Annotated in this window: 104 protein-coding genes and 4 tRNA genes (2 of these 108 running past the window's edge); 49 read left to right on the top strand and 59 right to left on the bottom strand. The window is 34.4% G+C overall.

The window, feature by feature from the left end; all coding sequences use genetic code 11:
- The 3 genes from E0I26_RS03540 to E0I26_RS03530 all read right to left on the bottom strand — a co-directional run.
- Window positions 1-602, bottom strand: partial view of a hypothetical protein gene (locus tag E0I26_RS03540; RefSeq protein WP_131915099.1) — the 5' portion only. Its footprint begins 91 nt before the window's first position; only the first 602 of its 693 coding nucleotides appear in the window; its start codon is at window positions 600-602; its stop codon lies beyond the left edge, outside the window.
- Window positions 589-1,149, bottom strand: a complete 561-nt coding sequence (locus E0I26_RS03535) for an RNA polymerase sigma factor (RefSeq protein ID WP_131915098.1) — start codon at window positions 1,147-1,149, stop codon at window positions 589-591. Before E0I26_RS03535 ends, E0I26_RS03540 begins: the two co-directional genes overlap by 14 nt.
- A 209-nt stretch (window positions 1,150-1,358) precedes the next feature.
- Window positions 1,359-2,336, bottom strand: a complete 978-nt coding sequence (locus E0I26_RS03530; protein WP_131915097.1) for a polyprenyl synthetase family protein — start codon at window positions 2,334-2,336, stop codon at window positions 1,359-1,361.
- A 234-nt stretch (window positions 2,337-2,570) separates the two neighbouring features.
- Here E0I26_RS03530 and E0I26_RS03525 point away from each other — a divergent pair, with 234 nt between their 5' ends.
- Window positions 2,571-3,452, top strand: a complete 882-nt coding sequence (locus E0I26_RS03525; protein ID WP_131915096.1) for a hypothetical protein — start codon at window positions 2,571-2,573, stop codon at window positions 3,450-3,452.
- Between the two features lie 67 nt (window positions 3,453-3,519).
- Here the strand turns inward: E0I26_RS03525 and rlmN are convergent, their stop codons facing one another.
- Window positions 3,520-4,563: a 23S rRNA (adenine(2503)-C(2))-methyltransferase RlmN gene (gene rlmN / locus E0I26_RS03520; protein ID WP_131915095.1), complete on the bottom strand. Its 1,044-nt coding sequence runs from the start codon at window positions 4,561-4,563 to the stop codon at window positions 3,520-3,522.
- Window positions 4,564-4,643: 80 nt separating this feature from the next.
- Between rlmN and E0I26_RS03515 the strand changes: the two genes are divergently transcribed.
- A complete protein-coding gene (locus E0I26_RS03515) occupies window positions 4,644-5,285 on the top strand; it encodes an O-methyltransferase (protein ID WP_131915094.1) in 642 nt (213 codons plus the stop codon).
- 144 nt (window positions 5,286-5,429) lie between these two features.
- Here E0I26_RS03515 and E0I26_RS03510 read toward each other — a convergent pair whose 3' ends face one another.
- The 8 genes from E0I26_RS03510 to E0I26_RS03480 form a co-directional block, all read right to left on the bottom strand.
- On the bottom strand, window positions 5,430-5,993 hold the full coding sequence (locus tag E0I26_RS03510) for a phosphatase PAP2 family protein (protein WP_131915093.1): 564 nt from the start codon (window positions 5,991-5,993) through the stop codon (window positions 5,430-5,432).
- Window positions 5,993-6,382, bottom strand: coding sequence for a Sec-independent protein translocase subunit TatA/TatB (locus tag E0I26_RS03505; RefSeq protein WP_131915092.1), 390 nt, complete (start codon window positions 6,380-6,382; stop codon window positions 5,993-5,995). The genes E0I26_RS03510 and E0I26_RS03505 overlap by 1 nt, the downstream gene beginning before the upstream one ends.
- 110 nt (window positions 6,383-6,492) lie before the next feature.
- Complete coding sequence (locus E0I26_RS03500) at window positions 6,493-8,736, bottom strand: M1 family metallopeptidase (RefSeq protein ID WP_131915091.1); 2,244 nt, start codon at window positions 8,734-8,736, stop codon at window positions 6,493-6,495.
- 60 nt (window positions 8,737-8,796) lie between these two features.
- The gene (locus tag E0I26_RS03495; protein ID WP_131915090.1) at window positions 8,797-9,303 is read right to left on the bottom strand and encodes a DUF6702 family protein; all 507 of its coding nucleotides are present in this window, start codon (window positions 9,301-9,303) and stop codon (window positions 8,797-8,799) included.
- Window positions 9,300-10,055, bottom strand: a complete 756-nt coding sequence (locus E0I26_RS03490; protein ID WP_131915089.1) for a hypothetical protein — start codon at window positions 10,053-10,055, stop codon at window positions 9,300-9,302. The genes E0I26_RS03495 and E0I26_RS03490 overlap by 4 nt, the downstream gene beginning before the upstream one ends.
- A 20-nt stretch (window positions 10,056-10,075) precedes the next feature.
- Window positions 10,076-10,252, bottom strand: coding sequence for a hypothetical protein (locus E0I26_RS16440; RefSeq protein ID WP_165929396.1), 177 nt, complete (start codon window positions 10,250-10,252; stop codon window positions 10,076-10,078).
- Window positions 10,253-10,286: 34 nt separating this feature from the next.
- Complete coding sequence (locus E0I26_RS03485; RefSeq protein WP_131915088.1) at window positions 10,287-11,015, bottom strand: hypothetical protein; 729 nt, start codon at window positions 11,013-11,015, stop codon at window positions 10,287-10,289.
- Window positions 11,005-11,760: a hypothetical protein gene (locus tag E0I26_RS03480; RefSeq protein ID WP_131915087.1), complete on the bottom strand. Its 756-nt coding sequence runs from the start codon at window positions 11,758-11,760 to the stop codon at window positions 11,005-11,007. Before E0I26_RS03480 ends, E0I26_RS03485 begins: the two co-directional genes overlap by 11 nt.
- A 147-nt stretch (window positions 11,761-11,907) precedes the next feature.
- Here E0I26_RS03480 and pepE point away from each other — a divergent pair, with 147 nt between their 5' ends.
- Window positions 11,908-12,615, top strand: a complete 708-nt coding sequence (gene pepE / locus E0I26_RS03475) for a dipeptidase PepE (RefSeq protein ID WP_131915086.1) — start codon at window positions 11,908-11,910, stop codon at window positions 12,613-12,615.
- Window positions 12,616-12,778: 163 nt separating this feature from the next.
- Here pepE and E0I26_RS03470 read toward each other — a convergent pair.
- Together E0I26_RS03470 and E0I26_RS03465 are read right to left on the bottom strand one after the other, a co-directional pair.
- Window positions 12,779-12,854 (bottom strand) — tRNA-Gly (locus tag E0I26_RS03470).
- Between the two features lie 45 nt (window positions 12,855-12,899).
- Window positions 12,900-12,972, bottom strand: a tRNA-Gly gene (locus E0I26_RS03465).
- Between the two features lie 171 nt (window positions 12,973-13,143).
- Here E0I26_RS03465 and E0I26_RS03460 point away from each other — a divergent pair.
- Together E0I26_RS03460 and E0I26_RS03455 are read left to right on the top strand one after the other, a co-directional pair.
- Window positions 13,144-13,584 (top strand): GNAT family N-acetyltransferase, encoded by a 441-nt coding sequence (locus E0I26_RS03460; RefSeq protein WP_131915085.1) that lies wholly within the window; start codon window positions 13,144-13,146, stop codon window positions 13,582-13,584.
- A gap of 71 nt (window positions 13,585-13,655) precedes the next feature.
- A complete protein-coding gene (locus tag E0I26_RS03455; protein ID WP_235831711.1) occupies window positions 13,656-15,170 on the top strand; it encodes a L,D-transpeptidase family protein in 1,515 nt (504 codons plus the stop codon).
- Here E0I26_RS03455 and E0I26_RS03450 read toward each other — a convergent pair.
- Complete coding sequence (locus E0I26_RS03450; protein WP_131915084.1) at window positions 15,159-15,881, bottom strand: murein L,D-transpeptidase catalytic domain family protein; 723 nt, start codon at window positions 15,879-15,881, stop codon at window positions 15,159-15,161. The two genes, E0I26_RS03455 and E0I26_RS03450, sit on opposite strands and share 12 nt — an antisense overlap.
- A gap of 189 nt (window positions 15,882-16,070) precedes the next feature.
- Between E0I26_RS03450 and E0I26_RS03445 the strand changes: the two genes are divergently transcribed.
- The 5 genes from E0I26_RS03445 (at window position 16,071) to E0I26_RS03425 (ending at window position 24,558) form a co-directional block, all read left to right on the top strand.
- The gene (locus tag E0I26_RS03445; RefSeq protein WP_131915083.1) at window positions 16,071-18,461 is read left to right on the top strand and encodes a DUF5916 domain-containing protein; all 2,391 of its coding nucleotides are present in this window, start codon (window positions 16,071-16,073) and stop codon (window positions 18,459-18,461) included.
- Between the two features lie 132 nt (window positions 18,462-18,593).
- Entirely contained in the window at window positions 18,594-21,044 is a 2,451-nt protein-coding gene (locus E0I26_RS03440; RefSeq protein WP_131915082.1) for a DUF5916 domain-containing protein, read from the top strand.
- 111 nt (window positions 21,045-21,155) lie between these two features.
- Complete coding sequence (gene gpmI / locus E0I26_RS03435; protein WP_131915081.1) at window positions 21,156-22,673, top strand: 2,3-bisphosphoglycerate-independent phosphoglycerate mutase; 1,518 nt, start codon at window positions 21,156-21,158, stop codon at window positions 22,671-22,673.
- Between the two features lie 151 nt (window positions 22,674-22,824).
- Window positions 22,825-23,643: a type I methionyl aminopeptidase gene (gene map / locus E0I26_RS03430; protein WP_131915080.1), complete on the top strand. Its 819-nt coding sequence runs from the start codon at window positions 22,825-22,827 to the stop codon at window positions 23,641-23,643.
- 144 nt (window positions 23,644-23,787) lie between these two features.
- On the top strand, window positions 23,788-24,558 hold the full coding sequence (locus E0I26_RS03425) for a class I SAM-dependent methyltransferase (protein WP_131915079.1): 771 nt from the start codon (window positions 23,788-23,790) through the stop codon (window positions 24,556-24,558).
- 65 nt (window positions 24,559-24,623) lie between these two features.
- On the opposite strand, the gene E0I26_RS03420 is transcribed toward E0I26_RS03425, so the two are convergent.
- Window positions 24,624-27,440, bottom strand: a complete 2,817-nt coding sequence (locus E0I26_RS03420) for a M16 family metallopeptidase (protein WP_131915078.1) — start codon at window positions 27,438-27,440, stop codon at window positions 24,624-24,626.
- 169 nt (window positions 27,441-27,609) lie between these two features.
- Here E0I26_RS03420 and E0I26_RS03415 point away from each other — a divergent pair, with 169 nt between their 5' ends.
- The 3 genes from E0I26_RS03415 to pruA all read left to right on the top strand — a co-directional run bounded on the left by E0I26_RS03415 (window position 27,610) and on the right by pruA (window position 31,076).
- Entirely contained in the window at window positions 27,610-28,875 is a 1,266-nt protein-coding gene (locus E0I26_RS03415) for a type IX secretion system plug protein (protein WP_131915077.1), read from the top strand.
- A gap of 82 nt (window positions 28,876-28,957) precedes the next feature.
- The gene (gene apaG, locus E0I26_RS03410) at window positions 28,958-29,344 is read left to right on the top strand and encodes a Co2+/Mg2+ efflux protein ApaG (RefSeq protein ID WP_131915076.1); all 387 of its coding nucleotides are present in this window, start codon (window positions 28,958-28,960) and stop codon (window positions 29,342-29,344) included.
- A 106-nt stretch (window positions 29,345-29,450) separates the two neighbouring features.
- Window positions 29,451-31,076, top strand: coding sequence for an L-glutamate gamma-semialdehyde dehydrogenase (gene pruA, locus E0I26_RS03405; RefSeq protein WP_131915075.1), 1,626 nt, complete (start codon window positions 29,451-29,453; stop codon window positions 31,074-31,076).
- 84 nt (window positions 31,077-31,160) lie between these two features.
- Here the strand turns inward: pruA and E0I26_RS03400 are convergent, their stop codons facing one another.
- The 4 genes from E0I26_RS03400 to E0I26_RS03385 form a co-directional block, all read right to left on the bottom strand.
- Window positions 31,161-31,613, bottom strand: a complete 453-nt coding sequence (locus E0I26_RS03400; RefSeq protein WP_131915074.1) for a nuclear transport factor 2 family protein — start codon at window positions 31,611-31,613, stop codon at window positions 31,161-31,163.
- Between the two features lie 150 nt (window positions 31,614-31,763).
- On the bottom strand, window positions 31,764-32,207 hold the full coding sequence (locus E0I26_RS03395; protein WP_131915073.1) for a nuclear transport factor 2 family protein: 444 nt from the start codon (window positions 32,205-32,207) through the stop codon (window positions 31,764-31,766).
- Window positions 32,208-32,335: 128 nt separating this feature from the next.
- Entirely contained in the window at window positions 32,336-34,078 is a 1,743-nt protein-coding gene (locus tag E0I26_RS03390; RefSeq protein WP_131915072.1) for a CocE/NonD family hydrolase, read from the bottom strand.
- A gap of 109 nt (window positions 34,079-34,187) precedes the next feature.
- Window positions 34,188-35,270, bottom strand: coding sequence for an NHL repeat-containing protein (locus E0I26_RS03385; RefSeq protein ID WP_131915071.1), 1,083 nt, complete (start codon window positions 35,268-35,270; stop codon window positions 34,188-34,190).
- Between the two features lie 324 nt (window positions 35,271-35,594).
- Here E0I26_RS03385 and E0I26_RS03380 point away from each other — a divergent pair, with 324 nt between their 5' ends.
- The gene (locus E0I26_RS03380) at window positions 35,595-36,653 is read left to right on the top strand and encodes a sensor histidine kinase (RefSeq protein WP_165929395.1); all 1,059 of its coding nucleotides are present in this window, start codon (window positions 35,595-35,597) and stop codon (window positions 36,651-36,653) included.
- Complete coding sequence (locus E0I26_RS03375) at window positions 36,650-37,345, top strand: LytR/AlgR family response regulator transcription factor (protein ID WP_131915069.1); 696 nt, start codon at window positions 36,650-36,652, stop codon at window positions 37,343-37,345. Before E0I26_RS03380 ends, E0I26_RS03375 begins: the two co-directional genes overlap by 4 nt.
- Before the next feature lie 115 nt (window positions 37,346-37,460).
- Here the strand turns inward: E0I26_RS03375 and rsmG are convergent, their stop codons facing one another.
- Window positions 37,461-38,090, bottom strand: coding sequence for a 16S rRNA (guanine(527)-N(7))-methyltransferase RsmG (gene rsmG / locus E0I26_RS03370; RefSeq protein WP_131915068.1), 630 nt, complete (start codon window positions 38,088-38,090; stop codon window positions 37,461-37,463).
- 105 nt (window positions 38,091-38,195) lie between these two features.
- Between rsmG and E0I26_RS03365 the strand changes: the two genes are divergently transcribed.
- Window positions 38,196-39,290: a fatty acid desaturase family protein gene (locus E0I26_RS03365; RefSeq protein WP_131915067.1), complete on the top strand. Its 1,095-nt coding sequence runs from the start codon at window positions 38,196-38,198 to the stop codon at window positions 39,288-39,290.
- A gap of 95 nt (window positions 39,291-39,385) precedes the next feature.
- The gene (locus tag E0I26_RS03360) at window positions 39,386-40,588 is read left to right on the top strand and encodes a pyridoxal phosphate-dependent aminotransferase (protein ID WP_131915066.1); all 1,203 of its coding nucleotides are present in this window, start codon (window positions 39,386-39,388) and stop codon (window positions 40,586-40,588) included.
- A gap of 194 nt (window positions 40,589-40,782) precedes the next feature.
- Here the strand turns inward: E0I26_RS03360 and hisC are convergent, their stop codons facing one another.
- Complete coding sequence (gene hisC / locus E0I26_RS03355) at window positions 40,783-41,886, bottom strand: histidinol-phosphate transaminase (RefSeq protein ID WP_131915065.1); 1,104 nt, start codon at window positions 41,884-41,886, stop codon at window positions 40,783-40,785.
- A 529-nt stretch (window positions 41,887-42,415) separates the two neighbouring features.
- Here hisC and purT point away from each other — a divergent pair.
- A complete protein-coding gene (purT, locus tag E0I26_RS03350; protein WP_131915064.1) occupies window positions 42,416-43,576 on the top strand; it encodes a formate-dependent phosphoribosylglycinamide formyltransferase in 1,161 nt (386 codons plus the stop codon).
- Window positions 43,577-43,729: 153 nt separating this feature from the next.
- On the opposite strand, the gene E0I26_RS03345 is transcribed toward purT, so the two are convergent.
- Window positions 43,730-44,593 (bottom strand): AraC family transcriptional regulator, encoded by an 864-nt coding sequence (locus E0I26_RS03345; RefSeq protein ID WP_131915063.1) that lies wholly within the window; start codon window positions 44,591-44,593, stop codon window positions 43,730-43,732.
- 91 nt (window positions 44,594-44,684) lie between these two features.
- On the opposite strand from E0I26_RS03345, the gene E0I26_RS03340 reads away from it, so the two are divergent.
- Window positions 44,685-45,047, top strand: coding sequence for a DUF983 domain-containing protein (locus E0I26_RS03340; protein WP_131915062.1), 363 nt, complete (start codon window positions 44,685-44,687; stop codon window positions 45,045-45,047).
- A gap of 40 nt (window positions 45,048-45,087) precedes the next feature.
- On the top strand, window positions 45,088-45,405 hold the full coding sequence (locus tag E0I26_RS03335) for a DUF6370 family protein (RefSeq protein ID WP_131915061.1): 318 nt from the start codon (window positions 45,088-45,090) through the stop codon (window positions 45,403-45,405).
- Window positions 45,406-45,449: 44 nt separating this feature from the next.
- On the opposite strand, the gene E0I26_RS03330 is transcribed toward E0I26_RS03335, so the two are convergent.
- On the bottom strand, window positions 45,450-47,087 hold the full coding sequence (locus tag E0I26_RS03330; RefSeq protein ID WP_131915060.1) for a hypothetical protein: 1,638 nt from the start codon (window positions 47,085-47,087) through the stop codon (window positions 45,450-45,452).
- Window positions 47,088-47,308: 221 nt separating this feature from the next.
- On the opposite strand from E0I26_RS03330, the gene fabD reads away from it, so the two are divergent.
- Together fabD and E0I26_RS03320 are read left to right on the top strand one after the other, a co-directional pair.
- On the top strand, window positions 47,309-48,184 hold the full coding sequence (fabD, locus tag E0I26_RS03325) for an ACP S-malonyltransferase (RefSeq protein WP_131915059.1): 876 nt from the start codon (window positions 47,309-47,311) through the stop codon (window positions 48,182-48,184).
- A 114-nt stretch (window positions 48,185-48,298) separates the two neighbouring features.
- Window positions 48,299-48,550 carry a hypothetical protein gene (locus E0I26_RS03320; RefSeq protein WP_131915058.1) on the top strand — a complete coding sequence of 84 codons (252 nt, stop codon included), beginning with the start codon at window positions 48,299-48,301 and terminating at the stop codon, window positions 48,548-48,550.
- A gap of 35 nt (window positions 48,551-48,585) precedes the next feature.
- On the opposite strand, the gene galE is transcribed toward E0I26_RS03320, so the two are convergent.
- Window positions 48,586-49,599, bottom strand: coding sequence for a UDP-glucose 4-epimerase GalE (gene galE, locus E0I26_RS03315; RefSeq protein WP_131915057.1), 1,014 nt, complete (start codon window positions 49,597-49,599; stop codon window positions 48,586-48,588).
- Between the two features lie 88 nt (window positions 49,600-49,687).
- The gene (locus E0I26_RS03310) at window positions 49,688-50,818 is read right to left on the bottom strand and encodes a DegT/DnrJ/EryC1/StrS family aminotransferase (protein WP_131915056.1); all 1,131 of its coding nucleotides are present in this window, start codon (window positions 50,816-50,818) and stop codon (window positions 49,688-49,690) included.
- A gap of 254 nt (window positions 50,819-51,072) precedes the next feature.
- On the opposite strand from E0I26_RS03310, the gene E0I26_RS03305 reads away from it, so the two are divergent.
- The 4 genes from E0I26_RS03305 (at window position 51,073) to E0I26_RS03290 (ending at window position 55,352) form a co-directional block, all read left to right on the top strand.
- The gene (locus tag E0I26_RS03305) at window positions 51,073-52,314 is read left to right on the top strand and encodes a 3-deoxy-D-manno-octulosonic acid transferase (RefSeq protein WP_131915152.1); all 1,242 of its coding nucleotides are present in this window, start codon (window positions 51,073-51,075) and stop codon (window positions 52,312-52,314) included.
- The gene (locus tag E0I26_RS03300) at window positions 52,301-52,747 is read left to right on the top strand and encodes a GNAT family N-acetyltransferase (protein WP_235831708.1); all 447 of its coding nucleotides are present in this window, start codon (window positions 52,301-52,303) and stop codon (window positions 52,745-52,747) included. Before E0I26_RS03305 ends, E0I26_RS03300 begins: the two co-directional genes overlap by 14 nt.
- 23 nt (window positions 52,748-52,770) lie before the next feature.
- On the top strand, window positions 52,771-54,939 hold the full coding sequence (locus E0I26_RS03295; protein WP_131915055.1) for a S46 family peptidase: 2,169 nt from the start codon (window positions 52,771-52,773) through the stop codon (window positions 54,937-54,939).
- Window positions 54,940-55,127: 188 nt separating this feature from the next.
- Window positions 55,128-55,352 carry a hypothetical protein gene (locus tag E0I26_RS03290; protein WP_099714386.1) on the top strand — a complete coding sequence of 75 codons (225 nt, stop codon included), beginning with the start codon at window positions 55,128-55,130 and terminating at the stop codon, window positions 55,350-55,352.
- A gap of 170 nt (window positions 55,353-55,522) precedes the next feature.
- On the opposite strand, the gene E0I26_RS03285 is transcribed toward E0I26_RS03290, so the two are convergent.
- The 4 genes from E0I26_RS03285 to mutS form a co-directional block, all read right to left on the bottom strand.
- Complete coding sequence (locus tag E0I26_RS03285; RefSeq protein WP_131915054.1) at window positions 55,523-55,870, bottom strand: DUF1508 domain-containing protein; 348 nt, start codon at window positions 55,868-55,870, stop codon at window positions 55,523-55,525.
- A 146-nt stretch (window positions 55,871-56,016) separates the two neighbouring features.
- Window positions 56,017-56,102, bottom strand: a tRNA-Leu gene (locus E0I26_RS03280).
- Window positions 56,103-56,114: 12 nt separating this feature from the next.
- Window positions 56,115-56,190: transfer RNA gene (locus E0I26_RS03275), tRNA-Gly, on the bottom strand.
- A 148-nt stretch (window positions 56,191-56,338) separates the two neighbouring features.
- On the bottom strand, window positions 56,339-58,945 hold the full coding sequence (gene mutS, locus E0I26_RS03270) for a DNA mismatch repair protein MutS (RefSeq protein ID WP_165929394.1): 2,607 nt from the start codon (window positions 58,943-58,945) through the stop codon (window positions 56,339-56,341).
- A gap of 158 nt (window positions 58,946-59,103) precedes the next feature.
- Here mutS and E0I26_RS03265 point away from each other — a divergent pair, with 158 nt between their 5' ends.
- Window positions 59,104-59,553, top strand: a complete 450-nt coding sequence (locus tag E0I26_RS03265; protein ID WP_131915053.1) for a DUF1573 domain-containing protein — start codon at window positions 59,104-59,106, stop codon at window positions 59,551-59,553.
- A 70-nt stretch (window positions 59,554-59,623) separates the two neighbouring features.
- Window positions 59,624-60,154, top strand: coding sequence for an RNA methyltransferase (locus E0I26_RS03260; RefSeq protein WP_131915052.1), 531 nt, complete (start codon window positions 59,624-59,626; stop codon window positions 60,152-60,154).
- A 160-nt stretch (window positions 60,155-60,314) separates the two neighbouring features.
- On the opposite strand, the gene folK is transcribed toward E0I26_RS03260, so the two are convergent.
- Window positions 60,315-61,448 (bottom strand): 2-amino-4-hydroxy-6-hydroxymethyldihydropteridine diphosphokinase, encoded by a 1,134-nt coding sequence (gene folK / locus E0I26_RS03255; protein WP_131915051.1) that lies wholly within the window; start codon window positions 61,446-61,448, stop codon window positions 60,315-60,317.
- A gap of 138 nt (window positions 61,449-61,586) precedes the next feature.
- Here folK and sppA point away from each other — a divergent pair, with 138 nt between their 5' ends.
- Window positions 61,587-63,347: a signal peptide peptidase SppA gene (gene sppA, locus E0I26_RS03250; RefSeq protein ID WP_131915050.1), complete on the top strand. Its 1,761-nt coding sequence runs from the start codon at window positions 61,587-61,589 to the stop codon at window positions 63,345-63,347.
- Between the two features lie 185 nt (window positions 63,348-63,532).
- Complete coding sequence (locus E0I26_RS03245) at window positions 63,533-66,172, top strand: AsmA-like C-terminal region-containing protein (protein ID WP_131915049.1); 2,640 nt, start codon at window positions 63,533-63,535, stop codon at window positions 66,170-66,172.
- A 139-nt stretch (window positions 66,173-66,311) separates the two neighbouring features.
- Here E0I26_RS03245 and E0I26_RS03240 read toward each other — a convergent pair whose 3' ends face one another.
- The 3 genes from E0I26_RS03240 to E0I26_RS03230 form a co-directional block, all read right to left on the bottom strand.
- On the bottom strand, window positions 66,312-68,210 hold the full coding sequence (locus E0I26_RS03240; protein ID WP_131915048.1) for an alpha,alpha-trehalase: 1,899 nt from the start codon (window positions 68,208-68,210) through the stop codon (window positions 66,312-66,314).
- Entirely contained in the window at window positions 68,200-69,420 is a 1,221-nt protein-coding gene (locus tag E0I26_RS03235; protein ID WP_131915047.1) for an MFS transporter, read from the bottom strand. The genes E0I26_RS03240 and E0I26_RS03235 overlap by 11 nt, the downstream gene beginning before the upstream one ends.
- Before the next feature lie 85 nt (window positions 69,421-69,505).
- Window positions 69,506-72,154 carry a TonB-dependent receptor gene (locus tag E0I26_RS03230; RefSeq protein ID WP_235831707.1) on the bottom strand — a complete coding sequence of 883 codons (2,649 nt, stop codon included), beginning with the start codon at window positions 72,152-72,154 and terminating at the stop codon, window positions 69,506-69,508.
- A gap of 158 nt (window positions 72,155-72,312) precedes the next feature.
- Here E0I26_RS03230 and E0I26_RS03225 point away from each other — a divergent pair, with 158 nt between their 5' ends.
- Window positions 72,313-73,341, top strand: coding sequence for a LacI family DNA-binding transcriptional regulator (locus E0I26_RS03225; protein WP_131915046.1), 1,029 nt, complete (start codon window positions 72,313-72,315; stop codon window positions 73,339-73,341).
- A gap of 20 nt (window positions 73,342-73,361) precedes the next feature.
- Here E0I26_RS03225 and E0I26_RS03220 read toward each other — a convergent pair whose 3' ends face one another.
- Window positions 73,362-74,156 carry a DUF2797 domain-containing protein gene (locus E0I26_RS03220; protein WP_131915045.1) on the bottom strand — a complete coding sequence of 265 codons (795 nt, stop codon included), beginning with the start codon at window positions 74,154-74,156 and terminating at the stop codon, window positions 73,362-73,364.
- 257 nt (window positions 74,157-74,413) lie between these two features.
- Here E0I26_RS03220 and E0I26_RS03215 point away from each other — a divergent pair, with 257 nt between their 5' ends.
- Both E0I26_RS03215 and E0I26_RS16435 read left to right on the top strand, forming a co-directional pair.
- Window positions 74,414-75,940: a GH3 auxin-responsive promoter family protein gene (locus E0I26_RS03215; protein WP_131915148.1), complete on the top strand. Its 1,527-nt coding sequence runs from the start codon at window positions 74,414-74,416 to the stop codon at window positions 75,938-75,940.
- 7 nt (window positions 75,941-75,947) lie between these two features.
- A complete protein-coding gene (locus tag E0I26_RS16435) occupies window positions 75,948-76,097 on the top strand; it encodes a hypothetical protein (protein WP_165929393.1) in 150 nt (49 codons plus the stop codon).
- A gap of 92 nt (window positions 76,098-76,189) precedes the next feature.
- Here the strand turns inward: E0I26_RS16435 and serB are convergent, their stop codons facing one another.
- From serB to E0I26_RS03175, 8 genes are all read right to left on the bottom strand, one after another.
- A complete protein-coding gene (gene serB, locus E0I26_RS03210) occupies window positions 76,190-77,428 on the bottom strand; it encodes a phosphoserine phosphatase SerB (protein WP_131915044.1) in 1,239 nt (412 codons plus the stop codon).
- Between the two features lie 193 nt (window positions 77,429-77,621).
- Window positions 77,622-78,062: a VOC family protein gene (locus tag E0I26_RS03205; RefSeq protein WP_131915043.1), complete on the bottom strand. Its 441-nt coding sequence runs from the start codon at window positions 78,060-78,062 to the stop codon at window positions 77,622-77,624.
- Window positions 78,063-78,085: 23 nt separating this feature from the next.
- Entirely contained in the window at window positions 78,086-78,526 is a 441-nt protein-coding gene (locus E0I26_RS03200; protein WP_131915042.1) for an SRPBCC family protein, read from the bottom strand.
- 28 nt (window positions 78,527-78,554) lie between these two features.
- On the bottom strand, window positions 78,555-78,968 hold the full coding sequence (locus tag E0I26_RS03195) for a VOC family protein (RefSeq protein WP_131915041.1): 414 nt from the start codon (window positions 78,966-78,968) through the stop codon (window positions 78,555-78,557).
- Window positions 78,969-78,979: 11 nt separating this feature from the next.
- Window positions 78,980-79,390, bottom strand: a complete 411-nt coding sequence (locus E0I26_RS03190) for an SRPBCC family protein (RefSeq protein ID WP_131915040.1) — start codon at window positions 79,388-79,390, stop codon at window positions 78,980-78,982.
- 179 nt (window positions 79,391-79,569) lie between these two features.
- Complete coding sequence (gene clpX / locus E0I26_RS03185; RefSeq protein ID WP_131915039.1) at window positions 79,570-80,802, bottom strand: ATP-dependent Clp protease ATP-binding subunit ClpX; 1,233 nt, start codon at window positions 80,800-80,802, stop codon at window positions 79,570-79,572.
- Window positions 80,803-80,909: 107 nt separating this feature from the next.
- A complete protein-coding gene (gene clpP / locus E0I26_RS03180) occupies window positions 80,910-81,584 on the bottom strand; it encodes an ATP-dependent Clp endopeptidase proteolytic subunit ClpP (protein ID WP_131915038.1) in 675 nt (224 codons plus the stop codon).
- A 292-nt stretch (window positions 81,585-81,876) separates the two neighbouring features.
- Window positions 81,877-83,202, bottom strand: coding sequence for a trigger factor (locus E0I26_RS03175; protein ID WP_131915037.1), 1,326 nt, complete (start codon window positions 83,200-83,202; stop codon window positions 81,877-81,879).
- Window positions 83,203-83,624: 422 nt separating this feature from the next.
- Between E0I26_RS03175 and E0I26_RS03170 the strand changes: the two genes are divergently transcribed.
- From E0I26_RS03170 to E0I26_RS03140, 6 genes are all read left to right on the top strand, one after another.
- Window positions 83,625-84,341, top strand: coding sequence for an SDR family NAD(P)-dependent oxidoreductase (locus E0I26_RS03170; protein ID WP_131915036.1), 717 nt, complete (start codon window positions 83,625-83,627; stop codon window positions 84,339-84,341).
- 250 nt (window positions 84,342-84,591) lie between these two features.
- Entirely contained in the window at window positions 84,592-85,011 is a 420-nt protein-coding gene (locus tag E0I26_RS03165) for a hypothetical protein (RefSeq protein WP_131915035.1), read from the top strand.
- Between the two features lie 571 nt (window positions 85,012-85,582).
- The gene (locus E0I26_RS03155; protein WP_131915033.1) at window positions 85,583-86,110 is read left to right on the top strand and encodes a hypothetical protein; all 528 of its coding nucleotides are present in this window, start codon (window positions 85,583-85,585) and stop codon (window positions 86,108-86,110) included.
- Window positions 86,111-86,112: 2 nt separating this feature from the next.
- On the top strand, window positions 86,113-86,373 hold the full coding sequence (locus tag E0I26_RS03150; protein WP_131915032.1) for a hypothetical protein: 261 nt from the start codon (window positions 86,113-86,115) through the stop codon (window positions 86,371-86,373).
- Between the two features lie 216 nt (window positions 86,374-86,589).
- Window positions 86,590-87,024, top strand: a complete 435-nt coding sequence (locus tag E0I26_RS03145; protein ID WP_131915031.1) for a hypothetical protein — start codon at window positions 86,590-86,592, stop codon at window positions 87,022-87,024.
- 93 nt (window positions 87,025-87,117) lie between these two features.
- The gene (locus E0I26_RS03140) at window positions 87,118-88,110 is read left to right on the top strand and encodes a phosphotransferase (RefSeq protein ID WP_131915030.1); all 993 of its coding nucleotides are present in this window, start codon (window positions 87,118-87,120) and stop codon (window positions 88,108-88,110) included.
- A 271-nt stretch (window positions 88,111-88,381) separates the two neighbouring features.
- On the opposite strand, the gene E0I26_RS03135 is transcribed toward E0I26_RS03140, so the two are convergent.
- From E0I26_RS03135 to E0I26_RS03085, 11 genes are all read right to left on the bottom strand, one after another.
- Window positions 88,382-90,961: a multicopper oxidase domain-containing protein gene (locus tag E0I26_RS03135; protein WP_131915029.1), complete on the bottom strand. Its 2,580-nt coding sequence runs from the start codon at window positions 90,959-90,961 to the stop codon at window positions 88,382-88,384.
- A 38-nt stretch (window positions 90,962-90,999) separates the two neighbouring features.
- On the bottom strand, window positions 91,000-93,534 hold the full coding sequence (locus tag E0I26_RS03130; RefSeq protein ID WP_131915028.1) for a heavy metal translocating P-type ATPase: 2,535 nt from the start codon (window positions 93,532-93,534) through the stop codon (window positions 91,000-91,002).
- Window positions 93,535-93,619: 85 nt separating this feature from the next.
- Window positions 93,620-94,138: a helix-turn-helix domain-containing protein gene (locus E0I26_RS03125; protein ID WP_235831706.1), complete on the bottom strand. Its 519-nt coding sequence runs from the start codon at window positions 94,136-94,138 to the stop codon at window positions 93,620-93,622.
- Between the two features lie 46 nt (window positions 94,139-94,184).
- Window positions 94,185-94,916: a DUF3347 domain-containing protein gene (locus E0I26_RS03120; protein ID WP_131915026.1), complete on the bottom strand. Its 732-nt coding sequence runs from the start codon at window positions 94,914-94,916 to the stop codon at window positions 94,185-94,187.
- A 91-nt stretch (window positions 94,917-95,007) separates the two neighbouring features.
- Window positions 95,008-95,817, bottom strand: a complete 810-nt coding sequence (locus E0I26_RS03115) for a hypothetical protein (RefSeq protein WP_131915025.1) — start codon at window positions 95,815-95,817, stop codon at window positions 95,008-95,010.
- Entirely contained in the window at window positions 95,817-96,347 is a 531-nt protein-coding gene (locus E0I26_RS03110; protein WP_131915024.1) for a heavy-metal-associated domain-containing protein, read from the bottom strand. Before E0I26_RS03110 ends, E0I26_RS03115 begins: the two co-directional genes overlap by 1 nt.
- Window positions 96,348-96,353: 6 nt before the next feature.
- Complete coding sequence (locus E0I26_RS03105; protein ID WP_131915023.1) at window positions 96,354-96,824, bottom strand: TlpA family protein disulfide reductase; 471 nt, start codon at window positions 96,822-96,824, stop codon at window positions 96,354-96,356.
- A gap of 20 nt (window positions 96,825-96,844) precedes the next feature.
- Window positions 96,845-97,720 (bottom strand): DUF3347 domain-containing protein, encoded by an 876-nt coding sequence (locus E0I26_RS03100; RefSeq protein WP_131915022.1) that lies wholly within the window; start codon window positions 97,718-97,720, stop codon window positions 96,845-96,847.
- 151 nt (window positions 97,721-97,871) lie between these two features.
- Window positions 97,872-98,243: a hypothetical protein gene (locus E0I26_RS03095; RefSeq protein WP_131915021.1), complete on the bottom strand. Its 372-nt coding sequence runs from the start codon at window positions 98,241-98,243 to the stop codon at window positions 97,872-97,874.
- Window positions 98,244-98,329: 86 nt separating this feature from the next.
- Window positions 98,330-98,674, bottom strand: coding sequence for a phage holin family protein (locus E0I26_RS03090; protein ID WP_131915020.1), 345 nt, complete (start codon window positions 98,672-98,674; stop codon window positions 98,330-98,332).
- A gap of 48 nt (window positions 98,675-98,722) precedes the next feature.
- Window positions 98,723-99,487 carry an alpha/beta fold hydrolase gene (locus E0I26_RS03085; RefSeq protein ID WP_131915019.1) on the bottom strand — a complete coding sequence of 255 codons (765 nt, stop codon included), beginning with the start codon at window positions 99,485-99,487 and terminating at the stop codon, window positions 98,723-98,725.
- 246 nt (window positions 99,488-99,733) lie between these two features.
- On the opposite strand from E0I26_RS03085, the gene E0I26_RS03080 reads away from it, so the two are divergent.
- Window positions 99,734-101,083: a hypothetical protein gene (locus E0I26_RS03080; protein WP_131915018.1), complete on the top strand. Its 1,350-nt coding sequence runs from the start codon at window positions 99,734-99,736 to the stop codon at window positions 101,081-101,083.
- Between the two features lie 54 nt (window positions 101,084-101,137).
- On the opposite strand, the gene E0I26_RS03075 is transcribed toward E0I26_RS03080, so the two are convergent.
- From E0I26_RS03075 to E0I26_RS03065, 3 genes are all read right to left on the bottom strand, one after another.
- Window positions 101,138-101,992: a DUF4249 domain-containing protein gene (locus tag E0I26_RS03075; RefSeq protein ID WP_131915017.1), complete on the bottom strand. Its 855-nt coding sequence runs from the start codon at window positions 101,990-101,992 to the stop codon at window positions 101,138-101,140.
- A 3-nt stretch (window positions 101,993-101,995) separates the two neighbouring features.
- A complete protein-coding gene (locus E0I26_RS03070) occupies window positions 101,996-104,272 on the bottom strand; it encodes a TonB-dependent receptor plug domain-containing protein (RefSeq protein WP_131915016.1) in 2,277 nt (758 codons plus the stop codon).
- 78 nt (window positions 104,273-104,350) lie between these two features.
- The gene (locus E0I26_RS03065) at window positions 104,351-105,064 is read right to left on the bottom strand and encodes a pyridoxine 5'-phosphate synthase (RefSeq protein ID WP_131915015.1); all 714 of its coding nucleotides are present in this window, start codon (window positions 105,062-105,064) and stop codon (window positions 104,351-104,353) included.
- A gap of 113 nt (window positions 105,065-105,177) precedes the next feature.
- Between E0I26_RS03065 and E0I26_RS03060 the strand changes: the two genes are divergently transcribed.
- The 8 genes from E0I26_RS03060 to murI all read left to right on the top strand — a co-directional run bounded on the left by E0I26_RS03060 (window position 105,178) and on the right by murI (window position 113,529).
- A complete protein-coding gene (locus tag E0I26_RS03060) occupies window positions 105,178-105,837 on the top strand; it encodes a CBS domain-containing protein (protein WP_131915014.1) in 660 nt (219 codons plus the stop codon).
- Window positions 105,838-105,915: 78 nt separating this feature from the next.
- The gene (locus E0I26_RS03055; RefSeq protein ID WP_131915013.1) at window positions 105,916-106,800 is read left to right on the top strand and encodes an NAD kinase; all 885 of its coding nucleotides are present in this window, start codon (window positions 105,916-105,918) and stop codon (window positions 106,798-106,800) included.
- A 168-nt stretch (window positions 106,801-106,968) separates the two neighbouring features.
- Window positions 106,969-107,652 (top strand): type IX secretion system protein PorG, encoded by a 684-nt coding sequence (porG, locus tag E0I26_RS03050; protein WP_131915012.1) that lies wholly within the window; start codon window positions 106,969-106,971, stop codon window positions 107,650-107,652.
- 4 nt (window positions 107,653-107,656) lie between these two features.
- Window positions 107,657-108,397, top strand: a complete 741-nt coding sequence (locus E0I26_RS03045; RefSeq protein WP_131915011.1) for an isoprenyl transferase — start codon at window positions 107,657-107,659, stop codon at window positions 108,395-108,397.
- Window positions 108,330-111,059: an outer membrane protein assembly factor BamA gene (gene bamA / locus E0I26_RS03040; protein ID WP_131915010.1), complete on the top strand. Its 2,730-nt coding sequence runs from the start codon at window positions 108,330-108,332 to the stop codon at window positions 111,057-111,059. Before E0I26_RS03045 ends, bamA begins: the two co-directional genes overlap by 68 nt.
- Before the next feature lie 37 nt (window positions 111,060-111,096).
- Window positions 111,097-112,116 (top strand): OmpH family outer membrane protein, encoded by a 1,020-nt coding sequence (locus E0I26_RS03035; protein WP_131915009.1) that lies wholly within the window; start codon window positions 111,097-111,099, stop codon window positions 112,114-112,116.
- A 21-nt stretch (window positions 112,117-112,137) separates the two neighbouring features.
- Entirely contained in the window at window positions 112,138-112,638 is a 501-nt protein-coding gene (locus E0I26_RS03030) for an OmpH family outer membrane protein (protein WP_131915008.1), read from the top strand.
- 111 nt (window positions 112,639-112,749) lie between these two features.
- Complete coding sequence (gene murI, locus E0I26_RS03025) at window positions 112,750-113,529, top strand: glutamate racemase (RefSeq protein WP_131915007.1); 780 nt, start codon at window positions 112,750-112,752, stop codon at window positions 113,527-113,529.
- 12 nt (window positions 113,530-113,541) lie between these two features.
- Here the strand turns inward: murI and E0I26_RS03020 are convergent, their stop codons facing one another.
- Both E0I26_RS03020 and E0I26_RS03015 read right to left on the bottom strand, forming a co-directional pair.
- Window positions 113,542-114,057: a gamma carbonic anhydrase family protein gene (locus E0I26_RS03020; RefSeq protein ID WP_131915006.1), complete on the bottom strand. Its 516-nt coding sequence runs from the start codon at window positions 114,055-114,057 to the stop codon at window positions 113,542-113,544.
- Between the two features lie 17 nt (window positions 114,058-114,074).
- Window positions 114,075-115,073 carry a PorP/SprF family type IX secretion system membrane protein gene (locus E0I26_RS03015; protein ID WP_131915005.1) on the bottom strand — a complete coding sequence of 333 codons (999 nt, stop codon included), beginning with the start codon at window positions 115,071-115,073 and terminating at the stop codon, window positions 114,075-114,077.
- A 169-nt stretch (window positions 115,074-115,242) separates the two neighbouring features.
- On the opposite strand from E0I26_RS03015, the gene E0I26_RS03010 reads away from it, so the two are divergent.
- Window positions 115,243-115,343, top strand: partial view of a NifU family protein gene (locus E0I26_RS03010; protein WP_131915004.1) — the 5' portion only. Its footprint extends 799 nt past the window's final position; 101 of the gene's 900 nt are visible here — the first part of the coding sequence; the start codon lies at window positions 115,243-115,245; its stop codon lies off the right edge, out of view.

Here is a 115,343-nt window from a genome sequence, read left to right as displayed (position 1 = left end):
AATTCTCCATCTACCTGCGAAAGTAAATTACCGGCATTTACATGTACAGCCAGTTTTTGATTCAATTGATTTTCCTTTTTCGAAGGATTTCCAGCAACTGCTAACAGTTCGTCAACTGTAACATCGCTGATTTGTGATTTGATTAATTTTTGTTCTGTTTTTTGATTACTAATTGAAACTTCTGCTGCTTGATTTTGATTTGAATTATTGTTAACGTCTATCGATTTTTCTTTTAAAATTGGAGTTTTGTTAGTTCCCGAAGTAGATTTTTGGACAACATTGGCAACTAAACCTTTTTCATCCTCCGTTTTTAGTTTTATACTATTATCAGGGACTACAGTAGCTTTTGGAGCAACTGAATTCTGAATAACAATCTCATTTTTCTGATTTTCAATTGTATTTTCTTTTTGACCAAAATAAACCGTTCCTATCAATAGAAATCCAACAAAACTGGCAGCTATAAACAACCAAGGAAATTTAGCTTTTGGTTTTTCAGCAACCGTAAGCATCGCATCCAATTTGCTCCAAGCCATTTCTGATGGTTTGATCTCCCGAGAATTCAATTGCTCTTTGAACTGTGTTTCTAATTTATTCGGTTCCATAACTGTAATTTTTTAATTTGCTAATCTGTCCTTGCAGCATTTTTCTGGCATGTGACAATTGCGACTTTGATGTTCCTTCATTAATCCCTAACATAGTTGCAATTTCGTGATGTTTATATCCTTCGATAGCATATAAATTGAAAACCATTTTATAGCCATCCGGCAAACTGTCTATTAAAAATTGAATGTCAGCTATTGAAAATTGGCTTTCGATGTTATTAAAACTTTCTTCAAAATAGGTTTCATCTTCACTATATTTTAGCTTTTTTTCAACTCGGATAAAAGAAATACATTCGTTGACCATGATTCTTCTAATCCAGCCTTCAAAACTTCCTTTGTGCTGAAAATTATTCAGATTCGTAAACACTTTCATAAAAGCAGTAATCATAATATCTTCGGCTTGATGAATGTCTTTTATGTATTGGCGGCAAACGCTTAACATTTTTGGAGAAAACTTGGTATAAATCTGCTGTTGCGCCTGCCGATTATTTTCGACAGCTAACTGGATTAATTCATTTTCCTCCTGATGTAAGTTGATTACTTTCATAAATAATTTCAATGGCAATTTCAATTTCAATATTTTTCATTGCTATTGCAATTGATTTTTGATATTGAACCTGACTTCTATTAGCATAGACGAGTTGGATTGCAAAAAGGTTGCATCTTAAATAGAAACATTTTTGTTTTTACAAATTGAAAACCAAAAAAGTCAATAAAATCAATAGTTAACGAGAGAAAATTATTTAAAAAAAATAATTATTTTTTTCTTTCAATCACATAATTTACCATTAAAATCAGCGCATCTTTAAACTCCGAATCAGAATAACTATCTAAAAGCAAAAGTGCTTCTTGCTGAAATTCTATCATTTTTTGTTCTGCATAAAGCAATCCGTTATTGTTTTTTACAAAAGCAATAACTTCTTTGACGCGTTTTTTATCTTTATTATGGTTTTTAATGGAATTGATAAGCCATGTTTTCTCTTTAGAAGTACACGTATTCAAAACGTGAATGAGAGGCAGAGTCATTTTTTGTTCTTTGATATCAATTCCGGTAGGTTTACCAATGGCATCTTCGGTGTAATCGAATAAATCATCTTTTATTTGGAAAGCCATCCCAATGAGTTCTCCAAATTTTCGCATATTTTCTACCTGAACTTCATCTTCAATAACGGATCTTGCGCCAAGAGCACAACAGGCAGCAATAAGTGTCGCTGTCTTTTTTCGAATGATTTCATAGTAAATATCTTCTGTGATATCAAGTCTTCGGGCTTTTTCAATTTGAAGTAATTCACCTTCACTCATTTCGCGAACTGCGACAGAAATAATTCGAAGCAAATCGAAATCTCCATTATCAATGGAAAGCAACAGCCCTTTGGACAATAAATAATCACCCACAAGTACCGCAATTTTATTTTTCCAAAGCGCATTGATGGAGAAAAAACCTCTTCTGCGATTACTGTCATCCACTACATCATCGTGAACTAATGTCGCTGTGTGAATAAGCTCAATAACGCAGGCACCACGATAGGTTCTGTCGTTCACAATACCTCCCGAAACCATTTTTGCAGTCAGAAAAACGAACATCGGACGCATTTGCTTTCCCTTTCTGTTTACAATATAATAGGTAATTCTATTTAACAAAGCCACTTTGGAAGTCATCGATTCGTAGAACTTTTTTTCAAAAAGTTCCATTTCGTTGAAAATGGGCTGTTTTATTTTAGAGGTGACATTCATTTAGAATTCAAATATACATTTTTTGAAATAAAAAAACATCACTAAATATAAGTAAGTATTTTAGTTATTTTTTTTATATACAACAAGACGCATTCTTCATTACATCAAAAAAACAGATACTGTATTTTTTTATTAAATTCACTAAACATTAGCTTGTTTTTACGTTAAAAACATGATTAAATCTTTTGTATATTTGACGATCTAATTAAAACCAAACCCCAAAAACCTACAGTTATGAAAACAAAATTTTTATTAATCGGAATGACCTTGAGCATTTTTGCATTTACAAGTTGCACAAAGGAATCAGATACCCCTGCACAACAAGCAAGCGTAACCAGTAACGATGTTGCCGCTAATCAGGATATGGATGATGTCATAGACGATGTATCCCTTATTGCTGATGATCAATACGAAGCAAAAGAAGGATCTGCAACTGGCAGAACTATTGGAGATTACTATTCAATAAAACCTGAATGTGCACTAGTTAGCGATTTAGGCTCAACAGCTGAAATTAGAAAATTGACCATTACTTTTGGAACTGCAACTTCAGCTTGTTTATTTAGAGGACATTCCCTAAAAGGAAAAATTATATTGACCCGCACTACCGGAACCGCTTTCCCGAAATACATGACTGTCACTTTTGATGGATTTTATGTAAATGACCGTAAACTAGAAGGAACATCCACATGGAAAAGAGAAATGCTAAGCGATGGAGTTATAATACATCCAAAAACGACATTTACCATGACCAACATGAAACTTACCACAACGGCTGGAGTTTACATCCGTAACGGAGAAAGAATAAGAGAAATGACTGCTGGATTTTCTACCCATACAAGCCCAACGGATGATGTGCATTCTACTTACGGAACATTTACGACAACACATCCAAATGGATCTGTTTTTACCTCTTTAATAGAAGCAGCAACACCATTGGTTCATAAAACCGCTTGTAGTTTACAACAAAATCCAGCACCATATCCTGTGTCTGGCACATTAAAACTTTCAAAAAATTCGCACTATGCGACAATTAATTATGGAACAGGAGAATGTGACCATATGGCTATGTTATCCATAGATGGAGGTACAGCAACTGTAATTCATTTAGGTAATTAAAAAATTGGCTCAATCTCCCCAAAGAGGTTAAAAACTAAAAAAGGAGTTCAAAATTGAACTCCTTTTTTTATGCTTCTTTATTTGCCAGCTGACCGCAGGCAGCATCAATATCTTTTCCGCGGCTTCGACGCACTTTTACTACAATACCGCTCGCTTCCAGTGCTTTTATATACGCATTAATTGATTCTTCAGAAGCTTGTTGAAATTCTCCATCATCGATTGGATTGTATTCAATCAGATTCACTTTGCAAGGAACGTATTTACAGAACTTCACCAAAGCATCTATTGAAGCTTTATTGTCATTGATATCTTTCCAAACGACATACTCGTAGGAGATTTTACTTTTAGTTTTTCGATACCAATATTCCAATGATTCGCGTAAATCTGCCAAAGGAAAATTAGCACTAAACGGCATAATTCGGGAACGTATTTCATCGATTGCAGAGTGTAGCGAAACCGCTAATTTGAATTTCACGTCATCATCTGCTAATTTCTTAATCATTTTAGGAACTCCCGAAGTCGAAACCATAATTCGTTTAGGCGACATTCCTAAACCTTCCGAGGAAGTAATCATTTCGATTGCCTTCAACACATTGTTGTAATTCATAAGTGGCTCTCCCATTCCCATGAAAACAATATTCGACAACGGATGATTGTAATACAAACGGCTTTCTTTATCAATGGCAATTACTTGATCATAGATTTCAGCCGGTTCCAGATTTCGCATTCTTTTTAATCGCGCTGTGGCGCAAAAGTTGCAATCTAAACTACAACCTACTTGACTCGAAACACAAGCTGTAGTTCTTGTGTTTGTAGGTATCAAAACCGATTCCACCACCAAACCATCATGCAAACGAACAGCATTTTTCACGGTTCCGTCTTCACTGCGCTGCATCGTATCCACTTTGATGTGATTGATAACAAAATGTGTTTCCAGCATCGTACGTGTTCCCTTAGAAACATTGGTCATATCCTCAAAACTATGTGCGCCTTTACTCCACAACCATTCGTAAACTTGATTTCCACGAAAGGCTTTATCGTTATTAGCGACAAAAAAATCTCGTAGTTGTTCTTTTGATAAGGATCGTATGTCTTTTTTCTCGATTTCCATGGTGCAAAGTTAGTAAGTATTTTGAGGTTTTCGTTATTTGTGAATTTGGTTATTTGTAATTTTGTGAAAAATTTAAAATAATGCATTTCATTTCCCAAGAATTAGAAGATTACATCGAGCAACATTCTGAAAAAGAACCGGCTTTACTGGCAGCTCTGAATAAGGAAACCTATCAAAAAATTCTGCTGCCGCGAATGTTGAGCGGACATTTTCAAGGTCGGGTTTTGAGTATGTTGTCTAAATTGATTCGACCAGTAAATATTCTGGAAATTGGCACTTATACCGGCTATTCGGCGTTGTGCTTGTGCGAAGGCATGCAGGAAACCGGACAATTGCACACGATTGACATCAAAGAAGAATTAGTTGATTTTCAAAGAAAACATTTTGACAAATCACCTTGGGGGAAACAAATTGTACAACATTTAGGAGAAGCAATTGACATCATTCCAACACTTGACTTAAAATTTGACTTGGTTTTTATTGATGCTGATAAAGAAAATTACCTCAACTATTTTGATTTGATTGTTCCAAAAATGAATAAAGGAGGGATTATTTTATCGGATAATGTGTTGTGGAGCGGGAAAGTTCTGGAACCGTTGCAACCCAATGATTTGAGCACAAAAGTATTACTGGAATACAATCAGTTATTAGCAACTGATCCAAGAGTAGAAACGGTTTTGTTGCCTATTCGTGATGGATTAACGGTAAGTCGAGTTCTTTAGTTTAGGATACTCCCTTAAAAAATAAATGCCCTAGCCCTGATAGAAGCGGCATCCTTTTTCTTGTAATTCTGACTGAGAAGGAAGAAGGACAAGGAAAAGATACAGCGAATAGCAGGAAATAGCTCCTAAATAATTCTAAAATTATTATTGTGGGAAATACTTTTGTTGTGCAATTTTGTATCCTTTGAACATCAAAAATCCAAAAGTAAATCCGAAGAAATAGCCTGTAAGAATATCCAATGGATAATGCAATCCCAGATAGATCCTACTGTAAGCGAAGATGAGTGGCCATAAGAACAGGAAGCCAAAAAACCTGATTTTGTCCTTAAAATTAAAATACAAAAATGTTGCAACTGCCATTGAATTAGCGGCGTGTCCCGAGAAAAAACTGAATGATTTGCGTTCTTGAACTATACGTATAAAGGAATTGATTTCAGGATTATTACAAGGGCGTAATCTTTGAAATCCGTTCTTGAACAAGTTTGTTGTTTGATCTGTAATTGTGATTAAAGCTGCTACAAACAGCAATAAATACAAGGTTTGTTTAACTCCTAATTTTTTATAAATAACATACAAAAGGAGTAAAAAAAGAGGAGTCCAGTTGCTTTGTCTGGTAATAAATAACCAAAGTCCATCATACGTTTCCGACCCTAACCCATTCAAATAAACAAACAATTCCGTATCTAAAGACAGTAACTTTTCTAACATTACATCTGACGTTTTATAGGTCCTGTAACATCTTCTATAACTTCTTTAGTTGTTTCGATTTGAGTGGTTGTTTCGCCCAGTAAACTGTCTTTGGCTTTATTTATTTCTGAGGTTATATCGCTAATTTGAGACGTATCTCCCAATAGGTTTTCTTTCGCTTTATTGATTTCCGATGTAATATTTCCTCTTAAATCGGTTAGTGTTTGCGTATCTAATCCATTAGCTTCCGCTCCTTTTTGAATCTCACTTTTTATGTCATTCGTAGCATGTTTTAATTGTGCCATTGCTTTACCCATCGTGCGGGCTATTTCCGGTACTTTATCCGACCCAAAAAGCATGAGTACTATAAACATGATAAAAATTAATTCGCCTCCTCCTATGCCAAACATATTTCTTATTTTTTATTGTTGCAAAGATACCTAATTTTGAATCTTTGACTTTTAATTTTTTCATAAAAAAAAGACTCTTTTCAGAGTCTTTTTTCATTTCCTGTCTTTATTTAATCAAATTTAGACTTCACTTCTTCTTTAGGCCAAGCGTTATTGGTTACGTCAATATCAGCAGTTTCTAATTTTGGATCTAACTGAATCTTCTTGATTGCTTTTTCAGTTGCATAAACTTTCTTAGCCGTATCATTGTTTTTTCTCCAGATTTGAGCTGGATATTTGAAGGTTTCTTTCGTATCATCTTCGTAGGTCAATTCAACGATAATTGGCATTAACATTCCTCCTGGCTTGTTAAACTCTACTTCGTAGAAATACTTAGGAGATTTTAATTTTGATTTTTCATCTGCAGAAAAGTTTTGGTTTACATACTCAGATAGTAAATTTACATCTTCAATCGCCAATGCTTTCTTATCTTTTGATGACAATTCTTCACTTGTTCCAGGAACTAAATAAACGAAAGGTCCTTTTTCTTGACCAAAACGCCCTCTTCTTACTACGGCGTCTTTTAATTCTTTAGTTGCTGTCTCAGACACATAATATTGTTTTACTTCTTTCACTCCGATATCTACAAAATCAGTAGAGTAAAACCATCCTCTGAAAAACCAATCTAAATCTACTGCTGATGCATCTTCCATAGTTCTAAAAAAGTCTTCTGGTGTAGGATGCTTGAATTTCCATCTGTTTGCATATACTTTGAAAGCATGGTCAAATAATTCTCTTCCCATGATTGTTTCTCTAAGAATATTTAAACCTGTTGCCGGCTTACCATAAGCATTAGCACCAAATTGAACGATCGTTTCAGAGTTAGACATAATAGGCTCCAAGAATTTTTGATCTCCACTCATGTAAGGAACAATTTTACTTGCCGGTCCACGACTTGAAGGGAAATTTGTCCCCATTTCTTGTTCGGCCATATACTCCATAAATGTATTAAGACCTTCGTCCATCCAAGACCATTGACGTTCGTCAGAATTTACAATCATAGGAAAAAAATTGTGTCCTACTTCATGTATTATTACGCCAATCATTCCGTTTTTAGTACGTTCACTTGTCACTCCTTTTTCGTCAGGGCGACCATAATTCCAACAAATCATTGGATATTCCATTCCTTGATCTTCCGCTGATACAGAAACTGCTTTTGGATAAGGATAATCAAATGTGTGAGATGAATAACTTTTTAAAGTATGCACCACAGTTCTTGTAGAAGTTTCTCCCCAAAGCGGATTTGCTTCTTTAGGATAGACTGAAACTGCCATTACCGTTTTCTCATTTAATTTAACTGCCATTGCATCAAGAATAAACTTTCTTGACGTAGCAATACCAAAGTCTCTTACGTTTTTAGCGCTGAATTTCCATGTTTTTTTCTTTTCTGAAAAACCTTTTTCACTTGCTTCCGCTTCCGCTTGAGTAACAATTACAACTGGTTTATCAAATGATTTTTGAGCCAGTTCGTATCTTTTTACTTGCTCTGTAGTAAAGACTTCGCTTCTATTCATCAATTCACCGGTAGCTTCCATAACGTGATCTGCCGGCACTGTAATATTTACATCAAAATTTCCAAAAGGCAACGTAAATTCTCCCGTTCCCCAAAATTGCATATTCTGCCATCCTTCAACATCATTATAAACTGCCATTCTAGGATAGAACTGAGCAATTACATATAATTTATTCCCTTCTTTTTCGAATAATTCATAGCCTGAACGACCACCATCTTGTCTGTAATTATTAATATTATACCACCAATTGATAGAAAAAGTAAATTTTTCACCAGGTTTCATTGGAGTTACTAAATTAATACGCATCATGGTTTGATTGATCGAATACGACAAAGGATTTCCTTTTACATCTTTCACGAACTCAATGTTGAATCCACGCTCTAATTCTGGTTTTAAAAACTTGTTTGCGAAGTTTCCAGCAGGAAAAACCTGCTCCATTCTTTGGCTTTCCGCCAATGGCGTTTGCGAAGTTTTCGCAGCTTGATTTTGGTCTAACTGAACCCATAAATATTCTAAAGTGTCAGGAGAATTGTTATAATAAGTAACCATTTCCGACCCAGTTAGTTTAGATTTTTTGTCATCAAGTTCTACATTTATCTTGTAGTCAGCCTGCTGTTGATAATAAGCAGGACCCGGAGCTCCAGAAGCAGTACGAAACATGTTAGGCGTTGCTAACAAATCATACATTTGGCTAAACTTATTGGTATCGTACTTTCCTGGTTGTTTTGGCGTAACAGGTGCCGTTTTTTCTTGAGCAAACAAAATTGCCGGAAGAAGTAATAATAATGTAAATTTTTTCATAGGTAAAAATCTGGTTATTCAGTGCGTGAAAATAATAATTTAAAACAGATGTTTTTAAATTTATTCATATTTTAACATTCCCTTGGACGTGGATTCTTTAAATAGTAATGTATTTTTTATTCCACCCACATTAAAATGCATAATATTTTGCTGCTCTGAATTTCCTTCTATGATAACTGTGTTATAAATTTCGAGTGAATTAATTTTAGAAATCTCCTTTATATTTAAGTAACAGATGAGTACATCCCCATCCATTTCTTTGCTTAAAAGATTCATGGACTTCGATTGTCCATTTATTTTTATGGAGAATTTTTCGCTGAAATATTTTTTCAATAAAACCAAATCTTCGGCTGTCTCTTTTTCAGAACCCAAATTGATTTTTTTAGCATACTTTTTCCCAACGGCATTATTCAAATCATCAACAAAAATGCGGGCGGTGATTTGAAGCATTTTCTTTTGGGGAGCGTAATTTACTTGGTATAATGCCACATAAAATTTATGGACACTAAAAGAAGTCAACGTTAAAAATAATAACCCAAAAAAAGTAATTAAGATTGTTTTTTTCATTTTCCAAAAGTAGCAATTCTTTTAAACTCTTCGTTCTTGGTGATTAAAAAATCAATTAGTAGGAATTCGTCTTCTTGTTTCAAAAGGCTTTTTGATTTTGGATCATTCTCGCAATAATCCAGAAAAAGTCCAATTTCCTCGTTTTTCAACTTCAACGTATTTGTAAAGAAATAAGTATCAATCCCTTTAGAAACCACATCAGAAAAATCCACATCAGGATTCAAATCGGTTCTTTTTGTCGAATCATTCTTGAATAATTTAGAAACCATTTTGAATATCCTAACAAAATCCATTCCATTTTCTATGGTTCCGTCCGAAGGCATGGTTCTATTCACAGGTGAAGATTTCGCATCATCAAAAAATTGCATGTCGACAATTCCCTGAGAACTTCCAGTTATTGGTTTTATCTCCGCTTTGCGCTTCACAATAACTTCCTTCAACAGTGTAGTTTGCGTTTCTAAATTGACTACAAACAAAGGTTTTGAAAAATCTTTGTCCTGAATCACAATTTTTTTAGACTTAAAAGAAGCGCTTGAGACCAGCAATGTATCTTTGGCTTTCGCCAAAATATCAAAAAAACCTTGATCACTTATAAAGGTTCTCGTTTTTGAATTCAAATTAAAAACATATCCGTTGTCCACCAAAGCGGATTCATTTATAAATTGACCGTGCAATGACTTTCTGTTTTCATTTTGACCAAAAGAAAATTGGCAAAAGAAAAGCAAACAAAGGATTCCTATTTTAGTTTTCATCTTGGATTATTTTATAAGTATTATTTTTTCTCAACATAATAATTGGCTTTTGCCAAAATAAAAAATTCTCCATCACTATTTGTAACGGTTGTTTTTTCATTTACTAAATTTAAGACATTTATTCCACTTATATAAGCTGAATCCGCACTAATTTTACCATGAAGCACCTTTTCACCAGCAGTTTGTCCAAAAGACATTTGGTATATTAAAAACAAAACTACCGATAGAATTCTATTTATTTTCACCCGCAATAATTTCATTATAATTTTCGGCAAGTTTTACAATTAGAAACATGACCATTGTCTTGTTTTTAGATCGTAATGCATTCGCAAAACCAGTATCATCAATACAGTAATATTGAAACCCTTTAATGTAATCTGTGGGGATTTTCAAGGTTTCGATGTAATATTCATCTTCAAAAAGAACTTCGATTCTAGCTAATAATTGTTCTTTTTTCGCAATTACAATCTCTTTTTTAAGCATGGCTTTACGACCTGAAATTGCATTCAGCAATCCATCGATACCTCCACCAGAGGTTGCAGTGTATAATTTTCTCTCGGCAGGTGTATATTTTTTTTGTCCATAAGGTATAATTCCTAAACTCTCTGCAGTAATAGAAGATTCATTCACTATAACTTCATTCAACATAATACTTTTGGGAAGCATCATTACTGTAATAACTTCCTGCAACAGATCCTGCTTGTTAATTTTCCTGCGGAGACCTTCTAAATGAACTGCAGTAAATACCAAAACATCGCCTTCTTTTACAGCTATAGTAAAGAAACCATTCACATCCGAAAAAGCAGTTTTATCCGTTGTTACATTCTCAATCGTAATGCGATCAACCGCAACAGAATCAGCGATAATTTTTCCTCGAAGTTCCTTTCCGTTGTCCATTTGACCAAAGGCAACTTGCACGAACAAAAAGACAATAAACTGTAGGGTACTTTTAATTTTCACTGGCGATTATTTCTTTGTATTTAGTGGCTAATTCTCCAATCAAGAAAGTAGTCATTGTCACATTTTTAGATTTTAAAACGGTCACAAACCTTTCGTTTTCTACACTATAATATTCGAATCCTTTGACATATTCAGATGGTATTTTTAATTTACTCACAAAATAATCGACGGTAAACATATTCTCTAATTGCCTCAAATACGATTCTTTCTTTTCGACTTCAACCTCTTTTTTAAGCATTTTAGTTCTTCCTGAAATCCAATTTAATAATGGATCAGCCGAGATTGAACCACCCATCATAGTGCCCGCATTAGCAGTGGCATTAAGATTACTGGCAGTATATAACTTTCGCTCTGCCGGAGTGTATATTTTTTGTCCCTTTGGAATTATCCCCATTGAAACCGCATTGATACCGTTTCTTACAATAACTTCTCGTAATTGATTTACTATGGGCATCATTTTTACCTCAATTATTTCTTGTCCAAAATCCTTTTGGGTTAAGCCAATTTTCACCTCTTTAAACTGCCCTTCAGTGAACAGTAATGTGTCCCCAACTTTAGCCAAAATAGAAAAATTCCCCTCTTTATCTGTAACTAATGCTTGCTCGGTTTTTACATTTATCACATAAATTCCTTCTAAAACAGAAACGTCAGAAGTCACTTTTCCTTTCAATTTTATTCGAGAAGTTTCTTGTGCTACAACATTCGTTGCTACAAAAGCCAAATATAAGTACACAATTCTAATCATCCCTTTTTAAATCCGTTATTCACACCTCGTAAAAGTATCTTAATGCGCTCCAAATTAATTACTAATGAGTTGGTAAAAAAATGTTAATTAAAAATATGAAATCAAAAAGACTGATTTAATACCTTTAGCACAAATTATGCACCAAAAATGAAAAACATACTAATCGCAAGTACTTCTACTCTTGCCAACCAGAATTACCTAGACTATTTATTACCTGAATTGCAATTGCATTTTCAAAATTGCAACACCATTCTTTTTATCCCTTACGCCAGACCCGGCGGTATTTCTCATGAGGAATATACCGCAATGGTAAGCTTGGCTTTCGCCAAAATAAACAAAAAAGTGATCGGAATCCATGAGTTTGAAGATGCCGCACAGGCTATAAAAAATGCAGAAGGAATTTTTACCGGCGGAGGAAGCACATTTGTTTTAGTGTCACAATTATACAAAAACAACAGCATGGAAATACTCTCTGATGTTGTAAAAAATGGAACTCCGTATTTAGGAACAAGCGCAGGAAGCAACATTTGTGGATTAACGATGCAAACGACAAACGACATGCCGATTGTTTATCCTCCAAGTTTTAAAACTCTGGGATTAATCCCTTTCAATTTAAATCCGCATTACTTAGATCCCGATACCAATTCCAAACACATGGGAGAAACTCGTGAAACCAGAATAAAAGAGTTCCACGCTTATAATTCTGTACCCGTTTTAGGATTGAGAGAAGGAAGCTGGCTGGACGTAAAAGGCGATACAATTACTTTGAAAGGTGATTTGACAGCACGACTGTTTAGACAAAATCAAATACCTGAAGAACTGGAAAGCGGAACTGATTTAAGTTTTGTAAAGTAATCCTAAAAATAAATGATACAAAAAAAAGCCGAAAACAATTAAGTTTCGGCTTTAAAGAGCGAAAGACGAGGCTTCCCGTATCACTTCGTTCACGGGATATCCCGAAACTTCGGGACTCGCACAACCTTAAAATAAAAAACCTCAAACAAAAGTTTGAGGTTTTTGGAGCGAAAGACGAGGCTCGAACTCGCGACAACCAGCTTGGAAGGCTGGAGCTCTACCAACTGAGCTACTTTCGCATTATAACAGTAAAATAAAATTTCAAACTAAAATTTGAAATTTAGAGCGAAAGACGAGGCTCGAACTCGCGACAACCAGCTTGGAAGGCTGGAGCTCTACCAACTGAGCTACTTTCGCATTAACAACGGTGCAAATATAATTAATAAGTTTGCTTCAATGCAAGTTTTTTTCCTAAAAAGTCTCAAACTTACCCCCAGAACCTTTTTTAACAAAGCATATAAAAATCATAAAGAATTTATTATGAAATTATTATACCTTTATTACGCTTAAAAAACATTTAAAAAAATAATGCAAAATATCAAAAAAATTACCGCTTTAGAAACATTTCCAGTAAGACATCCCGTACTTCGGGCTGAAAAACCAATTGAAAGTTGTCATTTTGATGGGGATATTTTAGAAACTACCCTTCATTTTGGATTGTATGAAAACGAAAATCTGGCAGGTGTCATTTCATTATTCGAAGTAAAAAACGATTTATTTGCTGCAGAAAAGCAGTTTCAAATTCGAGGAATGGCAGTTTTAAAAGAGCATCAAAAAAAAGGTTTTGGTGAACAACTCATTCTCAATTCTGAGAAATATTGCATGAATCAAAATTCAAATTTGATTTGGTTCAATGCCCGAAAAGAAGCTGTTGGCTTTTATGAAAAAATGGGATACCAAGTCAAAGGATTGCCTTTTGAAATAAAAGGAGTCGGAGAACACATTGTCATGTTTAAAAAAAATGAATGATGAACGCGTTATTTCTAATACTATTACTCTGTGTAACTATTAGTTGCAAAAAGGCAGAACTAAAAAGCGAGGTGATATTGAAAAAAGAAATTTCAAATCCCCCTGTTCTACCCGAAGATAAATCTATTAGAATTGACTCTACTTTACTAACTTCTTTTAACAACAAAACACTTTCCGCTTTTTATAAATCTACTAATTACAGAACAATTTGGCAATCTGAGGAAAACAGAAAAATAATTCTGGAGGAACTCCTTAAATCTGATGAGGAAGGACTAAATCCAGAAGATTACAAAGTAAAAACATTAAGTGATTTTGAAAAAAAATCAGCAACACTAAACGATTCTGATTTAGCTAAATATGACATTTTACTGACCTCTAGTTTTCAAAAATACATTATACATTTGACTAACGGAACACTGAATCCCAGAAAACTCTACAAAAACTGGGATTTAAAAGAGAACTACATTAACATAAATGAGACCTTGACACATTTACTGGACAGTGACTCCTTAGCAGATAAAATAGAGCAATTAAAACCCAATCATATTGTTTACAAAAGATTAAAAAAAGCATTGAGACTGATTAATACGTTTCCTAAAGACAATTTCAAAACATTAAAAATCGCACAAATAATTTCTCCAAACGACACAACTCCTTCGATAATTGACATTAAAAAAAGATTAATTTATTGGAAAGAGTTACAATTTAATGACAGTTTAACATCTATTTACGACGAAGAAACAATACTTGCCATAGAAAAATTTCAAAATCGTCATGGTTTAGCGGTGGATGCGATAATTGGACCAGCAACAATTGCCTCCCTCAATTTTTCCAAAAAACAACGAATGCAACAAATTATCGTAAATCTTGAGCGTTGGAAATGGTATCCAAAAGAAATGGGAAAGGAATATGTGATCATTAATATTCCTGACTACAGATTGACGTTAGTCAAAGATAGAGATACACTGAGAACGCACCGGGTAATAGTGGGAAGAGCCAAAAGAAAAACACCAATCTTATCGTCTAAATTAACTCAGGTTGTTTTTAACCCAACTTGGACTGTTCCTCCCACCATTTTGCGGGAAGATGTTATTCCTGCCATTTTAAAAAGCCGAAGCTATTTATCGGAATCAAATATTAAGGTATATGACAGTAATGGAAGAATCGTAAGTCCTTACGAATGGCAATTATCACACGCGAGAAGTTATCGCTATGTGCAAAGTCCGGGAACTTTTAATTCGTTGGGAATGGTTAAAATTATTTTTCCAAACCGTTTCTCTGTTTATTTACACGATACCAATCACAGGGACTATTTTGACAAAATAGATCGTTCGTTGAGTTCGGGTTGCGTCAGAGTAGATGATCCATTAGAATTAACCGAATATTTACTGGACGATGCCGTCAATTGGAATCTGGATAAAATTACAGAAATCCTACAAAACGAAAAAACAAAATTTGTAAAAATCAAAAAAGAAGTTTCTTTCCACTTATTATATTGGACCGCTTGGAGCGAAAACAACAAACTGATTTTTAGAGATGATATTTACAATCTAGATGCTGACTTATACACTAAATTAAGAAATTGATTGTGCTCCAAATTTAGAAACTCTTGACGGATGGTAAATAAAGAAACATGATTTGTTTTTTATTGTACTGATAATTTCTTTAGACAATTCTACCGGCACTGCAGGACAGCCTTGACTTCTTCCCAGCCTGTGGTTGTTTTTTATAAATGAATTAGAAACATAATCAGCAGCATGCATCACCACACCTCTTGCTCTTGCATTGTCATTAACTCCTTTTTCTAAACCATCTAATTTAAGTGACATTCCATGTTTGCCATTATAAATTTCACCTGTGGCATAAAAACCCAAACTGCTTTTATACGATTCAGCTGAATTTGAAAAATTAGAAGCAAATTCATTTCCTGTATTTCTTCCATGCGCAACAAGAGAATGAAACAACACATTTCCGGTAACTAGATCAATTACCCAAAGTCTTTTGGTATTCGAAGACAAGCTAAAATCAATTAAGGTTAAGATATCTTTCTTAATTAATCCTTTTTCTTTCAATGAATAATACCCTTTTAAAGCTTCAGCGAAGCTTTCTAATTTAGGCAAAGCAAATTTATCAGAATGTAAATTGCTGTATGCTATTTCAATTTTAGTGTCAACACTAGATTCTACCGTTTTGGCATAAACTACTGGTTTAACATCATTTGGCTCAGGAAAGCTTGTTTTGTTCGAAGAGAAAGAAAACAGCATAAACAAAATAGTAGGGAATAGGCTATAAATCATTGATTATCTTTAAGTTATAAATTAATTCAGGATTGCAAACGTACGTCAAAAAATGTCGATCAAAACATTTTTAACATAATTTTAGTCCATTTAGAACGAAAAACTTGATGAAATATTGAGTAATAATTCTAAAAAAAATCACTTCCTATGTTAATTTTGTTATTTTTGTGTACCCAAAATCTTAATTTTATGTCAAAATTTTATTCATTATCTCTTTTTTTTTTAATTCTCTTTAGCTTTAAAACCTATAGCCAAAAAAAGTCACTTCAAGCAAAATCTATCACAGAAAATATAACAATTGATGGGAAGATAAACGAGAAAGTTTGGGAAACAGCATCAGTTGCTTCCGATTTTATAATGTTTGAACCTGATAATGGAAAACCAATCAGCAATGATAAAAAAACAGAAGTAAAAGTACTGTATGACAACAATGCCATTTACATATCGGCATTGCTTTATGACAATGAGCCGGAAAAAATTCAGAAAGAAATAACAAATCGAGATGTTTTTGGAGTTTCTGATCATTTTTCCGTTTCTATCAATGGTTTCAATGATGGTCAACAAGATTTTCGGTTTTTTGTAAGTGCCGCTGGAGTCCAAATGGATTGTTTAGCAACGGAAGATTCTGAAGATTTTACTTGGGATGCCATCTGGGACAGCGAAGTAACACTCACTAAATTTGGCTGGGTTGTGGAGATGAAAATTCCTTATGCCGCTTTACGATTTTCAAAAGCCGATAAACAAACTTGGGGTTTAAACTTCATGCGTGAAATCAAGCGCGATGTACAAAAATATACTTGGAACAGGATTGACACTAAAATTGGCGCTGTAATTCCACAAGCGGGAATTCTTGAAGGAATTGAAAGCATAGAAACGCCTACCCGACTTTTCCTGATTCCATATTCATCTGCTTACTATCAACAAAGTGATATTGGTTCTGACACGACTTTAAAAGCTGGGTTGGACATAAAATACGGTATAAGCGATTCCTTTACATTAGATGCTATTTTGGTGCCTGATTTTGGACAGACAAAATTTGACAATGCCATTTTGAATTTAGAGCCTTTCGAACAACAGTTGGAAGAAAACAGACCTTTTTTTACCGAAGGAACTGATTTGTTCAGCAAAGGAAATCTATTCTATTCCAGAAGAATTGGAGGAGAACCAATTTCAAAACCAACAAAAGCTAATAATGAAGAAATAACCAACTCTCCAAGTACGGTAGATTTATTGAATGCCGTGAAAATATCCGGTCGTACAGAAAAAGGATTGGGTATTGGATTTCTGAATGCCGTTACTGAAAAGACAAAAGCAACTATTTTAAATAATGACACTGGCGAAATCAGAAAAGAAGTAATTCAACCACTTACCAATTATAATATGTTGGTCTTAGATCAACGTTTCAACCAAAACTCATCAGTTTCATTTGTTAATGCAAATACGACTCGTAATGGTAGTTTTCGCGATGCTAATGTTTCGGCATTATTGTTTGATTTGAACACAAAGGAGAACACTTATAATTTATACGGGGATTTTAAATACAGCACTATCAATACCATTGAAGATTACGATGGCTATAAAGCAGAATTGAATTTCAGAAAAACCAGTGGAAAATACCGATACCTATTTTCCGGAAAATACATCTCCAAAAATTATGATGTAGATGATCTGGGAATAATTTTCTACACCAATTACCATAACGCCTATGCCAGTGGCAGTTACAGAATCGTTAACCCAACAAAAACTTTCAATACATTCAAAGTGAACCAATTTGTCAATTTGGAAATCGAAAACACCACCGGAAAACTGCAAACTGGTGCTATTGGAACTGAAATTAAAGCAACAACATTAAAGAATGATTATTTCGAATTTGTCTTAGAAGCCACACCTTTTAAAACTTTCGATTTTTATCGCGATTACGAAAGAATATACGTATTCCTACCTGAAAAAGTATTTAGCGCTATAAATTTCGCTTCAAATGACAATAATCCTTTTTCCATAGTGCTTCAACCTTCATTCACAAAATTCAATGAGAAGGGCAGAGCGAATTATGGTTTTTACATCAGTCCAAAATACCGATTCAATGACAAACTTTCTATTTCCTATACATTAGATTATATCAAAAAAAATAATGATCGAGGATTAGTCGATTTTGACGATACCGGAGCCATATTTGCTGAACGCAATCGAGAAATTGCACAAAATGACCTTACCGGAAAATATTCGTTGAACAATAAAATGACTATTAATTTAACGGCACGTTATTACTGGTCTTATTCCAAGAACCATGCTTTTTTCACCTTACAAGACAATGGATATTTGACGCCTAACAATGATTATTCACTTAACGTTGATAGGAATTTTAATTCTTGGAACTTTGATTTATCCTATTCTTGGTGGTTTGCTCCGGGAAGTGAAATATCCGTTTTGTACCGCAACTATGGATTAGAAAGAGCCAGTGTAGTCGAAAAGGATTTGTCTAAAAATCTTAAAAGTATTTTTAACAGCGATCTTACCAATGTACTTTCTATAAGCATTCGCTATTTTATTGATTACAATGCAGTGAAAAATAAATTTTAATTTTTCAGATTAAACTGTAACATTCGATTGAAAAGGGAGTCTATTCATTCAAACTATTCAGTGGATCGGTGATTTCTCCCTTTGAAGCTGTTTTTGGTTTTTCTAATTTTACATCAATCAATCAACAGTTTCATGAAAAATCACTTATTGCTTTGTTTTCTATTACTATATGCTTTTGGCTACAGCCAAAAAAAAGTCTTACAAACGAAATTCATTTCGGAAAAAATTGAAATTGACGGAAAATTAGACGAAAATACATGGCAGACGGCTTCAATAGCCAATGATTTCATCATGTTCCAGCCCGATAACGGCAAACCAATCCCAGAAAACAAAAAGACCGAGGTAAAAGTTTTATATAACAATGATGCCATTTATGTTGCCGCCTTATTGTATGACAATGAGCCTGATAAAATATTAAAAGAAATCTCGCAACGTGATGACCTTGGAACCTCCGATTTTTTTGGCGTTTTCATCAATGGATATAACGATGGCCAACAGGACTTTCGTTTTTATGTCACCGCATCCAATGGACAATTGGATTGTGTGGCAACAGAGGGGAATGACCAAGATGAAGATTTTTCTTGGGATGCCGTTTGGAAAAGCAAAGCCACCATCACCGATTTTGGCTGGGTTGTGGAAATGCGCATTCCCTATGCCGCCCTACGTTTTTCGGGAGAAAAAAAGCAAACTTGGGGCTTAAATTTTTTCAGGGAAATCAGACGGGATCGTCAAAAATACACTTGGAATTTTATCGATGCAAAAATTGGATCTTTTACCCAACAAGCGGGTGTTTTTGAAGGAATTGAAAATATAAAAACCCCTACTCGCCTTTTCCTGTTACCTTATTCTTCTTTCTATGTAAATGCCAATGCAGAACAAAAAACCTACGGAACAATCAAAGGCGGTATGGATATCAAATACGGAATAAACGATGCCTTCACGCTGGACGCCATATTGGTTCCTGATTTTGGACAGACAAAATACGATAATAAAATACTGAACTTAGGACCTTTCGAACAAAGATTTGATGAAAACAGGTCTTTTTTCACTGAAGGAACCGATTTATTCAACAAAGGAAATCTATTGTATTCCAGAAGAATTGGCGGAAGGCCTTTCGTTAAAAATAGAAATATCGAAAAAACCACTGATGAGATAATTGAAGAATACCCTAATGCAGTAAGCTTAATCAATGCAATAAAAATTTCAGGCAGAACAAAAAACGGATTAGGCATTGGTGTTTTGAATGCAGTTACAGAGAATACATCAGTAACCATTCGTGATACAAAAACTGGACAGTACCGAAGAGTACTAATAGATCCATTGACAAATTATAATGTAGTTGTTTTGGACCAACGTTTTCTAAAAAACTCGTCTGTCAGCTTTGTGAATACAAATGTAACAAGAGATGGAAACTTTCGTGATGGAAATGTTTCAGCTTTAGTTTGGAATTTAAACACTAAAAAAAACACTTACGGTCTCTCCGGTGACATTAAATACAGTTTCATAAATGCTATTGAAGACCAAAAAGGACTCTCCTCACAATTAAATTTGAGTAAAAACAGCGGTAAATATCGTTTCTTTATAGGTGGTGAAATGGTAACCAAAGACTACAACATTGATGATTTGGGAATTAACAATGAAACTAATTATTACAACATTAAAGGTAATGCCAACTACAGGATTTTAAACCCGACGAAAACCCTGAACGGCTTTAGAATTAATTATAATATGTATGCCCAATTCCACAAAGAAACAGGTAAAAACCAAGTAAACAATATAAATGTGAATGCCCATTTCACAACTAAAAAAAATCATAATTTTGGCTTTGGAACAAACTATAGTCCATTTGAATCTTACGACTACTATGGTCCTCAAACACAAGACCGATTCATTATTAATCCAAAATCGGTAAATGGCTGGGGTTATATATCGTCAAATTACAATTATAAATTTGCATTAGATATAGAAGGGGTGTATGTGAAAAATGATCAAAAAGACAGAAATTCATATGAGATATCTTTAAGCCCCAGATTTCGATTTAATGACCGATTCTCATTGGTACACAGTTTCAATTTCAACCGACAAAACAATGATAAGGGATATGTTGACAACAGCGAAAACAATGCAGACTTGCCCCACAACACCGTTGTTTTCGCCAACAGAAATGTGGTAACCTATTCCAACACCCTTACGGGAAAATATTCCATAAACAGCCAAATGAACTTCAATATTGCGCTGCGCCATTACTGGTCCTATGCCGAAAACAAAAACTTTTTATACCTGGAACAAAACGGCAGACTTACAGATTACCCAAGTTATACCCAAAACAAGAACGCCAGTTTTAACTCCTGGAATTTCGACTTATCCTATTCCTGGTGGTTTGCTCCGGGTAGTCAGGTATCCGTTTTATACAGAAACAGTGCCTTCAATGGGGAAAGCGAAATCAACAAAAATTTCAGAAAAAACGTGAATAACCTGCTCAACAATGATATTCTCAGCCATGTCTTTTCGGTAAGCGTAAAATATTTCATCGACTTTAATTCCATAAAAAACATGTCGTTAATTAAAAAAAACGCACATTAGAAAACAGAATTGTTATTTTTTGGCATCCATATCTTGCAAATGCATAATAGTGATTTAAGGCGAAAGGAACATTTTTAAAAATGCTTTATCTTTGCCTAAAATTAATTTCTGATGAACAAAAAAGTAATTCTTATGATTTTGGACGGTTGGGGAAAATCTCCTGACCCGAAAGTGTCAGCTATCGATAATGCCAATATTCCCTTTATAAACAGTCTTTATAAAAATTACCCAAGCGCTCAACTTAGAACCGATGGTTTAAATGTAGGTTTGCCGGAAGGACAAATGGGGAACAGCGAAGTGGGACACATGAACCTTGGAGCTGGTAGAATTGTTTATCAGGATTTAGCCAAAATCAATCTCGCGGTAGCACATAACACATTGGCAAAAGAACAAGTATTGGTTGATGCTTTTACGTATGCTAAAGAAAATAATAAAAAAGTACACTTCTTAGGACTGGTTTCTGATGGTGGTGTTCACTCTCATACTTCCCATTTACGTGGTTTGATTGATGCAACACAACAATACGGATTACAAAATGTATTTGTTCACGCTTTTACTGATGGTCGTGATGTGGATCCTAAATCAGGTAAAAAATACATTCAGGATTTAGAAAATTATATCGCAAATACTTCCGTAAAAATCGCTTCGGTGATCGGACGCTATTATGCAATGGATAGAGACAAGCGTTGGGAAAGAGTAAAACTTGCCTATGATTTATTGGTAAACGGCGCAGGAACACCTTCTAAAAATGCAGTTGCTTCCATCGAAGAAAGCTACGAAATTAATGTAACTGATGAATTTATTCATCCAATAGTTATGGTCGATGAATATGACAAACCATTAGCCACAATCGAAGAAGATGATGTTGTTATTTTCTTTAATTTCAGAACGGACAGAGGAAGAGAATTAACGGAAGTATTGACTCAAATGGATTGTCATGAGCAAAACATGCACAAATTGAATTTGTATTATGTGACGCTTACCAATTATGACGAAACCTACCAAAATGTAAAAGTCGTTTACAATAAAGATAACATTACCGAAACTCTTGGTGAAGTTTTAGAAAAAGCGCATAAAAAACAAATCCGTATTGCCGAAACGGAGAAATATCCTCACGTGACTTTTTTCTTTTCCGGCGGGAGAGAATTGCCTTTTATTGGTGAAAGCCGTATCTTGAAAAACTCTCCAAAAGTAGCTACTTATGATTTACAACCGGAAATGAGTGCCTTTGAATTGACAGATGCCCTGGTTCCTGAATTGGAGAAAGAAGAAGTAGATTTTGTATGTCTTAATTTTGCCAATGGCGATATGGTGGGACATACCGGAATCATGAGTGCTGCTATAAAAGCTTGTGAAGCGGTTGACAAATGTGTCGAAAAAGTAATCACAGCAGCATTAGCCCATAATTATACGACCATCGTAATTGCAGATCATGGAAATTGCGAAACGATGATTAATCCTGATGGAAGCCCTAATACGGCCCACACAACAAATCCAGTTCCAATTATATTGGTAGACAAAGACTTGAAAACCATTCATGATGGAGTTCTTGGTGATATCGCTCCAACTATCTTGGAATTAATGGGGGTAGAAAAACCTGCTGTGATGACTTGCCATTCTTTGTTGTAATACTTAGAAGTAATTTGAATCAAAATATTTAAATACGATTTAAATAAAACAAATAAAAGCTGTTCTAATTGGAGCAGCTTTTTTATTATCAAATATTTGACATTAAAAGTTCTCATAAAATTGTACTTTTGCAAACTGAAAATTCGAAATTATGATTATTGTAAAATCACGTGAAGAAATAGAATTAATGCGCGAAAGTGCGTTGATCGTATCAAAAACATTAGGAATGATTGCTTCTGAAATCAAAGAAGGAATCACCACTTTATATCTGGACAAATTAGCAGAAGCATTCATTCGTGATCATGGAGCCGTACCCAGTTTTCTTGGATTATATGGTTTTCCAAATTCACTTTGTATGAGCCCAAACGCTCAAGTGGTTCATGGAATTCCAAACAATACGCCTTTAAAAAGCGGTGATGTTATTTCGGTAGATTGTGGCGCATACAAAAACGGATACCATGGCGATCATGCGTATTCTTTTGAAATTGGCGAAGTCGCTCCGGAAACTAAAAAATTATTGCAGGTAACCAAAGAATCTTTGTACGCAGGTATCCGCGAATTAAGAGTTGGAAATCGCGTAGAAGACGTAGGAAATGCAATTCAAAAATATACGGAAGCACATGGTTATGGTGTGGTTCGTGAATTAGTAGGACATGGTTTAGGCCAAAAAATGCATGAAGATCCCGAAATGCCTAATTATGGTAAAAAAGGAAGAGGAAAACTTTTTGTAGAAGGAATGGTTGTAGCTATTGAACCTATGATTAATTTGGGAACCCGAAACATAAAACAACACAAAGACGGTTGGACAATAACGACTGCTGACGGAAAACCAAGTGCCCATTTTGAGCATGATGTTGCGATTATCGATGGAAAACCAGAGATTTTATCCACCTTTGCTTATGTTTATAAAGCTCTGGGAATTGTGAGTAATGAGGAAGATGAATTTAGAAGAGAGCCTTTAGTTTTATAAATCATTTATAGCCTAACAAGAATAAAACCCAAAGTTATATGATCTTAAATCACTTATATGTTTAACCTTTTTTGAAACATATAAGTGATTTAAGATCATTTAAGAAAATCTAAAGTTGTAAAAGCGAATCTCTCTGAAACAAAAATGAAAAAACTCTTTAAATTAATACTCAATACCATTCCGCGTCCTATACTTATTCGTTTAAGTTATGTGGCACGACCAGTTCTAGCATTAGCCCTAAAAGGAACTACATTCACTGATCCAATTGATGGGAAAAGCTTCAAAATGTTTCTGCCATATGGATATGGAACACAACGAAATAATGTGCTTTCACCAAGTACACTTTCCCTGGAAAGACATCGTTTATTATGGTTGTATTTGAATGAAGAAACTGATTTTTTTACATCGGCAGCAAAAAAGAAAGTATTGCATTTTGCACCAGAGCAAGCTTTTTATAAATTGTTTCGAAACCAGAAAAATCTGGAGTACACCACAACCGATTTATTTTCGCCATTAGCGGATGTAAAGGCTGATATTTGTGATTTACCATTTGAGGACAATCAATACGATGTTATTCTTTGCAATCACGTTTTAGAACATATTCCAGATGACACTAAAGCGATGCAGGAATTGTATCGGGTTTTGAAACCGGGCGGAATGGCAATTTTACAAATTCCACAGGATTTATCCAGAGCAACAACTTTTGCTGATGATACCATTACAGATCAAAAAGAACGCGCCAAAATCTTTGGACAATACGATCACGTTCGTATTTACGGTCGTGATTATTTTGATAAATTGAGAAGTATCGGTTTTAAAGTAATTGAAGAAGATTACACTAATAAAATTGCCCCCGAATTAGTAGAAAAATATTGTTTGGCCAAAGGGGAAATTATTCCGGTTTGTTTTAAATAATTTTTACCATAAAAAAAACCTGCTAAAGTTAATTTTAGCAGGTTTTTAGTTTATAAATGAATGAGTTAGTTTATTTTTTTTTCCGGCATCAACATTCCAATTACTTTATCTTTTGTAAGATATTTTTTTGCAATATCCTGAATATCCTTCGCCGTTACTGCGTTTACAGATTCTTCAAATTTCAAGACTTCTTCAGCACTATTTCCATTGATATAAGATCTGGTGAAATTAGACAACCAGTATCTGTTTTCTTTACTATCTTTTCTGAAATCAGCTAATTCACCTTCTTTAAATTTAGCCACATCTTTTTCATCTGGTCCATTATCAATAATGTTTTGAAGTTCTTTCAAAGCAGAAGCTGTCAATTTTTCGGCATTATCTGGTCCGCATGGGAAACCAATTGTAAAACTGTATGACCCATTTGGAACTTTATTCATGCTTCCTCTTGCAGAAACACCATAAACACCGCTTTCATTTTCACGCAATTGTTCGATTAATTTTATGGTCAAAACTTCTCCAAGTGCTTGAATAGCCATTGCATCTTTCGCAGAATATTTTGCATCTCCATAATACATAATAGTTACGTTACTTTTAGGATCAGCTCCTTTATTAACCACTTTTTTCAAATCTCCTTTTAGCAATCTATATCCTAAATCTACCGTTTTCTCTTTTTTATCAGTAGCAGGCAAAGACGCTAAATATTTAATGGAATACGCTTCCATAGTTTTATCATCAATATTTCCAACGAAATAAAACTCAAAATCAGCCGCATTGGCAAAACGCTCTTTGTACTTATTGTACGCTAACTTGTAATCTGTTTCAGCCCAAGATTTATCCGTTGGCATAACTCCGTTGAATCTTGGATTTTCTTTGTTTAAATAAGTATAAAACTCTTGTTGAAAATAGTTTTGTGGTTGCGAAGCCATATTCTTAAAGAAACTAGACTGTTTTTGTTTAAAGCCTTCAAAAGCTTCAGGATCATAGTTCAAATCAGTAAAATAAGCATACGTCATTTGGAACAAATATTCAAGATCTTTAGGAGTAGCATTTCCTCTTAAACCTTCAGTAGTTCCACCTATATATGGATTTACTCTAGCTATTTTACCCGTCATGAATTTATTGATATCATTCAATTTTAGTCCTGAGAATCCGGCTTCCGCCAAAGCTCCATTTGCGAATTGAACTTTTTTCATATCCTCATTGGAATATAAATTAGATCCTCCAAGACTCACTGCCTCAAAAAGAACCTCATCATTTTTGAAATCTGTATTCTTATAGGTCACCTTAACGCCATTAGACAACACTAACGTTTTTGTTCCAATTTTAGCATTACTTTCACGCTTAACAATAGCACCAGGTTTAACTTCGTTTCTTAATAAACTTGTAGCAACAGCAGCATCTTCATAAGGCTTAATATCATCCGTATTAATTTTCAATGCATCCAGAACTTCTTGTTCTGTAACTTTTTTCAATCCTTCTTTTTCAGGACCAGTAAGAATAATGACACGGTTGTCTTCTTTTACATAATCTTTAATTAAACCATTAACGTCTTTCAAATCAATCAAAGGCATCAATTGTTTCATCGTTTGATACGTCCATTCGATTCCAGGAACTGGCTCATTTTCCAAGAAATTAGCTTGGTATTCTCCAACAAAATTCACTGAATTCGTTTTATCTCTGTCGTTGTATGCTTTTTCAATAGAAGCAAGAAATTCTGATTTTGAACGATCTAACTCACCTTGAGTAAATCCAAATTTCTTAGCTCTTTCATTTTCAGTTACCAATACTTTCAAAGCACTTAATTGCTTATCTTCTTGAGACATAGCCACTGACTGATATGCTTTTTTATTTCTGGCCCAAGTGCCGCCGTAATAAGAATATCCATAGGTAAATGGAGGTGTGGCTGAATTGGTCAGTTCATCCAATCGCGTATTTAAAAGCGTAGAGAATAATCCCTCAACAATGTAATTTTTAAAATCTCCAATATTCACGATTGGTTTTGGAGCTCCATAATCTTTATAAACCAATTGAACTTGAGCATTTGAAGCTTCTTTATCACTTTCAACAGCTACGAAAGTTTCCTTATGATTGGGAACATCATAAAATTTTCTAGGTTTTTCTTTGGCTGGATTTTTATAACTTGAAAAATGAGAAATGATTTTCTTCTCCATTTCTGCTACGTCAATATCACCAACAACAATTACGCTCATCAAATTTGGACGATACCAATCCTTGTAGAAATTAATTAACGATTGGTGTTTGAATTTTTCTAAAATTTCTTTTTGACCAATTGGCAAACGCTCCGCATAATGGGATTCATGCATCATTTTAGATATGTAGCGCCCCAACATTCTTTTTTGGGCACCTAAACCCAATCTGTATTCTTCTAAAACTACGCCTCTTTCTTTATCGATTTCTTCTGGTGTCAAAACGGTATTGAAAGCCCAATCCTCTATAATTTGAAATCCTTTTTCTAATTTTTCAGGACTGTCAGATGGAATTGGCAAAAAGTAAACCGTTTCATCAAAACTGGTATACGCATTCAAATGTTGCCCGAACTTTACACCAATACTTTGAAGATAATCGACTAATTGATTTTTAGGAAAACGCTTAGTTCCATTAAAACACATGTGCTCCATAAAGTGAGCCAATCCTTGTTGATCATCCTCCTCAAGGATAGAACCTGCATTCACCACCAGCCTAAGGTCCACTTTTTTCTCTGGTTTGGCATTTTTCTTGATGTAATAGGTTAAGCCGTTTTCAAGCTTTCCGGTTTTTACACTTGGATCGAATGGAATTGCTTTTGAATAATCCATTTGCTGTGCAAAAGCAGCTAATGGAAACAGCATGATTCCGAATACTAAATTGTTGATTTTTCTCATAGGGTTAGATATATTTGAAGTAAAAATAATAAGATAACTCTTAACATTTAAAAATATTGTGTTTTAATTAACAGAAATTACATACAAAATATATTTGCAGTCTGAAATTACATTATCGGATAAAAACGAGGAGTATTCCTTATATTTACAAAATCTTAAGTACTACAAAATGATAAAATCTTTTTTCAAAATAGTCACCTTTTTTCTTTTTGTATTTTCAGTAAATCCTGCCGCTGCACAAGTAGAAAAAGAAGTTGCTCCGCCCTACAATATCAAAACGATTTCTTTTTTACAAAGTGATCGGAATGTGATTCCAATTTTTAAATTAGGAGAAGGATTTCAATTGCAGTTTGACGACCTTTTTGGCAATGAAGCCAATTATTATTACGAAATAATCCATTGCGATTACAACTGGATTCCTACCGGAATTCCAAAAAATGAATATTTACAAGGCTTTGACAATCAAAGAATTCAAGATTACACGAATTCATTCAATACATTACAAATTTATTCGCACTACAAATTATCAATTCCCAATCAGTTTACACAGCAGTTGCGAATCAGTGGAAATTATATCATTAAAGTTTTAGATGAAAATAAAGAAGTCGTGTTTTCCAGAAAATTCATTTTATGTGAAGATCTTGTTACGGTTCCAATGCAGGTGAAACGAGCACGAACAGCAAGTAACATAGAACTGAAACACAATTTAGAATTCTCTATAAAATCAAGCGTAATTACATTTCAAAATCCTATGAAAAACGTTAAAGTCGTTCTGCTTCAAAACGGACAATTTAACACTGCCATAAAAAATGTGGTTCCACAATACACCATTGGGAATGACCTGATTTACAAATATGATCCTGAAACACAGTTTTGGGCAGGAAATGAGTTTTTGTTTTTTGAAAATAAAGACATACGATCCGCAAGTAATAATGTATCACGTATAGATTCTAATACTGCTATTTACGGTTCTTATTTATACACGAATGCAGCAAGAACAAATTTCCCTTACTCTTTTACCCAAGATGTCAATGGCGATTTTGTTGTTAATAACATAAATGCCGCTAATCCCGAAATCGAAGCGGATTATGCATGGGTTTATTTCAGCCTTTCTGCTCCCACTTTTAGACTAAAAAAGAATATTTATGTTGGCGGAATGTTCAATAATTACAATCTGGCTCCCGAATACAAAATGGATTATAATTCCGAAAAAGGAGTTTATGAGAAAGCAATTTTAGTTAAACAGGGATTTACAAACTATCAATACATTGTTGCTGATGACAAAGGAGTTGTTGACTATGAAAATGCAATTGACGGGAATTTTTATCAAACGGAAAATGATTACACAATTCTGGTTTATTACAGAGAGAATACGGATCGATACGATAGAGTTGTCGGGAAAGGAATAGCAAATTCATTAAATATCACCAACTAAAAAAACTTTTCAAAAATTTGACAAAACGAGATCAATTTTTTGTAAATTTGTCAATAATAAACACATATTCATCCCATTTAATATGGTTTCTCAAATAACAAGAGGTATAAAAATTTCAGTTTTGACTAGTTTTGAAGGAACTTACTTCAAAAACTACAAGATTCACTTTGCCTTTAGTTATGTAATCACAATTGAAAATCACAGTAAAGATTCTGTTCAATTGATTTCTCGTCATTGGGAAATTTTTGATTCTTTAAACACCATAGAAATAGTTGACGGAGAAGGTGTTATTGGAAAAAAACCAGTTTTAAAACCTGGTGAATTTCACACGTACAGTTCTGGCTGTTTGCTTTCTTCCCCTTATGGCGCGATGAAAGGATATTTCAACATGATTAACTTCACCTCTACAAAGAACTTCAAAGTCATTGTTCCTACTTTCAGGTTATGTGCTCCGTTTGCTTTGAATTAAACTTCAACTGTTTTATTAGAATTTTAACTTTCAATCAGATTCTCTGATTGATGAATTATTGTTACCTTTACAGCTCAATTTTTGATTCTAATTAAAATCTATTAATATGCCAAAAGGAATTTACAACGTCCCAAAAGCGTTTAACGAAACCGTTAAGTCATACGCTCCAGGAAGTCCGGAAAGAGAAGAAGTTCTAGCCACTTTCAATAAAATGTATAATGAAACAGTAGATGTTCCTTTGTACATTGGAGGAGAAGAAATCCGTACAGGAAAAACGAAATCAATAAACCCTCCTTTCGACCACAAACACACTGTGGGACAGTATCACGAAGCAAATAAAGAACATATAGAAAAAGCCATTTCGACTGCTTTAGAAGCTAAAAAGAAATGGGCTAATTTAGCTTGGGAACACAGAGCGTCAATATTTTTAAAAGCTGCTGAATTGCTTGCCGGACCTTACCGTGCAAAAATAAATGCAGCAACTATGATTGCTCAGGCAAAAACAGTACATCAAGCTGAAATTGATGCAGCATGTGAATTTATTGACTTTTTACGTTATAACGTACAATTCATGACTCAAATTTATGCCGAACAACCAACTTCATCAGAAGGTGTTTGGAACAGATTAGAGCACAGACCACTTGAAGGATTTGTTTACGCCATCACTCCTTTTAACTTTACAGCCATTGCCGGTAATTTACCAGCTGCTCCAGCATTGATGGGGAATGTTGTTGTTTGGAAACCAAGTGCTACACAAATTTATTCTGCAAATGTAATCGTAGAAGTATTCAAACAAGCAGGATTACCGGATGGTGTAATCAATGTAGTTTATGGAGACTCTGCCATGATTTCTGAAACGTTATTAGGAAGTCGTGATTTCGCAGGAATCCATTTTACAGGTTCAACTCGTGTTTTCAATGACATTTGGGGAAAAATCGGACAAAACATCAGCAACTACAAAACATATCCAAGAATCGTAGGAGAAACTGGAGGTAAAGATTTTGTTGTAGCACATTCATCTGCTATTCCTGCTCAAGTTGCTACGGCACTTTCCAGAGGAGCTTTCGAATACCAAGGACAAAAATGTTCAGCTGCTTCAAGAGCGTATGTACCACAATCAATATGGCCAGAAGTAAAAAAATTATTAGTAGCTGATTTAGCTTCCATGAAAATGGGATCTCCAGAAGACACAAATAATTTCGTTTCTTCAGTAATTTCAGAAGGTTCATTTGACAAATTAGCCGGTTTTATTGACCAAGCTAAAAAAGATGCTGATGCTGAAATTATTGCAGGAGGAAATTACGACAAGTCTGTTGGTTATTTTATTGAGCCTACCGTTATCGTAACTACAAATCCAAAATACAGCACAATGGAAACCGAATTATTCGGACCAGTATTGACTATTTACGTATACGAAGATGCTAAATGGGAAGAAACGCTTGTATTAGTGGATTCAACTTCTGAGTACGCATTGACAGGAGCTGTCTTGAGCCAAGACCGTTATGCGATTGAATATGCCATGAAAGTTTTAGAAAATGCCGCAGGTAATTTCTACATCAACGATAAACCAACAGGAGCAGTTGTAGGACAACAACCATTTGGTGGAGCAAGAGGTTCAGGAACTAATGACAAAGCAGGTTCTGTATTGAACTTATTGCGTTGGGTTTCTCCAAGAACTATCAAAGAAACTTTTGTTACTCCAGAGAATTACAGATATCCATTTTTAGGATAATAAAGATTGCAGATTAACGATTTATGATTTAAACCCCACAAGAATTCAAATAATTTTGAAGTCTTGTGGGGTTTGTTTTTAATGCTATTGATGTTCTGATACATTATTATACTGCCAAAGAACGTTAATAATTTTCCACTCTCCATTAGTCTTCACTATGTGCATGTAGTCAAACCATTCGTCAGCAATTAGCTTAACAGATGCTGTCAATAGAGACACATCAAGTAATTTAATTTCTTTCTTTGGGTTTTTCGGGAACTTATCACCATTGGCATTATAGGTTTCTGCAAGAATAACCAAGTTTTCGGCTGAGAATTCAGAAATATAATCTTTTTTTGCTTTTTTGCTTTTGAAGACCGACCTCTTTACTATTCGAGGATGTAAAGCATCTTCCATTTGCTTGGGATTTGGATTATGTTGAGACTCAATATAAGCAAGTGCCACTTTCTTGATATCAAGCGTATCCTGGGCTGTCTGACCTTGAACTTTCAAAGTGCCAACAACCAGAAATACAATAAAAATGGAAATTAATTTCATATGTAGATAATATTTGTTTTTTATAGAAATATGGCATCGTCATTCTTCATTATAGTTTGCGTCCCGAAGCTTCAGGATTGAATTATGCCGATTTCATATATAGATTTTAGTTAGGATTTATTTGACGATTAGTGATTTATTAATTCTTTGTTATCGAGGCATTCTATAATATGCTTTTGAAACAATTCTCCAACCTTCGGAAAATTTGTAGAGTATCATATGATCCGTAAAAATTTTCTTTTTATTTTTAAATAAGTTTAAAACCACTGTCGCAGCATTCCCTGAGGTAGTTATGCTTAAATACTCACATTCTGCCTTTACTGTTGGGTTTCCTACATTTTGTTTTCGCCCGTTTTCAATTCTTATTATCCAATCCTCTAATGAAAGCGGCGAAATGTCATTATTTTCCAAACTTAGCATTTTAAATGTAGGATGAAACCCTTTTCTTATTTCTTCAATTGATCCGCCATTATGTATTCCGCCTATATAAGCGTTTTCAATAACAGTTTTAATTGAATCATCTTCAGTTTTAGTTTGCCCAAAAGTTAGCGTACTGATTAGGAATAAAAGAAGTATTAGTGTTGTCTTTGTCATAATTGATTTGCTATTTGTTTTATTTTTGTTATCCTAAATTTCGATTAATCACTGAATTCAAAAGTACAAAAAGCTTTAAGGTTTGCCTTAAATTTTAAACTTGCAAAATTAACTTTTTCATCTGTCTGCTATTTCCAAACAGGAATCTTTACATAACTATCATTATACCATTTTACTTTTAATGGTTCTTTGGCATCTTCAATGGTTTCATCGTTTACCTCTTTGCCTGTGCCGTAATTTAATTGAGAAAATGGATTCTTATTTACATTGATAGCCACAAGCAAACGGCTGCCTTTGCTTAATTGCTTACTGACCAAATGCGTATTCGAAAAAGGAATAGATTCTATTTCATTTGGTTTCAACAAATTTCTTTTTGTAATGTCTTTGGCATAACTGGCGCGACCTATAAAATAAGACAAATGAAAATAGTCCCCATTTGGCATTACTTCATATAAGGTGACACCAATATCCATATCTTTTTTGTTGATACTTGCTTTTATTTCACCCAAAAACGAACCATTAATTAACATCGATTCTTTCAATAGCTCACTTATAAAAATAAATCCATTGCTCGTATCAATCTCTTTTCTGATGATAGGATCAGGATAGTAATCGTTATTTTGTGTTGCTCTGTCTGCAAAATTAACTTCCTGATACAAATAATTTTTCTGAACTGGTTTTTGGGAATTTAAAGCATAAAAATTTCCTGATTTGTTATCGCTCAAATACATCTTCAAGAAACCATTAGCCATTTTATCAATAGAAGAGGCACTTCGCCACTCATTTGCGCCCATTACCTGATAGTTAATTTTGTCTTTCAGTATTTCTGGTTTCTGTCCATTTTTCAGAATATAATCAAACCATTGATAGGTTATTTTTTTGGTATTGATTAATGCGTTTGAATCCACTTTATAACCATTCAACACAGCATCACCTTCCCGTTGAGCTCCCAAATGACTATAGGGACCGATAATAAGGTAATGATTCGCTTTAGAGACATATTTATAATGCTCTCTCACATAATATAACCCTGAATTCTGGGAGTCGTTATAATATCCATCAATGGATAAAATAGGAATATTTATTTGTGCAAATTCTTTTCCATACGGTGCCATTTTCTGCCAATATCCATCAAATGAGGGATGACTTATCCATCGCTGAAATAACTTATTAGCTGTACCATCAATACTATCTAATTTTTTATAAGCTACACCGGTTTCCCACCACTTGTTTTGCATTTTTCTGAAACGCTGTCTGTCGTTCCCTGCAATGGTGTCTAAATATTTGTTGTTCCCAACATAAAACGACCATTCGTAATTGGGATTTACAAAAACGTTATTTTCTGATGGCCAGCCCATGCCTGGACCCGCTGCTACATAAGGCACAATTGTTTTAAGTGCAGGATGCATTTTTTTACAAGCCGCCCACTGCGTAAATCCATTGTAACTACCGCCATACATCCCTACACTTCCGTTACACCACTCTTGTTTACTGATCCAATCAATAACATCATAAGCATCGTTGGCGTCATTTTCATAAGGAAATATTTCGTTTGGACTAAACCGTTTACCCCTTGTATAGGCTATGACTCCAACATAATCCTTATCTGCTGCTTCTTTTAATGTTTTAATATCTCTGCCTTTGTCCCTTACATAAATGGTATATTGAAGAATAACAGGTTTTGAAGTAGTGATTCCTTTTTTTCGCACCACCATTGCCGATATAAATGCGCCATCTCGGGTCTTAATCATAACACTGTCCTGTACGTCATAGGCACTTTTTAGATATTCCTGTTTAGCAACTTTTGTCTGCTGTCCAAAAGAATTTAGTACAGCCAAAAAAATAACTGCAAAATTTAAAAATGTTTTCATTATGTTCTTTATAAGTGTTCTTATTTTTCTACTCAACGGATTCATATTCTAAATAGAGCAAACTATTAATTTTATCAAATCAAATGTAGTGATTTTCTTAATTTAAAATCTACAACTTAAAACTAGAAATTGTATGAAAATCATCTATTTCTGTATTCTTCAAGCCTTTAAAAGTATCATAGTTAACTACTAATAATCTACCTTTATAAATGATGGTTTCACATGGATTATCCAATTGTCCGTCCGCACCATCATTGTTACCATTTTCCCAAATCAAAGAGATCGTATTGGTATTTAAATCCAGTTGATGAACACTATTGTTGTCATAATTTGCTATGAAAATAGAGTTCCTTTTCTCATCGTAAAAAAAGCCGTCACAGCATTTTAATTTATCGGAATCAAAAACTACTTTTTTAGATTTTACTTTGCCTTCTTTTGTGAATTCGAATTTTGTAATCACCCCATCTCCAAAATTCCCTGCATACAAATCCCCTTTTTTGTCGAATGCTATGCCGTCAATTCCGATGGTTCTTTTTGTCACTTCGGGTTTCAGGGTAAATAAACTGATTAAATGGGTTGATTTTGTTAGCGCATCTAAAATTATTTTGTCTTTATTCAATTCTTCTAATGAAAAGCTATAAATACTGCTTTCTCTTTTCTTATCACCCAAAGCATCCGTTATATAAACTCTATTTTTAGACCATCTAACAGCTTCCCCAAAGTTGAAACCTTCAGCCAAAACCTCCGCATATTTAGGATTTCCATTTTCGACAACTACCCTAATTAATCTCGAAAAATTTTCTTTTCCAGCGAAATATTGATTATCCATTAAGTACAAATTCCCGTCAGGACCAAATTCCATTCCCATCGGATGCACTCTTTTTGTGATTGGATGAAGCGGCAATTGATCAAACCAAGTTACTGGCTTGTCATTTTTATCGAAAGTTAAAATTTTGGCTCCATTTTTTTCAAATGAAGTAGGATTTAAAACAGACAAATAGAGATTTCCTTTTTTATCCAAAGCCATTCCGTCCGGCGTTGTACACGTTTCGCCTAAATCTGCAAATAGAGTTGGTTTTATTAATCTTGAAGTTTCGCTCCATCCAATTTCTTGTTTAATTTCCTGTGAAAATAAGTTTAGAGAACAAACTACCATTATGATGGTCATTACATTTTTAAAAATTGATTTCATGTACAGATATTTATTGGTTTTTAATTACTTCTTGGCAACATTAAGACACGTTCTTTTTCACTAGACTTTCTAGCAACAACACAAATAATAGAATGATTTTGATTATCATGACTAACTTTTTTTTAAGCTAAAATAGCACAACAACATCATCCCAATTTTTATCAGCAGTCAAAAAGGCTGTTTCAGCATTCAAAGAGTCCATTATTGAGTAGAATCATTTTCATGGGCTCAAATGCAGTTTTTAGAAGCCAAAAATCATTATTCGTCATACTACATAAAGTATGCTTTGATAATTTGCTAACTTGCCGCCTCCTAAAACACAGTATGAATTTTCTCAAAAACATAGATCCAAAAAGAGTTCTAAGCCATTGCTTATTCTGGTTATCTTTTATGCTACTATATATCAACGGCAAGTCAGAGGACATCGGATATTATTCCTTTATTTTTATTTATAGCTTTAAAATTTTTGTCCAAGCAATTGCAGCTTACGGATTAATTTATTGGATTATTCCAAATTTGCTAAACAAAAAAAAGCACATCCTTTTTATACTGTCATCCATAAGCTGGTTGTATTTTGTCTTTGCATTTTTAATGATATTGAAGTATTACTATCTCGAGCCAAAATTCCCTGGCTTTTTTGATGATTGGCTTGGGCATAAGATGACCGTTCCTGAAAGATTAACTTCTTTTAAATTGATATTCCGAGAGTTCTCATTTATAACGTATCCAATTATCATAATGGGCTTTATAAGCTTCAACAGAAAACAACAACGTCTTTTAAAGCTAGAAGAAGAAAAAAAATCAATGGAACTCAAAGTGCTTAAAAACCAATTGAATCCTCATTTTTTATTCAATACCCTAAATAACCTCTATGCTTTGACACTCAAAAAAGATGACAAAGCACCCGAAATAATTGCCAAATTATCCGAAATATTAGATTTTGTTTTGTACCGTTGCAATGATGATTTTGTTTGTATAAAAAAGGAAATCAACTTATTGGAAAACTATATTTCATTAGAAAAATTACGCTATAATGAAAACAGGCTAGACATTTCGTTTACCAAAGACATTCACGAAGACAGCAAAATTTCGCCGCTAATTCTGTTGACTTTTGTAGAAAATGCTTTTAAACACGGCGTAATCAATGAAACCGAGAAAGCAGTAATCCGCATGAATTTAGAAACTAAAAGACAGCAAATTATCTTTAGCATCGAAAATACAAAACCGCAAAATGAAACAGCGAGTATAGATAACAAAGAACAAATTGGACTCGAAAATGTCCGAAAGCAATTGGATTTATTATATCCAAAGAAGCATCAGTTAGAAATAGAAGAAACTCAAAGAAAGTACTTGGTAAGATTAACACTAAATATTTCAATATGAAATACAAATGCATCATCGTTGACGACGAACCCTTGGCAAGAGAATTAATTACGTCTCATTTAGCCCATTTCGACAATTTCGAATTGGTCGCTTCTTTTGAAAACGCCTTGAAAGCATACACTTTCTTAGAATCAAATACGGTAGATTTGCTATTTCTGGATATTGAAATGCCGTTACTCAAGGGAAATGATTTCTTGAAAAAACTAAAAAATCCGCCTAAAGTAATTTTCACAACTGCCTACAGAGAATATGCATTAGAAGGTTATGAGCTCAATGTGATTGATTACCTTTTGAAACCCATCACTTTTGATCGATTTTTTGTTTCAATAGAAAAATTCAAGCAATTGCAAACTCCAAAAAAAGAAGAAAATACAGTTACAGAAAAGCACATTTTTGTAGCGAGTGGAAACAAGAACATCAAGATAATTTTTGATGAAATTTCACACATAGAAAGCCTCAAAGATTACATCACCATTCATCTTGAAAACAAAACATCCTACCATCTTAAATTCAACATTTCTTCTTTTGAAAAATTATTAAATCAAGATTTTGTTCGCATTCATCGCTCCTTTATTATTAACGTCAAAAAATTAAGAGCTTATACAAAGAATGAAGTAGAAATTGGAATAATTGAAATCCCAATCGGAAGTAGTTATAAAGAAAATTGGCTGAACTATTTAAAAGAAATTTAATAAATACCTTAGATTTAAAAAACCCACAAGAATTCAGATAATTTTGAATTCTTATGGGGTTTGTTTTTTTATTGTGATTGCTTTGCTTCGTACCTCGCAACTCCTCGCAATGACTTTAAACCGTAAACTTCAACGGCACATGCACCACTTTCTTAGTCTCAAAGAATTCATCTTCGAAAAAATCAGCTAAATTGTATTCTGTGGCTTTTGGAAAATCTTTCAATTCTTCCGTTAAATCGCCTCCTTTTAAATACAGAATTCCGTTTTTCAATTCGTGTTTGCTATTCTTTTTGATTTTGGTTTTCACCCAAGAAACAAAATCCGGCATATTCGTCACGGCACGACTCACGATAAAATCGAAATCTCCTTTTACATTTTCAGCACGCATTTGCTCCGCTTTTACATTTTTCAATCCCAATCCTTCGGCAACAGCCTGAACTACTTTTATCTTCTTGGCAATAACATCAATCAAATAAAAACGCGTTTCCGGAAAAAGAATCGCCAGTGGAATTCCAGGAAATCCTCCGCCAGTTCCAACATCCAGAACATACGTTCCTGGTTCGAATTTTATAATTTTAGCTATTCCCAACGAATGCAGAATATGTTTGGTATACAAAGCATCAATATCTTTTCTAGAAATAACATTAATTTTTTCATTCCAATCATGGTATAAAAAATCCAGTTTTTCGAACTGTTCTTTCTGAATATCAGTTAAATTAGGAAAATACTTAAGAATCTCGTCCATCTTATAATTTTTTAACAAAAGTAATACTTTAGAGTTAAAATATTTATGCCAATTTTGTATATCCAAAAATTTATAATAATTACCTTTGAACTTTATTAAATACATATGAACAATAATGCTCCGACATTTGCTAAGCAAGATAGTCTAAAGTTTTTTAGAACACTTAACTCACGGGTTAACAATTACTTCAAAGAAAATAACATCCAAAAGACAGGCAACTGGAAACTATATTTGAAAACCATAATTCTGTTTTCTGTTTTTCTTGCGCCTTATTTTTTAATTCTAACGCTTGGCATGCCATTTTGGGCACATCTTCTGTTAACGATTGTTATGGGAATTGGAATGGCTGGAGTAGGAATGAATGTGATGCACGATGGAAATCATGGTTCTTATTCCAATAAAAATTGGGTCAACAAATTCATGGGCGGAACTATTTATGTTCTGGCAGGAAATGTATACAACTGGCAAGTGCAACATAATGTGCTACACCACACTTACACAAACATTCCCGGACATGATGAGGATTTAGATGCCGGACGTGTTATCCGTTTTACAAAAGATGCAAAATGGTATAATTTTCACCGTTTTCAACAATATTATTCCGTTTTTCTATATGGATTACTAACGTTCAACTGGGCTATTACAACTGATTTCAAACAGATGAGAAGCTACTTGAAAAGAAAATTATCTTACGGTGAAGCGAAAAGCCCAAAAATACTTTGGACGACTTTAATTATCACGAAAGTAATTTATGTTTCTATCTGGATCGTGTTACCAATCGTTATTGGAATCACATGGTGGAAAGTATTAATTGGTTTCTTCGTGATGCATTACACTGCTGGTTTAATTCTAAGTGTTGTGTTCCAATTGGCACACGTTGTTGAAGAAACAACAAATCCATCTCCAAATGAATTAGGGGAAATGGACAATACTTGGGCGATTCACCAATTGTTTACCACAACGAATTTTGCTCCAAAAAACAAAATCGTAAACTGGTATACTGGCGGATTGAATCACCAAATTGAGCACCATATTTTTCCAAATATCAGTCACGTACATTATGGTAAAATTGCAAAAATTGTAAAAGAAACTGCGCAGGAATGCAACTTGCCGTATTATGAATATAAAACGATGCGAAGTGCCGTTATTGCACATTTCAAGCATTTGAAAGATTTGGGAATGAAACCAGAACTTATATAATCATACAAAGACACAACGTGTAGAGATGCACGCTGTAAAGATGCACTGCAGTGCATCTCTACCTAATTAATAAACTAACTACAACCTATTAAAAAATGAATCCATTATCAGATAGAATAAACAATTTATCTACGTCTCAAACATTAGCAATGGCAGCTTTGGCCAGAGAATTAAAATCACAAGGAAAAGACATCATCAGTTTAAGCTTAGGTGAACCTGATTTCAATACGCCGGACTTCATCAAAGAAGCAGCTAAAAAAGCGATTGACGAAAATTACAGCACCTATTCTCCAGTAGAAGGATATTTAGAATTAAAAGAAGCTATCTGTAGAAAATTCAAAAGAGACAATAATTTAGAATACAAACCGTCTCAAATCGTAGTTTCAACAGGAGCAAAACAATCGTTATACAACATTGCACAAGTAATGTTAAACGACGGTGACGAAGTAATTTTACCCGCTCCTTACTGGGTTTCTTATTTCGAAATCGTAAAATTATCCGGTGGAGTTCCTGTAGAAGTTCCAACTTCTGTAGATACTGATTTTAAAATCACACCAGAACAATTAGAAGCAGCAATCACACCAAAAACAAAAATGATGTGGTTCAGTTCTCCTTGTAACCCAAGTGGATCTGTGTACAACAGAGAAGAATTAACGGCATTGGCAAAAGTATTGGAGAAACATCCAAACGTTTATGTTGTTGCTGACGAAATCTACGAGCACATCAATTTCTCTGGAACTTTTTGCAGTATCGCATCCATCCCGGGAATGTTAGAAAGAACAATTACCGTAAATGGAGTAGCAAAAGCTTTCGCTATGACAGGATGGAGAATCGGATATATTGGCGCACCAGAATTCATTGCAAAAGCCTGTATCAAAATCCAAGGTCAAGTAACAAGCGGTGCCAACAGTATTGCACAACGCGCGACTATTACCGCTGTAGATGCTGATCCAAGCGTATTGAAACACATGGTTGACGCTTTCCAAAGCCGTAGAGATTTAGTGGTTGGATTATTGAAAGACATTCCAGGAGTAAAAATCAATGTTCCAGAAGGCGCATTTTACGTATTCCCAGACGTTTCTTCTTTCTTCGGAAAAACATTAAAAGGAACTTTCATCAAAGATGCGAATGATTTCTCTATGTATCTTTTGGGCGAAGCCAATGTAGCAACCGTAACAGGTGACGCATTTGGAAACCCGGATTGTATCCGTTTTTCTTACGCCACAAGCGAAGAATTATTGAGAGAAGCATTACGCAGAATAAAAGAAGCGGTAACATTAACCGAGGTTCCTGCATAATATAAATTTATTTCAACTTCAAAATAGTTTAAGGTTTAAAGTTTTACCGCTTTACACTTTAAACTATTTTTTTATGGGCATGTCCCGCTGAAAAAGCGGATCGGGCTATCCGTTGCAATCTTTTTATTACCTTCGCTATCGCTGCGGGAATAAAAAGGATTTCCACTCCTATCCCTCATGCAAAAACCATTTTTTTACTCCAATACTTTAATGAATTGTTGCATTTCTTTCATAGTTCCAATTGTAATTCTTGACCATTTTCCATTTTCTTCGTAGATTTTTGTACCTGTTATATTGTTCTTTTCTAATCGCTCAAAAAAGTCTTTATTATAATTAGCCAATGAAAAATAGACGAAATTTGAATGAGAAGGAATGCATCGTATTTTTAACCGTTCAAGTTGTTCTATTGTATATTTTCTTGCTTTTTCGTTTAGTAAATAGGTTTCCGATACGAATTTATCGTCTTTAATTGACGCTAATGCACCCGAAACGGATGCTACACTTACACTTCCGTTACTCCAGGATTGTAGCTGACTAATTTTTTCAATAGTCCCTGAATTTGCAATTCCGTATCCAATTCTTGCTCCAGCTAATCCATACATTTTTGAAAAAGTTTTAGCAATAATTAAGTTTTTATTTTCTTTTACTAAATTTACAAGTGATTTTTGGTTCGTAAAATCAATATACGCTTCATCAACTAAAACGATTACTTTTTTAGTTGCTTCATTTATAAAATTCACAAGTGCTTCTCTTTCACAAATTGTCCCTGTTGGATTGTTTGGATTACAAATATAAATCATTCTTGTGTCGGGTTCAATTGCTTTCAACATTGCTGATAAATCATGATGTTTATCCTCTGTTAATGGAACTGTGATTTTTTTAAGCCCTAATTTTTCTGCTATTTCTGTCCAATAATTAAAAGTTGGGTCAGCTAAAATAAAACTTCCTTTATTTATAGCACAATATCGGGCAACTAAATCTAAAATTTCTGTTGAGCCAGCACCTAATATTATATTTTCGGCAACGAGATTATTCTTTTCAGCAATTTTTGAAATTAATTCCGATGTTAAATCCCAATTATAACGATTGCTGCTATTTATGTTTTTCGACATTGCATCTCTTGCTAATGCCGAAGGACCATATGGATTCTCATTTGACCTTAAACGAATTGGGTTTAAATTAGTTTCTTCGTTAATAGAATTTTCTGTTTTTGGAATAGCAAAACTTTCCAATGGAACAATTCCTAAACTTACAAATGCTAAACTTGTTTGTTTTAACCAACTTCTTCGACTACTCATAATATTCTATTTAAAATGTTAAAATACAGCACTTTATTTGCTTTCAATATGTCGAAGAATTTCAAATATGTTACAGTTTTTTCTTTTTCAGTTTCCGTTGCTCAAAAACAGCATACAACATATAAATCTGCGATTACGTTCTACTATTTACATATAAAAATGAGATTAGAAAGAATCTACAACACAAAAAATCATTATAACAACGCATAATCATTGAAATCACAATATTGTTTATTATTAATTGCCGCTGGTTTTAACCAGCGGATTGCAATGTCTAAATTAATTGGCTTTAGCCAAAATGAATTATCTGTTTTGGCTAAAGCCAATAGTGTGTGAAATTTTAAACTCCGTTGGTTAAAACCAACGGCAATTCAACCGTAGTCAAACCTTGTCATTCTTAGTATACCAAAAAAATAATTAGAAAAAAAAACATTCACAAAAATTTCAAAAAACAGTATTTTTGCTTCAGTTTTAAATTGCATTCCTAACGTGAAGCAAGATAAAACCTTAAACTAGAAACTTCAAAAAAATGAAAATACTGCTTCTCGGCTCAGGCGAATTAGGAAAAGAATTTACAATCGCCGCACAACGCATCGGGCAAATCGTAATTGCGGTTGACAGTTACGAAAATGCGCCCGCTATGCAAGTTGCCCATGATTTTGAAGTCATCAATATGCTGAATGGTGACGCTTTAGATAGAATTGTTGCCAAACACCAACCTGATTTTATTGTCCCAGAAATCGAAGCCATCAGAACCGAGCGTTTTTATGACTACGAAAAGCAAGGAATTACCGTAGTTCCCTCTGCGAAAGCAGCAAACTTCACCATGAACCGAAAAGCGATTCGTGATTTAGCTTCAAAGGAATTAGGTTTAAAAACTGCAAATTATCGCTACGCCACCACTGCCGAGGAATTGCAAAAAGGTGTTGAAGCCGTTGGAATGCCGTGTGTCGTGAAACCCTTAATGTCTTCGTCCGGAAAAGGACAATCCACCATAAAAACCGAAGCCGATATTGAGAAAGCATGGAATTATGCCGTGGAAGGTTCCCGTGGCGATGTCGTGGAAGTAATTGTAGAAGCCTTTGTAAAATTCAATTCGGAGATTACTTTATTGACAGTAGTTCAAAATAACAATCCCACTTTGTTTTGTGCCCCAATTGGTCATAGGCAAGAGCGTGGCGATTATCAGGAAAGTTGGCAACCCGCCAAAATCTCAGATAAAGATTTGTATGAAGCACAAGATATGGCCGAAAAAGTAACCGAAGCTTTGGGTGGCGCTGGCCTTTTTGGCGTGGAATTTTTCCTAGCCGATGATGGCGTTTATTTCTCGGAATTATCACCAAGACCACATGATACCGGAATGGTAACATTAGCCGGAACACAAAATTTCAATGAATTCGAATTGCATTTACGAGCTATTCTAAGTTTACCTATCTTCGAAATCACATTAGAAAAAGCGGGAGCGAGTGCTGTAATTTTAGCTTCAGAAAATTCAACAAATCCAACATATTCCGGCATCGAAAAAATCGCCTCTTTACCTAAAACTGATTTTAGAATCTTTGGTAAACCAACTTCAAGACCATACCGAAGAATGGGTGTAGCTTTAGTAAATGACAGTTTAGAAACTCCTATTGAAGAAGTGGTAGAAAAAGCTAAAAAAGCTGCCAGTTTAGTAACGGTAAATTCGTAATTTCCTTTTATACTAACATTAATTGTGTGTTTTTGCCACGAATATCCCACGAATTAATTCATTATAATTTTAAAGAAATTAGCGAGAATTTGTGGAATTCGTGGCTAACTTTTTTTACTCAATTTGAATCATTCACTCAATACATGGTAAACCTTACCTTTTAGTAATACGAAATGCGGATGGAGTCTTTCCTGTCTTTTTTTTGAATAATCGTGTAAAATAAGAATAATCATCATAGCCTAATTCCGTTGCAATTTCATTGACAGTAAACTTTTTATCCATCAACATACGTTTGGCTTCGAGTATGATTCTATCTGTAATTACTTCTGTAGTGGTTTTTTGCAGGATTTCATTGCAAATCCTGTTCAGGTGTTTTAAAGTAATAGTAAGCTTTGAAGCATAAAAAGAAGGTGCTTTTTCTGTTTTAAAGTTTTGCTCTAAAAGCACTTCAAAATTTTTAATTTTCACATTATACGAATGTGTTTCATGGAAATGTGTTTCACTATACTTTCTGGCAATTTCAATGTGTATAATATCCAATAGATTCATAATTTTATCTTGCTTCAACAGCTGATTTGCCTGAGCTTCTAAAATTAAACTCTCAAAATAAGGCATAATTGCTTTCGATTCGGTTATATCAAAAACCATTTCAGGTTTATTGTCCACCGAAGAATAAAATGGATAGTCGCCGATGGTTTTTTGTCCAAAATAGAGATTATACATTTCCTGCGAATAGAAAATTACAAAGCCTTCTACATCATCCGATAAATCCCAGTGGTGCATTTGCCCGGGCTGCAAAAAAAATATACTTCCCGGCTGAATCGTAAACACATCAAAATCGATTTCATGTGTTCCCGAACCTTTGGTAAAAAAGACCAAAACATACGAATTATGTCGGTGTGGTTCCTCAATAAAACTATGATTGATTAAGTGATTTTTAAAGGTATTAATGTACAAATCACTACTCACTGAATTACAGTTAAACCGCTGAATGTTATAAATAGGATACTTTTTCATGGCTCTTCAATGTCTTTATTGTGCTACAATTAGCGAATATAGAAAACATCCATGACGTGGATAAGAAATACCTTTGATAAAAATAATAAAAATGTCACACGCTATTGCTCACATCCTGAATAATGACTGTCCTCATTGCCTTGAAGGAAAAGTTTTCAAAGAAAAAAACATTTTTCTCAATATCGGATTTCCTAAAATGAATGAATATTGTTCTCATTGTCAGTTTAAATTCGAGAAGGAACCTGGCTATTTCTTTGGTGCTATGTATGTCAATTACGGTTTGACAGTGGCACAAGGCATTGCAACCTATTTTATCGCCCAATTTTTCTTCAAGGAAACTTTTGATTTGAGAATCATTCCAATTATTGCTGTTGTCATTATTGCAATGTCTTCTTTCAACATTCGCTTTTCCAGATTATTGTGGATTTATATGTTTAAAAATTATTCGATATAAAAAAAACCAGTATCTTAGCTAAAGTAAAATTTAATCATTTATGAAAAAGATAGTATACTTAGCTATTTTATTCTCTGCAACACTTGCAAGCGCTCAGGATAAAAAAGAAGAACCAAAACCTCAAATTGTCGAAGCTTCATGCGGACAATGCCAATTTGGGATGGAAGGACACGGTTGTGAATTAGCCGTTCGCATTGATGGAAAATCATATTTCGTTGACGGTAGTTCTATCGACTCTCATGGTGATGCGCATGCCAGTGATGGTTTTTGTGCTGCTGTAAGAAAAGCGGAAGTAGTTGGTAAAGTGGTTGACAATAAATTCAAAGTCACCTCATTCAAATTACTACCAAAAAAATAAAAAAAGGGCTTAAAGAATTTTCTTTAAGCCCTTTTTAATTACTTCTATTTCATACTCGCTTTCAGATTGCTATTCTCAAAACTCGAAATATCAATCACTTCTTCCAAGTCTACATCAAAAGAAATATTTACACTATCGCCTACAATTGTTACCGGCAATTGATTGGATATTTGTGAGGAACCTACGAAAATATTAGGATAATCTTTCACCTTGAAATAATAAAAGCTATTCCCATTTTTTACATCATTTTGGATTCGGGTTACAACTGATTTCAGCGATTTTTTATTGGAAACACTATTCGGATTTATTTTGTTATCCGCCATATTATAGACGTTTTTAAACGAAGTCAAAGTTTCTCGCATCGTATTGCCCACACCAACAATCGTATAATCTGAAATGGCAACCATCGCAAACATTTTAACCAATCCACCGTCATCTTTAAGTGTCATCACATACGTGGGAATGTTATTAATATTATACGGAATAGGTAAAGATGCCTTATATCCTTTTTCCTGAACTTTCCCTTGCGCTGAACTTTGAGCAGCAAATTCTGTGGCACCACCTTGTTTATAAAAGGTAGTTTCTTTGGTTCTTGTATCCACAAGTACAAAACCTACAGCAGATTCTTCTTTCCCAACCGAAGTCAATCCGGTATACCAATAGGATTTATTGTCTTTTCCGTAAACCAATGTCAATCCTTCAGTGATTTGGAGTTTATCCGCATTAGAAAAATTCCAATACCCGTGAACATATTCACCCCAATCGTTCAATTGATCTTCTATAAAATCCAAAGGCTGAATTCGATCTACCCATTTTGGTGTTTCAGCAATTGAATATTCTTTTATAGCTCCAGATTGCGCATCAACCACAACAACGCCCGTAGCTTCTTTTCCTGAGAAACCAATTTTTTTCACATATTTAGTGACAATCCAAAACGGATTTCCAGCATCATCAATCTCAAAACTAAAATCAGCCAGACCAACAGTAGCATTTCCATTAAAATAAACGTGTCTATGAATGTCACTTTGAAAATAAGCACCTTGTTGGTACTTAATCTTAATGGCTGTCCCTCCCACATTCTGAACTAGTTTTACATCGCGTTCATTGGTTGCAGAAACCATAACATATCCCGCAGTTCCTTCTTCGTTGTTAAACCATTTTAAAAAACCCGAATGCAATAATGGTGCAACCCAGTACAAGTTGTTATTCACTTTTTGGATACAAAAATCACCTAATTCTACTTGACTTCCCAAAGCGGGTTGGGAACCTAAAATTTTCTCTCCCAGAAGATGCGCTAATTCCTCATCTACCACACGGATTTTATCAATCGAAATTGGGGCAATATGATTTGTTATTTTTTGTCCGTTTTTAACCTCGCCTATTAATTTTTGATACGAATCGCTTCTGAACATTTTTAGGCTGGTCAGAAAAGGAAGCGCAATACAATACACTAAAAGTACTCCTGCCAAAACGTACAAAACTTTGTTTGGCCTGGAAACAATCTTGACCTGTTTGGTTTGCTGCGAAACTGTCAACCCAAGAGAAAATAAAACCCCAAGAATAACTAATAACAACAAAATAATAGCGAAACCCGTAAATCCATAATTAATTACCGGCAGGTTGATATAAAAAAGTAAAAAACCCAAAAGAAGTAAAAAAACAATTGAGAAGATTTTTTTCATGATATTCAGTCTTTATATATTTCAATATTAGTCTTTAATACTCCTAAATGTTACACTAAAAAAAGTGTCAATTTTAAAGAAAACAGGAACCTTATTTACAATACCGCAAAAAATAGTATTTTTGCATTCCGATTGAAACTAATTTTTCAATCTTTTAATTAAAAACATGAAATGTCTTTTGGTATTCCTTTAGACAAAGAAACAACACTAAAAAACTACAGATGAAAGCATACGTATTTCCAGGTCAAGGCGCACAATTCACAGGAATGGGTAAAGACTTATATGAAAATTCTGCTCTTGCAAAAGAATTATTCGAGAGCGCCAACGAAATTTTAGGTTTCCGCATCACAGACATCATGTTTGAAGGTACAGCTGAGGAATTGAAAGAAACCAAAGTTACACAACCGGCCGTTTTCTTGCATTCGGTGATTTTAGCAAAAACGTTAGGTGAGGATTTCAAACCAGAAATGGTTGCGGGACATTCCTTAGGTGAATTCTCTGCTTTAGTGGCAAATGGAGCATTATCTTTTGAAGACGGATTAAAATTAGTTTCACAAAGAGCTTTGGCAATGCAAAAAGCCTGCGAAATAAAACCATCTACTATGGCAGCCGTTTTAGGGTTGGCTGACTCTATCGTAGAAGAAGTTTGCGCGTCAGTTGACGGAATTGTAGTGGCTGCAAATTACAACTGCCCGGGACAATTAGTGATTTCCGGAGAAACATCAGCAGTAGAAAAAGCGTGTGAAGCGATGAAAGCTGCGGGTGCAAAACGCGCTTTATTATTACCAGTTGGCGGTGCTTTTCACTCTCCAATGATGGAACCGGCTCGTGAAGAATTAGCTGCAGCTATTGAGGCAACTACGTTCTCTACTCCTATTTGTCCGGTATATCAAAATGTAACGGCTAGCGCAGTTTCTGATGCTGACGAAATTAAGAAAAACCTAATCATTCAATTGACAGCCCCTGTAAAATGGACACAATCTGTACAACAAATGATAAAAGACGGAGCTACTTTATTTACTGAAGTAGGTCCTGGAAAAGTATTGGCCGGATTGATTGGCAAAATTGATAAAGAAGCGGTTACTGCGAATGCATAATTAGTATTCAATCACTGCTTTAAAATAGTATCCTCACAAACTCTTGTTTGTGAGGATTTTTTTTATCTTTATAAAACGAGTTCAAATCAATTTTAATTTTTTAAAATGAAAAAAATGAAAAAAGCACTTTTAGGATTAGCATGTATTGCAACTTTAATGACTTCTTGCAAAAAAGAAACAAAAGACGAAGTAAAAGAGGCTACAGAAGCCGTTGGCAATGAAATGGAAGAAGCTATAGATACAGCAGCTGTAAAAGTTGACGCTGCAGCTGATTCCACCAAGGTTAAAGCAGGAGAAGTTCTTAAAAAAGGGGCTGACAAAATGAATCAAGCCGCTGAAAAATTGAAAGAAGCGGCAAAAAAATAATTCAAAAAAAGAGGCTGTCAATGACAGCCTCTTTTTTATTTTCTAATTTTCTGTTCCCATTTCCAGGCACTAGCCATCGCTTCTTCAAGCGTCGATTGTGCTTTCCATCCCAGAACAGTATTGGCTTTATCCGTATTGGCGTAAGCCTCTGTAATATCGCCTTCTCTACGACCAACAATTTTATATGGTAATTTTTTACCGCTTACTTTTTCGAAAGTATTGATGACTTCTAAAACAGAGCTTCCTGTTCCTGTACCTAAATTGAATGTTTCTACTTTGGCAGTATTTTTTTTATTCAATAAGCGCTGCAAAGCGATTACATGGGCTTTCGCCAAATCGACTACGTGAATATAATCACGTACCGCTGTTCCGTCTGGAGTTGGGTAATCATCTCCATAAACGGCTAGTTCTTTACGCAATCCAAAACCGGTTTGTGTAATAAATGGCACCAAATTCTGAGGAACTCCAATAGGCAATTCTCCTATTTCAGTAGAAGGATGCGCTCCAATTGGATTAAAATAACGCAATAAAATCGCATTGATATTGGTTACCTTAGCCACATCGATGATGATTTCTTCTCCAATTTTTTTAGTATTCCCGTAAGGAGAAATTGGCTGTTGTACTGGTGCGTTTTCGGTAATTGGCATTTTTTCGGCTTGACCATAAACGGTACAAGACGAGCTGAAAATAAAATTAGCTTCTGGTTTTTTCTGCAATTCCTGTAAAACATACACCAATGCATTGATATTATTTTCATAATACAACAACGGATTTTCGACACTTTCACCTACTGCTTTTGAAGCTGCAAAATGAATTACACCTGAAATATCATGATGCCTTTTGAAAAAATCCTGAACGTTATCCTTTTCACGTAGATCTAACTTTTCGAAAGCGGGAATTTTTCCGGTAATACTCTGAATTCCATCTAACACATTCAATGATGTATTAGATAAATTATCCACAACTAATACTTCAAAACCCTCATTTTGTAATTCAACAACAGTATGCGAACCGATAAAACCTAAACCTCCTGTAACTAATATTTTCATGATTACTTTTTTTTATGCAGACGCAATTTGTCGCATCTCCTTTATATTTATACCACATAAAAAAGACGCGATAAATCGCGTCTCTATATTATTTCAAAAACTCTAAAACACTGTCCGTTATGAATTTAATTTGCTCATCGTCCAGTTCTGTATGCATTGGCAACGAAATTACTTCTTTAACCAATTGGTTTGTCACTGGAAAATGGTCTTCTTTATATCTAGAATCCACGTATGCTTTCTGCGAATGCAATGGAATTGGGTAATAAATGGCACACGGAATACCTTTATCAAGTAAATATTGCATCAATCCATCTCTATTGGCATTAATGATTCGCAAAGTATATTGATGAAAAACGTGATCGTCACCATTTAAATCAAACTCTGGAATTGTAATATTAGAATGACCCGAAAAGGCAGCATTATATTTTGCCGCTGCTGTTCTACGCGCTTCGTTATATTGGTCCAGCAATGCTAATTTTGCATTCAAAACTGCTGCTTGAATACTATCCAATCGTGAATTTACTCCTACTACATCATGGTGGTACCGCTCGTACATTCCGTGGTTTACAATCCCGCGAAGTTTATGCGCCAAGGCATCATCGTTTGTAAAAATAGCTCCACCATCTCCATAGCATCCTAAATTTTTAGAAGGAAAAAATGAAGTAGATCCCACATGACCAATTGTCCCTGCTTTCTTTTTTGTTCCATCCGAAAACTTGCAATTAGCTCCAATCGCTTGTGCATTGTCTTCTATAACATATAGATTATGCTCCTTGGCCAAAGCCATAATGGCGCCCATATTAGCGGCACGACCAAATAAATGTACCGGAACAATTGCTTTGGTTTTTGGCGTAATGGCGCGTTTAATTCCTTCGATAGAAATATTCATATTATCCATATCCACATCGACTAAAACCGGTGTCAATTGCAGTAAAGCTATCACTTCCACTGTCGCTGCAAAAGTAAAATCGGCAGTGATTACTTCATCTCCAGGCTTTAAATCCAATCCCATCATCGCAATTTGCAAGGCATCGGTTCCATTAGCGCAAGGAATTACGTGTTTTACGTCCAGATACTCTTCCAAAGATTTTTGAAATTGATGAACTTGAGGTCCATTAATATAAGTATTTGTGTCCAAAACCTCCTGAATAGAAGCATTTACAGTGGTTGCAATTTTATCATATTGACTTTTCAGGTCAACCATTTGGATTTTTTTCATTGAAATTTTGTTTAAAGTTCGCCCTTCGACTGAGCACAGGGTGACGTTATTTTAAGGTTTTAAGAAACAGCAAACACTTTCTTAAAACGAAGAACAAAAATAGTTATTTATGAGTTTAAACCAATGAAACCCACATTAAAAAAAGATATTATTCTGATGAAATAAAAAAATGGGTTCCTGATAACCAAAATTTAAATATTGCTGCGGAAGAAATAAACATAAAGAAAACGTATTTTAGCCCCAAAATTTCAATGATGCTTTTTCTCTATAATCTAATTGTTCAAATTGCTGGTTTTTTATTAAAAATCGTAGCTCTTTTCAGTCCAAAAATGAAACTTTTTGTAGATGGTCGAAAAGTGGTTTTTCCTGCTTTGGAACAAAAAATAAAACCCACTGATAAAACAATCTGGTTTCATGCTGCCTCCTTAGGCGAATACGAACAAGGCTTGCCCGTGATTGAAAAAATAAAAGAACAATTCCCATCACACAAAATCGTGGTTACTTTTTTTTCGCCTTCTGGTTATGAAGTCCGCAAAAACAATACCGTTGCTGATGTCACGGTTTATTTGCCTTTGGACACCAAGAAAAATGCTCAGAATTTTTTGAAACTCGTTCATCCGGATTTAGTGTTTTTTATTAAATACGAATATTGGCCAAATTATTTAGCCGAACTCAAAAAACTGAACACCAAAACCTATTTAATTTCTGGAATTCTTAGAAAAAACCAACTGTTTTTCAAATGGTACGGCGGCTTTTACAGAGAAGCATTAAATACATTCACTTACTTTTTTGTTCAAAATGAAACTTCAAAAAAATTACTGCAACAATTAGGTAAAACTAATGTTTCCGTTTCCGGAGATACCAGATTTGACCGAGTTGCCGCAATTTTAGAAAAAGACAATTCCTTGGATTTTATTTCTCAGTTTAAAGACAATACATTAACCATTGTCGTGGGAAGTTCTTGGCCAAAAGACGAAAATCTATTAGTAGATTTTATTAATTCGAATACATTAAATGTCAAGTTTATAATTGCGCCACATAATATTAAAGAAGAACAAATTCAGCTATTAAAAAATAGTATCACCAAAAAAACTGTTTTATTCTCTGAAAAAGAAGGACAGAATCTCGCTGATTTCGATGTTTTTATCATTGATACGATTGGTATTTTGACCAAAATCTATAGCTATGCAGATATTGCGTATGTAGGTGGCGGTTTCGGGAATCCCGGAGTTCACAATTTACTGGAACCGGCAACTTTTGGTGTTCCAATACTCATTGGACCCAACTATTCGCATTTTGCAGAAGCAACAGCGCTGGTAAATATGGAAGCTTGTATTTCTATTAACAATAATAAAGAGCTGGACGAAGCATTTACAAACCTCATCCTGAATGATGACATCCGACAAGAAAAAGGACATATGTGCAGCACTTTTGTACAAATGAATAAAGGGGCTACTGCCATTATTTTAAAACATATTTTGAATGACCCAATTTAAACCGTTAGCGCTTTCTGATATTGAAGCGATTGTAACCATGATGCAAGAGTTTTATGCAATTGATAATTATCCCATTGCTATTGACGTTTCCAAAGCTTTATTTCAGGAATTTATTTCCAATGAAAATCTGGGGAAATCATGGCTCATTTTATCCGATAATGAAATTGTAGGCTACATTATCCTAACCTTTGTTTTTAGTTTTGAATACCAGGGAAAAATTGCTTTTTTAGACGAATTGTATTTGACTGAAAAAGCGAGAGGTAAAGGAATTGGCAGTAAAGCCATTGCATTCATTCAAAGTGAAAGTCATAAACTATCGTTAAAACTGATTTACCTGGAAGTGGAACAGCACAACGAAAAAGCACAAAAATTGTATCTTGCGCACGATTTTGAGTTGCACAATAGAAAATTGATGAAACACAAAATCAAATAAAATTACACCCTAAATTTAATACCATGAAAATTTTAAAATTATTCTTATTATTATTTGTCATTCAGACGCAAGCACAGCAGGGAGGCATGTGGATTCCTTCGCTTTTGAAAGGAATGAATGAAACAGAAATGAAAAATTTAGGCATGAAAATGTCTGTCAAAGAGATTTACGATGTCAATCAATCGAGTTTAAAAGATGCCGTTCCACACTTTAATGGTGGTTGTACCTCTGAAGTTATTTCTCCAAAAGGATTAATTTTAACAAATCACCATTGCGGATTTTCACAAATTCAATCGCACTCTACAGTAGACCATGATTATCTTACTGATGGATTTTGGGCTTTCAAAATGGAAGACGAATTGCCTAATAAAAACTTAACCGTCGCTTTTATTGTAAAAATAGAAGATGTAACCACATCAGTTTTAGAAGGAACTGCTTCTCTCACCAGTGAATCCGAAAAACAAAAGAAAATTCAAGAAAACATTACGGCACTTACTAATTCTTTACCAAAGGAAAATTGGCAGGAAAATAAAATCCGTACGTTTTATGAAGGCAATCAATACATGCTTTTTGTAACAGAAACTTTTACAGATGTCCGTTTGGTTGGCGCTCCGCCTTCCTCAATAGGGAAATTTGGTTCTGATACTGATAACTGGGTTTGGCCGCGTCATACGGGAGATTTTTCATTGTTTAGAATTTATGCTGACAAAAACAATCGTCCGGCTGCGTATTCGAAAGACAATGTTCCTTACACTCCTAAACACTTCTTGCCGATTTCACTTGATGGTGTAGCCGAAGATGATTTTACATTGGTTTTTGGTTATCCAGGAAAAACAAATGAATATTTACCTTCTGTTGCGATTGAACAAATTGTAAACGAATTGAATCCGGGGAAAATCGAAATTAGAGACAAAGCCCTGAAAGTGGCTGATGGTTTCATGAGAAAAGACAATGCTATTAAAATTCAGTATGCCTCTAAATATGCCAAGATTGCTAATTATTGGAAAAAATGGATTGGTGAAACCCAAGGATTAAAAAAATCAAATGCCGTTGCCATTAAAAGAGAATCTGAAAAAGTCTTTCAGCAGAAAATAACAAAAGCGGGCAAAGAAAAAGAATACGGAACACTTTTGACTGATTTTGAAAAAAACTACGCAGAAATAGCACCATATGCCTCTGCCAGAGATTATTTTGCGGAAGTTGTACAGCTCAACACAGAATTACTAAGCGTTGGTTACAAATTGTATCAGCTGGAACAAGTTTACAAAACCAAAGGAGAGCAATCTTTTACAGACCGAAAAAACAATTTACAAACCGGCCAGGAAACCTTCTACAAAGATTTTAATGCAATTGTTGATGAAAAAGTTTTTGAGCAATTGATTGAATTGTATGCTACCAAATCTCCAAAACAATTTTTACCCCAAAGCTTAGTGAATGTAAATGCCAAAAATTTGGCTTCGGAAATTTACAGCAAATCCAAACTTCAAAATTACGCAGGTCTGAAAGAATTGCTAACCGGCGATACGCAAACCGTTTTAACGAATTTAAACAATGACCCAGGTTTCCTGCTGGTAAAAGAATTGGCTGATAAATATTCGAAAGAAGTTGCACCAAAATACGACGAAATCAATTTAAAGATTACAGCACTTCAACGCACGTATATGAAAGCGCAATTGGAATTGAATAAAGACAGTAGAATTTTTCCGGATGCCAATAGCACATTAAGAATTACTTATGGAAAAGTAAAAGGATACGAACCTAAAGATGCTACACTTTACACACCAATAACCTATTTAGATGGGATAATGGAGAAATACATCCCTGGAGATTATGAATTTGATGTTCCATCCAAATTGATCGATCTATATAAAACCAAAGATTACGGACCCTATGGAGAAAACGGCAAAATGCCTGTTAACTTTATTGGTACCAATCACACTACTGGAGGTAATTCAGGAAGCCCAGCGATAGACGCAAACGGAAACCTGATAGGACTTAATTTTGACAGGGTTTGGGAAGGAACCATGAGTGATATCTATTACGACCCGAGTATTTGCAGAAACATTATGGTTGACATACGCTACGTCCTTTTTATTATGGATAAATATGCGGGTGCAAAAAACTTGATCAGTGAGCTAAAACTGGTTCACCCAAAGAAAAGCAAACCTTTGAAAAAGAAAAACTTAAAGTAAAACCAAGGACTCAACAACGATATAAAGCATTTATTAATTATTTGACTTAATTGGCATAATAATTGTAATTTGTTTCGGCGTTGACAAAAAATATTATTTTTTAAAAAAAAAATAAAAAAATATTTTACATATTAAAAAATTTATATCTTTGCCACGAATTAATAATTAACCTTTTATATTAAATTAAGATGAAAAAAGTATTTTTAAGTTTAGCTGCTGTTGCTGTATTGACTGTTGTATCATGTAAAAAAGCTGATGCTCCTGCTGAGGACGCTGCTGCTGTAGTTGATTCTGCTGCTGCTGTTGTTGATTCTGCTGCTGCTGTAGTTGATTCTGCTGCTGTTGTTGTTGATTCTGCTGCTGCTGTTGCTACTGAAGCTGCTGCAACTGCTACTGAAGCTGCAAAAAAATAATTAGAACTCAAATTCTAAAAATTTTAAAGCCATCCGCTATGCGAGATGGCTTTTTTAATTTGCGACATTTCCAATCCTTTAAGAAGGAGAAGTGCAAATAAAAAAAGAGAGTCGTGTAAATTAAATTTACACGACTCTCTTTTTTTATTTACGAATTAATTCAAAAACCTTTAATCCGAAAAAATAAAATCATTTCCAGAGAAATCTAACACCTCTGAATTTGATCCATATCGCACAATTTCATCGATTCCTTTTTGCAAACGTAACGATGTGGTATATTTTCTACTTGTTGCAAAATGATTCCCTTTCAACATCAATTTAAAATAGAATTTCCCACCGGAAGACTTAAATTTTAAAAAGTCAGCGGTTTCAATTGTTGTTTTAAACTTTTCAATATCTTCTTCACACTCAAACTTGAGTTCATAACTTAAACTTGTAAAAACAACCTTCCCCTTCCTGGAAGTGAAAACAAATTTATACTCGTCGTTGTATCTTTTACTGATCACAAAAGCCCCCATGAAATTTTAGATTTTAGATTGCGGATTTTAGATTTCAGATTCTAAACATAGAGCTTAGAATTCACTTCTGTAAAATTCTCTTTTGTTCTCAATTACAAATTCCTATAAATAAAAAAAGCTCCAAACATAGTTTGAAGCTTTTTTAGTACTCAGAGCGGGACTTGAACCCGCACGAACATTGCTGTTCACTGGATTTTAAGTCCAGCGTGTCTACCAATTTCACCATCCGAGCATTATGTGGTGTTGGAGCGAAAAACGGGGCTCGAACCCGCGACCTCGACCTTGGCAAGGTCGCGCTCTACCAACTGAGCTATTTTCGCATTTTCAATTCTTAGAAAGAACCGCGATACTTGTTCCGTATTGCGGATGCAAATTTAGGACATTTATTGAATTATACAAGCCTTTTTTATAAAAAAATCACAGATTAAAGTTAATGTTCTGATACCGTAAACTTTAAAACAAAATAAATTATTTTCTGGTCAACATTCTTTTAATCTCATTGAGTTTCATCAGCGCTTCCATAGGAGTAATGGTATTTATATCCAGACTTATGATCTCTTCTTTGATTTCCTCTAACAAAGGATCATCTAAATTGAAGAAACTCATTTGCATTTCGTCTTTTGCAGCTTTAATTCCGTTCAGCGCATCGCTGGAATGATTTTTTTCTAATTTCTTTAAAAGCTTTTGCGCTTTCAAAATTACGATCTGAGGCATTCCGGCCATCTTCGCCACATGTATTCCAAAACTATGAGCACTTCCTCCTTTTACTAATTTTCGAATAAAAAGTACCGTATCTTTCAATTCTTTGACGGCCACATTATAATTCTGAATTCTAGGCAATGATTCACTCATTTCATTCAACTCATGGTAATGTGTTGCAAATAATGTCTTCGGTTTCGAAGGATGTTCATGCAAAAATTCTGCAATTGCCCATGCAATAGAAATCCCGTCATAGGTACTCGTTCCTCTTCCAATTTCATCTAAAAGCACTAAACTCCTGTCGGAAATATTATTCAAGATAGAGGCAGTTTCATTCATTTCGACCATAAAAGTAGATTCTCCCATCGAAATATTATCACTCGCTCCTACTCTGGTAAATATTTTATCTACAATTCCCATTCTAACGCTGTCTGCCGGAACAAAACTTCCCATTTGAGACAAGAGCACAATTAAAGCCGTTTGACGCAAAATAGCTGACTTTCCAGACATATTAGGACCCGTTATCATAATCAATTGTTGCGTTTCTCTATCCAAGAAAACATCATTGGCAATATAAGGCATCCCAACCGGCAATTGTTTTTCGATAACAGGATGTCTTCCGTTTTTGATTTCCAGTTCGAATGTTTCGTCTAGTTCAGGGCAGATGTATTTATTTTCGATAGCCAACTGTGTAAAAGAACACAAACAATCCAGTTGCGCCACCAAATTAGCATTCATTTGAACCGGCTTGATATACGTGGCAATCCAACTCACCAATTGTTCAAATAATTCTACTTCTATTTTATGAATTTTCTCTTCGGCACCCAGGATTTTAGTTTCATATTCTTTTAATTCCTCCGTAATATAACGCTCTGCATTAACCAAAGTTTGTTTTCGAATCCATTCCACAGGAACTTTATCTTTGTGCATATTCCTAACTTCGATGTAATATCCAAAAACGTTATTAAAGGAAATTTTCAACGATGAAATCCCCGTCAATTGTGATTCTCGTTTTTCAATTCCTTCCAAGAATTCCTTTCCGGAAGTTGATATCGCCCGTAAATCATCTAATTCCGCATTGATTCCTTTGGCAATCGCATTTCCTTTGGCAATCGCCACAGGAGCATCTTGATTTAAAACCGTTTTGATTTTTTCACGCAATAATTCACAACTGTGCAAACTGTCACCAATTACTTTTACTGCTTCTTGCGGACTTTCTAACGCCAAAGCTTTTATTGGAATAATAGCATCCAAGGATTCTTTCAGATAAATCACTTCGCGAGGAGATACTTTTCCGGCTGCAATTTTCGAAATCAAACGCTCCAAATCAGAAATTTGCTTGATTTGATTCTGAATGTTTTTCAAAACATCCTGATTTTCTTTTAAATACGAAACCACCTGATGACGGCTTTTTATTTTAACACTGTCTTTCAACGGCAATGCCAACCATCTTTTTAACAAACGACCACCCATTGGCGAAAGCGTTTTATCAATAACATCCAGTAGCGTCACCGCGTTTGGATTATAACTGTGATACAATTCCAGGTTGCGAATCGTAAAACGGTCCATCCAGACGTAAGCGTCTTCGGCAATACGCTGAATCGCCGTTATATGTTGGACTTTATTATGCTGTGTTTCGGATAAATAATACAAAATGGCTCCCGAAGCAATAATTCCTTCTTTCAATTCTTCGATTCCAAATCCTTTCAAAGAAACCGTTTGAAAGTGCTTGGTTAAGGTCTCGAATGCGTAGTCTTCTTTGTAAATCCAATCTTCCAGATAAAAACTATGATAATCCTCTCCGAAAATTTCCCGGAAATCATTTTTATTATTTTTGGGAATCAGAACTTCACTTGGATTAAAATTCTGCAACAGTTTATCAATATATTCTGCATTTCCTTGCGCCGTTAAAAACTCACCTGTAGAAACATCCAAAAAGGAAATTCCTATTGATTTATTGGCAAAGAAAATGGACGCTAAAAAGTTATTGGTTTTAGATTGCAAAACCTCATCATTCATAGAAACACCAGGAGTTACCAATTCAGTAACACCACGTTTCACGATAGTTTTAGTCATTTTTGGATCTTCGAGCTGGTCACAAATTGCTACACGAAGTCCCGCTTTGACTAATTTTGGTAAATAGGTATTCAAGGAATGATGTGGAAAACCAGCCAGCGCTGTTTCAGTCTCAGAGCCCGCTCCACGCTTAGTTAAGACAATTCCTAATATTTTTGAAGCACGAACTGCGTCTTCTCCAAATGTCTCATAAAAATCCCCTACGCGAAACAACAAGCAAGCATCCGGATACTTTCTTTTTATCTCATTATACTGCTTCATTAACGGAGTTTCCTTAACTACTTTATCTTTAGATGCCAATTGTATTGCTGTTTAAAATTGAAAAATTATCAGCGAATTTATAGATTTTAAAACAAATAAATAACGAGTTCAAAAAATTAAACTATTTTTAAGAAAGATTTGATCCATAATTTCTATTTTTTCTTTAGATTTGTAAATACTTTTAAATCGAAATAGATATGAAAAAAATAATTACTCTAGCTATGCTAGTTGTCTTAGGAGCAGTTACTTCTAATGCACAAGAAACTTCAAAAAAATTAAAAGTTACTAATACTAAAGCTACTACTGCAAAAGTAAATGGTGCAGGAATGGTTTTTGTAACTGAAACTATTGACTACGGTACGGTTGCATACAACTCTGATGGTAAACGTGAATTTGTTTTCACAAATAACGGTAACAAACCTTTAATCATTACTAACGCTCAAGGATCTTGTGGTTGCACCGTTCCTACTTATCCTAAAGAACCAATTGCTCCGGGAGCAAAAGGAGTTATTGGAGTAAAATATGACACTTCAAGAGCAGGTCAACCATTTAATAAAACAGTAACATTGACCACTAATGCTGTTGTTCCTACCAAAACACTTACAATAAAAGGAAATGTTTTAGCCGCTGAACCTTCAAAAAGCTAAATTTTAACTAAATACACAAAAAAGCTTCCATTAACTTCGGAAGCTTTTTTTTTGAATAATTTACACAAACATGAGAAAGCTAGAAAACAGCGAACTGGATCGAAAATCTATCGAAGCATTTAAACAATCTGAAAAAACACCCCTGATTTTAGTATTAGATGATATCCGCAGTTTGCATAATATTGGTTCCGTCTTTAGAACAGCCGACGCATTTTTGATTGAAAAAATATATTTGTGTGGTATCACTGCCATTCCTCCAAACAAAGAAATTCACAAAACAGCACTAGGAGCTACTGAAACTGTCGCTTGGGAACATAATGAAAATGTTCTTGACGTTATTGAAAAATTAAAAAAAGAAAACACCACCACACTTGCCATAGAACAAGTAGAAAGTGCTGTTTTTCTCCAAGATTTTAAAATCGAAAAGGGCAGAAAATATGCTTTGGTATTTGGAAACGAAGTACATGGAGTTTCTCAGGAAGCGGTTGCCTTGTGTGATGGTTGCATCGAAATTCCTCAATTAGGCACTAAACATTCTTTAAATATTTCAGTAAGCGCAGGGATTGTGGTTTGGGATTTATTTAAACAATTTAACGATTAGATCTTTGGATTTCTGGACAATTGGATTGTTAGATTTTTAGACTTCTTAGATTATGATAAAACGAAAAAATAAGGTAGCAATACACTACATTTCTTACCCACCTTATCTAATTTTTCCAGAATAAAAAATCTAACAGTCTAAAAATCTAAGAAGTCTGAAATTAGTCTATTTTCTTCTTAATTTCATCTAAAACATAGAGATAATCTTCTTGATTTTTTACGAAATCCCTATTAGAAACATCAATAATCAAAACATTCAAATCAGTTTGCGATTTAATATAATCCAGATAACCGCTATTGATTTTATCCAAATATTCGGCCGGAATTTTTTGTTCGTAGCTTCTGCCGCGTTTCTTAATATTTTGCAACAGCCTTTCTGAATTTTGATACAAATAAATATACAAATCCGGTTTTGGCATTTCTCTGTAAATGATATCAAACAGATTACGATACAAACGATATTCATCTTCGGCCAGTGTTATTTTGGCAAAAATCAAAGACTTAAAAATATGATAATCGGCAACCAGAAAGTCTTTAAACAAATCAAATTGCGCCAAATCATCAGACAATTGTTGGTATCTATCAGCGAGAAATGACATTTCCAGCGGAAACGCATATCGGTTTTGATCTTTATAAAATTTGGGTAAAAATGGATTGTCCGCAAAACGTTCCAGAACCGTTTTCGCATTAAAATCCTCGGAAATTTTCGTAACCAAAGTGGTTTTTCCCGCTCCGATATTCCCTTCGAAAGCGACATAATTAAATTGCTCTAAAGAAATATTCTGCAAAGGATTTACTAAATTCTGAACCACTGTACAAACACTTTCATCTGGAGACAATGTCAATAATTCCGAAATATTTTTTTGAAGAATAGGATGTTTCCAATCTAAATTTAAATCCTGAATGGGCAACAAAACAAAATTCCTGTTTTGCATTAAGGGATGCGGAATTTGGAGTTTTTCGGTAGCAATAATTTCTGAATCGAAAGCAATCAAATCAATATCAATCGTGCGTGATTGATACTCATGTGTTTTATTCCGCAAACGACCCAATCGCTTTTCAATTTTTAAAACCTGAGACAGAATTTTATGTGCGGAACTAAAAGTATGCAAAACCAAAGCACAATTATAAAAAGCATCACTTTCAAAACCCCAAGCTGGAGTCTCATATAATCTGGAGACTTTGATTACAGTACCAATTTCTTGATGTATCAATTCCAAACAACGTTCGATATTTTCCAAACGATTGCCTTGATTACTACCTATAGATAAAATGACCTGATGTTGTGATTTCATAATTAGGTGCAAATTAACTAAAAGAATTTTAGAATTAGCAATATATTTGTATCCTGTGTTGATAATTAAACTTAGAAAGTACAAACAATTATTTGTAACATTTCAATCTTTTTTACGACATATTAAAAAAATATAATTATGAAATTTTTAGGAAATGTATTAGCTACCATTATAGGTATTTTTGTTTTTTTCATGTTGTTCTTTTTTGGAATTATTCTCATTGGAGCCATTTTTGGTGGTGAATCTGAAGGTGTTGCGGTAAAAAATAATTCTGTTATCGAATTGGATTTGGAAGACATCAGAAACGACTATGCCGGAAAATACAAAGACCCTTGGGTAACTATTTTTTCAGAAAACAAAAAAATAGGTTTATCAGACATTATCAATGCTATTGAAGAAGCAAAAACGGATGCCGACATTAAAGGCATTTCTATCCTAAATAATGCTTCGTCATTAGGTATGGCGCAAAGCAAGGCATTAAGAGATGCTCTGGAAAGCTTTAAAAAATCAGGTAAATTCGTCATGGCTTATGCCAATTCGTATTCACAAAAAGAATATTATCTAAATTCTGTTGCCAGCCCAATTTACTTAAATCCTGTTGGAGATATGGATTTCAAAGGCCTTTCTGCTGAACTTATGTTCTTTAAAGATTTTCAGGAAAAATCAGGATTAAAAATGGAAGTAATACGCCATGGAAAATATAAAAGTGCTGTTGAGCCGTTTTTAGAAAATAAAATGAGTGATGCCAACAGAGAACAAACTACCGCATTATTAAATTCAGTTTGGAATTCAATCACTAGTGACATCTCTAAAAGCAGAAATATATCTGTGGCTAAATTGAATGAAATTGCCAATGGACTTCTAGCTCGAACTCCGGAAATGGCAAAATCCCAGAAATTGGTTGACATTGTTGCCTATGAAGATGTGTACCACAACGCCATCCGAAAAGCACTTAAAGTAGCCAATGACGAAGAATACAATAAAGTATCTATTTGTGATTATGCTCAAAAAGTAGCCACTACTTCGCAAACTTTCGACAGTAAAGATGAAATAGCCATTATTTATGCCCAAGGTGAAATTAGGGGTGGCGAAGGTGATGTCAATGTCATCGGAGAAGGTTCTATGCGTCGCTCGTTACAAGAGGCTCGAAAAAACAAAAATGTAAAAGCGATTGTACTTCGCATCGACAGTCCTGGCGGAAGCGCTTTGACATCAGATTTGATTTGGAGAGAAATTGAATTGACTAAAAAAATAAAACCGGTAGTCGTTTCTATGGGGAATTATGCAGCTTCAGGCGGGTATTATATTGCTTGTAATGCCAACACCATTTTTGCCGAAGAAAATACAATCACCGGTTCTATTGGCGTTTTTGGAATATTACCTAATTTCACTCCATTAGCCACTAAAATAGGAATTCATACCGAGCAAGTTAAAACACATCAAAACTCAGCAAATTATAGTCCTTTTGTTCCAATTGATGAAAAATTCAAAGCCGTTACATTAGAAGGTGTTGAACATATTTACAAAACTTTTGTTACGCATGTAGCTCAAGGTCGAAAAATGACATTTGCACAAGTTGATGCTATTGCACAAGGAAGAGTCTGGACAGGTTCAGAAGCCCTGAAAATTGGACTTGTAGATAAAATTGGAGGTTTAGATGATGCAATTGCAAAAGCTGCTTCTTTGGCAAAAATAAAAAGCTACAGCACCCAAAATTATCCGGAATACGATAAAAACTTCAATGATCTTTTAGCTAATCTTCCTTTTGCAAAATCTAAAGAAGATTTTATAAAAGAAGAAATTGGAGAAGAAAACTATAGAATTATGCAACAAATAAAAAAATTACAAGCGCAAAAAGGAGTTCAAGCCCTAATGCCTTTTGAAATTAATATTCAGTAAGAACTTTATAACTCACTAGAAAATCCGTTTAATCAATTGCTTAAACGGATTTTTTTATACTATAAAGTTAAATTATTGTTTATAAAAAACACCAAGAAAATTACTCTGTCCTAAAAATACTATTTTTGTAAAAGAATACAAGGCGCTGTTTTTGCTCCACGTATAGAATCTAAAGAAATTAAATTATGGTAAAGAAAGTTTTAAAAATCATTGGAATTCTGATTATCCTACTCGTCGTGACTTTATTTGCTGCGCCTTATCTATTTAAAGATCAAATAAAAGCTAAAATTTCTGAAGCTATCAATGCCAAAGTAGATGCCAAAGTCACTTTTGCAGAAGCGGATTTAAGCTTATTCAAAAATTTTCCAAATGCGAATGTGACACTGGGAAAATTAGTCATTATAAACAAAGCTCCTTTTGAAGGTGACACTTTGATTTCACTAGGCGAATTGAATTTAAAAATGTCTATCAAAGAACTTTTTAAAGGTAAAAATGAAGCGATGTCTATTGACGGAATCACTTCGAAAAATGGACTAATCAATATCATTTTCAATAAAGACGGAATCGGGAATTACGACATTGCTTTGAAAGATGACAAAACCAAAGACGATGGAAAAAGCAGTCCGTTATCATTAAAAATACAAGATTATAAAATTGAGAATTTCAAGTTCCGCTATTTTGACGAAAGTTCAAAAATAAAAATGGCAATCGACAGTTTAAACCACGAAGGAACCGGGGATTTTGCAGCCCAAAAATTAGATTTGGTTACCAAATCAACGGCGAAAGTATCACTCGATATGGACAAAGTCAATTACATGAAAAATGTTGCCTTGACTCTGGACGCAGTTTTGGGAATCGATTTAGAAAAAAGTAAATATACCTTCAAAGAAAACAAAGCGTTAATTAATCAATTGCCACTGGAATTTGATGGTTTTATTCAAATGGTGGAAACGGGTCAACAATATGATTTGAAATTTAAAACCCCAACTTCATCCTTCAAAAATTTCTTAGGAATTATCCCTGCAGCCTATGCCTCGAGTTTGGACAACGTAAAAACAACCGGCGATTTTACCGTAGTGGGTTTTGCAAAAGGCTTGTATTCTGACACAACGGTGCCAAAATTCAATATTGAAATCGCTTCCAATAACGCTTCATTTCAATATCCTAATTTACCAAAATCGGTTCAAAATATCGTTATTGACACTAAAATTATAAACGAAACAGGGATTCTAAATGATACGTATGTCAACTTGGACAAGCTCTCTTTCAAAATAGATCAAGACGTTTTTAATGCCAAAGCCAACATCAAAAACATAACACAAAACGCAATTGTTGATGCCGCTTTAAAAGGAACTATCAATTTAGCCAATCTTTCCAAAGCGTATCCTATAAAACTGGACAAGCCATTATCAGGGGTTTTAAAGGCCGATGTGACTACAAAATTTGATATGCAATCTGTAGAGAAAAGTCAGTATCAAAACATCAATAATGCGGGAACAATGAGTCTTTCAGGTTTCAATTATGTGGATGAGAACGGCAAAACAATGAACATCAGCACTGCCCTAGTTCAGTTTAATCCCAGCCAAGTCAATTTGAAACAACTGAATGCGACTACAGGAAAAAGCGATATAAGTGTAACGGGAGTTTTAGAGAATTTTTACGGGTTTATATTTAGAAACCAAGAATTGAAAGGAAACTTCAACATGAATTCTAAACAATTAGCCGTTGATGATTTTATGACAACCGGTGAAACCACTAAAACCGCGACTAAAACGACCCCGACGGTTCGGGATAAAAAAGCAGAGGCAATGAAGATTCCTGCTTTCTTAAATTGTACGCTTACCGCAAAAGCGACTACGGTTTTATATGATAATTTGACTCTGAAAGATGTATCGGGAAAACTAATCGTGAAAGACGAAAAAGTGACTTTAGAAAATGTAAAAACATCTATTTTCGGTGGAACAATTGGTGTAAATGGAGCTGTTTCCACAAAAGGAAAAACACCAGTTTTCAATATGGATTTAAAATTAAATCAAGTCGATATTGCACAGTCTTTCACCCAACTGGATATGCTGAAAAAAATTGCGCCAATCGCCGGAATCATCAACGGAAAATTAAATTCAAATATCAAATTGAATGGAAATCTTGATGCAACAGAACTAACTCCTGACTTGAAAACGCTTACCGGAGATTTATTGGGACAATTGCTTTCTACGACAGTAAACTCAAGTAATTCGACTTTGCTGACCGCTTTAGGTTCTAACTTAAAATTCATTGATGTAAGTAAAATCAATTTGAATGATTTGAAAGCGGCGGTTACGTTCAAGGACGGAAAAGTAAATGTAAAACCATTTGACATCAAGTATAAAGACATTAAAGCAACTATTGGAGGAACCCATGGTTTTGACCAAAGCATGAATTACAATCTAAAATTTGATGTTCCCGCAAAATATTTGGGTTCAGAAGCGAATGCGCTAATTGCGAAATTATCTCCTGCTGACGCTGCAAAACTGCAAAGCATTCCGATAAATGCGATATTAGTTGGGAATTTCACGAATCCAAAAATAACAACTGACATCAACAGTGCAGTAACTAAATTGACCACTCAACTAGTAAACCAACAAAAAGACAGATTGGTGAAACAAGGAACTTCGGCTTTGACTGATTTCATTAATAAAAACAAGAAACCAGGAGATACTACAAAAACGGCGACTCCAGCAACTCCCGCAACTAAGGAAGAGGTAAAAACTAAGGCTAAAGATTTATTAAATGGATTGTTTAATAAAAAGAAAAAAACAGAAGAGCCTAAAGTACAACAACAATAATTTGATATAAAGCAATAGTTTTTCATCATACAAAAAAGCAGGAATCTCTAAAATTGAGATTCCTGCTTTTTTATGGAATTTTTATACGTTGATTTTTACCGCATATCCTTCGGAACCACGGATATTAAAAACCGTTCCATCATCTAATGGAAAATATGTTTTTTGTTCGTTGCGAAAACAAATCCTCTGGATCGGTTAGTTTTTCTAATTCTTGTTTTAGGTTTGTTCTTAGAATGCTCAATCCAAATTGATACGAGGCATTCATCCAACCAAAACCTTCTTCCGTAATATAATCGAATGCTGTGCCTACATTACCGTATTCGGCTAAAATTTTATGAGAACTCGTTTCTAAATTAAATTTTTCAGGAATGGTTCCGTTAAAATCTACGGCGTTTCTTGTGATGAGCCACAACCAGCGGTAAACCATTTCTTGAGCTTCCTCTACATAATTATAATTTAATAATCCTTCCCATAAAATTATTTGATGCGGCGCCCATCCAAAAGGGTAATCCCATTGGCGCTGCGGCGAATCGACATCAATATCGGCAATCGCTTCTTTGGTACTTCCTGCAATTCCCCCTTTTAATTTGAATTTTGGCAATGCTGTCTTTACCAAAATTTCAGCTTGCTCTGTACTGCATAATTTTGCCCAAAGCGGATAAAAAGTTGTAGCTGCTTCAAATTGATGTGCTTCTTCTGTTATAAAGTTATAATCAAAATAGACTCCTTTATCCTTATCCCAACACAATTCGTCAATTTTTTCTTTTCTAAAAGCGGCTTTTTTATTCCAATATTCTCTGGAATAAACTATGTTTTTATCATATTGAAAATGATTATCAAACTCATTTTCAATCAAGAAAGCAATATCCGTTTCGTATTTATAAAGTAAACTATTCAAATCTATCGCATTCAAATCGGCACAAACATTGACCAAGCGATTGGTGGTGTCGTGCCCGCTTTCGCGCATGCTGCGATCGTGAACAAAATAAGCATCAAGATTGGCATCAACAATTTCTCTTTCGAGGTATTTTTTTTCAAAATCACGCAAAGGCAAATTGTACAACAAAGCATATTTTTCAAGAACATCATCAAAATGCCCCACCTCAACTTCAAACGGAAGACCAATTCCTTCCGCCTTGTATCGGTTTAATCCATTTGGCCTAAGCCTTTTCCCTTCTTCCATCCAAACCGTTTGGTATTCTTTGATAGCAGTCTTAAGATGTTTTTCGATCCAAGATGCTTCTGGCTTTGATTTTTCCACAATGGCAACAATCAAAGAGGTGTATAACGGTGGTTGTGTTCGTGTCAAATAATAACTTCGATTCGCATTGAGAATCTTACCATAATGGTCAATCTGGTATTTAAAATTTTCGGCAATGGCAATGGCAAGCTCCAATTTATCGTCTAATAAAAGTCCCATTGCTATAAAATAGCTATCCCAGCCATACATTTCGTTGAATCGCCCGCCTGGAACCACAAACGGAACCCCTTTTGTTTGACTGCCTTCTTGCTGCAAAGCCAAAGCCAAGATTCCCGGCTTTTTATTTAAGGTCAGCTCATATTCTGATGAAATATTTTCGGGCAACTGAACGACTTTTAATTTTGGAATCGATTTTTCCAGGTTTTTAAAATACTCAAAAGCCATATCATCCTTTTTAGGAACATATAAATACGAAATTGAGTTCTCTATCTTTTCATCTTCTATAATTTTCGCAACTCCTTTTGCGTCAATAGTTCTGGTGAGCCCTTCCCAATATAAATTTTTTATTTTTCTAGAAATGCGACTTACAGGATTTTCAATTATTTCAGAAATGTCAATTTCGGCAAAAACAGAATTGTATTTTTTAGACAAAGCCAATTCCTGCAATAAATTGGAAAGATGATAGGTTCCTTCTATCTGTATCGAATTTCCGTTTTTGTCTTCCAATAAAAAACTTTTTGGACCTTGATCATCAATCGTAATTTTTTTGTCGCCATCCGTATCTTCCTGAGCTAATAAACTCTGAAGTGTTTGATCTATGTTTAGTTTAAATTTCATTTTTAGCAGTTATTTTTTTTAAAATAAAAAAAGAAATCAATAGTAATGACATTGGAATTAAGGTGTAATAGAATGCATTTTCCGGTCCTTGATTCTGGAACAACCAACCGATAATCCTGGAACCTAATGTACCACCAAGTGCTGAAAAGACAACAATTAAACCTGTCATTGAACTATGTAGTTTTTTTGGCAAAGCACTCAATATAACCGAATTGAGCAACGGATAAATAGGCGCAATAAATAACCCCACAAGTGGAAATGCAAAACCAATTAATGGTATATCACGAAACGAATCGATTGTTTTCACTTCAAGTCCAACCGTTTTTGGCAGCACGAAAATTACAATCAACATGGCACATACAATACAAAAACTCAATACCCAAATCCAATTTATTCTTTTGGTGATTTCGCCGGCTAAAATTCTCCCAATTGCTAATGAAATGGCCAGAATACTTGCCATCATTATACTATTGTTCTCGGATAAATGAAGTACTTTATCATTGAATGTTGGCAGCCAAGACATAATTCCTTGCTCGATCATTACAAATAAAAAGGCACTGACAACAAAGACAACAACCAATAATTTTGTCATCAATTTGAACATTTGCGAAAAATCATCCGCTAAATTCACACCTGAAATTTCTGTTGGCTTTTCTATTTTTGTAAAAAACAAAAAGACAAACGAGAGTAATGATAACAAAGCCAAAAGCCAATATACATTAAGCCAGGAATCTGGATTAGCTTCATCATTGAAAGCTGGGAATAAAAAATAAGCCAATGCAATTCCTATCATAAAAACTCCTTCGACACTGCTCATTAATGCATTGTGTTCCCTTTGATTTTCGGTTATTGTGCCAATTAACGAATAGACTGATACTTTTATCAGTGCAAAAGACACACCAACAGTTGCAAAAAGCAGTTTTGCATAATCAAAGGAATTACCATAAAACATGGCAATACAGGCAAAAGCCACCAATCCCAACCCAATAAGCATTGCTTTTTTATAACCAATTCTAGGTAAAAAAGAAGCAATTAAAAATGAAACAATTGCAATGGGCAAGTCCTTAAAAGCCTCCAGAATACTGGCCTGCAATTCGTTTACACCATAATTTTTTTGCGCTTTTAAAATCACAATTCCAACGCTGTTCAGCAAAATGGCAAACACAAAATAATTGAGATATAGCACTGTTGTTATTCCTACTTTTTTCATAATAATCTATTGATTTACTGACGAATGTAGCAAAAACCAAATGCTGTTATAAAAACAACATTTGGCTGAACTAATTAATACAAAACTAAAAGTTAATTGCTACAGAGAATCTGAAAGCACGTCCTAAAATAGGTCTTGCCAAAAACACATCGCTAGCAGATGATGTTGTCTGTCTAGGATTCCCTTCGGTTAAACCAATTTCATTAAACAGATTGGAACCATCAAGGGCAAATCGTAAATTATTTACTTTGTAATTTAGACCCGCACCAACTTCCTTGAAAGCAGGTAAAACTTGTTTGTTATCTTGGTTGGTGTATTTTTTGTCAAAATAAGAATATTGAACATAGGCGGTTAATCTCTTCGTAATATCAACTTCCGGTCTTACGGCACAGAAGAATTTAGGGATTCGACGGGCAGCATTTCCGTTGTAATCAAAAGTGCTTCCATCAGCATTTGTACCGGTAAAATTATCATATTCCGGGTTTTGAACAGTAAAGTTAAAGTTCAATCTCGTCATTTTATATTTTACATTTGTTTCTACTTCTAAACCTAAATTGTTTACATCAGCAAATTTATTTTCAGACGACCCATCGGCTAATATGTCTGTAAAGGCAACATTTTTTAAATTCATGTGAAACAAATTGGCATTCACCGAAAGAAACGAATTTGCATATTTATAACCCAACTCCAATTGATTGACAAAAGTGTTTTCCAGTTTACTTAAATCATTTGCATTGTCATAAAAAGATTCCTCAATTGGCGATCTAAAACCGTGGCTGTATCTTAAATAAGATGCCATATTATCATTAAACTTATAATTTCCTGCTCCGGTATAAGAGATCTCACTTACATCATATTTCCAATACGTATAAGGATTTCCCTGAATTGTAGTTACGGCGTCATCGGCAGTATTATTATCTAAAACACCTAGATTTTCGGCAAAGAAACGAGCATTGTCCCTATATCCTGAATATTGGTTTTTATCATATCTTAAACCCACATTAAATGTCAATTTATCCGTTGCCTGAATTTCGGCATCTACATAAACATCATTTAATTTCCCTTTGGTTTGTGCATCTCTTTCAAGCCAAGTAATTCTTTCGATTCCATTCCAAGTATGGGATATTCCAGTTGCCGTATTATTTACATTTACCAATCTTGGATTGTCGGTAACATCTACCAAATAGTTACTCCAGTTCCAGTATTGATTTGATTTCCAATTTGAATAATAGTAGCCAACAGTAAGATTAACAGGCTTCAAATCGAAACCGAAAGATAGATTATTGGCAAAATTCTCCATTTGTTTGTGAATGTACCAATGATCGGCTCTCATAATCAATGAATTTGCATTTAATGCCGCATCGTTGTCTACATAAGTATAACTCAAGTTTCCAGTATCTGCAGGAGCTAATCCTTGCACATCTGTTGCGTAAGCTGTTTGTGACCAAGGCCCACCGGTGCTGAAAATAGCATTGTAATTCAAATCTATTTTAGTGCTTCTGAATGCATTTTTTAAGGTAACTTTCTCCGAAACTTTCTTTTTGAATTCGGCTCCAATAGCATCAACAACTGGATGTACACCATCTTCTAAATCGGCATTAAAGGTTCCTCCACCGTATTGTGGCACACTTAAATGCGAGAAATTTGCAGAAGTCAAAGTACCGTAATTGGGATCAAATCCATCTATTCCTTCGACTTTTCCATTGTTACTTTTTAATGGAATTGGCAAATAGAATGTATTTCTGTCATCTAGTTTCTTATAGTTTAATCTCAAATAACCTCCATCATCAAACTTATAAGTCAAATTCATTTTTACTTGTCCACCTTTGTTTGCTGTAAAACCAGTTTTTCTGATTCCATCATCGACTCTGTAAAATCCACCAACATTAAAGAACAATTTATCTTGAACTAATGCTCCGCTTAAATTAAGATCTGTTCTGAATAAACCATAATCTCCAACGGTAAGTTTCGCTCTTCCTTGAAAATCATTTTGTCCCGTTTTTGAAATAAAATTGATAATTCCCCCTGGAGCATTCGATGCAAAAATAGATGCTGAACCACCACGAACGGCTTCCATTTTACTAACAGTTTCATCAAGTCTATACCAGTTATCAGCATTGGCAAACTGCAAAGCACCGTCTTCAAAAACTGGTAAACCGTCTTCCTGAATTTGTACATATTCATATGCTCCAGCTGATGGAATTCCTCTTGCAAAAAGGTTGTTACCCACTTCTCCACCCGATGTTTCAACAACAAAACCAGGAATGGTTTGAAGAATAGCTGCTGTACTAATTGGCGCTCTATCCTCGATTGCTTTAGCTCCCATAGTCGTAATTGCAATACTTGATTCTAATTTTGATCTTGGGCTTGATGAACCGGTGACAACCACTTCTTTCAAGCTTTGCGACTCAGCTTCGATGCGAAAATCCACCGTTAGATTTTCGCCTTCCTTAACAGAAACATTCTTTTGAGTTGATTTGTATCCAATGTTTGTTACAAGAATAGTATAACTTCCTGCAGAAAGATTTAAAAATGTATATTTTCCGTCAGCATCCGTACTCACCGCTTTTGAAGTTCCTTGAATAATGACATTTGCACCTGGGATGGTTTGCCCGTTCTCGTCGGATACTTGTCCAGAAATACTGCTTTTTTCCTGTGAAAAAGCCATTGTTGGAAGAATAAACACCAGCAGCATTAAAAATAATGCAACTGGGTGATAATTGAACTGTTTCATGATATTTGTTATTTGGTTAGTTAATTGTGGGGTAAAACTAGAGCCTATTTAGTTAGGTAGATGCTGATTTTTTACCGAAAACGTTTTCGATTTTACCGAAAACGTTTTCGACGAATAAATTTAACTAATTATCAATTAGTTTTATTACATTTATTATTATGAATGATACCAGACTTATTGATATTGCAACAGCCTTAGGAATTTCTGTCACTACGGTCTCAAAAGCATTAAAAGGATATACTGATGTTAGTGAAACCACTCGAGCAAAAGTTCTTGAAATGGTAACTTCTATGAATTACAAACCCAATGTCAATGCAGTAAACCTTAGGACAAACGAAACCAAAACCATTGGGGTAATTATTCCTACTATGGTGCATCATTTTTTTTCAAGTGTTTTGAACGGTATTTTAGACGAAGCCGAAAACAGAGAATATCTCGTTATCATTTTGCAATCAAATGAAAAATATGAGCTAGAGAAAAAGCAAATTGCATTGCTGTTACAAAAAAGAGTTGATGGCATTTTGATTTCGCTATCAAATGAGACAGACGATTTCTCTCATATTAATGAAGCCATAAAAAAGAACACTCCCGTAGTATTGTTTGATAAAATTGCTAAACTGGTAAATTGCTCCAAAGTGGTCATTAATGACCGAAAAGCAGCTTATGATGCCGTTACTTATTTAATAGAAAAAGGATATAAAAAAATTGCCCATTTTAGAGGTTCTTATACGCCTCAAAATTCAATTGATCGTTTTTTAGGATATAAAAAAGCACTGGAAGACCACAATATTCCTTATGATCCTTCGCTGGTTTATTTATGCGATCACAACGCCGATTTTGAAGATGGTTATGCCAATGCCCAAAAACTGGTTAATGACCATAAAGATGTCGATGCCGTTTTTGCTGTCACTGATTTGGTTGCTATCGGAATTATAAAATACCTTAACGAAATACAAATCAAAATCCCGGAACAAATTGCTGTTTTTGGTTTCAGCAATTGGTTTATGTCAACCGTAATTTCTCCAAAACTCACAACGATTGACCAGCCTGGTTATGATATTGGTCAACGCGCCGCCTCTATTTTGATAAATGAAATAGCGCAAATTAAAGAACACCTTCCCGTTACGCATCAAACTATTGAACTCCCTACACACATTATCGAGAGGGAGTCTACTCTAAGAAGTTAAACATTTCTGCACACAAATTTTTACACCTCAACTCTTACCACATAGCCCTCAGAACCACGAATATTAAAAACAGTTCCATCCTCAAACAATAAATACTGCCCTTTTATACCCGTTAGTTTTCCTTGAAATTGAGGTGTTTTATCCAAGCTTAAACTGTTTACTTTATTTGGGTATTGTAAAACAGGATAATGCATCTCATACAAATCATTTTTTTGCGAATAGAAATACTCCTTAGCTTCGGCAGGAATTAAATCCTCCACTTTCAATCGTTCTGCAATTAAGTCAATTTGTTCTACATTGTTGGTTAACATTTTCCGCCAATTGGTTTTATCGGCATAATGATTTTTCAAGGCTACCTCTGTAATTCCGGCCAAGTAACGATTAGGAACTTCCACAATCGAAATGGCTTGTGTTGCTCCTTGATCGATCCATCGTGTAGGCACTTGGGTTTTTCTGGTCACTCCTACTTTTACTTCACTCGACAAAGCCAAATACACAATATGCGGTTGCAATTGTACTTTTTCTTCATAAGCCAAATCTCTATCCTGAATTCCAAGATGGGCAGTACTTAACTCCGGTTTCATGATCCAATCCCCAACAGCAGCACTAGAATAGAAACAATCATAACAAAACCCTTGTCGGAATATTTTTTTCTTCTTTCCACAATTCAAACATTGATACCCTACGAAATTAATTTCAAGGCTTTTGTTTAGCAATTGATTCACGTTTAAAAAGCTATTTTCAAAAACCAAATAATATTGAATTGGGTTTCCAAATTCGGTTTGCATTTTTACAAGTACACCTTCGTATGTCATTGTGATTTTAGATTGTTGATTAACGATTTCTGATTTTAGATTTAGCAGTGCAAATTTTAGAATTCATATTATTAGAATTCATTTCTGAGTTGAAATCTTTACTATAATATAGAATTGTTTTTTATAAAAAAACACTATTTTTGATACTTTGACAAAGTTAGTATTTGTCAATCGATATTCAAATCTTAAATTTCAGCCTTTTTCCAATAGGAAAAAATATGAAATTTAAAATCGTTAATCAACAATCTGAAATCTATATGCCTTTAACCATAATCAATTCGTTTGCCTCCTGGGTTCTAAAACAAAGAATCCATCAGATCGAACTTTTCCTAAAATATCCAAATGAGGTTCAGGAAGAATTGCTTATGAATTTAATTCAGTCATCCAAAAATACTGCTTTAGGCAAAGAATATGATTATGCTTCGATACATTCCTACGCGGCTTTTTCCGAAAGGATTCCTATTTCAACCTACGAAGAATTACAGCCACTGATTGAAAGAACCCGCAAAGGAGAACAAAATGTTTTTTGGGAAACACCTATAAAATGGTTTGCCAAATCAAGCGGAACAACAAATGCTAAAAGTAAATTTATTCCAGTGAGCAATGAAGCACTGGAAGATTGTCATTATAAAGGAAGCAAGGATTTGTTGTGTTTGTATTTAAATAACAACGAAGATTCAGAACTTTTTCTTGGAAAAAGTCTGCGTCTTGGCGGAAGTTCCCAAATCTATGAAGACAACAATACGTTCTTTGGAGATTTATCTGCCATATTAATTGAAAATATGCCTATTTGGGCTGAATTCAGCAGTACGCCAAGCAACAAAATTTCCCTTATGAGCGAATGGGAAACAAAAATTGCTGCGATTATAAACGAAACAAAAAATGAAAATGTAACCAGTTTTGCCGGAGTTCCTTCTTGGATGTTAGTTTTAATGAATAAAATGCTGGAAGAAACCGGAAAAGGAAATTTATTTGAACTTTGGCCTAATTTGGAAGTCTACTTTCACGGAGGTGTAAATTTCGAACCCTACCGAGACCAGTACAAAAAAATACTTCCGAAAAAAGAGTTTAAATATTACGAAATATACAATGCTTCCGAAGGCTTTTTTGCTATTCAGGATTTAAATTATTCCAGTGATTTATTATTGATGCTGGATTACGGAATTTTCTATGAATTTATTCCAATGGATACTTTTGGAACACCAGACCAAAAAACGATTCGATTGGCAGATGTAGAACTTTTCAAAAATTATGCTTTGGTGATCACTACCAATTCCGGTTTATGGCGTTATTTGATAGGTGATACCGTTCGTTTCACCTCATTGAATCCGTACCGAATTAGGGTTACGGGAAGAACCAAACATCACATTAATGTTTTTGGCGAAGAATTGATGGTCGAAAATACGGATCAGGCTATTGCCAAAGCGTGTAAAATGACGCAAACGGAAGTAGTCGATTATACCGTTGCCCCTATATTTATGGAAGGTAAAGAAAAAGGTGCTCACGAATGGATGATCGAATTCAAAGACAATCCGGCCGATCTATCTCAATTCCAGAAAGCATTAGATGAATCCATACAATCTTTAAATTCAGATTATGAAGCAAAGCGCTACAACAACATGACGTTAAACCCGTTAGTAATAAATGTAGCCCGTAAAAATTTGTTTTATGATTGGCTAAAAGACAAAGACAAATTGGGTGGACAACACAAAATTCCAAGACTTTCTAACCAAAGGGATTATTTGGAACAACTGAAAAGCATGCAGTTTGAGATAATACAGTAGACTAAAGATGAAAAATATATTTTACATCCTGATGGCATTATTTTTTCTAAATTCCTGCGGACCGCACCGTATGAGTTGTGGTGCAAGAGGAATTTGTAAATCTCCCGAAAAACAAACATTGGAAAAACCTGAAAAAGTGTTTACCGCTAAAGTATAAAAAATAGGCTGTCCGAAAAGTAATTTAGGGACAGCCTATTTTATTATTATTATTATTATTATTATTATTATTATTATTATTATTATGCACTTTTACTCCTCCTCCATCATATCAATATGCCTGTCGTGGTAGCCTAAGAGGTATAAAACACCGTCGAGACCCAGGCTGGAGATTGAAGTAGCTGCATTTTCTTTTACCGTTGGTTTGGCATGAAAAGCAATTCCTAAACCTGCCAAATTCAACATTGGCAAATCATTGGCACCATCACCTACAGCAATAGTTTGGTTGATGTGAATGCCTTCTTTTTCTGCAATAGCTTTTAGATATTCTGCTTTCTTTTGACCATCGACAATCTCACCGAGATAATTACCAGTCAATTTACCGTCTTTAATTTCCAATTCATTGGCATGAACATAATCAATACCTAGTTCCTTTTGCAAGTATTTTCCAAAAAAGGTAAAGCCTCCTGATAAAATAGCGGTTTTATATCCGTAATACTTCAAGGCCTTCATCAAGCGATGGGCTCCTTTTGTTATGGGCAGATTTTCAGCAACTGTTTGCAGCACGTCTTCGCTCAAGCCTTCTAACAAAGCCATACGCTGTTTGAAGCTTTCACTAAAATCTATTTCGCCATTCATAGCCGACTCAGTTATGGCTCTTACTTGCTCACCCACACCCGCTAATTCAGCTAATTCATCAATTACTTCTGTTTGAATTAAGGTAGAATCCATATCAAAACACACCAAACGTCTGTTTCTTCGATACATATTGTCTTCTTGAAAAGAAATATCCACATCTAAAGTTCTGGAAATTTCCATGAAACTGGCCGTCATCAACGTTTTATCGACAATATTACCCGTCACAGATAATTGTACGCAAGAACGAGGAAATTCTTCTTTTTCAATAATAGAAACCCTGCCCGTTAATCTTTTAATAGCGTCAATATTCAAATTTTGGTTCGATAATATTCTGGTCACAGCCGCTAATTGTACAGCCGTTAATGTTTCTCCCAAAACATTTATGATATAGCGTTGTTTGCGTTGCGCTTTTACCCAAATTTCGTAATCAGCAATAGAAATTGGAATAAACTTAACTTTAACCCCCAATTCATATGCTTTAAACAATAAATCTTTTAAAACAGGTCCGGAAGAAGAACCCGCTTTTATTTCAAATAAAATGCCTAAAGAAAGGGTATCATGAATATCTGCCTGTCCAATATCTAAAATAATGGCATCATAAGTGGCCAAAATGGATGTTAAACCAGCAGTTACCCCAGGTTTATCCTGACCAGAAACTTTTAATAAAATAACCTCTTTATCTTCTACTTGCATGTTATAATTATTTGATTTAGAATGGACAAAAATCGGCAATCTGGCGTTGATAAAAAAAAATAATGTTCCTTTTTTTAAACAATAACAAATAGTTTAAATTAACCATAAAAAAACCTGCTCAAATCAATGAACAGGTTTGTATTTTTGAGAAAAACGCAATCCACGAGCAAATCAGGATTTGTTTTAATGCTAATTATTTTTTCTCGTTTTCATCAAAATTCACCATCCAATTAATCCCAAATTTATCCGTAAACATTCCAAAATAAGCACCCCAGAATGTTTGACTCATTGGCATCGTGACCCTTCCTCCAGCCGAAAGTCCGTTAAACAATTTATCGGCTTCTTCTTTGCTTTCGGTGTTGATTGAAACAGAAATATTTTGACCAAATACCACCTCTTTACTTGACGAATTGTTGTCACTTCCCATCAAGATTGCTCCTTTGCCGATTGGTAAACTAACGTGCATGATTTTTTCACTATCTTCTTCAGAACCAGATTCGCATCCTTCGGTATTTGGCGGTATGTCTTTGAATCTGCCAATATAAGAGAATGCTCCACCAAATACAGATTGATAAAATAGAAATGCTTCTTCGCAATTTCCATTAAAAACTAAGTACGGATTAATTGACGCCATGATTGTAATTTTAAATTAATATTTTATTTTTCTTCTGAAAGTTTCTTTAGCATATCTAACCCTTTTGGAAATGTGGTTTTGAAATAATCGACATACTTTTCGACTGAATCCATTTTAACGGCTAAAACAGTCAGACCATTATTTTCGGTTAACCGATAGGTTTCCATAGCACCTGTCCATTCTTGAGTGGCATCATCAACAGGCATTTCCTTAAAGTTTTTAATTTCACTCAAATGTTTAAAAGCCATGTATTCATTATCATTTTTCTTGTAAATAACACTGTTCATTCCGTCTCCATTTGGAGATAAAAAATGAATTTTACTGCCTTCTTTCCAATCGCTTACCGCATAAGTCCCTTCACAAAAAACGGACGTCCATTGTTTGTATGTTTCTTCATTCCATAAAACGTCCCAAACTTTTTCTTTTGGAGCATTGATCTCAATTTTAAATTCCAGTGTTGTCATTTTGTGTTTTTTTAGATTAACTTAAACCCTACTGTTTTGGTACTTTACTAAAATCCATATATAACATATTCCAGCGATGTCCGTCTAAATCTGCAAAACCACAACCGTACATCCAACCTTGAATTTCTGCAGGTTTAGCAAAAACTGTACCTCCGGCTTCTTCTACTTTCTTTGCAAATTCATCCACTTCTTCTCTGCTTTCTGCATCAATTGAAATTAATAGTTCGGAACTTGATTGCGTATCTGTAATTTTATTTTGAACAAAACCTTCAAACATCGATTCCTCAAAAAGCATCACCGCAAAATTAGAAGCTCCAACTGACAGGCATGTTGATTGCGGAGTAGCGTATTGTTCATTAAAAGAAAAACCTATTTTAGCGAAAAATTCTTTTGATCTCGCCACCTCTTTTACCGGTAAATTAAGCCATATTTGCTTTGTCATTTTGTTTGTTTTTAAAGGGTTGAATTTTCAACATATTTTTTAAAGTTATCCAAAATTGCCTGCCAGCCTTGTTGTTGCAATGCTTCGGTATTTTCTGTTTCTGGGTCAAATTGTTCTGTAAGTACGACGCCATTCTCTTGACTTTCAAAAACAATTTTCACCTTTCTCCCATCTGCCATTTCGTATTCTATTAAAGAAGAATCCACTACATTAGTATAAATTCCTTCAAAATCAAAACGCATTTTACCGTCTTTTGAAGCCATGGTGTATTTGAACTTTCCTCCAATTTTCAAGTCATTTTCCGCAAAAGGAGTATGCCAATCTTCAGAGGCATTATTCCACTTCATGACATGTTCCGGAGCAGTCCATAATTCCCAGACTTTTTCAATTGAAGCGTTTATTGTACTTTGTACCGTTATCATTTCAAGTTTCTTTTTTAAATTTTCAGCTATAAATTTACAAATTATTTAAAATCAGCCACATATAAATACATGAAAAATATAATTAAAAAAAAGCTAGCAATAATCCATAAAAAAACCTGCTCAATGGAATGAACAGGTTTACTATTTTTAGAAAAGATTAATCTTTTCGAGAACTCAAATTACGATGCAATTTCCAAACGTTTCAATAAATTTTTATTCAACGTTTCTTTCGCATACTCTCTGTCAATTTCTAATATTTTAGTATCAGAACTTGGCAATTCATACATCGCATCAGTTAAGATGGCTTCGCATAAAGAACGCAATCCACGAGCTCCTAATTTATATTCTAACGCTTTATCAACAATAAAATCCAACGCTTCATTTGTAATGGTGAATTCTACGTCGTCCATCAAAAATAATTTCTCGTATTGCTTGATTAACGCATTTTTAGGTTGTGTCAAAATCGCACGCAAGGTTTCTCTGTCTAAAGGATCCATGTGTGTCAACACGGGCAAACGACCAATAATCTCCGGAATCAATCCAAAATCTTTGATATCTTTTGGGATAATGTATTGCAACAAATTGTCTTTATCAATGTTATCTACATTTTTTGAAGTAGAATAACCCACGGCTTGACGGTTCAATCGTTTTGAAATAATTCTTTCGATTCCATCAAAAGCACCACCGGCAATAAACAAAATGTTTTGTGTATTTACCTCAACGAATTTTTGGTCTGGGTGCTTGCGTCCTCCTTTTGGTGGTACATTCACAACAGTTCCTTCCAATAATTTCAATAAAGCTTGTTGTACACCTTCACCGGAAACGTCACGTGTAATAGACGGATTATCACTTTTACGAGCAATTTTATCTATTTCGTCTATGAATACAATTCCGCGTTCCGCTTTGGCAACATCATAATCAGCAGCTTGTAGTAGACGAGTCAAAATACTTTCGACATCTTCTCCCACATAACCTGCTTCCGTAAGAACTGTCGCATCAACAATAGCCAAAGGCACATCCAACATTTTCGCAATGGTTTTAGCCACCAATGTTTTTCCTGTCCCTGTTTGTCCCACCATGATGATGTTACTTTTTTCAATCTCAACTTCATCGTCCAATTGTTGTTGCATCAAACGTTTGTAGTGATTGTAAACCGCAACGGACATTACTTTTTTAGTTTGGTCCTGTCCAATTACATACTGATCCAAGAACGCTCTGATTTCTTTTGGTTTCTTCAAAATCAAATCTCCAACCAGTTTTGAACTTCCGCCTGATTTTAATTCTTCTAAAACAATTCCGTGTGCCTGTTCGATACATTTATCACAAATATGTGCATTGATACCAGCAATCAATAAATTGGTTTCTGGCTTCTTTCTTCCACAAAACGAACACTCTAATACTACTTTTGCCATTTTTTTTTAGTAATCAGTAATCAGTATTTAGTAATCAGTTGCTCAGTTTATAAATAGAAGAACTTCCTAAAAACTGAACACTAAAAACATGAACACTGAACACTTATTTATCCTCTTATTAAAACTTCATCAATCATTCCGTATGCTTTTGCTTCTTCGGCAATCATCCAATAATCACGCTCGCTATCACCGTGCACTTTCTCGAAAGTTTGTCCGGAGTGGTGAGAGATAATTTTGTATAACTCATCTTTCAGTTTCAACATTTCACGTAAGTTGATTTCCATATCTGTTGCAACTCCTTGCGCTCCGCCTGATGGTTGGTGAATCATTACTCTTGAATGTGGCAAAGCCGAACGCTTTCCAGATGCTCCTGCACATAACAACACCGCTCCCATAGAAGCTGCCATTCCGGTACAAATAGTTGCTACATCCGGTTTGATGTATTGCATCGTGTCATAAATTCCCAATCCTGCGTAAACGCTTCCTCCCGGAGAATTCAAATAAATCTGAATATCCTTAGAAGCATCGGCGCTTTCAAGGAACAATAATTGTGCCTGAACGATGTTTGCGATTTGATCGTCAATTCCTGTTCCAAGGAATATAATTCTGTCCATCATCAGCCTGGAGAAAACGTCTAATTGTGAAATATTCAACTGACGTTCTTCGATGATATACGGAGTCATGTTTTTAGGAGTCATTGCGCCTACGATTTTATCGTAATACATGGAGTTTACTCCTTGATGCTTTGTAGCAAATTTTTTGAATTCTTTACCGTAGTTCATTTTTTTTTAAGTTATGAGTTATGAGTTATGAGTTATGAGTTTGTGTTGGAACTCAAATCTTATCTCTTGCTTTTTTTAGCCCAGATAGCAGTGAAAAGCTTTTTGAATTCCGTTTTTTAGTTTTTTTATTCTTGCAAAGCGACTGAAAGAAGCTCTTGCAGGAATTTAAAAAACTTAAACGAAAGAAAAAACTTGTAACGTACAGCTGGATTGGCTCCTTATATTAATTCAAATAAAAGAGCGCCAAAAAAATTATTCTTTTGACGCTCAAATATACTTATTTTTTTAGAAATTATTCTCCGTATGAAGCGGCAATAAATTCTTCGTAAGTTACTTCTTTAGTTGTAGGATTTGCTTTCTCTTTGAACAATTCCAATAATTTTTCAGCAACAACTTGGTCCGAAAGTCTTTTTACTTCGTCTTGGTTTGACAAAACTCTAGCCACAATTCCTTGAACTTCTTCGTCAGTAGGATTTGTTTGCCCAAACTGCGCCATTTGTTGACGGATATTTTTTGTAGTGAATGTTTTCAAATCTTCGAAAGTGATTTTGATATCACTTTGCGCCATTGCTCTACCTTCGATCAATTGAAAACGCAATCCTTTTTCAGAACGTGCATATTCTACTTCAGCTTCTTCAGGAGATAATTTTTTCTCACCAACAGTTTGCAACCATTTTTTCAAGAATTCAGAAGGTAAATCAAATTTTGTGCTTTCGATTAAGAACTCAGTAACATCACCTAATAATTTTTGATCCGCTTGTTGTGCAAATTGATTTTCAGCATCTTCTTTGATTTTCGCTTTCAATTCTTCTAGTGAAGAAACAGTTCCAGCTCCAAAAAGCTTATCAAACAATTCTTGGTTTAATTCCGCTAATTCAGCAGTGTTGATCGCTTCGATTGTGAAAGCTACATCAACATCTAAACCGTGAACGTCATCATGACTTACTTTCATCACGTCCATCAATTGATGATCGTCTTCAAATAAACCTTTCGTATTTACAGTCACTACATCACCCACTTTTTTACCGATGAATTTATCCCAAGTCGCTTTATCTTTGAAAAGATCCAAAGCAATAGTTGTAGCGTTATTAATTCCTTTTTCTTCATTTGTGAATGTTCCTGTTACATCTGAATCTGCAGCAACAACCTCTTGAGGAATTGCAGTTCCAAATTGTTTTTGGATTCTTTCCACTTGACCGTCGATCAATTTAGCATCAGCAGTAACCACATATTTTACAATGTCATTTTTTGCATCTAAGTCTAAAGTGAAGTTTGGCACTAAACCAATTTCATATTCAAAAACCAATTCTTCAGCATCCCAAGAAAAATCTTCGTTTACTTTAGCAAGTGGCGTTCCAAGAAGGTTTAATCTTTCCGATTGTACGAAACGCTCCAAAGCCAAATCAACTACTTTCTGAACTTCTTCTTGTTTGATCGCTTTACCGTATTGTTTTTCAACAAGATCTTTAGGCACCGCTCCTTTTCTAAATCCCTTAACAGTTGCCAAAGGCATTTTTTCGTTTATTCTTTTTGCAACTTGTCCTTTGTAATCCATGTGAACAACAGTCATTACAATTGTTTCATTCACAGCGTCTATTGCTACTCTTTTGATATCCATCTTCTTCTTTAATTTACATAATAAAATTGGGTTGCAAAATTATAAAATTTTTGCAACCCAAACAAGTATTTTACCATTTTGAATTTTAGGCAGTTATTTGACAAAATCAGAGGTTAGAAAAGGAAAATAATTTGGGCGTGCCCCTCCGTAAAAACTACGGGTCAGGCTGTTCGTTGCAATCTTTTATTGCGCTTCGCTTCATAAAAGGATTTTCACTTCCATCCTTCACGCGGGCTGTGGTATTCAACAATATAAATTTACTTTTATAATTATAAGATAATTATTATATATTTGAAATCAAGTAAACACTGACGCTTGTCAGACAAAGCAGCCCAATTTAGGGTGGATAAGTCTGAAATCGTCAGTAGTATATACTAGTTAGCGGTCATTGTAGAGCGACAGAAAAACGAACAACATACAGAATGAAAAAAGCAATAATAATTGGTGCGACATCGGGAATTGGAAAAGGACTTGCTAAATTGTTGTCAGACAATAATTATGTAGTTGGAATTACGGGAAGACGAACTGAACTTCTTGAAAAACTGAAATCAGAAAAACCAAATTCGTATTTTATTAAAACATTTGACATTACAGACATAAAAATAGCTGTTGAAAAATTGGACGAATTAAAAACTGAACTTGGTGGACTTGACTTGCTAATAATTAGTTCAGGAACAGGCGACCTTAACGACAATTTGGATTTTGAAATTGAAAAACGAACCATTGACACAAATGTTTTAGGTTTCACTTGTATTGCAAATTGGGCATTCAATTTATTTGAAAAACAAAAATTTGGACATTTAGTAGCAATAAGTTCTGTTGGAGGGCTTCGTGGTAGTCGTCAAGCTCCATCGTATAATGCAACAAAAGCCTTTCAAATAAATTATTTAGAAGCATTAAGACAAAAGGCGACCAAACTTAAACAACCTATTTTTGTAACAGACATAAGACCAGGATTTGTAGATACTGATATGGCAAAAGGTGAAGGACAGTTTTGGGTAGCAACAGTTGACAAAGCAACACGCCAAATATTTGGTGCCATAAATGGGAAAAAGAAAATAGTTTATGTTACAAAAAGATGGCGACTTATTGCGACAATTTTGAAACGAATACCAAGACCAATTTATGACAGAATGTAACGACAGAAAAGAACAACGAACCGCTAACACACGCTTTGCAATAGTGGGGTTTAAGGCTTAATTTAAAGACGGTTTTGTACTTGTAAAATTAGTGCTTAACCGAAAATAAGGCTTACTTATCCCCACCATCGCAAGAGCGCGGGAACGTTAGGCGACATACAATAAAATCCTAACTCAAAATGACTCATCTTAAAACATACAAATGGAGTTGAATATGATAAATACAAGTCGCCCAATTAATTTAAATATTGTGATTATTCTATCGTTCTTTTCGCTATTCTTATTTTCTGTCGTTAGTTGTAATCAAACCATTGAAGAAAATAAATACAACGGAAAATGGATTTTACAAGAACAAAATTATAATGAAGATATTATTTTTAAGGATGGAAATTACACTAAAAAATATAGCAGTGATGATCTTAGAGTAAACTCAAGTGGGAAGTTCTACCTTAATAGAAATGAAAATAGAATAGGAATTACAATATCATTAATTCCTAATAAAATAATCAGTGAGAATGATACTATTTTCCAAGAATGCGAAAACTTAGACGTTATTGAAATTAATGATAGTAATCTAATAATTCTAAAACCAAATCAAAGGATGAGAGATGTAAATGATAGATTTATTAGAGTAAATGAAATTCTAATTTATAAAAAAGCAATAAAATAGACTCCAGCTCCCCCGCTAGCGCGAGCGCAATGTCATTAAGTTAAGGAGTCATTTCGCTAATTAATAGTGATTTAACTTGTGTTTGATTAGTATAATTGTATTATTTTTCTTATATTTAAACTGTAATTTAACAGTGTAAAATATGCCGAAGGACTCAATATCGATAATTAAACAATTGAGAAAAGCGATTTTTAGTGAAAAAATAATATCCGATTATAAAATGAATGAACAAGATTTTACTCGAAAACGGAAGCAGCCTTTTGGACAAGTTTTATTTAAAGATGATATACAAGAATTGAAACAACGAATAGTTCCTCAAACTACAATTGATATCGCACGAAATTATATTTGTGACGAATAAAAACACCAGCTCCGCTAAGTGTTCTTTCAAAGAATAAATTTGTCGTTTAAGCTGCGCAAACGTCTCTGACTTTGCGCCCACAATAATGAGCAAATAATATAGTGAGTGTAAAGTGTTAACGGCATATAGATATGGGTACGAAGTCGGGAGACTTCGCACAGCGCAGGTTTTATCACACATATAAACGAGTTGGCGGCTATTTTGCCAAAATTGACTAAAAAACAAAAAAATATGACAATTTCTAAAATATATTTCTGGATAATAATAATTTCAATCTTTGTATTTCTACTTTATCGATTAGGTGTATTAGTCGATGATAAAGAAAATTCTAAAAAAGCAAATTACATTGTATTTTCAGGTGCTTTAATATTGGCTTACTTAGGAATTATGTTTTTTGGTTATTTTCCAAACATATACGTTATAGAAAGTTGCGATAAATATCATACAGAAATGTTGATTTTTCCTAAAACAACCGAAAAAGGATTGAACTTAACTTTTGGAGATGAGCGTTGTTATGTTTTAAATGAAGGTGACAGTGATGTCAATATAAAAACCTTAATCTATTCAAAACCAAATTATGACCCCGTAATTTTTTTCAAAACATTTGATGAAATATTAAATGCTAAATCCGAAAAAGAGTTCGAAATTGAATATTTTGATTTTATTTGTGAAAAACCAGATAATGAGGTTTTTAGTAAAGGTGCCCAATCGTATAAAAATATAATAAATTGTAATTAAAAATGGAGAAAGAAAACTATGCAATATTTATTCACAAAACTTCAGGAGAAAAATTTGCGACCTTAACCGAAAAAATAATTGAACTTGAATTCAATGCAAAAAAATGGCTGTGGAATTTGCCAAAAGATACAAAAATAGAATGTTATAGAATTATTTCAGAAGAAATAACGGAACAAAAAATGATTATTGAACTAAAAGATTTAAGATTGACAATGTCAATAAATTACAACGATTTAAAAGAAGTTTTTTTCATACAAAATTAAGAATATGGAAATAGATATGGATAAATGTCACTATTGTAATATGTCCCCCCAGCTCCGCAAAGTGTTAATTCAAAGAATAAATTTGTCGCATACGCTGCGCAAATGTCTCTGACTTTGCGCCCGCCCACAATAATAAGCAAAAAGTGTAAATATGTAAACTTTTTTCAGGACGAGACAAGGAAAATAAAAGCTAATAAATGTTGTAAAACAGTTGAAATGGAAAAGATTATTTACATAGTATTCATACTTTTTAGTCTATCTGTAATTGGGCAAACTAAAAACTTAAAAAAGGACTTTAAAATTGATTTATTAACCATTGAAAAAAATACTAAAGACACTTTAATTGGAACATTTACTGAAATATACTCTGGCAATAAAAGAATCGAAGCAAAATGTTGTACTGATTTTGATGGAATTGACATTTTTTATATTAATCCTAAAGACATTGTCGATAATAGAATTTACATGAAATTTTATGGACGAAAATGTAAACCATATAAAAAGAAATTTATAATCAGAGGTGACTTAAAAACAACAATTTATCTTAAATACGGAAAAACAGAATATAATACTAAAATAGAGGACTTTGAAATGATGTTTAAAAAATTAAATATAGAACATGACACTTTTAAATGTGGAACTGTTGATTAACTCTCCAGACTTTAAACCATTTTATTATTGATTGTACTTTGCAAATCTAAATGATAATGTAGATTTGCAATCCGCACCCACAATTTAAAAAAAATGACACATTTTCCGGTTACAACATCGACACTTTCAGCCACAGCCTTAGGACAATTTGTTACAGAAAAATACGATCTGAACGAAAACTGCACCTGCCAATTGTTTAGAACAGGGATTAATCACACCTATTTTATTGCTGACGACAAAACAAAATATGTATTGCGCGTTTACTTTTACAACTGGCGTTCAAAAACTCAAATTCAGGAAGAAATCAATCTGTTGCTTCTTCTAAAAGAAAACCACATTAGCATTTCTTTTCCTATTGCAGACAAAAAAGGCCATTTCATACAAGATATAAACGCACCGGAAGGAATACGTCACGCCGTACTTTTCTCCTTTGCCGAAGGAGAAAAAATACGATTCATGGACGCAGCGACTTGTTTCTCTATTGGTTCGCTTATGGCAAAAATTCATACGATAACTGCTAACAAAAAAATAGATCGTATCAATTACGATGTAAAAACCTTGGTTCAATTGCCGTATGAATATGCAAAACACTATTTTCCAGAGTCAATAGCTGAAATGCAATTCATAAAAAAGCAAAGCGAAAAAATCAGTAAAACCTTTGACAAAATTGACTTCACAAAGGTCACAGAAGGAATTGTTCATATGGATATTTGGTATGACAATATGAGCGTTAAAGACCAAAACGAAGCAACCATTTTTGATTTTGATTTTTGTGGAAACGGCCTGTTGATTTTTGATGTTGCCTATTTTTGCAAACAACTATTCCATATCGAAGGCAATAAAGACGAATACGAACTGAAAGTTCAAAGTTTTTTAAAGGGTTATCAAAGCATAAGAACGCTATCCGAAGAAGAAATAAAAATGATTCCTGATGCAGGAGCCGCCATTTGGATTTTTTATCTTGGGGTACAATCGCAACGATTTGATTGGTCAAATATATTTTTGACTGAAAATTACCTAAAAATGTACATCGGAAGAATGAAATCTTGGATTGAATATAATGATTCGAAACAAATCACGCTATAGCACGGAATAAGCAAAACAACCACAAACGCTTGTATGAGCTCAATGACATTAAGTTAAGGATTCGTCAGTTCGTCCCGACGCTTCGGAAGAGTAATAATTTACGATAGAAAAAATTTCACGAAGTATCGAGAGCCCTTACGTCTTGAAGGCTTCTCGATACAATTTTAAACATTAAAGCTATCGCATTAATGTACAAAATCACTCGAAGTGACAGTTGAAACAGCTTAACCTTTAGATTTGTATTTGATTTAAAATTTCAATTTTCAATTCATTAATAATTCAAACTCAATCCAAAACCAAGTCCCATATCACTGTCATAATGCGTGGTAATTCCAAAATTTCTCTTGACAATATACCGCAAACCCGCCATGTATTCTTTGTCCGTATTCCACATTAAATTCATGCGCAATCTTTTGGAAACCGGAATATCCATGCGTTCCAATTGCAATCTGAAATTGCCGTCGGTAAATACTTCGGCTTGTGCTTTGATGAGCATGGGTAACGTATATTCGACTCCAGCACTGAAAACAGCGCGATTGTCTTTGGTATTGGTTTGACCAAAAAGATTCTCTTCCATTTCTCCCATTTCCATTTTTCGATACCGCCAGTCAAAACCGATGAACGGCATCAGCCATTGCATTTTCCCGATATAACGTCCAATATGGGTTTCGGTTTCATAACCGTGATGGTTGGTGTAACCCAAACGCCATTCGGTACCAATGCTCCAACGTGTGTTTTGAATCATCAACATTCCGTCATTTCCATTGGTGGCAAAATCATTTTCGGCCATCACGTGAAAGGCTCTGTCATCAGCGAATAATTTGCGTTGCGCTAATTTTGGATTTGGAATCAAAGGATTTGGCTCTTGATTTTCATAACTAAAAACCCTTCCCATTCCAGCCATCATGTGATAGAGAATGTGACAATGGAAAAACCAATCGCCTTTAACATTCGCATTAAACTCAACCGTATCGGTTTCCATCGGCATAATATCGATGATGTTTTTCAGCGGCGCGTATGCTTCTTTTCCGTTGAGCACTCTAAAATCATGTCCGTGCAAATGCATCGGGTGGCGCATCATCGAACCGTTGAAGAGTACAATTCGGACGTTTTCGCCTTTCTTTATCAAAATTTTATCAGCTTCCGAAACTACTTTATTGTCCAGACTCCAAACATACCGATTCATGTTTCCTGACAATTCAAACCGCAATTCTTTTACCGGTGCGTCTTTTGGCAATGTCGTTTTAGTGGGTGATTTCAGCATCGCATAGTTCAATGTGACAATATCAGAAAGTGCATTAGAGTCATACTGATTATGATTGGCATGCTCCTCTTCCTTTTGACTTTCGACTTTCGACTTTTGACTACTCCCAGTAATTTCAGGATACATCACCACATTCATGTCCATTTGGTTGAGCGACATTTGCATGCCCATATCGTCTAAATCTCCATTCATTTTTATCATGCCGTTCATCATTTTCATGCCCTCAAAATACTTTAATTTAGGCAAAGGCGAAATCAATTGCTTGATGCCATCTCCTAAATACAACGAAGCCGATTTCGTCCGGTCCTCCGAAGTGACTAAAAACTCAAATGCCGTTTTATCCGCTGGAATCGTTACAACAACATCATACGTTTCAGAGACAGCAACGATTAATCGATCGACTGCAACAGGTTCCACATCATTGCCATCACTGGCAACAACGGTGATTTTTCCGCCGGCATAATTCAACCAAAAATAGGTAGAAGCACCACCATTCGCAATTCGCAATCTCACTTTATCGCCTCCTTTAAATTGCGAAAATTGACTTTCATTTTTCCCGTTGATCAGGAATTTATTGTAATACACATCACTTACATCCATGGCATTCATTCGTTTCCATTCATTCGTGACTTTTGTCTTGAAATGTCCCGCTTTTATAGCTTCAGCATAGCTTTGCGTAGTTCCTTTTTGAATCGCAAACCAGTCTGTCGCATTGTGTAACATCCGATGAACATTATTCGGGTTCAAATCCGTCCATTCGCTCAGAATAATTGGAATCGTCGGTAAATCATCAATTCCTTTTCTGAAAGTAGGATCATCCGATTTTTTATTCATAATAAAGGAACCGTACATTCCTATTTGTTCCTGCAAACCCGTATGACTGTGATACCAATGCGTTCCGTGCTGAATAATTGGGAACGTATATTTATGCGTGGTATGCGGTTTGATTGGCATTTGGGTCAAATTAGGCACGCCGTCTTCTTTATTGGGCAAAAACAATCCGTGCCAATGCAACGACGTATCTTCATCCAACTCATTATGTACATAAATTTCAGCAATATCGCCTTCGGTAAAGGTGAGTGTCGGCATCGGGATTTGTCCGTTTACCGCAATCGCTCTTTTGGGGGTATTGCCAAAAGTGACAATCGTATCCCGAACATATAAATCGTAACGAACGGTTCTTGAAGGGGTATTTTTAACTATTCTTTTTACTGGTTCTTCTTTAACTTTAGCATTATCTGCGGGAACTTCTGTATGATTTTGATGCAAATCAGCACTTGCTGCTTTTGCTTGAACAACTTTTGCTTTTACAGGTCTTTGTTTTTTAACAACTGCTTTTGGTGCTTGTTTTTTGGCAACTGATTTTTTTACTGGTTTAACTTTTTCTTTGATTAAATCCATCCCGCATTTGGGACATTTTCCGGGTTTATTCGCATGAATTTCCGGGTGCATCACACAAGTGTACGTTACAGGCTGTGTTTGAAGAATAGATGCTTTTCTGGAAATGGTATTTCCATTTTTATTTTCTGCTTTTGCAAAAGGAGAAATAAGCACTAGGAATAAAATTAGTAATTTAGTTCTTTTCATGTTTTTTAATTTTCAAAGAAACTCTTAAATATTTTTGTTTAAAGTTTTAAACCACGCAATCGCAACGCATTTGCAATTACTGAAACCGAGCTGAAACTCATGGCCAAAGCCGCAATCATTGGCGAAAGCAAAACGCCAAAAAACGGATACAAAACGCCTGCGGCAATTGGAATTCCCAACACATTATAGAAAAAGGCAAAGAATAAATTTTGCTTGATATTTCGCATCACGGCATGACTTAAATTCTTGGCTTTGACTATTCCTTGTAAGTCGCCTTTTACCAAGGTAATTTTCGCACTTTCAATGGCGACATCCGTTCCGGTTCCCATTGCAATTCCTATGTCGGCTTGCGCCAAAGCCGGAGCATCATTGATTCCGTCACCTGCCATCGCTACAATTTTCCCTTCGAATTGTAATCGTTTAATTTCCTTGAGCTTGTCTTCAGGCAAACAACTCGCCTTAAACGAACTTAAATTCAACTGTGTCGCCACTGCTTTTGCGGTATTTTCATTATCTCCGGTAAGCATGATTACCTCAACTCCCTGACGCATCAGTTCTTTTATGGCTTCGACGCTTGTTGCTTTTATGGCGTCAGTTATCGATACAAATCCTACCGCAATTCCGTCAACTGAAATATAAGAAACGGTTTTCCCGAGTTTTTGCTCGGCTGTGATTTTATTTTCTAATTCATCCGAAACCCTGACGTTCACTTGCTTCATCAATTTTTCATTTCCGAGCGCCACTTTTTTATTGGTTACTGTCCCAATCACTCCTTTACCGGAAATTGCTTCAAAATCCTTGACTTCGATTAATGAAACGTTTTTTGCTTTCGCAAAATTGACTACGGCTTGCGCCAAAGGATGTTCACTGTACTGATTTAAGGAAGCGATATTTTGCAATAGTTCATTTTCGTCATTTTGCAGGGAAAATACTTTTTCAACAGAAGGTTTTCCTTCCGTGATGGTACCTGTTTTATCAGTAATCAAAACATTAACTTTGTTCATGTTTTCCAGTGCTTCGGCATTTTTTATCAAAACTCCCGATTGCGCTCCTTTCCCAACACCAACCATCACTGACATGGGCGTTGCCAATCCCAAAGCACAAGGGCAGGCAATTATCAATACGGCAATTGCATTGATAAACCCATAAACCATTGCGGGTTCAGGACCAAATTGTGACCAAACAAAAAAAGTAATTACCGAAACAAAGACCACAATTGGCACAAAATATTTAGCTATTTTATCGGCTAATTTTTGAATCGGCGCTTTCGAACGGCTGGCCGTATTTACCATTTGTATAATTTGCGAAAGCAAGGTTTCTGAACCAACTTTTTCGGCAATCATCACAAAGGATTTATTTCCGTTAATCGTTCCGGAGCTAATGCTGTCGCCTATTTTTTTATCAACAGGAATGGGTTCTCCTGTAATCATCGATTCATCAATAGTACTTTCTCCGTCGGTGATTTTTCCATCCACCGGAATTTTATCTCCAGGTTTCACACGCAATAAATCTCCTTTTTTGATGTCGTGAATGGAGATGACTGTGTCTTTTCCATCGCGTACCAAAACAGCTTCGGTTGGTGCTAATTTCAACAATTCTTTTATCGCTCCACTCGTTTGGCTGTGCGCTCTCGCTTCGAGTAATTGCCCCAATAAAACCAATGTTAATATCACCGTTGTTGCTTCAAAATAGAGCGAAACGACTCCGTTATGGGTTTTAAATTCATCCGGAAAAACAGCTGGGAAAAATAATCCGACTAAACTAAACAGAAAAGCTACTCCCGTACCAATTCCGATAAGCGTAAACATATTGAGATTCCAAGTAATAATTGATTTCCAAGCACGTACAAAAAACATCCAACAGGCATAAAAAACGACAGGAAGCGAAAGCACTAATTGCACCCAATTCCACTTTTCTGTATCCATAATTTTCATTAATGGATTATTCGGAATCATATCAGACATGGCAATAATGAAAATTGGAACCGTACAAACTACCGCTATTTTCATTTTGCGCACCAAGTCATTATACACCTTATTTTCTTCAGAATCGGTAGGTTCCATTGGCACTAAATCCATTCCGCAAATCGGACAAGAACCCGGACCGTCTTTGATTACTTCGGGATGCATGGGACAGGTATACATTGTTTTTGCCAAACTCAATTCTGGAACTTTTTCCAGATTCATTCCGCACACCGGACAACTTCCCGGTTTATCATAGACTTTTTCGCCCTCACAATGCATCGGACAATAATATTTGCCTTGCGCATTACTGGGTAAAATTACTATTGATTTCTCTTGTTGTTTATTCGAACTGCAACACGATTTCTCTATGGGCTTCTCGGTCGTTCCGTGAGAATCAACCCCATTATTCATTGCTATTGTATAGTTTCCGGCGGCAGTTAAAGCCTGTTGTAATTGAGTAGTCGGAATGTGTTTATCCATTGTTATTGTCGCTATTGGCGGATCCAAAGTAATTGTCGCCTGAATTCCATCAATAGCATTCAATGTTTTTTCGACTTTGGAACGGCAACCGTCACAACTCATTCCTGTAATGTTATATGTATGCGTCATGATATTGTATATTAAATTATTTATACAAAGTTCCTCCTAAATACAACTTTAACTCTTATACAATTCTGGTTCTCTTTTGTATCTTTTATAGATTATCGAGAGGATGTCGTTTCTGTTCTTTCAAGTTTTTGAAAAAAGTAGGTGTCAAACCCGTTACTTTTTTAAATTGTTTACTTAAGTGTGATGCACTGCTATAATTGAGTTGAAAGGCAATTTCATTTAAACTTAATTCGTCATAAACAATTAATTCTTTGACTCTTTCAATTTTTTGAAGGATATAATATTGCTCAATAGTAGTGATTTCTTGCAACGAAAACAGATTACTGATATAGCTGTAATCTTGCCCAATGGCTGCTACTATATAATCTGACAAATTAGTTTTAAAACGATTGTCTTTGAAATGCACTAATTCTACAATCAGATTTTTTACCTTTTCTACCACTCGGCTTTTTTTATCATCGATAATTTCAAAACCTAAGACCAATAATTTCTCATTAAGCTCCTGCTCTTTTCCTTTATTCAAGTCTTCGAGAATTTCCACTTCCCCTAATTCAACCGAAACAGTATGAAGCCCAAACTTTTCCAGTTCAGACTTCACTACCATTATACATCGGTTGCAAACCATATTTTTTATATGTAATCTCAAAATCTTATTTTACAGTTTCTACAATTCTACCGCAATTCAACATCTCAGAACCGAAATACGGATTTCTAATTTCTTTGGTTTCGCTTATCCAATAACCGTTTTTTCCTTCATTATACATTGGACAATACGCTTGATATAGCTTTTGATCTGTTCCAAAAGTTTTTATTAAATCATTCATATCTTTGCTCAACAGGGCAAAATATTCTCTTTGATGATCCATTTTCCCTGCGTTATCACCAATATGTTTCACATGCTCCTTCGCTTCAGCAACAATATCATTGTATTTGTTTTTCAGTTTTTTATCTAAAATGGTATTAGAATTCACTTTGTTGAAAGTAGCATATAATGCTTTTCCAGCATTGGCAGCCCCTTTAGAATCATCTTTTACCAATGCATTTTTAAGCTTTAAATAGCTGCTTACTATTTCATTAATTGTAAACGAAGATTCAGCAATTGTTTTAGTGGTTACAGCAGTATTTTCCGTTTTAACAGCTGTAGCAATCGGATTATTTTTTTCCATTTTTGGCATTTGCGTCACTTTCTCTGTTAGTTCCATACCACATTCAGGACATTCTGCTCCTTTTTTACCTGTAACCTCAGGATGCATCGGACACGCATACAATTCCGAAGAAGTTCCAGTTGTTTCAGGATTACTGACTTCCGATTCTTTATTTTTCTGGTTACAAGAAACTAACACTAATGCGAATGTGACTATTGATAGGATTGTATTTTTCATTTAAAAAATTTATTAATTGTTGCGACTAATTACGCCATTTTTTGACGACTGCCTTTTTTGAAAACCCATTTGGCACTGATTATCCTTTATTTCATTTTGAAACATTGAAAAAATTATATTCTAAATTCAGATAAAATCCATTTGGCGCAGAACGCAGCATAGAACTGTATAATTCTTGTCTGTAAGCAACATCAATACGCGCTTGGCTGTTTATAATAAATTGAATTGACGGTACAATGTCTAAATACGATTTCCCGTTTTCGTTTAATGTTTGTCCAACAAACTCGACCATTGTATTGATATTTGTTTGTTTAAAATTAGTGTATTTTTTTGGATACATCAATCTTCCAAGCGATAATGTATAATTGGTAGCGTTATCACTTTGTGCTGCTGGATATTTGTAATCCGGCTTATTATCAAACGCTTTTTCAAAACTAACAGAAGCACTTATCGCCAGTTTTTTTATAAGTTGCGTAGCTACAATTCCAGTTTCAAAACCAGTATTGTGTCCCATAATTTCTATTTGTTCCTGATGAATATCCGCATTATTAAAACTATATCTTCCAAATGCTGCCATACGAAAATGACTGTGTAAATCATCCGTGGAAAGGAAACGATATTTAGTATAAAAACTAGCTCCTTCAGTAACCAACTGATTGTCTCTATTGCTTACAAATACGGAGGTTCTAACCATCAAGTTTTTATTGATACCCCAAGTAACTTCGGGCATTAAATGATAACTATATCCTGATTTCATTTGTTCTTTAAAAATGGATTGTCCCAGACGAATGCCTAATGAACCCGCAGGAATATTACTTGCCGGATCAGTGACTACAAAAAGTTCTTGAGCCGTTATTCCTTGAATAAGAAAAAACGTAAATACGATTAAAAACTTTTTCATTAAATTACAGTTTTGATATGGTAATCGTCTTCATTCTCTAATGGATATGACGCTGTTTTTGAAAACGTTTTAAGCAGTTTTTTATGCTCTTTTTGAGTTACATATCCTTTGTCATAAACTTTCAATTTTGTTTCCCCATTATTTTTTTTAATTTCTTCATTCAATAAAACAAAAGTGGATCCGTTTAATGAAATGGTTTTATCCTCTTCAATTTTTAAGTTCTCTGTAGGTACAGTAATTACTAACGAACCGATAAAGAAACCTGCTTTTTCAACACCTTCTTTCAGTACTCTTGGCTTTACTTTACTCTCTTTTTTGAAATAAACCGTGAATGTATTTGTGTTCAAATCAGTACTCACACTATCCACACCAACTGTTGCTTTCAGTTGTTTGTTTATAGCATTGGAACACATCGAACAGGTTAAACCTGTAGCAATTATCTCTGCTTTTGAAATTTGAGAATATGATTTTATGCTTGTTATTAAAACCAAACAAGCGATACCAATGAATTTTAAATTTATATTTTTCATTTTGCTTTATTTTTTTATTTGTACTATTATTTCTTCCTCGGTTGGATTTATGGCAACTAATTTTCCTGATGCATCAAATAGATACGAATTGGGTAATTCTTCTACGCCAAACAAAATTGCAGATTTAGCATCAAAACCTTTAGAATCGATTAATTGCTCATACGCTAATTTATCTTTTTGAATGGCATTCCTCCATTTCGTTTTATCTGTATCCAATGATATTCCAACGATTTCGAAGTTTTCATTTTTATACTGATTGTATAAAGGAGCCAACTTTTTATTCGCCAGCCTGCAAGGTGCGCACCAAGAAGCCCAAAAATCAATTAAGACCGTTTTCCCTTTCAGAGATGCCAAATTTATTGTTGCCTCTTTATTATTTTTAAGCTGAAAATCAGGTAAACTATCTCCAATTTTCATTTGCGCATTTGCCGTCGAAATACTGATTATTAAACTGAATAGCAGAATTATTTTCTTCATTTTATATTCTTTTTAAACACTTATTGAATCGTTTCTACCGTTTTTCCGCAAGTCATCATTTGAGAGCCGTAATATGGATTCTTAACCGCATTCTCTTTACTCAACCAGTTTGCGCCTTTACCACCGTTTGCCATAGGACAAAACTGAAGATAAACCGGAGTTTCATATTTAGCCACTTTTATCAACTCATACATTGATTTTGATAAATCCATGAAATGATCTCTCTGATGAGAAATATCTTTTGTATCGCCAATATGCTCTGAATGTTCTTTTAAGTCATTCAAAACTTTCATCCAAACAATATGTTCCTCCGATTTTAGAGTTTCCATTTTCACGGAATTGATTGCCGTTAATAAATCCTTCGCTTTTAAAGAAGCATTGTTTCCGTCAGTTTTTACCAAAGCATCTTTCAAAAGAAAATAGGCATCAAAAACAGCTTTTAATTTAGTATCCACTTGTTGTTTTGCAACCGCGTCATCAGAGTGATTGGCGTGGTTTGCGTGATTTTCTGCAGCAACGGTTTCTGATTTCATTTCAGTTGAAACGGCTACTTTTGCTTCTCTTTCATATTGACAACATCCGTGCAATTTCTCGTAAACATCATCCGGGGCAAGAAATTTATCGCTGTCATAACCTGCTAAAGCAATGCGTTTCAATATTTCGTCCTGACTCGTTTTTGTGGAATCATAGGTAAGTGTTGCCATTTTGGTGTCTTTATTCCACTCCACTTTGGCTACTTTTTTAAGATTTCCGGCAGTTTCAATAGTCGTTTTGCACATACCACAGTTTCCGTATATTTTTTCCGTTTCTGTTTTAGCATTTTTAATTTGCGCGCTTGCACTTGCAACTGAAAGCAATAGGGTTATTGCCATCAATATTCTTTTTATTGAGTTCATTGTATACTAATTTTGAGGTGAATTAGTCGCAAAAAAATATTGAAAACAATAGCATGTTTCGCTACATTTCAAATTGTATTCGACTAAAATTTAATGATTGTAAAGCATAAATGCTTTGAATTGGACAGTCTTTTGGCTGTCATAAAGAAATTTAGCTTATTTTAGGTGGAAGCCAAATAGAACGGAAATCGGAAGAAATGAAGATTTCTGAGTAATAGTAATTTTGTTTTTCAGTAGAAAAACTGAAAAGTTGATTATTCAATTCGGTATAAAACAATGAAGTCAAACCCAAGTAAACAGTTGAGCTACTACAAGAAACATCCTTACAAGCTCCATTGCAACCTTCATGAGATTTCTCTTTTGAAGACTGTTCTTTTTTACAACATTCTTTTTTCTCCTTTTTGGAAGAAGATTCTTTTTTGCAACATGCCTTCTCTGTTTTTGTTCCACATGCAAAAGCCGCGCTTGGTGTCATAAAGAAACCAAGCACAACTAATAACACTATGTAAAACTTTTTAGACATTGTTTATCTTATATAGATGGCAAAGGTATAAAATTTACAAATACTGTAAATTAATTCATTCACAAATACGTGTTAAAAACAAATCCTTATTTTCCTTCCCCTAATATCCCATTCATTATGGACTGTAATATTGACAATATGATACTAAAAAACAAGGCCGTCCAAAACGTATCGACACTAAATCCGCCAACAATTTTTGTACATAACAAAATCATCAATGCATTAATTACCAATAAAAACAATCCTAAAGTAATAATAGTAACCGGCAATGTAAGTATTACCAATATCGGTTTGATGAATATGTTAAGTAACCCAAGAACTATTGCAACGATTAATGCTGTAGTAAATCCCGCTACATGAACACCCGGCATAAAGTTCGCAATTAGCAATACTAAACCAGAAGTAATAAGAATTTTGATCAGTAAATTCATGAATTTTTGTTTTAAAATTTTAATAAATGTAGTGAAAATTTAAAATTATTACGTTTGTTTCAAAAAAGAACTTACTTTTTGATAAAATTCAGTCGGGTTTTCGGCATGAAGCCAATGCCCTACATTAGGAATCGTTTCAATGCTTGAATCAGGGAAATGCTGTTTTATGTTTTCGAAATCACTGTCCAAAATATATCTGGAATTTCCACCTCGAATGAACAACGTTGGTTTCTCGAAAATGTATCCTTCGGGTAACGGAACTCCTATTTCATCCATTTTTCTGTTAAAAACTTCCAGATTAAATCGGAAGGCGAGTTGTCCCGGCTCTTGCCAAAACAAATTTTTCATTAAGAATTGTCTGGTTCCAAAATCAGGAATATATTGTGACATGATTGCTTCGACTTCGTTTCGAGTTGGTTTTATTGAAAAATCAACGGCGTTTAATCCCGCCAGAATATCCTGATGGTGTTGCGGATAAAATTTTGGCCCGATGTCAGCCACAATTAATTTACTTACTAATTCCGGATGCGTTGTTACCAAAAGCATGGCTACTTTCCCGCCCATGGAATGCCCGATGACATTTATGTTTTCTAAATTATTGGCTTCGCAATACTCGAAGACATCTTGAACCATCACTTCATAACTGAATTCTTCGGAATGTAAGCTTCGGCCGTGATTGCGTAAATCCAGCATATGAACCTGAAAATCAGCCGCAAATTGTGTTCCGAGTGTTTTCCAATTATCTGACATTCCCAGGAATCCGTGGAGGATTAAAAGCGGCTGACCTGATCCTTCTATTTTTGAATAAAGCATTTTTTAGGTATTAAGTATTTATTTCTAAGAAATCTTACAAAGATAATTAAACTAATCTCATCCAACGACTATTCTAATGTTAGGTTGTGAATGAATATCACTAAAAGTGGGTATTGTGAGATCATTAAATAACACTAATTTTGGGCAAATATTTAGATTTTTTCTTGTTAAAAAAAACAAAATCTAAACGTAACAATATCAATCAAAAAAATTGATTAAATACATCCCTAACTTAAATCTTTTACCATGATTAAAAAAATCCTCTTGTTTTCAGTAATTATTTCACAACTTACCGTCTCTTGCAGCAGTGACGAACCTGTTAATGCTCCTGAAGGAAGTCTAACGGAACAAATTGCAAACATTATTAAACAGCCTTATTCAAAATTAACTCCAGCAGAACAAAAAGTAAAATTAGAGGCCGAAGCCAATGTGATGCTAGTTCAAATGGACAAATCCAAAACATCCGGAGCTATTGAAGCCATTCAAAATTTAGGTGATTTATTAAACATTAGTTCTGTTGATATTTTTGATGGTAAAAACGACAACGAAATAGAAGACATTCTAAATGTTTCTGGCGTGTATGGCATTTACACTTGGAATAATTCAACAAAAATCTGGGTTAAAACGACATCAACTACTGAATTGAAATTTGTTTTTCCTGCAAAAGCAAGTCAAACTGCTAACAACGCATCATTATCTTCTAAAAGTAACTCTTCAACCATAAAAGTAAAACTTGAAGACAGTTATAATTGGCAATCTGGAACTACAATAAATGATGAGATTTTCTTACCAACTTCGGTAGATGCAATTTTAACAATTGACGGTATTCAAGCAGCTACTTTTGCAACAACTGCAAAATACACCGGTACTGTAGAAACTCCAGATGAATCTAGCTTCAAAATGGTTTTAAACGATGGCTATACTTATGAAATCAGCGGGAGTAAGAAAGCAACTCAAAACACGGCTAAATCTTCATTCACTTATAACGGAAAAAATTTAGTTTCATTTACCGCAGGAAGCACTGCTGATATTGATAATTTATTAAAAGATGATGCTGTTACTCAATACCAAGGTAAAGCAAATGGTTTAGTTCAAATCATGGATAACTTTATCATTGTAGCCGAAATGGATATCGCTGGGCAAGCTAAAGATGACGAAGCTTTAGAGAAAAGTTTGGTTTATCCTGACAGGCAAAAGAAAACGTATTATACAGATTTAAATGCTTACAATATTAAAAATTCTGAAAGCGAAACTTCTAACCATAATAAAAACGTAAAATTAATTTTAGTATCTAAAAAAGATGGAACTAAAATTGCCGATGTAATTCAACGTTCAGACATAGGATATAGTTTTAATACTAGCGAATACGAAGTATGGGTAAATGATGCAAGCAACATCAAATATGGCGGTAGCTGGGAATTTGACTGGAACAATGGAGTCCCAAAAGGCACAGCAGTAAAAATTCAACAATACGACGAAGTGCTTTACTTGAAGTTTGGTGACAGTACTGAAGTTGCTATGAGCTCCTATTTTTCGACAGGATTTGATAAACTTGAAACTAAATTTGAGGATTTCTTGAAAGCTTTTGAAAGATAGAACTATTTTTTAATAATAAATCTAAAGCCAATCTGGGATATTCCTAGATTGGCTTTATTTTTTTGGAGGTGTTTTAACTACTATCGTGTTTTGACCGTAGCCAGCCCAAATACCAACCCCGCCTTTAATATTTGATTTCAGACTTGTATTAGATGGATAAATAGGATTTCTGCTATTTACAATTTCATTCTGCCAACTATTCCAGAAATCGAATGCTTCTTTATTCATAGTCCTTAATTTCACGAAAATTAAATCACCGTCGGTAAAATAGGGTTTGAATTTAGTTTTAGGAAAGAGTAATACGCCTCTATTTACCTGCATTGAAATGGAATGAGATTTAAATTTTTCATCATCCAGATTACCGTAAAAAGCAGGAACAAAAATAGGTTCTTGCTCCTCTATCCTTGTAGCAACCTGATAATAATTCTTTTCATTCACAGGATCATCAAATTTTATAAAAACGTATCCGGTAGTATCCGTGGCATTCTTTTTTACATACTCTGCCGTTGCAATCGCTACTGTTTTAGGAATGCTTGTAGTAGCTACTACTATTCTATTTAAATACTCAATTTTCAAGGTATAAGTCTTCCCCGCTTTCCCGATTATTTCTTTTCCAAAATATACAAACGGCGGAACTCGATTATCATCATTTTTAACACGTAAAACTTCTACCGTTTCTCCATCAGAAACCGTTATTTTTGCCGAACGTATTACGTGATCCAAAACATTTGTAGAATCAACAACATCATTTATCGGTATCGTACTGGATAATATTACCTGCGGAACATCTCCTTCTTCAATCCAGCCTTCTACCGCTAATTTTGATTCCAACTTAATTCCATCACTAAAACTGTCATTGTTACAACTACACGCAATAATCATCAAAAGAAATAAACTATACTTTTTCATCATCTAAAATTTAAATCTCCAACTTATGGAAGGAAGTATTCTATACAAAACCTTTTTTTCAGGCTTGACAACTACACTATCTTTATTTTCATTGACAACCACATTCAAAACAACATAAATAGGGTTTTCGATATTGAAAGTATTGTAAATAGAAAAATTCAGTGCACTTTCTTTTTTAGCGTTTTTTATAAAAAAATAATTAACAGAAAAATCCGTTCGAATATAGTTTGGCATTTGAGCATTGTTATACTCCGAATATTCTTTGACCGGATTGTTATTTATAAAATACCAAGATGTAGGCATTGTAAAACGATTTCCTGAACTGAAAATCTGAGTGACACCAAAATTCCATTTTGAATTTAAATCATACGTTCCAACCAAAGATAAATTATGGCGTCTATCATATTTAGCATAATAAGTATTTCCATTATTGAGCTTTTCAAAATTTCTGTTAGACCAACTCAAAGTGTAACTTAGCCATCCTTTAAACTTACCATTATTTTTTTTCAGCATCATTTCTAATCCGTATGCTTTTCCCTTCCCTTCCAACAAATCATTTTTCAATGTGGAAATTTCATTAAACTGTGTGACTCCGTAAGGATATTCCAGTAAATGATTCATTGAACGATAAAATGCCCCAAATAAAGATGTAATACTTTTAGAGATCGTTTGATTTGAGCCTAAAGCAAATTCATTAGAGGATTGCGCGGGAATACCATCTGAGCTTGCAATCCAAAAATCAGTAGGAATCCCTACGCTTGAAGTCGTTATTAAATTTAAATACTGATTTTGTCTATTATAAGACGCATAAAACGAAAGATTCCTATTCCTATAATAATTCAGAACAACACGAGGTTGAAAATGTAAATATGATTTTGCCCCTGAATTATAATAGTTAATCCTTAAACCTAATTCTGCCATTAAATTATCAAGTAATTTTGGTTTTGCAGTTGTAAAAACAGCAAATTCGTTAGCTTTAATTAAATTGTTTTGTTCTGTATTATTGGTAGTACTTAAATTTTCAATTTGGATTTTTTGTGGTTGTAAATTATGATAAACATATTGCAAACCCGACTCGAAAGGAGTTTCTTTAACCAAATAATTAATCGAATTTGCAAATCCGAAATCTTCAACAAATGAGGAAACACCCATTTGAATGGTTGATTGCTCCATATTCAACTCATTTGTATATCGCGTATAATAAATAGCATTCGACATACTTGTTTTAGAAGATAACTTAGTAAACAAAGTAGGAGATATATTTAAATTACTCCATTTTAAACTGGTATATAAGGCTAAATTGGTGTCTTTTATTTGTAATTTATCGGCACTTGAAAAAGCCGAAACAGTTAACAGGCTATTTTTAGAAACTTCTGTAATAAAAGTTAAATTACCATCTGAAAATCCATATTTCATATCTTGGACATCACTATTTTCTGAACCTGAATCTAATATAGGAGCGATTATTTCATCAATATATGTTCTTCTTCCGGATATAGTAATCCCAGATTTTTCGCTGATCGGAATGCTCAAAGTAGCCTGAGAAGCCAGTAAGCCGATATTTCCTTGAATTGTAAATTGTGAAGGGATTTTTCTATTAGGAATTAATAAAGTCGTTGAGCTTAAACGCCCTCCATATTTTGCATTGGAACTTGATTTGTCAAATTCAACTTCCTGTATATGATCCGTATTATAAAAAGGAAAAACACCCAGCAAATGTGACATTCCATAAATTGGTGTTCCATCATATAATATTGAGTTATGTCCGGGATCACCTCCTCTTACATACAAATAACCATTTGCATCCCCAGAGTTTTGCACTCCTGGGGTGAGTTGTAAAATTTTGATTATATCTGTAGTTCCTAGAACTGTTGGAACTGTAGCTAATTCTTTTAAATTAAAAGACAGTTTACCGCCAGATAGGTTTGTAATTCCATTTTTTTTATTATTAGATATTACAACTTCTTTTAAAAACGAAACATCCTTTTCTAATATAATAGAAATTATGGTGTCTTTTTTAAAATCAAAACTTAAAGTTTTTTCAAGGTAACCAAAATGATTAACTGCAATTTTAACTAATCCCGATGGAAGTTCCTCCGTAAAGCAACCCAAAGTGTCACTTATGGAATAGTAATGCTGATTGTTAGTATCAAAAGAAATACGTACTCCTATTAAATTTTCGTTTTCAAAAGATTTCACCTTCCCAACTATTGTAGCCTTGGATTGTGCAAACAAATTAGAAAAACATAATAAACAAAATAAAACAATTGGCTTCAACACTGAATTTTAATAAGAAAAATGCTAAAGTAAACAATTACAACCCAATTGCATCAGGTTATAATTGTTTTAATTTATTTCTTATTTTAATTTTTGCAAATACATGTTCACCACATTATCCAATCCCAGATAAATGGCTTCGGAAATTAGAGCATGCCCGATAGAAACTTCGAGTAATCCCGGAATGTTTTGTTTGAAAAACTGAATGTTATCCAAACTCAAGTCGTGACCTGCGTTGATTCCCAACCCTAATTCGTTAGCCAAAATTGCTGATTCCGTATACGGTTTTATTCCATCTGGATTTCCTAAACTGTATTGATGTGCAAATGCTTCGGTGTACAATTCGATTCTTTCGGTTCCAATTTTTTTCGCGCCTTCAATCATTTCTAACACTGGATCCACAAAAATGGAAGTTCTGATTCCGTTGCGTTGAAATTCCTGAACGATTTCGGTTAAATACGCAGCATGTTTTATGGTATCCCAACCCGCATTTGACGTTATGGCATCGATTGCATCTGGCACCAAAGTCACTTGAGTAGGTTTTATTTCGAGTACCAGATCGATAAATGTTTTCTCTGGATTTCCTTCAATATTATATTCGGTGTAAACGATAGACTTTAAATCTCGGGCATCTTGATAGCGGATGTGTCGCTCATCCGGACGGGGATGAATGGTGATTCCTTCGGCACCAAACTTTTGAATATCGGTGGCTACTTTTAATAAATCGGGAACATTTCCTCCACGAGCATTTCGTAAAGTAGCTATTTTATTGATGTTTACACTTAATTTTGTCATTAGAACACTTTTTGATTTTGATACTAGTATTTATTGAAACAAAAATACAAAGTAAAACTTAGGAGATTTTGCTTATTTTTGATTATTTTGCATGAAATATTCCCGATTGATTTATGACAGAAATTACAGAATATATCACCAATGACTTTAAAGCGATTGACAGCCAAGATTCTATTGCGGCTATTCAAGACTTTTTTAGTGAGTTACACTTTTCGCATTTCCCAATTGTCGAAGAGGGCGTTTATATTGGCAGTATTGCATCCGAAGATATCGAGACTTTTGACAGTGATAAAAAAGCGTCTGATTATCGATTTACCCTTGAAGGATTTTTTACCAGAACCAATACGATGTGGCTGGATGTTTTGGAAGTTTTCGCAAAAAACCACACCAATTTAGTTCCCGTTTTGGACGAAAACAATACATACATGGGGTATTATGAAATAGAGGACATCATGAAATTTTTTCATGAAACACCATTTTTAAAAGAACCAGGCGGAATTATTGTTGTCAAAAAAGGAATTTTGGATTATTCTATGAGTCAAATTACTCAAATTATAGAAAGCAATAACGGAAAACTTTTAGGGCTGTTCATCTCTGAAGCGGATGTGGAGAGCGTTGAAGTAACTTTAAAAATAACTTTGGGCGCGATGAATGAAATAATTCAAACTTTTAGAAGGTACAATTATGAAATCATATCGGAACATCAAGAAGATAATTACATCAATAACTTAAAGGAGCGTTCTGACTATTTAGACAAATACCTTAATATATAGTTTTCGTTTAACCGATTATTTGTTTAATCGATTAAATGCCAAAATAAACATATCAACATTAAACGATTAAACAAAAAGATGAAAGTAGCTATCTACGGTCAATATTATCAAAACAGTACAGAACCCATCATAAACGACATCTTTGTTTTTTTTAACAAAAACAATGTAGAGATGATTATCGAGTCTCATTTTTTGTTGATGCTTAACGAGCGGAAGATTGTAGAAAAAAAATATAAAACGTTCACATCGCATACGGAACTGGATGCTAGTTTTGATATGCTGATAAGCATAGGTGGAGACGGAACTATACTAAGAGCCGCAACATTAGTCAGAGATTCCGGCATACCAATTCTAGGTATAAATGCAGGCAGGTTAGGTTTCTTAGCTTCTGTACAAAAAGAAAATATTGCATCGTTTATGCAATTTGTTATCGATAAAAAATATACGATTTCTAAAAGAGCATTATTGAGTTTAACGTGCTCGCCTCCGAATGAATCCATTGAAGAAATCAATTTTGCCATGAATGAAATTACGGTCAGTCGAAAAGACACCACTTCGATGATTACGATTGACACCTACTTGAATGATGAGTTTTTGAATTCCTATTGGGCTGACGGTTTAATCATTTCAACACCAACAGGATCCACAGGATATTCCCTTAGCTGTGGTGGCCCCATTTTGACCCCTGATGTAAAAAGCTTAGTCATTACTCCTATTGCTCCTCATAACCTTACTGCCAGACCACTTGTAGTCCCTGATGAAACTGAAATCCGATTAAAAATTTCGGGAAGAGAGGAATACTATTTAGTTTCATTAGACTCCAGAGTTACCTCAATAAAAAACGAATCGATTCTGACCTTAAAGAAAACCCCTTTTCAAATTAACATGGTCGAAATTCCCGAAGAAACATTTTTGAAAACACTTCGCAGCAAATTACTTTGGGGAGAAGACAAGAGGAATTAAATCATTTTAATCAAACGCTATACGATTTTATCAATTTTTCCCGTTTTAGTGAAACAAATATTCATTTAGTGTGCGTTTAGCAGTTAATTATTAAAAAAACACACATTTAACGCAATGGGTATTGAATCGAATCGATAATTATTATATTTGCACGCAATTTTTGATTAAATGAACAAAAAATTTTATTTATTTTTTTGCTTTTTCCCTTTAATGGCTCTCCATGCTCAGATACATGAGGTTGGTGTGTTTTTAGGCGGAAGTAATTTTATAGGAGATGTTGGCCCTACTACCTATGTTTCGCCAAATGAACCTGCTTTTGGATTGCTATACAAATGGAATAAAAGTGCCAGACATGCTTATCGATTTTCCTATACACAATCAAAAATCGTTTCAAATGATTTAGATTCAAAAGAAGCCGGTAGAAACCAAAGAGGCTATCGTTTTGAAAACGGCATAAAAGAAGTATCTTTAGGCCTTGAATTCAACTTTTTTGATTTTGATCTTCATGATTCAAGTGCTAAAATCACTCCTTATGTGCATTCAGGCATAAGTTATTTTAGGCACGATGAATTGTATATATTGAACGGCGAAACTAAAAAAGATAAAAACACAGGTTCATTTGCAGTGCCAATGACTTTAGGAATAAAATCGAATATTACTCCTAGTTTAATATTGGCTGCGGAAGTTGGCGCAAGATATACTTTGACGGATAATATAGACGGAAGCAATCCAAAAAATGAAAATTTGGAAACACTCCGATTTGGAAATATAAATAATAATGATTGGTATGTTTTTTCAGGAGTTACTTTAACGTATACCTTTGGAAATAAACCCTGTTATTGTGCAGAATAAAAAAATGAATTTACTAGAGACGATCAACAAGAATAACTTGCCAAAACATTTGGCCATCATAATGGATGGTAATGGCCGTTGGGCAAAACAACAAGGACTTTTAAGAGCATTAGGTCATGAAAGCGGAACAAAATCCGTTAAAGTAATCATTGAAGCCAGTGCCAAGCTCGGCATCGAATTCCTTACTTTATATGCTTTCTCCACTGAAAATTGGAACAGACCAAAACTAGAAGTTGAAACTTTAATGAAAGTGCTCATCAACTCCTTGAAAAAAGAACTTGTAACACTTCAAAAAAACAACATCAAACTGAATGCTATTGGTAATTTAGAAAAATTACCAAAATCAGCACAAAAAGAACTTCTTGATGTAATTGACAAAACTAAGGACAACACACAAATGACATTGACCTTGGCGTTAAGCTATGGATCCAGAGAAGAAATTGTCAGTGCAGTCAGAAACATCTGTAATAAAGTTAAAAATAATATAATTTCAATAGACACTATTGACGATTCCATTATTAATGAGCATCTTTACACGCAAAATTTACCTGACGTAGATTTATTAATACGAACAAGTGGAGAACATAGGATAAGTAACTTTTTGTTGTGGCAGATTGCCTATTCAGAATTATATTTTACTGACATATTGTGGCCAGACTTTAAAGAACAAGATTTATATGAGGCTATCATTAGTTATCAAAAAAGAGAACGTAGATTTGGAAAAACAAGTGAACAAATTAAATAATTTTTTAGTGTTAAATAAAAGCATAAAAATAGTCCTTACCGTTTTGATTTTTGGAAGTTTTACACAAGTTAAAGCTCAAGAAAGAGTTCCTTTTGATCAGGGGAAAAAATATATTTTAGCTGATGTGGCAGTAGTTGGAGACATCAGTTTCAACAGCCAGACCGTTGTTACTTTTTCAGGCTTACAAAAAGGGCAAGAAATTACAGTTCCCGGGGAGGAAATCAGTGCTGCTATAAAAAAACTGGGGAAACTGGGTCTCTTTGATGAAATTTCATTTTATGTAAATAAAATAGAGAATGACAGTATTTATCTTGATCTAAATATTGTAGAGCTACCTAAATTGAATGAGGTAAAATTTGTAGGTGTCAAGAAAACCAAAACAGAAGCTTTAATAAAAGACAACAGTCTAAATAAAGGAAAAGTAGTCAATGAAAACCTGATTACCACTACAAAAAACTACATTGAGAACAAATACAAAAAAGATGGTTACTATAATACTAAAGTAAACATAAACACTGTTAAAGATACTTCAACTGTAAACCAAGTAAATATGCTTGTTAGTATTGACAAGGGTGAAAAAGTAAAAATTCAAAAGATTGATTTTGTAGGAAACACAAAAATGTCAGACAAAGCTTTGCGAAAAGCGATGAAGGAAACGAAACAAAAAAATCCTATTCGCATTCTAAAAGCATCAAAGTTTATAAAAGATAAATACAAAACTGATTTAGAAAAAGTAGTTTCAGCTTATAAGGAAAAGGGATACAGAGATGCCAGAATACTTTCGGATTCTGTAACTTTTGATAAAGAAAAGAATGCATTATCAATTAAAATAAATGTAGAAGAAGGTAATAAATATTACTTTGGAGACATTAAATTTTTAGGAAATACGGTGTATCCTGATCAATATCTTAGTAGAATATTAGGTGTTAAAAAAGGGGAAACTTACAATGGTGTTCTGCTACAAAAAAGAATTGCAGATGCATCAAAACCTGACGGCGAAGACATTGACAATTTATATAAAAACAATGGTTATTTATTTTCTAATATAAATGCCGTTGAGGTAAGAACAGCAAATGACACCATTGATTTTGAAATACGAATCACTGAAGGACCAATCGCTTATTTCAACAAAATTACTGTTGTTGGAAATGACAAAACAAATGACCGTGTAATTTATCGTGAATTAAGAACAAAACCAGGAGAAAAATACAGCAAAGAAGAATTAGTTAGAACCGTTCGTGAAATTGGGCAACTAGGATTTTTTGATCCGGAAGCGATTGATCCAAAGTTCAAGAATGTAGATTCAGGAGCGGGAACTGTTGATATTGAATACAATCTTGTAGAAAAAGGTTCGAGTCAAATTGAACTTCAAGGAGGTTATGGCGGAGGCGGTTTCATTGGTACTCTTGGACTATCGTTCAACAACTTTTCAGCAAGAAACATGTTAAACAAAGATGCTTATAAGCCACTGCCTATGGGAGATGGTCAAAAAGTTTCCTTACGTTTACAAGCCAGTACTTTCTTTCAAACGTATAGCGTTTCATTTTCAGAACCTTGGTTTGGCGGAAAAAAACCAGTACAATTTAGTACTTCGTTATCGTATAGTAAACAATTTTTAAATAATTTTGTTACACAAAAAGCGGATAAAACTAGAAGTTTCAATATCATGACATTGTCTGTTGGTTTAGCAAAAAGACTGACTGTTCCAGATGATTTCTTTGTATTGTCACAATCTTTAAGTTACCAACATTATGATTTAAATAATTACAATACCGGATTATTCACATTTGGAAATGGAACATCAAGAAATTTAGCCTACACCATAGGATTAACAAGAAGCAATAAAGGTCTAAATCCAATTTTTCCAACATACGGATCGGAGTTTAGTATTTCAGCTAAATTAACTCCTCCTTATTCATTGCTAAACGGAACAGATTATGCAACATTAGGCGATAAAGAAGAGTACAAATTAAAAAACACTGTTGACCGTTCGAATGTTCCAGATGACAATGGGAACACTGTTGAAATAGGAGATTATATTGACAGTAAAGGAAACTGGGTAGCAACCTATCAAGAGGCTGCCGCTGACGTATCTAAAGTCGATCAAAAGAAATTTAATTGGTTAGAATATTATAAAATAAAGTTTAAAGCCGATTGGTATACAAAAATTTATGGTAAATTAGTACTTAGAACTTTGACTGAATTTGGGTTCCTTGGAGCATACAATCAAGACAGAGGTGTTGTTCCTTTTGAACGATTCTATCTAGGTGGTGACGGATTGGCGAATTATTCAATGGATGGTAGAGAAACAGTACAGTTGAGAGGATATCCTAACAACTCCTTAACGCCTGTAAATGAGACAGGAGATCAAATTGGAGCTACTGTTTTTAATAAATTCTCAATGGAATTGCGTTATCCGATAACGTTAAAATCATCGGCTTCGATTTATGCATTGGCATTTATGGAAGCGGGATCATCGTTTAAGGATTTCAAAAGTTATAATCCTTTTGCGTTAAATCGTTCTGCAGGAGTTGGATTACGTGTATTTATGCCTGCATTTGGTTTATTGGGAATTGATTTTGGTCACGGTTTTGATACATTGCCAGGACAAGCAAAAGCTAATGGATGGGAAACCCATTTTATCATTGGACAGCAGTTCTAAAAAAAATTGATTTTAAATTTTCTAATACAGTACCGTTATGAGAAAACAATTTTTATATCTATTTTTAGCGCTAGTCGTTGTGCAAACAATAAACGCGCAAACCAGAGGGACTAAACTAGGCTACATTGATATGGAATACATTTTACAAAATGTACCCGATTATACGGAAGCAAAGGCTCAATTAGAGCAAAAGGTCGAAAAATGGAAATTGGAGATTGATACTAAGAAAATTGAAATCAATAAATTAAAGGAAGCTTTAAAAGCAGAAAGAGCTTTATTGACAAAAGAGCTCATTGACGAAAGAGAAACAGAAATTAATTTTCTTGAAAACGAAAATTTAGAGTATCAACAAAAAAGATTTGGTGCCAATGGAGATTTGATGATACAAAAATCCGTTTTGGTAAAACCAATACAAGATCAAGTTTTTACTGCAGTTCAAGATATTGCAGAACAGTTAAAATATGATTTCATCTTTGACAAAACTTCTGACTTGACCATGTTGTTCGCAGCAAAAAGATTTGACATCAGCGATCAAATTTTACGCGTATTGAACCGTACAGAAAAAAGAGAGCAGTTGACTAAAAAACAACTAAAAGAAGAGGAAGCAAAAGAAAATAAAGAAGATGCATTGGATGAAAATCCAGCATTAGCGGATAGACAAAAACTCTTGGATGATAAAAAAGCAACAAGAGATAAAATACTTGCTGACAGAAAATTGCTTCAGGAGCAAAAGAAAAAAGAATTTGATGACAAAAGAAAACAAATTCAAGCCGACAGAGAAGCTAAAAAAAATGGCACGGTTTCTGCAAATGTCAAAATAGACGGCACTGACACAGCAGTTAGCAATGACCCGAACAAGGACAACGCTAAACAAACAGTTGAAGAGGCCAAACAAAAACAAGCGGCTGCAAAAGCGAAAACATTAGAAGATCGTAAGAAAGTTTTAGAGGATCGCAAGAAAGCATTAGACGAAAAAAGAAAAAAAATACTGGAAGACAGAGAAGCAATTAGAAAAGCCAAAGAAGAAAAATTAAAAGAAAATACAAACAAAAATTAATTATTAAATATTTTAAAAACGATGAAACAAATTAAAACTCTATTTATTGCTGCCATTTTTATTTTAGGAGCAAACCAAACAATTAATGCACAAGCAAAAACTGCTCATGTTGATGTAAGTGAGATTATGACAAAAATGCCAGCAATGCTAGACGCTCAAAAACAATTGGATAAATTGAGTACTACGTATGATGCTGATTACAAAAAAATGGTTGAAGAATACCAAGGAAAATTGAAAAAATACGAAGCTGAAGCTGCTACAGTTACTGAAGCAATAAATGGTGAGCGTTCTAAAGAAGTTCAAGATATGCAAAAAAGAATTGTTGACTTTAGAGACAATGCTCAAAAAGAATTGCAACAAAAAGAATCTGATATCGTAAAACCATTAATGGAAAAAGTAAGAGCTTCAATTCAAAAAGTAGGAAAAGCTAAAGGATTCCAATATGTTCTTGATGGTTCTAGTCTTTTACTTGCTGATGGTCCAAACTTGACTATGGATGTAAAAAAAGATTTAGGTTTCTAAAAAAATCAATACTCGTACAAAACTGCTCACCCTTATCTTAGGCTTGAGCAGTTTTTTTTTGTTTAAAATAAATTTTAGGAAATTCAAATTCCAGCACGTAACTTTGTTTTTATGAATAGCAATAATCAACCTATAGGAATTTTTGACTCAGGGATTGGCGGAACTTCCATTTGGAAAGCAATCCATCAATTACTACCCAATGAAAGAACCATATATCTGGCAGATAGTAAAAATGCCCCTTATGGACAAAAATCAAAAGAAGAGATTATTGCATTAAGCATGAAAAATACTGATTTTCTCCTGGAGATGAAATGCAAATTAATTGTGGTAGCTTGTAATACGGCAACTACCAATGCAATCCAAGAGTTAAGAGCTAAATACGACATTCCGTTTATAGGTATTGAGCCTGCAATAAAACCCGCAGTTACGCATTCTAAAACACAAATAATAGGAATCCTAGCTACACAAGGCACGCTGAACAGTGCGCTTTTCAACAAGACTACAGAAAAGTACCAAGACACAAAAATAATCGAGCAAGTGGGCCACGGATTGGTCCAGCTAATTGAAAATGGAGACATCAATTCACCAGAGATGACTAAATTGCTTCATTCCTACCTCACTCCTATGATTGAAGCCAACATCGATTATCTAGTATTAGGGTGTAGCCACTATCCCTATCTGATTCCACAAATCAAAAAAATACTTCCGGAACACATTCAGATTATCGATTCCGGTGAAGCTGTAGCTAAACAGACACAAAATATATTACGAGAAAAAGTAGGTTTTTCATCGGCAGAAAATAGCGAACCCGTATTTTATACAAATACAAATCCAAAAGTTCTGACTGAAATTTTAGGAAATAAATATACGGTTGAGAAGAAGAATTTCTAAAAAAGCAACCTATTATTCCTCTTTAAACCAACTCGAGTACATTACGTAATTATTCGAAATGCGTTCGATTTCACCCGCAAAATCAGACTGATCAATGTCTTTCACTTTCTTCGCAGGAACTCCTGCCCAGATTGAACCTGATTCTACAACTGTATTTTGGGTAATAACCGCTCCAGCCGCCACAATAGAATTGCTTTCGATCACACAATTATCCATTACAATCGCTCCCATTCCTATCAATACATTGTCATGAACGATACAACCATGTACAATGGCATTATGACCAATAGAAACGTTATTTCCTATAATAGTTGGGTGCTTTTTATACGTACAATGAATAACTGCTCCATCTTGTATATTTACTTTATTACCAATTTTGATAAAATTTACATCCCCTCTAATTACCGCGTTAAACCAAACACTGCAATTTGTGCCAAAGGTCACATCACCTACAATAGTTGCATTTTCGGCTACATAACAATCCTCCGGAATAGAAGGTGACTTACCGTTAACAGATTTAATTAGCATGAGTAAAAAGTAAATAATTAATTAATTGCTGGACAATAACAATCGTATTTCACTGGTTTACAGAACAAGTCGATTCCCAAAGTAATTTGGTGGTAGCCCCCATTATCGAACTTAACAGCTCCCGACAATTGAGAATACGTATAGGCAAACATAAATCTGTCATAATTAACTCCTACAATTGGAGTAATATATTGCAGTTTTTGTTTCGAAACAGAATTTCCATCAATATACTCGGCACCATCAAAACTTCTTCTATAGGACAATCCGCCCCAAAGTTTTCCAAAATCCAGACTTTTATAGACTTTTAAATTGATGTCAATCGCTTTTTCTTTCGTTTGATCCACCATTTGAAACAAAAGAGAAGGTTCCCATAATAATTTTTCTCTATTACCAAAGATATAACCGGCACTCAATAAGTACTTTCTTAGATTGTCACTTTCATATTCTGTATAAATATCTCTTCTGGTTTCTATGGCATTTTTCACCGTAGCATGAGCATAAAAATCCAAGTAGTTATAAGATGCTCCAATATCTACATTAAAATAAGAATCTTTTTGTACGACAGTTCCATCAATAATTGGATCCCAATCACCTGATTGCATAAATTCCGTTTCGTCTAATTGGCTTTGAATTAATCCTGCGCTAATACCAAAAGACAATTGGTTCAAATCGACCTCATCTCTTGAAAACATAAGATGATAGGCATAACTAAATTTGACTCCTTTTTGGGAATGATAGCCATTTTTATCATTAAAAAGTATAATTCCGGCACCCGCTTTTTCACCTACCCTACCATTAAGACTTAATGTTTGAAGCTCTGGAGCATCTTCCTGGTCAAACCATTGTTTACGACCGGTCAACCTGATCTTGGCACAATTTGAAGCACCTGCCATTGAAGGATGAATTAGATAATAGTTATCTGAAAGATAATCCGAATAAACAGGAATTCCTTCCTGTGAAAAAGAACAATAGGATATAAAAAAAAGGGACGATAAAAATCTAATTTTATTATACATTTAATTACTTTTTAATAGGAATGAATAATTTTAAATCAATAAAAGTTTTATGGGAACTAAGACAAATAACTTATCTAAAAATTAAACTAAAGTTAATTTATTCATTAAAAAATCAAATATAGTTATTCGTAGAAAATAACTTTACTAAATTTGTAAAAATTTAAAAGTCATGAACAAAGTTACCATAAAAGAAACACAAAACCCAACCATATTAAAGTTTGAATTTCAAGATTTTATAACACAAAATGAAAGTTTTGAATTCAAAAACAT

This window comes from Flavobacterium rhamnosiphilum (genome assembly GCF_004349195.1).
Taxonomy (GTDB): Bacteria; Bacteroidota; Bacteroidia; order Flavobacteriales; family Flavobacteriaceae; genus Flavobacterium; species Flavobacterium rhamnosiphilum.
This window is presented reverse-complemented; position numbering and strand designations above follow the sequence as displayed.

Excerpts from the sequence above, each read along its gene's own strand:
- E0I26_RS03330 (WP_131915060.1), bottom strand. The coding sequence starts at position 47,087 with ATGAAAAAAATCTTCTCAATTGTTTTTTTACTTCTTTTGGGTTTTTTA.
- E0I26_RS03525 (WP_131915096.1), top strand. The coding sequence starts at position 2,571 with ATGAAAACAAAATTTTTATTAATCGGAATGACCTTGAGCATTTTTGCA.
- E0I26_RS03305 (WP_131915152.1), top strand. The coding sequence starts at position 51,073 with ATGCTTTTTCTCTATAATCTAATTGTTCAAATTGCTGGTTTTTTATTA.
- bamA (WP_131915010.1), top strand. The coding sequence starts at position 108,330 with ATGAGGCTATCATTAGTTATCAAAAAAGAGAACGTAGATTTGGAAAAA.
- E0I26_RS03395 (WP_131915073.1), bottom strand. The coding sequence starts at position 32,207 with ATGACAAAGACAACACTAATACTTCTTTTATTCCTAATCAGTACGCTA.
- E0I26_RS03220 (WP_131915045.1), bottom strand. The coding sequence starts at position 74,156 with ATGACATACGAAGGTGTACTTGTAAAAATGCAAACCGAATTTGGAAAC.
- folK (WP_131915051.1), bottom strand. The coding sequence starts at position 61,448 with ATGAAATCACAACATCAGGTCATTTTATCTATAGGTAGTAATCAAGGC.
- E0I26_RS03490 (WP_131915089.1), bottom strand. The coding sequence starts at position 10,055 with ATGAAAACTAAAATAGGAATCCTTTGTTTGCTTTTCTTTTGCCAATTT.
- E0I26_RS03030 (WP_131915008.1), top strand. The coding sequence starts at position 112,138 with ATGAAACAAATTAAAACTCTATTTATTGCTGCCATTTTTATTTTAGGA.
- E0I26_RS03140 (WP_131915030.1), top strand. The coding sequence starts at position 87,118 with ATGACACATTTTCCGGTTACAACATCGACACTTTCAGCCACAGCCTTA.
- E0I26_RS03015 (WP_131915005.1), bottom strand. The coding sequence starts at position 115,073 with ATGTATAATAAAATTAGATTTTTATCGTCCCTTTTTTTTATATCCTAT.
- E0I26_RS03260 (WP_131915052.1), top strand. The coding sequence starts at position 59,624 with ATGAGAAAGCTAGAAAACAGCGAACTGGATCGAAAATCTATCGAAGCA.
- E0I26_RS03080 (WP_131915018.1), top strand. The coding sequence starts at position 99,734 with ATGATTAAAAAAATCCTCTTGTTTTCAGTAATTATTTCACAACTTACC.
- E0I26_RS03240 (WP_131915048.1), bottom strand. The coding sequence starts at position 68,210 with ATGAAATTTAAACTAAACATAGATCAAACACTTCAGAGTTTATTAGCT.
- E0I26_RS03065 (WP_131915015.1), bottom strand. The coding sequence starts at position 105,064 with ATGACAAAATTAAGTGTAAACATCAATAAAATAGCTACTTTACGAAAT.
- E0I26_RS03535 (WP_131915098.1), bottom strand. The coding sequence starts at position 1,149 with ATGAAAGTAATCAACTTACATCAGGAGGAAAATGAATTAATCCAGTTA.
- E0I26_RS03130 (WP_131915028.1), bottom strand. The coding sequence starts at position 93,534 with ATGACGCATACATATAACATTACAGGAATGAGTTGTGACGGTTGCCGT.
- E0I26_RS03445 (WP_131915083.1), top strand. The coding sequence starts at position 16,071 with ATGTCAAAATTTTATTCATTATCTCTTTTTTTTTTAATTCTCTTTAGC.
- E0I26_RS03110 (WP_131915024.1), bottom strand. The coding sequence starts at position 96,347 with ATGAAAAATATAAATTTAAAATTCATTGGTATCGCTTGTTTGGTTTTA.
- E0I26_RS03360 (WP_131915066.1), top strand. The coding sequence starts at position 39,386 with ATGAATCCATTATCAGATAGAATAAACAATTTATCTACGTCTCAAACA.
- E0I26_RS03135 (WP_131915029.1), bottom strand. The coding sequence starts at position 90,961 with ATGAAAAGAACTAAATTACTAATTTTATTCCTAGTGCTTATTTCTCCT.
- sppA (WP_131915050.1), top strand. The coding sequence starts at position 61,587 with ATGAAATTTTTAGGAAATGTATTAGCTACCATTATAGGTATTTTTGTT.
- E0I26_RS03415 (WP_131915077.1), top strand. The coding sequence starts at position 27,610 with ATGATAAAATCTTTTTTCAAAATAGTCACCTTTTTTCTTTTTGTATTT.
- gpmI (WP_131915081.1), top strand. The coding sequence starts at position 21,156 with ATGAACAAAAAAGTAATTCTTATGATTTTGGACGGTTGGGGAAAATCT.
- E0I26_RS03460 (WP_131915085.1), top strand. The coding sequence starts at position 13,144 with ATGCAAAATATCAAAAAAATTACCGCTTTAGAAACATTTCCAGTAAGA.
- galE (WP_131915057.1), bottom strand. The coding sequence starts at position 49,599 with ATGAAAATATTAGTTACAGGAGGTTTAGGTTTTATCGGTTCGCATACT.
- E0I26_RS03530 (WP_131915097.1), bottom strand. The coding sequence starts at position 2,336 with ATGAATGTCACCTCTAAAATAAAACAGCCCATTTTCAACGAAATGGAA.
- E0I26_RS03020 (WP_131915006.1), bottom strand. The coding sequence starts at position 114,057 with ATGCTAATTAAATCTGTTAACGGTAAGTCACCTTCTATTCCGGAGGAT.
- pepE (WP_131915086.1), top strand. The coding sequence starts at position 11,908 with ATGAAAAACATACTAATCGCAAGTACTTCTACTCTTGCCAACCAGAAT.
- serB (WP_131915044.1), bottom strand. The coding sequence starts at position 77,428 with ATGCAAGTAGAAGATAAAGAGGTTATTTTATTAAAAGTTTCTGGTCAG.
- E0I26_RS03215 (WP_131915148.1), top strand. The coding sequence starts at position 74,414 with ATGCCTTTAACCATAATCAATTCGTTTGCCTCCTGGGTTCTAAAACAA.
- apaG (WP_131915076.1), top strand. The coding sequence starts at position 28,958 with ATGGTTTCTCAAATAACAAGAGGTATAAAAATTTCAGTTTTGACTAGT.
- E0I26_RS03390 (WP_131915072.1), bottom strand. The coding sequence starts at position 34,078 with ATGAAAACATTTTTAAATTTTGCAGTTATTTTTTTGGCTGTACTAAAT.
- E0I26_RS03400 (WP_131915074.1), bottom strand. The coding sequence starts at position 31,613 with ATGAAATTAATTTCCATTTTTATTGTATTTCTGGTTGTTGGCACTTTG.
- E0I26_RS03045 (WP_131915011.1), top strand. The coding sequence starts at position 107,657 with ATGAATTTACTAGAGACGATCAACAAGAATAACTTGCCAAAACATTTG.
- E0I26_RS03195 (WP_131915041.1), bottom strand. The coding sequence starts at position 78,968 with ATGACAAAGCAAATATGGCTTAATTTACCGGTAAAAGAGGTGGCGAGA.
- E0I26_RS03205 (WP_131915043.1), bottom strand. The coding sequence starts at position 78,062 with ATGGCGTCAATTAATCCGTACTTAGTTTTTAATGGAAATTGCGAAGAA.
- map (WP_131915080.1), top strand. The coding sequence starts at position 22,825 with ATGATTATTGTAAAATCACGTGAAGAAATAGAATTAATGCGCGAAAGT.
- E0I26_RS03290 (WP_099714386.1), top strand. The coding sequence starts at position 55,128 with ATGAAAAAAGTATTTTTAAGTTTAGCTGCTGTTGCTGTATTGACTGTT.
- E0I26_RS03245 (WP_131915049.1), top strand. The coding sequence starts at position 63,533 with ATGGTAAAGAAAGTTTTAAAAATCATTGGAATTCTGATTATCCTACTC.
- E0I26_RS03420 (WP_131915078.1), bottom strand. The coding sequence starts at position 27,440 with ATGAGAAAAATCAACAATTTAGTATTCGGAATCATGCTGTTTCCATTA.
- E0I26_RS03200 (WP_131915042.1), bottom strand. The coding sequence starts at position 78,526 with ATGACAACACTGGAATTTAAAATTGAGATCAATGCTCCAAAAGAAAAA.
- E0I26_RS03090 (WP_131915020.1), bottom strand. The coding sequence starts at position 98,674 with ATGAATTTACTGATCAAAATTCTTATTACTTCTGGTTTAGTATTGCTA.
- E0I26_RS03230 (WP_235831707.1), bottom strand. The coding sequence starts at position 72,154 with ATGAAACAGTTCAATTATCACCCAGTTGCATTATTTTTAATGCTGCTG.
- purT (WP_131915064.1), top strand. The coding sequence starts at position 42,416 with ATGAAAATACTGCTTCTCGGCTCAGGCGAATTAGGAAAAGAATTTACA.
- E0I26_RS03095 (WP_131915021.1), bottom strand. The coding sequence starts at position 98,243 with ATGTCTAAAAAGTTTTACATAGTGTTATTAGTTGTGCTTGGTTTCTTT.
- murI (WP_131915007.1), top strand. The coding sequence starts at position 112,750 with ATGAATAGCAATAATCAACCTATAGGAATTTTTGACTCAGGGATTGGC.
- E0I26_RS03055 (WP_131915013.1), top strand. The coding sequence starts at position 105,916 with ATGAAAGTAGCTATCTACGGTCAATATTATCAAAACAGTACAGAACCC.
- E0I26_RS03100 (WP_131915022.1), bottom strand. The coding sequence starts at position 97,720 with ATGAACTCAATAAAAAGAATATTGATGGCAATAACCCTATTGCTTTCA.
- rlmN (WP_131915095.1), bottom strand. The coding sequence starts at position 4,563 with ATGGAAATCGAGAAAAAAGACATACGATCCTTATCAAAAGAACAACTA.
- E0I26_RS03295 (WP_131915055.1), top strand. The coding sequence starts at position 52,771 with ATGAAAATTTTAAAATTATTCTTATTATTATTTGTCATTCAGACGCAA.
- E0I26_RS03480 (WP_131915087.1), bottom strand. The coding sequence starts at position 11,760 with ATGATTAGAATTGTGTACTTATATTTGGCTTTTGTAGCAACGAATGTT.
- E0I26_RS03440 (WP_131915082.1), top strand. The coding sequence starts at position 18,594 with ATGAAAAATCACTTATTGCTTTGTTTTCTATTACTATATGCTTTTGGC.
- E0I26_RS03115 (WP_131915025.1), bottom strand. The coding sequence starts at position 95,817 with ATGAAAAAGTTTTTAATCGTATTTACGTTTTTTCTTATTCAAGGAATA.
- pruA (WP_131915075.1), top strand. The coding sequence starts at position 29,451 with ATGCCAAAAGGAATTTACAACGTCCCAAAAGCGTTTAACGAAACCGTT.
- E0I26_RS03495 (WP_131915090.1), bottom strand. The coding sequence starts at position 9,303 with ATGAAAAAAACAATCTTAATTACTTTTTTTGGGTTATTATTTTTAACG.
- E0I26_RS03375 (WP_131915069.1), top strand. The coding sequence starts at position 36,650 with ATGAAATACAAATGCATCATCGTTGACGACGAACCCTTGGCAAGAGAA.
- E0I26_RS03380 (WP_165929395.1), top strand. The coding sequence starts at position 35,595 with ATGAATTTTCTCAAAAACATAGATCCAAAAAGAGTTCTAAGCCATTGC.
- E0I26_RS03235 (WP_131915047.1), bottom strand. The coding sequence starts at position 69,420 with ATGAAAAAAGTAGGAATAACAACAGTGCTATATCTCAATTATTTTGTG.
- hisC (WP_131915065.1), bottom strand. The coding sequence starts at position 41,886 with ATGAGTAGTCGAAGAAGTTGGTTAAAACAAACAAGTTTAGCATTTGTA.
- E0I26_RS03335 (WP_131915061.1), top strand. The coding sequence starts at position 45,088 with ATGAAAAAGATAGTATACTTAGCTATTTTATTCTCTGCAACACTTGCA.
- E0I26_RS03320 (WP_131915058.1), top strand. The coding sequence starts at position 48,299 with ATGAAAAAAGCACTTTTAGGATTAGCATGTATTGCAACTTTAATGACT.
- E0I26_RS16440 (WP_165929396.1), bottom strand. The coding sequence starts at position 10,252 with ATGTCTTTTGGACAAACTGCTGGTGAAAAGGTGCTTCATGGTAAAATT.
- E0I26_RS03175 (WP_131915037.1), bottom strand. The coding sequence starts at position 83,202 with ATGGATATCAAAAGAGTAGCAATAGACGCTGTGAATGAAACAATTGTA.
- E0I26_RS03385 (WP_131915071.1), bottom strand. The coding sequence starts at position 35,270 with ATGAAATCAATTTTTAAAAATGTAATGACCATCATAATGGTAGTTTGT.
- E0I26_RS03450 (WP_131915084.1), bottom strand. The coding sequence starts at position 15,881 with ATGATTTATAGCCTATTCCCTACTATTTTGTTTATGCTGTTTTCTTTC.
- E0I26_RS03505 (WP_131915092.1), bottom strand. The coding sequence starts at position 6,382 with ATGTTTGGCATAGGAGGAGGCGAATTAATTTTTATCATGTTTATAGTA.
- E0I26_RS03515 (WP_131915094.1), top strand. The coding sequence starts at position 4,644 with ATGCATTTCATTTCCCAAGAATTAGAAGATTACATCGAGCAACATTCT.
- E0I26_RS03125 (WP_235831706.1), bottom strand. The coding sequence starts at position 94,138 with ATGGTAGTGAAGTCTGAACTGGAAAAGTTTGGGCTTCATACTGTTTCG.
- E0I26_RS03225 (WP_131915046.1), top strand. The coding sequence starts at position 72,313 with ATGAATGATACCAGACTTATTGATATTGCAACAGCCTTAGGAATTTCT.
- E0I26_RS03265 (WP_131915053.1), top strand. The coding sequence starts at position 59,104 with ATGAAAAAAATAATTACTCTAGCTATGCTAGTTGTCTTAGGAGCAGTT.
- E0I26_RS03170 (WP_131915036.1), top strand. The coding sequence starts at position 83,625 with ATGAAAAAAGCAATAATAATTGGTGCGACATCGGGAATTGGAAAAGGA.
- E0I26_RS03500 (WP_131915091.1), bottom strand. The coding sequence starts at position 8,736 with ATGAAAAAATTTACATTATTATTACTTCTTCCGGCAATTTTGTTTGCT.
- E0I26_RS03060 (WP_131915014.1), top strand. The coding sequence starts at position 105,178 with ATGACAGAAATTACAGAATATATCACCAATGACTTTAAAGCGATTGAC.
- E0I26_RS03035 (WP_131915009.1), top strand. The coding sequence starts at position 111,097 with ATGAGAAAACAATTTTTATATCTATTTTTAGCGCTAGTCGTTGTGCAA.
- E0I26_RS03425 (WP_131915079.1), top strand. The coding sequence starts at position 23,788 with ATGAAAAAACTCTTTAAATTAATACTCAATACCATTCCGCGTCCTATA.
- E0I26_RS03310 (WP_131915056.1), bottom strand. The coding sequence starts at position 50,818 with ATGAAAAAAATCCAAATGGTTGACCTGAAAAGTCAATATGATAAAATT.
- E0I26_RS03085 (WP_131915019.1), bottom strand. The coding sequence starts at position 99,487 with ATGCTTTATTCAAAAATAGAAGGATCAGGTCAGCCGCTTTTAATCCTC.
- E0I26_RS03145 (WP_131915031.1), top strand. The coding sequence starts at position 86,590 with ATGGAAAAGATTATTTACATAGTATTCATACTTTTTAGTCTATCTGTA.
- E0I26_RS16435 (WP_165929393.1), top strand. The coding sequence starts at position 75,948 with ATGAAAAATATATTTTACATCCTGATGGCATTATTTTTTCTAAATTCC.
- E0I26_RS03150 (WP_131915032.1), top strand. The coding sequence starts at position 86,113 with ATGGAGAAAGAAAACTATGCAATATTTATTCACAAAACTTCAGGAGAA.
- fabD (WP_131915059.1), top strand. The coding sequence starts at position 47,309 with ATGAAAGCATACGTATTTCCAGGTCAAGGCGCACAATTCACAGGAATG.
- rsmG (WP_131915068.1), bottom strand. The coding sequence starts at position 38,090 with ATGGACGAGATTCTTAAGTATTTTCCTAATTTAACTGATATTCAGAAA.
- clpX (WP_131915039.1), bottom strand. The coding sequence starts at position 80,802 with ATGGCAAAAGTAGTATTAGAGTGTTCGTTTTGTGGAAGAAAGAAGCCA.
- clpP (WP_131915038.1), bottom strand. The coding sequence starts at position 81,584 with ATGAACTACGGTAAAGAATTCAAAAAATTTGCTACAAAGCATCAAGGA.
- E0I26_RS03105 (WP_131915023.1), bottom strand. The coding sequence starts at position 96,824 with ATGAAGAAAATAATTCTGCTATTCAGTTTAATAATCAGTATTTCGACG.
- E0I26_RS03365 (WP_131915067.1), top strand. The coding sequence starts at position 38,196 with ATGAACAATAATGCTCCGACATTTGCTAAGCAAGATAGTCTAAAGTTT.
- E0I26_RS03345 (WP_131915063.1), bottom strand. The coding sequence starts at position 44,593 with ATGAAAAAGTATCCTATTTATAACATTCAGCGGTTTAACTGTAATTCA.
- E0I26_RS03510 (WP_131915093.1), bottom strand. The coding sequence starts at position 5,993 with ATGTTAGAAAAGTTACTGTCTTTAGATACGGAATTGTTTGTTTATTTG.
- E0I26_RS03300 (WP_235831708.1), top strand. The coding sequence starts at position 52,301 with ATGACCCAATTTAAACCGTTAGCGCTTTCTGATATTGAAGCGATTGTA.
- E0I26_RS03190 (WP_131915040.1), bottom strand. The coding sequence starts at position 79,390 with ATGATAACGGTACAAAGTACAATAAACGCTTCAATTGAAAAAGTCTGG.
- E0I26_RS03285 (WP_131915054.1), bottom strand. The coding sequence starts at position 55,870 with ATGGGGGCTTTTGTGATCAGTAAAAGATACAACGACGAGTATAAATTT.
- E0I26_RS03340 (WP_131915062.1), top strand. The coding sequence starts at position 44,685 with ATGTCACACGCTATTGCTCACATCCTGAATAATGACTGTCCTCATTGC.
- porG (WP_131915012.1), top strand. The coding sequence starts at position 106,969 with ATGAACAAAAAATTTTATTTATTTTTTTGCTTTTTCCCTTTAATGGCT.
- E0I26_RS03120 (WP_131915026.1), bottom strand. The coding sequence starts at position 94,916 with ATGAAAAATACAATCCTATCAATAGTCACATTCGCATTAGTGTTAGTT.
- E0I26_RS03075 (WP_131915017.1), bottom strand. The coding sequence starts at position 101,992 with ATGAAAAAGTATAGTTTATTTCTTTTGATGATTATTGCGTGTAGTTGT.